This window comes from Pseudolabrys sp. (assembly GCF_050250095.1).
Lineage (GTDB): Bacteria > Pseudomonadota > Alphaproteobacteria > Rhizobiales > Xanthobacteraceae > Pseudolabrys.
This window is the reverse complement of the sequence record NZ_JBFWPH010000003.1, coordinates 55,154-167,818: the sequence shown is the minus strand read 5'-3', so window position 1 is coordinate 167,818 and position 112,665 is coordinate 55,154. Positions and strand designations below refer to the sequence as shown.

General features: G+C 63.7%; 106 protein-coding genes and 1 tRNA gene (2 of these 107 only partly in view). 52 read left to right on the top strand and 55 right to left on the bottom strand.

What is annotated here, in order from left to right; genetic code table 11:
- Together AB7F10_RS10250 and AB7F10_RS10245 are read left to right on the top strand one after the other, a co-directional pair.
- Window positions 1–380: the 3' portion of a hypothetical protein gene (locus tag AB7F10_RS10250; protein WP_428560414.1), read on the top strand. It extends 169 nt beyond the left edge of the window; the window shows 380 of its 549 coding nt (coding positions 170–549); the start codon falls outside the window, past its left edge; its stop codon occupies window positions 378–380.
- A 213-nt stretch (window positions 381–593) separates the two neighbouring features.
- Entirely contained in the window at window positions 594–1,949 is a 1,356-nt protein-coding gene (locus AB7F10_RS10245) for an NAD(P)H-dependent oxidoreductase (protein WP_428560412.1), read from the top strand.
- 68 nt (window positions 1,950–2,017) lie between these two features.
- On the opposite strand, the gene AB7F10_RS10240 is transcribed toward AB7F10_RS10245, so the two are convergent.
- The gene (locus AB7F10_RS10240; RefSeq protein WP_428560410.1) at window positions 2,018–2,308 is read right to left on the bottom strand and encodes a hypothetical protein; all 291 of its coding nucleotides are present in this window, start codon (window positions 2,306–2,308) and stop codon (window positions 2,018–2,020) included.
- Window positions 2,309–2,489: 181 nt separating this feature from the next.
- Window positions 2,490–2,696 (bottom strand): DUF6494 family protein, encoded by a 207-nt coding sequence (locus AB7F10_RS10235; RefSeq protein ID WP_428560408.1) that lies wholly within the window; start codon window positions 2,694–2,696, stop codon window positions 2,490–2,492.
- A 163-nt stretch (window positions 2,697–2,859) separates the two neighbouring features.
- Here AB7F10_RS10235 and AB7F10_RS10230 point away from each other — a divergent pair, with 163 nt between their 5' ends.
- From AB7F10_RS10230 to AB7F10_RS10205, 6 genes are all read left to right on the top strand, one after another.
- Window positions 2,860–4,038: a polysaccharide deacetylase family protein gene (locus tag AB7F10_RS10230; RefSeq protein ID WP_428560406.1), complete on the top strand. Its 1,179-nt coding sequence runs from the start codon at window positions 2,860–2,862 to the stop codon at window positions 4,036–4,038.
- Window positions 4,039–4,595: 557 nt separating this feature from the next.
- Complete coding sequence (locus tag AB7F10_RS10225; protein WP_428560404.1) at window positions 4,596–4,862, top strand: hypothetical protein; 267 nt, start codon at window positions 4,596–4,598, stop codon at window positions 4,860–4,862.
- A 654-nt stretch (window positions 4,863–5,516) separates the two neighbouring features.
- Window positions 5,517–5,696, top strand: coding sequence for a hypothetical protein (locus AB7F10_RS10220; RefSeq protein WP_428560401.1), 180 nt, complete (start codon window positions 5,517–5,519; stop codon window positions 5,694–5,696).
- Window positions 5,697–5,709: 13 nt separating this feature from the next.
- Window positions 5,710–6,027, top strand: coding sequence for a hypothetical protein (locus tag AB7F10_RS10215; protein ID WP_428560399.1), 318 nt, complete (start codon window positions 5,710–5,712; stop codon window positions 6,025–6,027).
- A 2-nt stretch (window positions 6,028–6,029) separates the two neighbouring features.
- On the top strand, window positions 6,030–6,527 hold the full coding sequence (locus tag AB7F10_RS10210; RefSeq protein WP_428560397.1) for a hypothetical protein: 498 nt from the start codon (window positions 6,030–6,032) through the stop codon (window positions 6,525–6,527).
- Between the two features lie 95 nt (window positions 6,528–6,622).
- Window positions 6,623–8,131, top strand: a complete 1,509-nt coding sequence (locus tag AB7F10_RS10205; protein ID WP_428560395.1) for a type IV secretory system conjugative DNA transfer family protein — start codon at window positions 6,623–6,625, stop codon at window positions 8,129–8,131.
- Here AB7F10_RS10205 and mobQ read toward each other — a convergent pair.
- From mobQ to AB7F10_RS10190, 3 genes are all read right to left on the bottom strand, one after another.
- Window positions 8,022–9,305: a MobQ family relaxase gene (gene mobQ / locus AB7F10_RS10200; RefSeq protein WP_428560392.1), complete on the bottom strand. Its 1,284-nt coding sequence runs from the start codon at window positions 9,303–9,305 to the stop codon at window positions 8,022–8,024. The genes AB7F10_RS10205 and mobQ overlap by 110 nt on opposite strands.
- Window positions 9,306–9,630: 325 nt before the next feature.
- The gene (locus AB7F10_RS10195; protein ID WP_428560390.1) at window positions 9,631–9,849 is read right to left on the bottom strand and encodes a hypothetical protein; all 219 of its coding nucleotides are present in this window, start codon (window positions 9,847–9,849) and stop codon (window positions 9,631–9,633) included.
- 203 nt (window positions 9,850–10,052) lie between these two features.
- A complete protein-coding gene (locus tag AB7F10_RS10190) occupies window positions 10,053–10,442 on the bottom strand; it encodes a hypothetical protein (RefSeq protein WP_428560388.1) in 390 nt (129 codons plus the stop codon).
- A gap of 85 nt (window positions 10,443–10,527) precedes the next feature.
- On the opposite strand from AB7F10_RS10190, the gene AB7F10_RS10185 reads away from it, so the two are divergent.
- From AB7F10_RS10185 to AB7F10_RS10175, 3 genes are read left to right on the top strand one after another with little or no spacing between them, the layout of a single operon-like run.
- Entirely contained in the window at window positions 10,528–12,096 is a 1,569-nt protein-coding gene (locus AB7F10_RS10185) for a recombinase family protein (protein ID WP_428560385.1), read from the top strand.
- Window positions 12,096–12,977 carry a plasmid partitioning protein RepB C-terminal domain-containing protein gene (locus tag AB7F10_RS10180; RefSeq protein ID WP_428560383.1) on the top strand — a complete coding sequence of 294 codons (882 nt, stop codon included), beginning with the start codon at window positions 12,096–12,098 and terminating at the stop codon, window positions 12,975–12,977. Before AB7F10_RS10185 ends, AB7F10_RS10180 begins: the two co-directional genes overlap by 1 nt.
- Window positions 12,958–13,884 (top strand): plasmid partitioning protein RepB C-terminal domain-containing protein, encoded by a 927-nt coding sequence (locus AB7F10_RS10175; RefSeq protein WP_428587156.1) that lies wholly within the window; start codon window positions 12,958–12,960, stop codon window positions 13,882–13,884. Before AB7F10_RS10180 ends, AB7F10_RS10175 begins: the two co-directional genes overlap by 20 nt.
- A gap of 597 nt (window positions 13,885–14,481) precedes the next feature.
- On the opposite strand, the gene AB7F10_RS10170 is transcribed toward AB7F10_RS10175, so the two are convergent.
- From AB7F10_RS10170 to AB7F10_RS10155, 4 genes are all read right to left on the bottom strand, one after another.
- Window positions 14,482–15,192 carry a DUF4019 domain-containing protein gene (locus AB7F10_RS10170; RefSeq protein WP_428560378.1) on the bottom strand — a complete coding sequence of 237 codons (711 nt, stop codon included), beginning with the start codon at window positions 15,190–15,192 and terminating at the stop codon, window positions 14,482–14,484.
- A 9-nt stretch (window positions 15,193–15,201) separates the two neighbouring features.
- A complete protein-coding gene (locus AB7F10_RS10165) occupies window positions 15,202–15,486 on the bottom strand; it encodes a hypothetical protein (protein WP_428560376.1) in 285 nt (94 codons plus the stop codon).
- Window positions 15,487–15,719: 233 nt separating this feature from the next.
- Window positions 15,720–17,936 carry a DUF2235 domain-containing protein gene (locus AB7F10_RS10160; protein ID WP_428560374.1) on the bottom strand — a complete coding sequence of 739 codons (2,217 nt, stop codon included), beginning with the start codon at window positions 17,934–17,936 and terminating at the stop codon, window positions 15,720–15,722.
- A 126-nt stretch (window positions 17,937–18,062) separates the two neighbouring features.
- Window positions 18,063–18,656: a recombinase family protein gene (locus AB7F10_RS10155; RefSeq protein WP_428560371.1), complete on the bottom strand. Its 594-nt coding sequence runs from the start codon at window positions 18,654–18,656 to the stop codon at window positions 18,063–18,065.
- Between the two features lie 49 nt (window positions 18,657–18,705).
- Here AB7F10_RS10155 and AB7F10_RS10150 point away from each other — a divergent pair, with 49 nt between their 5' ends.
- From AB7F10_RS10150 to AB7F10_RS10140, 3 genes are all read left to right on the top strand, one after another.
- Entirely contained in the window at window positions 18,706–20,433 is a 1,728-nt protein-coding gene (locus tag AB7F10_RS10150; RefSeq protein WP_428560369.1) for a hypothetical protein, read from the top strand.
- Window positions 20,434–20,437: 4 nt separating this feature from the next.
- On the top strand, window positions 20,438–20,638 hold the full coding sequence (locus tag AB7F10_RS10145) for a hypothetical protein (RefSeq protein WP_428560367.1): 201 nt from the start codon (window positions 20,438–20,440) through the stop codon (window positions 20,636–20,638).
- A gap of 944 nt (window positions 20,639–21,582) precedes the next feature.
- Entirely contained in the window at window positions 21,583–22,125 is a 543-nt protein-coding gene (locus AB7F10_RS10140; RefSeq protein ID WP_428560365.1) for a hypothetical protein, read from the top strand.
- A 59-nt stretch (window positions 22,126–22,184) separates the two neighbouring features.
- Here the strand turns inward: AB7F10_RS10140 and AB7F10_RS10135 are convergent, their stop codons facing one another.
- The 13 genes from AB7F10_RS10135 to AB7F10_RS10075 all read right to left on the bottom strand — a co-directional run bounded on the left by AB7F10_RS10135 (window position 22,185) and on the right by AB7F10_RS10075 (window position 34,384).
- Window positions 22,185–22,850, bottom strand: a complete 666-nt coding sequence (locus tag AB7F10_RS10135; protein WP_428560363.1) for a DNA methyltransferase — start codon at window positions 22,848–22,850, stop codon at window positions 22,185–22,187.
- Complete coding sequence (locus AB7F10_RS10130) at window positions 22,847–23,047, bottom strand: hypothetical protein (RefSeq protein WP_428560361.1); 201 nt, start codon at window positions 23,045–23,047, stop codon at window positions 22,847–22,849. Before AB7F10_RS10130 ends, AB7F10_RS10135 begins: the two co-directional genes overlap by 4 nt.
- Window positions 23,044–23,241 carry a hypothetical protein gene (locus tag AB7F10_RS10125; protein ID WP_428560359.1) on the bottom strand — a complete coding sequence of 66 codons (198 nt, stop codon included), beginning with the start codon at window positions 23,239–23,241 and terminating at the stop codon, window positions 23,044–23,046. Before AB7F10_RS10125 ends, AB7F10_RS10130 begins: the two co-directional genes overlap by 4 nt.
- A 537-nt stretch (window positions 23,242–23,778) precedes the next feature.
- Window positions 23,779–25,029 carry a hypothetical protein gene (locus tag AB7F10_RS10120; RefSeq protein WP_428560356.1) on the bottom strand — a complete coding sequence of 417 codons (1,251 nt, stop codon included), beginning with the start codon at window positions 25,027–25,029 and terminating at the stop codon, window positions 23,779–23,781.
- Window positions 25,030–25,037: 8 nt separating this feature from the next.
- The gene (locus AB7F10_RS10115) at window positions 25,038–26,174 is read right to left on the bottom strand and encodes a hypothetical protein (RefSeq protein ID WP_428560353.1); all 1,137 of its coding nucleotides are present in this window, start codon (window positions 26,172–26,174) and stop codon (window positions 25,038–25,040) included.
- Window positions 26,174–26,914 (bottom strand): hypothetical protein, encoded by a 741-nt coding sequence (locus AB7F10_RS10110; protein ID WP_428560350.1) that lies wholly within the window; start codon window positions 26,912–26,914, stop codon window positions 26,174–26,176. The genes AB7F10_RS10115 and AB7F10_RS10110 overlap by 1 nt, the downstream gene beginning before the upstream one ends.
- 64 nt (window positions 26,915–26,978) lie before the next feature.
- A complete protein-coding gene (locus AB7F10_RS10105; RefSeq protein ID WP_428560348.1) occupies window positions 26,979–28,439 on the bottom strand; it encodes a hypothetical protein in 1,461 nt (486 codons plus the stop codon).
- 18 nt (window positions 28,440–28,457) lie between these two features.
- On the bottom strand, window positions 28,458–29,177 hold the full coding sequence (locus AB7F10_RS10100; RefSeq protein WP_428560346.1) for a thermonuclease family protein: 720 nt from the start codon (window positions 29,175–29,177) through the stop codon (window positions 28,458–28,460).
- A 254-nt stretch (window positions 29,178–29,431) separates the two neighbouring features.
- A complete protein-coding gene (locus AB7F10_RS10095; RefSeq protein ID WP_428560344.1) occupies window positions 29,432–31,312 on the bottom strand; it encodes a hypothetical protein in 1,881 nt (626 codons plus the stop codon).
- Window positions 31,309–31,800, bottom strand: a complete 492-nt coding sequence (locus AB7F10_RS10090; protein WP_428560342.1) for an ABC-three component system middle component 2 — start codon at window positions 31,798–31,800, stop codon at window positions 31,309–31,311. Before AB7F10_RS10090 ends, AB7F10_RS10095 begins: the two co-directional genes overlap by 4 nt.
- Window positions 31,797–32,891 (bottom strand): ABC-three component system protein, encoded by a 1,095-nt coding sequence (locus tag AB7F10_RS10085; protein WP_428560340.1) that lies wholly within the window; start codon window positions 32,889–32,891, stop codon window positions 31,797–31,799. Before AB7F10_RS10085 ends, AB7F10_RS10090 begins: the two co-directional genes overlap by 4 nt.
- Window positions 32,892–32,996: 105 nt before the next feature.
- Window positions 32,997–33,082: transfer RNA gene (locus AB7F10_RS10080), tRNA-Leu, on the bottom strand.
- 63 nt (window positions 33,083–33,145) lie between these two features.
- On the bottom strand, window positions 33,146–34,384 hold the full coding sequence (locus AB7F10_RS10075; RefSeq protein WP_428560338.1) for a tyrosine-type recombinase/integrase: 1,239 nt from the start codon (window positions 34,382–34,384) through the stop codon (window positions 33,146–33,148).
- Between the two features lie 256 nt (window positions 34,385–34,640).
- Between AB7F10_RS10075 and AB7F10_RS10070 the strand changes: the two genes are divergently transcribed.
- Both AB7F10_RS10070 and AB7F10_RS10065 read left to right on the top strand, forming a co-directional pair.
- Window positions 34,641–35,183, top strand: coding sequence for a disulfide bond formation protein B (locus tag AB7F10_RS10070; protein WP_428560336.1), 543 nt, complete (start codon window positions 34,641–34,643; stop codon window positions 35,181–35,183).
- A 262-nt stretch (window positions 35,184–35,445) separates the two neighbouring features.
- Window positions 35,446–35,922 carry a peroxiredoxin family protein gene (locus AB7F10_RS10065; protein WP_428560333.1) on the top strand — a complete coding sequence of 159 codons (477 nt, stop codon included), beginning with the start codon at window positions 35,446–35,448 and terminating at the stop codon, window positions 35,920–35,922.
- Between the two features lie 78 nt (window positions 35,923–36,000).
- Here the strand turns inward: AB7F10_RS10065 and AB7F10_RS10060 are convergent, their stop codons facing one another.
- Complete coding sequence (locus AB7F10_RS10060) at window positions 36,001–36,561, bottom strand: HNH endonuclease (RefSeq protein WP_428560331.1); 561 nt, start codon at window positions 36,559–36,561, stop codon at window positions 36,001–36,003.
- A 209-nt stretch (window positions 36,562–36,770) separates the two neighbouring features.
- Here AB7F10_RS10060 and AB7F10_RS10055 point away from each other — a divergent pair, with 209 nt between their 5' ends.
- From AB7F10_RS10055 to AB7F10_RS10045, 3 genes are all read left to right on the top strand, one after another.
- Window positions 36,771–37,430 carry an RNA polymerase sigma factor gene (locus tag AB7F10_RS10055; protein ID WP_428560328.1) on the top strand — a complete coding sequence of 220 codons (660 nt, stop codon included), beginning with the start codon at window positions 36,771–36,773 and terminating at the stop codon, window positions 37,428–37,430.
- Between the two features lie 81 nt (window positions 37,431–37,511).
- Window positions 37,512–38,042, top strand: coding sequence for a DUF4142 domain-containing protein (locus AB7F10_RS10050; RefSeq protein WP_428560326.1), 531 nt, complete (start codon window positions 37,512–37,514; stop codon window positions 38,040–38,042).
- On the top strand, window positions 38,042–38,440 hold the full coding sequence (locus AB7F10_RS10045; protein ID WP_428560323.1) for a cupredoxin domain-containing protein: 399 nt from the start codon (window positions 38,042–38,044) through the stop codon (window positions 38,438–38,440). Before AB7F10_RS10050 ends, AB7F10_RS10045 begins: the two co-directional genes overlap by 1 nt.
- A gap of 3 nt (window positions 38,441–38,443) precedes the next feature.
- On the opposite strand, the gene AB7F10_RS10040 is transcribed toward AB7F10_RS10045, so the two are convergent.
- Both AB7F10_RS10040 and AB7F10_RS10035 read right to left on the bottom strand, forming a co-directional pair.
- Window positions 38,444–39,118, bottom strand: a complete 675-nt coding sequence (locus AB7F10_RS10040; RefSeq protein WP_428560320.1) for an alpha/beta hydrolase — start codon at window positions 39,116–39,118, stop codon at window positions 38,444–38,446.
- Complete coding sequence (locus AB7F10_RS10035) at window positions 39,108–39,878, bottom strand: DNA-3-methyladenine glycosylase family protein (protein ID WP_428560318.1); 771 nt, start codon at window positions 39,876–39,878, stop codon at window positions 39,108–39,110. Before AB7F10_RS10035 ends, AB7F10_RS10040 begins: the two co-directional genes overlap by 11 nt.
- A 207-nt stretch (window positions 39,879–40,085) precedes the next feature.
- Here AB7F10_RS10035 and gluQRS point away from each other — a divergent pair, with 207 nt between their 5' ends.
- Window positions 40,086–40,913: a tRNA glutamyl-Q(34) synthetase GluQRS gene (gluQRS, locus tag AB7F10_RS10030; RefSeq protein WP_428560316.1), complete on the top strand. Its 828-nt coding sequence runs from the start codon at window positions 40,086–40,088 to the stop codon at window positions 40,911–40,913.
- A 45-nt stretch (window positions 40,914–40,958) separates the two neighbouring features.
- A complete protein-coding gene (locus tag AB7F10_RS10025) occupies window positions 40,959–42,161 on the top strand; it encodes an ATP-binding protein (protein WP_428560314.1) in 1,203 nt (400 codons plus the stop codon).
- Window positions 42,162–42,164: 3 nt separating this feature from the next.
- Here AB7F10_RS10025 and AB7F10_RS10020 read toward each other — a convergent pair whose 3' ends face one another.
- The 3 genes from AB7F10_RS10020 to AB7F10_RS10010 form a co-directional block, all read right to left on the bottom strand.
- Window positions 42,165–42,473, bottom strand: coding sequence for a hypothetical protein (locus tag AB7F10_RS10020; protein ID WP_428560312.1), 309 nt, complete (start codon window positions 42,471–42,473; stop codon window positions 42,165–42,167).
- 77 nt (window positions 42,474–42,550) lie between these two features.
- Window positions 42,551–44,536 carry a protein meaA gene (locus tag AB7F10_RS10015; protein WP_428560310.1) on the bottom strand — a complete coding sequence of 662 codons (1,986 nt, stop codon included), beginning with the start codon at window positions 44,534–44,536 and terminating at the stop codon, window positions 42,551–42,553.
- A gap of 109 nt (window positions 44,537–44,645) precedes the next feature.
- On the bottom strand, window positions 44,646–44,897 hold the full coding sequence (locus AB7F10_RS10010; RefSeq protein WP_428560307.1) for a GlsB/YeaQ/YmgE family stress response membrane protein: 252 nt from the start codon (window positions 44,895–44,897) through the stop codon (window positions 44,646–44,648).
- 93 nt (window positions 44,898–44,990) lie between these two features.
- On the opposite strand from AB7F10_RS10010, the gene AB7F10_RS10005 reads away from it, so the two are divergent.
- A complete protein-coding gene (locus AB7F10_RS10005) occupies window positions 44,991–45,908 on the top strand; it encodes a ketopantoate reductase family protein (protein ID WP_428560305.1) in 918 nt (305 codons plus the stop codon).
- On the opposite strand, the gene AB7F10_RS10000 is transcribed toward AB7F10_RS10005, so the two are convergent.
- Together AB7F10_RS10000 and AB7F10_RS09995 are read right to left on the bottom strand one after the other, a co-directional pair.
- A complete protein-coding gene (locus AB7F10_RS10000; RefSeq protein WP_428560303.1) occupies window positions 45,880–47,052 on the bottom strand; it encodes a glycosyltransferase family 87 protein in 1,173 nt (390 codons plus the stop codon). The two genes, AB7F10_RS10005 and AB7F10_RS10000, sit on opposite strands and share 29 nt — an antisense overlap.
- Window positions 47,049–48,218: a glycosyltransferase family 87 protein gene (locus AB7F10_RS09995; protein WP_428560301.1), complete on the bottom strand. Its 1,170-nt coding sequence runs from the start codon at window positions 48,216–48,218 to the stop codon at window positions 47,049–47,051. The genes AB7F10_RS10000 and AB7F10_RS09995 overlap by 4 nt, the downstream gene beginning before the upstream one ends.
- Window positions 48,219–48,396: 178 nt before the next feature.
- Here AB7F10_RS09995 and ccrA point away from each other — a divergent pair, with 178 nt between their 5' ends.
- Window positions 48,397–49,674 carry a crotonyl-CoA carboxylase/reductase gene (gene ccrA / locus AB7F10_RS09990; protein WP_428560299.1) on the top strand — a complete coding sequence of 426 codons (1,278 nt, stop codon included), beginning with the start codon at window positions 48,397–48,399 and terminating at the stop codon, window positions 49,672–49,674.
- A 7-nt stretch (window positions 49,675–49,681) separates the two neighbouring features.
- Here ccrA and AB7F10_RS09985 read toward each other — a convergent pair whose 3' ends face one another.
- The 3 genes from AB7F10_RS09985 to AB7F10_RS09975 all read right to left on the bottom strand — a co-directional run bounded on the left by AB7F10_RS09985 (window position 49,682) and on the right by AB7F10_RS09975 (window position 53,862).
- Window positions 49,682–50,761, bottom strand: coding sequence for an acyltransferase family protein (locus AB7F10_RS09985; protein WP_428560297.1), 1,080 nt, complete (start codon window positions 50,759–50,761; stop codon window positions 49,682–49,684).
- Window positions 50,762–50,864: 103 nt separating this feature from the next.
- Window positions 50,865–51,746, bottom strand: coding sequence for a YihY/virulence factor BrkB family protein (locus AB7F10_RS09980; protein ID WP_428560295.1), 882 nt, complete (start codon window positions 51,744–51,746; stop codon window positions 50,865–50,867).
- Between the two features lie 106 nt (window positions 51,747–51,852).
- The gene (locus tag AB7F10_RS09975; protein ID WP_428560293.1) at window positions 51,853–53,862 is read right to left on the bottom strand and encodes a methyl-accepting chemotaxis protein; all 2,010 of its coding nucleotides are present in this window, start codon (window positions 53,860–53,862) and stop codon (window positions 51,853–51,855) included.
- A 224-nt stretch (window positions 53,863–54,086) separates the two neighbouring features.
- Between AB7F10_RS09975 and AB7F10_RS09970 the strand changes: the two genes are divergently transcribed.
- The 3 genes from AB7F10_RS09970 (at window position 54,087) to AB7F10_RS09960 (ending at window position 57,373) form a co-directional block, all read left to right on the top strand.
- The gene (locus AB7F10_RS09970; protein WP_428560291.1) at window positions 54,087–55,763 is read left to right on the top strand and encodes an acyl-CoA dehydrogenase family protein; all 1,677 of its coding nucleotides are present in this window, start codon (window positions 54,087–54,089) and stop codon (window positions 55,761–55,763) included.
- Window positions 55,764–55,958: 195 nt separating this feature from the next.
- Window positions 55,959–56,405 (top strand): host attachment protein, encoded by a 447-nt coding sequence (locus tag AB7F10_RS09965; RefSeq protein ID WP_428561546.1) that lies wholly within the window; start codon window positions 55,959–55,961, stop codon window positions 56,403–56,405.
- Between the two features lie 86 nt (window positions 56,406–56,491).
- A complete protein-coding gene (locus AB7F10_RS09960) occupies window positions 56,492–57,373 on the top strand; it encodes a transporter substrate-binding domain-containing protein (protein WP_428560289.1) in 882 nt (293 codons plus the stop codon).
- A 138-nt stretch (window positions 57,374–57,511) separates the two neighbouring features.
- On the opposite strand, the gene AB7F10_RS09955 is transcribed toward AB7F10_RS09960, so the two are convergent.
- The gene (locus tag AB7F10_RS09955; protein ID WP_428560287.1) at window positions 57,512–58,780 is read right to left on the bottom strand and encodes an NAD(P)/FAD-dependent oxidoreductase; all 1,269 of its coding nucleotides are present in this window, start codon (window positions 58,778–58,780) and stop codon (window positions 57,512–57,514) included.
- A gap of 276 nt (window positions 58,781–59,056) precedes the next feature.
- Complete coding sequence (locus AB7F10_RS09950; protein ID WP_428560285.1) at window positions 59,057–60,520, bottom strand: DUF4236 domain-containing protein; 1,464 nt, start codon at window positions 60,518–60,520, stop codon at window positions 59,057–59,059.
- Between the two features lie 717 nt (window positions 60,521–61,237).
- On the opposite strand from AB7F10_RS09950, the gene AB7F10_RS09945 reads away from it, so the two are divergent.
- Window positions 61,238–62,869 carry a lysine--tRNA ligase gene (locus AB7F10_RS09945; protein WP_428560283.1) on the top strand — a complete coding sequence of 544 codons (1,632 nt, stop codon included), beginning with the start codon at window positions 61,238–61,240 and terminating at the stop codon, window positions 62,867–62,869.
- Between the two features lie 22 nt (window positions 62,870–62,891).
- On the opposite strand, the gene AB7F10_RS09940 is transcribed toward AB7F10_RS09945, so the two are convergent.
- Window positions 62,892–63,521, bottom strand: a complete 630-nt coding sequence (locus AB7F10_RS09940; protein WP_428561544.1) for a S24 family peptidase — start codon at window positions 63,519–63,521, stop codon at window positions 62,892–62,894.
- Window positions 63,522–63,720: 199 nt separating this feature from the next.
- Between AB7F10_RS09940 and AB7F10_RS09935 the strand changes: the two genes are divergently transcribed.
- Window positions 63,721–64,818, top strand: coding sequence for a quinone-dependent dihydroorotate dehydrogenase (locus AB7F10_RS09935; RefSeq protein WP_428560280.1), 1,098 nt, complete (start codon window positions 63,721–63,723; stop codon window positions 64,816–64,818).
- A 161-nt stretch (window positions 64,819–64,979) separates the two neighbouring features.
- On the opposite strand, the gene AB7F10_RS09930 is transcribed toward AB7F10_RS09935, so the two are convergent.
- The 3 genes from AB7F10_RS09930 to AB7F10_RS09920 are packed head-to-tail and all read right to left on the bottom strand — an operon-like array spanning window position 64,980 to window position 67,985.
- The gene (locus AB7F10_RS09930; protein ID WP_428560278.1) at window positions 64,980–65,255 is read right to left on the bottom strand and encodes a DUF6460 domain-containing protein; all 276 of its coding nucleotides are present in this window, start codon (window positions 65,253–65,255) and stop codon (window positions 64,980–64,982) included.
- On the bottom strand, window positions 65,248–66,951 hold the full coding sequence (locus AB7F10_RS09925; RefSeq protein ID WP_428560275.1) for a cisplatin damage response ATP-dependent DNA ligase: 1,704 nt from the start codon (window positions 66,949–66,951) through the stop codon (window positions 65,248–65,250). Before AB7F10_RS09925 ends, AB7F10_RS09930 begins: the two co-directional genes overlap by 8 nt.
- Window positions 66,948–67,985, bottom strand: a complete 1,038-nt coding sequence (locus tag AB7F10_RS09920; RefSeq protein WP_428560273.1) for a ligase-associated DNA damage response exonuclease — start codon at window positions 67,983–67,985, stop codon at window positions 66,948–66,950. The genes AB7F10_RS09925 and AB7F10_RS09920 overlap by 4 nt, the downstream gene beginning before the upstream one ends.
- A gap of 53 nt (window positions 67,986–68,038) precedes the next feature.
- Here AB7F10_RS09920 and AB7F10_RS09915 point away from each other — a divergent pair, with 53 nt between their 5' ends.
- Window positions 68,039–68,956 carry a methyltransferase domain-containing protein gene (locus tag AB7F10_RS09915; protein ID WP_428560271.1) on the top strand — a complete coding sequence of 306 codons (918 nt, stop codon included), beginning with the start codon at window positions 68,039–68,041 and terminating at the stop codon, window positions 68,954–68,956.
- Here the strand turns inward: AB7F10_RS09915 and AB7F10_RS09910 are convergent.
- Complete coding sequence (locus AB7F10_RS09910; RefSeq protein WP_428560269.1) at window positions 68,953–70,050, bottom strand: quinone-dependent dihydroorotate dehydrogenase; 1,098 nt, start codon at window positions 70,048–70,050, stop codon at window positions 68,953–68,955. The two genes, AB7F10_RS09915 and AB7F10_RS09910, sit on opposite strands and share 4 nt — an antisense overlap.
- Window positions 70,051–70,092: 42 nt before the next feature.
- Between AB7F10_RS09910 and AB7F10_RS09905 the strand changes: the two genes are divergently transcribed.
- On the top strand, window positions 70,093–72,624 hold the full coding sequence (locus AB7F10_RS09905; protein WP_428560267.1) for a ligase-associated DNA damage response DEXH box helicase: 2,532 nt from the start codon (window positions 70,093–70,095) through the stop codon (window positions 72,622–72,624).
- Window positions 72,624–73,334 (top strand): ligase-associated DNA damage response endonuclease PdeM, encoded by a 711-nt coding sequence (gene pdeM, locus AB7F10_RS09900; protein WP_428560265.1) that lies wholly within the window; start codon window positions 72,624–72,626, stop codon window positions 73,332–73,334. Before AB7F10_RS09905 ends, pdeM begins: the two co-directional genes overlap by 1 nt.
- Window positions 73,335–73,346: 12 nt before the next feature.
- On the opposite strand, the gene AB7F10_RS09895 is transcribed toward pdeM, so the two are convergent.
- The 3 genes from AB7F10_RS09895 to AB7F10_RS09885 form a co-directional block, all read right to left on the bottom strand.
- The gene (locus tag AB7F10_RS09895) at window positions 73,347–74,138 is read right to left on the bottom strand and encodes a TIGR02186 family protein (protein ID WP_428560263.1); all 792 of its coding nucleotides are present in this window, start codon (window positions 74,136–74,138) and stop codon (window positions 73,347–73,349) included.
- Entirely contained in the window at window positions 74,135–75,061 is a 927-nt protein-coding gene (locus tag AB7F10_RS09890) for a sulfite exporter TauE/SafE family protein (RefSeq protein ID WP_428560261.1), read from the bottom strand. The genes AB7F10_RS09895 and AB7F10_RS09890 overlap by 4 nt, the downstream gene beginning before the upstream one ends.
- A 169-nt stretch (window positions 75,062–75,230) precedes the next feature.
- Window positions 75,231–78,452, bottom strand: coding sequence for a hypothetical protein (locus AB7F10_RS09885; protein ID WP_428560259.1), 3,222 nt, complete (start codon window positions 78,450–78,452; stop codon window positions 75,231–75,233).
- Between the two features lie 336 nt (window positions 78,453–78,788).
- Here AB7F10_RS09885 and AB7F10_RS09880 point away from each other — a divergent pair, with 336 nt between their 5' ends.
- A complete protein-coding gene (locus tag AB7F10_RS09880; RefSeq protein ID WP_428560256.1) occupies window positions 78,789–80,582 on the top strand; it encodes an acyl-CoA dehydrogenase C-terminal domain-containing protein in 1,794 nt (597 codons plus the stop codon).
- A gap of 76 nt (window positions 80,583–80,658) precedes the next feature.
- On the opposite strand, the gene AB7F10_RS09875 is transcribed toward AB7F10_RS09880, so the two are convergent.
- Window positions 80,659–81,027, bottom strand: a complete 369-nt coding sequence (locus AB7F10_RS09875) for a hypothetical protein (RefSeq protein WP_428560253.1) — start codon at window positions 81,025–81,027, stop codon at window positions 80,659–80,661.
- A 212-nt stretch (window positions 81,028–81,239) separates the two neighbouring features.
- Between AB7F10_RS09875 and AB7F10_RS09870 the strand changes: the two genes are divergently transcribed.
- On the top strand, window positions 81,240–82,463 hold the full coding sequence (locus tag AB7F10_RS09870; protein ID WP_428560251.1) for an FAD-dependent monooxygenase: 1,224 nt from the start codon (window positions 81,240–81,242) through the stop codon (window positions 82,461–82,463).
- A gap of 3 nt (window positions 82,464–82,466) precedes the next feature.
- On the opposite strand, the gene AB7F10_RS09865 is transcribed toward AB7F10_RS09870, so the two are convergent.
- Complete coding sequence (locus tag AB7F10_RS09865) at window positions 82,467–83,516, bottom strand: LLM class flavin-dependent oxidoreductase (protein WP_428560248.1); 1,050 nt, start codon at window positions 83,514–83,516, stop codon at window positions 82,467–82,469.
- A gap of 143 nt (window positions 83,517–83,659) precedes the next feature.
- Between AB7F10_RS09865 and AB7F10_RS09860 the strand changes: the two genes are divergently transcribed.
- From AB7F10_RS09860 to AB7F10_RS09845, 4 genes are all read left to right on the top strand, one after another.
- Entirely contained in the window at window positions 83,660–84,823 is a 1,164-nt protein-coding gene (locus AB7F10_RS09860) for an ABC transporter substrate-binding protein (RefSeq protein WP_428560246.1), read from the top strand.
- A gap of 161 nt (window positions 84,824–84,984) precedes the next feature.
- The gene (locus AB7F10_RS09855; protein WP_428560244.1) at window positions 84,985–86,109 is read left to right on the top strand and encodes an acyl-CoA dehydrogenase family protein; all 1,125 of its coding nucleotides are present in this window, start codon (window positions 84,985–84,987) and stop codon (window positions 86,107–86,109) included.
- A 133-nt stretch (window positions 86,110–86,242) separates the two neighbouring features.
- Complete coding sequence (locus AB7F10_RS09850) at window positions 86,243–87,451, top strand: acetyl-CoA C-acetyltransferase (RefSeq protein ID WP_428560242.1); 1,209 nt, start codon at window positions 86,243–86,245, stop codon at window positions 87,449–87,451.
- 38 nt (window positions 87,452–87,489) lie between these two features.
- Window positions 87,490–89,706: a 3-hydroxyacyl-CoA dehydrogenase NAD-binding domain-containing protein gene (locus AB7F10_RS09845; RefSeq protein ID WP_428560240.1), complete on the top strand. Its 2,217-nt coding sequence runs from the start codon at window positions 87,490–87,492 to the stop codon at window positions 89,704–89,706.
- Here the strand turns inward: AB7F10_RS09845 and AB7F10_RS09840 are convergent.
- The gene (locus tag AB7F10_RS09840; RefSeq protein WP_428560238.1) at window positions 89,703–90,848 is read right to left on the bottom strand and encodes an ATP-dependent DNA helicase; all 1,146 of its coding nucleotides are present in this window, start codon (window positions 90,846–90,848) and stop codon (window positions 89,703–89,705) included. The genes AB7F10_RS09845 and AB7F10_RS09840 overlap by 4 nt on opposite strands.
- 96 nt (window positions 90,849–90,944) lie before the next feature.
- Between AB7F10_RS09840 and AB7F10_RS09835 the strand changes: the two genes are divergently transcribed.
- The 5 genes from AB7F10_RS09835 (at window position 90,945) to ybaK (ending at window position 94,586) form a co-directional block, all read left to right on the top strand.
- Entirely contained in the window at window positions 90,945–91,280 is a 336-nt protein-coding gene (locus AB7F10_RS09835) for an ArsR/SmtB family transcription factor (RefSeq protein ID WP_428560236.1), read from the top strand.
- Complete coding sequence (locus AB7F10_RS09830) at window positions 91,277–91,804, top strand: arsenate reductase ArsC (RefSeq protein WP_428560234.1); 528 nt, start codon at window positions 91,277–91,279, stop codon at window positions 91,802–91,804. The genes AB7F10_RS09835 and AB7F10_RS09830 overlap by 4 nt, the downstream gene beginning before the upstream one ends.
- A 97-nt stretch (window positions 91,805–91,901) precedes the next feature.
- Window positions 91,902–92,573 (top strand): aquaporin, encoded by a 672-nt coding sequence (locus tag AB7F10_RS09825; RefSeq protein ID WP_428560232.1) that lies wholly within the window; start codon window positions 91,902–91,904, stop codon window positions 92,571–92,573.
- A 136-nt stretch (window positions 92,574–92,709) separates the two neighbouring features.
- Window positions 92,710–94,080, top strand: coding sequence for a glutamate--cysteine ligase (locus AB7F10_RS09820; protein WP_428560230.1), 1,371 nt, complete (start codon window positions 92,710–92,712; stop codon window positions 94,078–94,080).
- A gap of 35 nt (window positions 94,081–94,115) precedes the next feature.
- The gene (ybaK, locus tag AB7F10_RS09815) at window positions 94,116–94,586 is read left to right on the top strand and encodes a Cys-tRNA(Pro) deacylase (protein WP_428560227.1); all 471 of its coding nucleotides are present in this window, start codon (window positions 94,116–94,118) and stop codon (window positions 94,584–94,586) included.
- A 1-nt stretch (window position 94,587) separates the two neighbouring features.
- Here ybaK and AB7F10_RS09810 read toward each other — a convergent pair whose 3' ends face one another.
- On the bottom strand, window positions 94,588–95,466 hold the full coding sequence (locus tag AB7F10_RS09810) for a LysR substrate-binding domain-containing protein (protein WP_428560225.1): 879 nt from the start codon (window positions 95,464–95,466) through the stop codon (window positions 94,588–94,590).
- Window positions 95,467–95,693: 227 nt separating this feature from the next.
- On the opposite strand from AB7F10_RS09810, the gene AB7F10_RS09805 reads away from it, so the two are divergent.
- Window positions 95,694–96,071: a DUF1127 domain-containing protein gene (locus tag AB7F10_RS09805; protein ID WP_428560222.1), complete on the top strand. Its 378-nt coding sequence runs from the start codon at window positions 95,694–95,696 to the stop codon at window positions 96,069–96,071.
- 137 nt (window positions 96,072–96,208) lie between these two features.
- On the opposite strand, the gene AB7F10_RS09800 is transcribed toward AB7F10_RS09805, so the two are convergent.
- Window positions 96,209–97,876: a glycosyltransferase family 39 protein gene (locus tag AB7F10_RS09800; protein WP_428560220.1), complete on the bottom strand. Its 1,668-nt coding sequence runs from the start codon at window positions 97,874–97,876 to the stop codon at window positions 96,209–96,211.
- 211 nt (window positions 97,877–98,087) lie between these two features.
- Between AB7F10_RS09800 and AB7F10_RS09795 the strand changes: the two genes are divergently transcribed.
- On the top strand, window positions 98,088–98,630 hold the full coding sequence (locus tag AB7F10_RS09795) for a PAN domain-containing protein (RefSeq protein ID WP_428560218.1): 543 nt from the start codon (window positions 98,088–98,090) through the stop codon (window positions 98,628–98,630).
- Between the two features lie 181 nt (window positions 98,631–98,811).
- On the opposite strand, the gene tldD is transcribed toward AB7F10_RS09795, so the two are convergent.
- The 6 genes from tldD to AB7F10_RS09765 all read right to left on the bottom strand — a co-directional run bounded on the left by tldD (window position 98,812) and on the right by AB7F10_RS09765 (window position 104,881).
- Complete coding sequence (gene tldD / locus AB7F10_RS09790) at window positions 98,812–100,233, bottom strand: metalloprotease TldD (protein WP_428560216.1); 1,422 nt, start codon at window positions 100,231–100,233, stop codon at window positions 98,812–98,814.
- Between the two features lie 134 nt (window positions 100,234–100,367).
- A complete protein-coding gene (locus tag AB7F10_RS09785) occupies window positions 100,368–101,075 on the bottom strand; it encodes a fumarylacetoacetate hydrolase family protein (protein WP_428560214.1) in 708 nt (235 codons plus the stop codon).
- Window positions 101,072–101,494, bottom strand: a complete 423-nt coding sequence (locus AB7F10_RS09780) for a cupin domain-containing protein (RefSeq protein WP_428560212.1) — start codon at window positions 101,492–101,494, stop codon at window positions 101,072–101,074. The genes AB7F10_RS09785 and AB7F10_RS09780 overlap by 4 nt, the downstream gene beginning before the upstream one ends.
- 81 nt (window positions 101,495–101,575) lie before the next feature.
- A complete protein-coding gene (locus AB7F10_RS09775) occupies window positions 101,576–102,457 on the bottom strand; it encodes an NAD(P)-dependent oxidoreductase (protein ID WP_428560210.1) in 882 nt (293 codons plus the stop codon).
- Window positions 102,454–103,548 carry a LacI family DNA-binding transcriptional regulator gene (locus AB7F10_RS09770; RefSeq protein WP_428560208.1) on the bottom strand — a complete coding sequence of 365 codons (1,095 nt, stop codon included), beginning with the start codon at window positions 103,546–103,548 and terminating at the stop codon, window positions 102,454–102,456. The genes AB7F10_RS09775 and AB7F10_RS09770 overlap by 4 nt, the downstream gene beginning before the upstream one ends.
- Window positions 103,549–103,618: 70 nt before the next feature.
- A complete protein-coding gene (locus AB7F10_RS09765) occupies window positions 103,619–104,881 on the bottom strand; it encodes an amino acid ABC transporter substrate-binding protein (RefSeq protein WP_428560206.1) in 1,263 nt (420 codons plus the stop codon).
- A gap of 154 nt (window positions 104,882–105,035) precedes the next feature.
- Here AB7F10_RS09765 and AB7F10_RS09760 point away from each other — a divergent pair, with 154 nt between their 5' ends.
- Window positions 105,036–106,217: a uroporphyrinogen decarboxylase family protein gene (locus AB7F10_RS09760; protein WP_428560204.1), complete on the top strand. Its 1,182-nt coding sequence runs from the start codon at window positions 105,036–105,038 to the stop codon at window positions 106,215–106,217.
- Window positions 106,218–106,240: 23 nt separating this feature from the next.
- Here AB7F10_RS09760 and AB7F10_RS09755 read toward each other — a convergent pair whose 3' ends face one another.
- Complete coding sequence (locus AB7F10_RS09755; RefSeq protein WP_428560202.1) at window positions 106,241–106,783, bottom strand: invasion associated locus B family protein; 543 nt, start codon at window positions 106,781–106,783, stop codon at window positions 106,241–106,243.
- A 408-nt stretch (window positions 106,784–107,191) separates the two neighbouring features.
- On the opposite strand from AB7F10_RS09755, the gene coxB reads away from it, so the two are divergent.
- The 7 genes from coxB to AB7F10_RS09720 form a co-directional block, all read left to right on the top strand.
- A complete protein-coding gene (coxB, locus tag AB7F10_RS09750) occupies window positions 107,192–108,067 on the top strand; it encodes a cytochrome c oxidase subunit II (protein ID WP_428560200.1) in 876 nt (291 codons plus the stop codon).
- Between the two features lie 65 nt (window positions 108,068–108,132).
- Window positions 108,133–109,740, top strand: a complete 1,608-nt coding sequence (gene ctaD / locus AB7F10_RS09745; protein WP_428560197.1) for a cytochrome c oxidase subunit I — start codon at window positions 108,133–108,135, stop codon at window positions 109,738–109,740.
- A 21-nt stretch (window positions 109,741–109,761) separates the two neighbouring features.
- On the top strand, window positions 109,762–110,736 hold the full coding sequence (locus AB7F10_RS09740; protein ID WP_428560195.1) for a heme o synthase: 975 nt from the start codon (window positions 109,762–109,764) through the stop codon (window positions 110,734–110,736).
- Between the two features lie 15 nt (window positions 110,737–110,751).
- On the top strand, window positions 110,752–110,913 hold the full coding sequence (locus AB7F10_RS09735) for a CoxF protein (RefSeq protein WP_428560193.1): 162 nt from the start codon (window positions 110,752–110,754) through the stop codon (window positions 110,911–110,913).
- Entirely contained in the window at window positions 110,910–111,518 is a 609-nt protein-coding gene (locus AB7F10_RS09730; RefSeq protein ID WP_428560190.1) for a cytochrome c oxidase assembly protein, read from the top strand. The genes AB7F10_RS09735 and AB7F10_RS09730 overlap by 4 nt, the downstream gene beginning before the upstream one ends.
- A gap of 52 nt (window positions 111,519–111,570) precedes the next feature.
- The gene (locus AB7F10_RS09725; RefSeq protein WP_428560188.1) at window positions 111,571–112,425 is read left to right on the top strand and encodes a cytochrome c oxidase subunit 3; all 855 of its coding nucleotides are present in this window, start codon (window positions 111,571–111,573) and stop codon (window positions 112,423–112,425) included.
- Between the two features lie 89 nt (window positions 112,426–112,514).
- Window positions 112,515–112,665, top strand: partial view of a DUF983 domain-containing protein gene (locus tag AB7F10_RS09720; protein ID WP_428560186.1) — the beginning only. It continues 245 nt past the right edge of the window; only the first 151 of its 396 coding nucleotides appear in the window; its start codon is at window positions 112,515–112,517; its stop codon lies beyond the right edge, outside the window.

Here is a 112,665-nt window from a genome sequence, read left to right as displayed (position 1 = left end):
GCTGGTTCGACGAAGCATGGTCGTCGCTCGGATCGAATTTCAGCAGCGCGCGGTCGCGGGTCGACAATTTCGGCGACGAGGCCGGCGAGGCGGCGCGCGCGACCGCCAATGCGGCGAAGGACGCCGCTGGCGCCGTGGCGCGGCTGCCGACCGCGCGCGTGGTCAAGGGCCATCAGAACTGCGTCATCGCCGCCAACGGCGCGCCGGATTGTGGCGTCGCCGCCGCCGCGCTGTGCAAGGCCAAGGGCTTCAACGGCGGCAGGAGCGTCGACATCACCTCCGCGGAGGAATGTCCGGCCCCGGTGATGCTCGGCCGCCGCGAGGCCAAGCCCGGCGAATGCCGGACCGTGACCTTCGTCACCAGCGCGTTCTGCCAGTAGGCGAATTCATCTCGATTGAATCGCAACTCCTCATCTGTCATGCCCCGCGAAGGCGGGGCATCCAGTATACGACTGACATGCTGTGTTTACTGGATCGCCCGACGGAGCCTGTCATCGGGCCGCGCTTGCGCGGGCCCGTTGGCGGGCGATGACGGTCGAGCTTGCCGTTGCACCGCGTCCCGTGTTTGGGTTCCTGTGCACGGAGGAAGCGTCGTGAATCTCCATACCAAACTCCTTGAGCGCGAAGCCGCCGGCAAGCCGGTAACGGTGGCGCTGATCGGCGCCGGCAAGTTCGGCACCATGTTTCTGTCGCAGGCGCGGCTGACGCGCGGCATGCAGGTCGCTGGCGTCGCCGATCTCGATCCCGCCCGCGCGCGCAGCCAGTTGAAGGCAGCCGGCTGGCCGGACGCGAAATATGCCGCCCGCTCGCTCGACGATGCGCTGAAGTCCGGCGGCCTTCATGTGACGGACAATGCCCGTGCGCTGATCGATCATCCCGGCATCGACGTGGTGGTGGAGGCGACCGGCGTGCCGGGCGCCGGGATCGCGCATGCGCTCTCGGCGATCGCCAACGGCAAGCACATCGTCATGGTCAATGTCGAAGCCGATGTCGTCGCCGGCCCGCTGCTGGCGCGCAAGGCGAAAGCGGCCGGCGTCGTCTACAGCCTCGCCTGGGGCGACCAGCCCGCGCTCATTTGCGAGCATGTCGACTGGGCGCGCGCCGCCGGCTTCAAGGTGATCTGCGCCGGCAAGGGCACGCGCTACGAGCCGCATTACCACCGCTCGAACCCGGACAATGTCTGGGACATTCTCGACAAGTATCTGAAGATCGAGGACCGCAACTCGATCAATCCGAAGATGTTCAACTCGTTTGTCGACGGAACGAAATCCGGCATCGAGATGAGCGCGGTGTGCAACGCGACCGGCCTTGTGCCGCAGTCGGCGGGCCTGAGCTTTCCGCCGGCGACGCGGTTCGAACTCGCCGATATCTGCAAGCCGAAGAGCGACGGCGGCGTGCTGGAAAAGGCCGGCGTCACCGAGGTCACCTCATCGGTCTATCGCGACGGCCGCGACGTGCCGCATCATCTGGCGCTCGGCACTTATGTGGTGTTCGAGGGCGAGACCGATTACGCGCGGCGCTGCTTCAAGGAATACGCCATGCTGCCGGACCAGAGCGGCAAATACGCTGCGCTGTACCGGCCGATTCACATGATCGGGCTGGAACTCGGCATCTCGGTCGCCTCCGCCGCGCTGCGCGGCGAACCGACCGGCGCGCCGACCGGCTTCCGCTCCGATGTCGTCGCCACCGCGAAGCGCCCGCTGAAGTCCGGCGAGATGCTGGACGGCGAGGGCGGCTTCTGCGTCTGGGGCAAGCAGCAGCCCGCCGATGTCTCGCTCGCGCACGGCATGCTGCCGCTCGGCCTCGCGCACAACGTCAAGCTCAAGCGCGACATCGCCGAAGGCGAAACGATCGCCTGGGCCGACGTGGCCTTCGACGAAAACGATATCGCGGTGAAGGTGCGCCGTGAGATGGAGGCCGCCTTCGCGCGGCCGAACGAAACGGTCTGACGACACAGCCGCCGGATAAAAGAAAGGCGGCCTCGTGGGCCGCCTTCCGCATTTCAATGATGGCGATGTTAGCGCCAGCGCCAGCCGCAGCGGCGATGCGTGCGCCACACGAAGTAACCGGCCGGCGTCCGCACGCGAATGCGCTCGCGCCAGCAGTGGCGATAGCGGTGACGGTGGTGGCGATAGTGGCGGCGGTGATACCGGCGATGCCGGTAATACTGGGCCTCCTGCACCTGCGGCGTGCCGGCGAGCGGCGTGACGGCGAGCGAGGGATTGGCCATCCGGGCCTGTGCGCTGCCGGGCACGGCAAAAGCGATCAAAGCGAATGAAGCGGCCGCGGCAATCAATCGATATTTCATGGCGGTCTCCTTACGTTTCCTCAAAACCAATGGTTATTGGTAATCACGCAAGGTGCGTAAACTGTGTTGCCGCAACGGAAAGATGCCCGCGCTTGTGCGGTCGATTGACGCAATGCGCCGGCGAAATCCGGCGGCGGTCTGCCGGAAATGAATCCTTTTTGTGATCGGCGCGCGGGAGCGGCTATTCGAGCGCGATCTCTGCATCGGTCGTGTGCGTGAGCGCAATCTCGCCGATCGTCAGCACCATCCGCGCCTGCAGCGTCTCGTTGCCCTTGAGCCGGCCGTCGGCCACGGCCGCCGCGACCGCTTTCTCGATTTCCTGCTGCGAGGTGACGCCGACGGTGCGCAGGAACTTGCGCAGCGATGCGTTGAAGGCTTCGTCGTTCATGTCGATCTCCCGGCTGTTTGCCGGCGACTCTAGTCGGCGCGGGCCGTGCCGCAACCGCCGGCGGCGCGCAATCCATTGTGAATAACCGGCCCGCGGCGCTGGCCGCAGGGGCGTGAATCAGCCGGGATCGCCAAAGTTCCCTCACTGGCGACCGGCGGTTTTCATGAGATACAAGCGGCACACGGCCTTGCTGGCCGCACTGATCGGCGGCATGGCCGCGGCTCATGCGCATGCGGAGCCGGCGTCATGCCCCGGCAATCCGGACGCCATCGGCGTCAGCCGCATCATCTCGGTCGGCGCGGCCGACCATGCCCGGCTCGGCCTGATGCAATACCGCACCAGCCTTCCGCTCAACGACCGCGAGGTGGTGCTCACCTTCGACGACGGGCCGCTGCCGCCCTATACCGACCGCGTGCTGGCGATCCTCGCGCGGCATTGCGTGAAGGCGACGTTCTTCCTGGTCGGCCGCCATGCCGCCGCCAATCCGGCCGCCGCGCTGCGCGTCGCGGAGGCTGGCCACACCATCGGCAACCACAGCCAGAACCATTCGCTGCATTTCGCTAGTATGTCGGAAGCGCGGGCCGAGAAGGAGATCGAAGCCGGCAACCGCACGCTCGATGCGATCCTCGGCCATCATGTCGCGCCGTTCTTCCGCATTCCGGGTCTCGGCCGCACGCGCGCCGTCGAGCGTTACGCGGAGGCGAAGTCGCTCGTGGTCTGGAGCGCCGACGCGGTGGCCGACGACTGGACGAGAATCACCTCGCAGCAGGTGTTGTCGCGGGCGCTGTCGCGGCTCGAGGCGCGCGGCAAGGGCATTCTTCTCCTGCACGACATCCAGCCGCGCACGGTGCTGATGCTGCCGGCGCTGCTCGCGGAATTGAAGCGGCGTCACTTCCGCATCGTGCATGTGGTGCCGGAAGCTGTCGGCCCGGCCGCGCCGTCGCCGCTGCTGCTGGCCCGGCGCCATGCGCCGAAGCTCGGCTGGCCGCGTGTGGTCTCCGCCGCGCCGGTCTTTTCGATGAACCGCCTCACATTGCCGCCCGTGTCGCCGTTACCGCAGTTGGAACTTGCGGCCGCGGAGCCGGAATCGTTGCAGACACTCGCCCGCGCCACCGCCATCCGCGCGTTGCGGCTCGCCGGCGGTGCGCCGCCGGACACCGAAGCGTCCTTGATGTCGCCGTTGCGCGTCGCCGCGAACGGCGCGCCGCGCGTCACCGGCAGCGTTCCGATGCCGCCGGACAGGCATCGCGCGGCGGCCCACGCCGTGGCGGCTCGCTCGCACGGCAAGCCGGAGCAGACGGTCGCCACGGTCGCATTCTCGCGTCCGGATATGATGCCTTGACTCGCACCCAAATCCTCTGACCTCACCCTGAGGAGCCGTGCGCAGCACGGCGTCTCGAAGGGTGAGAGGCATAGGGCTGCGGCCCGTCCTTCGAGACGCGCCTGCGGCGCTCCTCAGGACGAGGCCGAAAGTGGATTGTGGTGGGAGTGCGGCTTGGCGCGTTTTATTGGTGCCCCTGGCCGGACTCGAACCAGCACGATGTTGCCATCACCTGATTTTGAGTCCCATGCACTCTGCCTCATCGTATTGATTTAGCTAGTTAAATTTTCTTGTTTTCTGTGTATGTGTAAGAACCTGTGTAAAAAATCGTCATTTTTCTAAGACTCGTCCGACATTTTAAGCCTCTGAACGAGCATTGCATCTGAAGTGCTTTCTTTGTGTTCAGGGATGTGATTTCGCAGTTCTATTCCCCTTGCAGTCGATTTAATGAACTTACGCGCTGCGCCACTAGCGACACTCCAAAGCGCTACCCGCCTGACTTCAGTTCGTGAGTGCTGCGTTTGCAGACGCGCGGTTTATAGTTGCACCTGGGATGGCATCGTTGCTGGGAGGATTTCATGGCCCCGTACGCCGATATTTCAATGCGCTTCAAGAATGGAAAGCTGGCCAAGACTGCAACTCCTGCCTGGTTCAAAAAATCCATTAGAGATGATGGCGATTGGCTGCAGATGTTACGCCAGGCTGGTGCTTCTGAAGTAGCTGACTTTGATGATGGTGCAGACTCGATTCACGTCTTGAGACGGGAGGGTGTCCCGAAGCAATTTGAAGTCGGGGCCTTTGAATTCAAAGGAGGTTTTCTCTCCCTTTCTTTTCTTAACTGCTGAAATTTGTTTGTCTGTCATGACGGGCTCCATGCTTGAAAATATCGCATGCGTCCCAGGCAAACTAGCCTTGGGACGCATGAAAATTATCGCGGTGGAAGATCGTGACGCATCGTCAAGAAGATCGTTCCGACGAATGGGATGCCATCTACACAAGTCAGAGTGAGTTCGAAAAGCTCGACGAAATCTCTGTCGGTGGCCTTTGCTAGGTCCATCATGGCATCGAACGCGTCTAAATTGGACCCAAAGACGTAAGGATGCGGCCTTCCGTTTTGTATTCGCCACACGCGAGTTGCGCGATGTGCGCGAAGCCAGAGAAAGCGGGCAAGCGGGTAGGCATGCCGTAGCTGCTTCTTGCTGACGACGCGCAATACGTTTTGCTGCCGGTGAGCCATTGAAGGCCTCCAGAAAAAGGGATTGAGGTGAGTGGAGGCTCTAGTATTGGACGAATAGGAATATTTTCAATAGGCGCTATGTAATTGAGCTTATTCGCGCGTACGCGTCGGTAGGGAAATGAGGGTTTGAGTACGCCGACGGAGTACCGGCTTCTGTTCAGTGGCGGCGGATGAGCCGTCGCAACACAGGAGCGTTCGATGGGCCTCTAACCAAAGCAAGGGGCCGAGTGCACCGGCTCCTCAGCCCATCGAGAGCAAGACAATGGATCACGAAACAGAAAAACCGGATGAGTCGAACGAGGCGAAGCCTTGCGAAGCGCGCTACTCGCAAAGCTGCACCTTGCTCGCAACGAAGTCGAAATCGCAAAACGAATCCGAAGACCCAGAGTGGTGCGGTTGGTGGAACGGCTATGGCGGCTGGTTTCCGCCGCAAGACTTCTAGTCGGGGGTGAGCCATGTCGGTCATCATAAAATTTACGCAGCCGTTTCGCGTGTCTCATATGGACCGAGACACATTAAGCCTCATCGGCGAGCTCTTTGAGGGACTGCAAGGCTTTTCGTTGCTCCACAGCTGGGAAGACGAAGACCTCAACAGGCATTTCCCTCTCAGTCCTTGGCTCGGTGACGATGACGCAGTGCTCGTTTTGGTCAAGGACGGCTGCACCGGCCAATTCCGCGAACTCCTTCTGATGAGCAGGGAGCACGCCTATGCGGCGGGCATGCCTCGTCCGAAGATTTTCCAAATCGCCATCAAATCGGAGAAAGGAGAGTGAGAATGTCTATCTTCAAATCCAAGCGCGAGCGGGCGCTCGCTGTGATCGCGGAGACCGGGGGTGCTCCGCCGGCGAGCCACGGCATCGATATCAATGGCGGTGGTCCGTTGGCCGCCGCCGTCGCACAGCAGGTGGCGTCGATGCCTGCCAATACGTCGTTCAAGATAAAGCACACGGTCTCGACGACCGGTCAGGAACTTGAGTTCAGCAGCAGCACATCGCCGCCGATGCTTCGGCCGATGAACACCGGTCCGACTTGGCAGGACTTCGAGACGTTACAGGACACTGTCGAGGCACTGACGCGCCGTGTCCAGCGCAGGGCTCAAGCGCACCGAACAAAGTTGGAGGCCGAACAAGACTATGTCGGCGTGCCGCAGGGGCCGATGCTGATTGATGGCAAGCCCGGCTGGGTCTTCAAGGATGCTTCCGGTCGCTATGTAGCTTACCGCATCACCGAGAGCGGACTTGAATACGCCTACGAGGTTAAGCGGAACGAGTGAAATTCGTCAGACAAAGCCCCGGGAAACTGGGGCTTTTTGCTGAGAAACGACGCAGCGCCGTTGACACTTATCCAGCGGAGACCGGAGCGTGAGAAGTGCTGTTTATTCGTATCCTCGTAGGCGTCGCCAAGCTGGCGGGGTGGCTGCTGCTCACCGTGGTTCGGCTCGCAAGGCCGTTGGTAACGGCTGGCGGTGCGCAGGCCAGCCACGGCAGCGCTCGTTGGGCATCTTGGATTTCGCTCGCCCTGTCAGGCGTGTGGGGCCGCAGGACGGGCATCGTCGTCGGCAAACTTCGGATCGGGTTCGTCCGGTATCGAGGCGATGGCGCGGTCCTGGCGTTCGGCTCGATGGGCTCCGGAAAGGGGACCGGCTGCGTGATCCCCGCACTCCTCGAGTATCCCGGTGCCGTCGTATGTACCGATCCAAAAGGTGAGAATCTTGCAGTTGCGGGACGCTGGCGCTCGACGCTTGGGCCGGTGTTTCGGCTTGATGCCATTCATCCAGGCATGTCCCACCGCCTCAACCCGCTCGACCTTATCCGCAAGGATACTCATCATGAGGCTGACGATGCGGCGATGGTGGCGGATTTGCTGGTCATCAGCGAAAGCCGCGAGGAGCATTGGGACAGCAGTGCTAAGCAACTCATTGCCGCCGTTATACGCCACGTCATTCATACAAAGCCGACGCCTCTGCAAACCCTTGCCCATGTGCGCGAGTTGATTGCCGCCGAGGCGGAAACGTTCGCCAGCTTCCTGCGTGAAATGGCGGAGAGTGCGACTTCATCGGTGGCTGAGGAAGGTCGTATCACGCTCGCGAGCCTCGAAGCCGAGGAAATGACTTCGGTCATCAAGAACGCGGCGAAGGCACTCGGCTTTTGGTCAAAAGATCGGATCGGCGGGATGCTGACTGCGACCTCGGACTTCAATCTGTTCGACATCCACCGCAGGCCGATATCAGTGTTCATCTGCGTGCCGGAAGATAAGATTCCGGTCTACCGGCCGTTTCTCCGGGTGATGATGGGCTGCGCGTTGGCCGCCGCTGTGCGCGGCAAGGAGTTTCCCGCGCCGGAGCATAAGCCGCTACTTTTGATCGACGAATGCCCGGCGCTCGGTTATCTGGAGCCCCTGATGTCCGGCCTCGGTTATCTGCGCGCTTATGCGCGGACATTGCTGGTATTTCAAGATCTCGGGCAGCTTAAGCGCATCTACGGCGAGCATGGCGCGCGTTCATTCATCGCCGCCAGCGGTTGTCAGGTGGCCTTCAGTGTGAACGACAACGACACCGCTCGCGAACTAGCAGAGAGCGTGGGCATGACAACGGTATTGTCGCGGTCCGAAAGCTCATCCCAGGGGGTCGATCCTATGCGCCACCATAGCCAAAGCGGCCGGTCCGAAACCGGCCGCTTTCTGTTGGATGCCAGCGAAATCCGACGACTTCCGCAAAGCCGTTGCCTCATCTTCATGAGCGGGCTTCTGCCGATACTGGCACGGAAGGTCAGGCATTATCGCGTTCGCGCGTGGCGCGGCCGGTGGGATGCCTGGCGCGATAGCGACCGCGCCGTGCCGACCGCCCCAGAAGTGACCGCCATGGGCGACGTTGATTGACGGCGGAGTGTCGGCGGGCGAGATGGTCTCGGATGCCGAGCAACTGGCGCAGGGTACGGTCGATTTCGTCGATGAGGTGGTCGAGCAGGGTCTTCCGCTTCTTGCGGCGCTTTTGCCAGCGGTCACCTTCGGTCATCGTGCGCCATACCGCTTCTTGATCGCGCCTCTTGCGCCACAGCCGCCTGCGCTTTGCGTCCTGCCGCTGCCGTTCGGCTTCGAGCATGGCTTGATATTCGTTCTGGGCGATCCAGTGCCGGGTTGCTTTGAACCTCGCTGAGCGGCGCTGCCAGCGTGTGATTTCGCGGGACAGGCGGTCGAAGTTCTGCCGGATGATTTCTTGGTTGCGCTGGTAGCGCGAGCCACGGTCGAATTTCGTGTAGTGGACGACACGGCGGCGGGCGTTTTCGTTCGGGCGGTGCCGACGGTAAGGGCCTCTGGGCTGGTCCCGGCTGACCAAAGATTTGTCACTGAGCGCTGCTTTGTGCGCCTTGGGACCAACGTGGATTTCCGGCTGGCGGCCGAGGGCGAAAGCCTGGGGGCGGTCGCCCCGCCGTTCGGCATCCTCGCGTTGTGCTTTCAGGGTGCGGTGATCGACCCGGCTCCGTACCCCCGCTCGCTCCAGGGCCTGGTTCTGGTGCTCGGCCCAAAGCCCACGCCACGCCAAAAGCAGTTCGTCGCTATTCCATTCTCGGGTTTTGACCCGCCGTAATCCGGTCGAGGTCGCTTGCCGTAAGGTCAGCATTACATGGGCGTGGAAATTTTCCGGATGGTCACCTTTTTCTGGGACAGGGTCGTGAAATGCGATGTCAGCGACCATGCCACGGCTCACGAAGGCTTCCTGGACGAAGTTTAAAAGCAGCTTACGGCGCTGGCCGGCATCAAGCTCATGAGGGAGGGCAATATTGATTTCGCGGGCGAGCTGCGCGTCCCGACGTGCTTCAATCTGTTCTGCGTAATTCCAGAGGCGGCTTCGGTCCTTTAACCAGGACGGTGCTCCCGTCGGCAGGAGAATCTCCCTATAGGCTACGCCGCGGCGGCGCGTGAAGTCGTAGACCTTGCCGCGCCCTTCGTCCCTTAGCCGTTCTCCGGCCCTGTATGCAGCCGCCTTGATGGCGCTGCGTCCCTGCGATCGGCGAATAACCTGCGCCGAAAAATGATACGAGGGCAAAGCCACTCCCCCCTGCGCCTACCCGCAGTTTATTCGGCGGGCACGGTAGCACCTATGTTGCGAATGCAATGTATAAGTGCGCTCTTGACCTTCAAGGCTTTGGCTTCGATTTCTTGCCAGTGGCCACACTCCTGCATCTTTGCCACGGGGGTGTTGCCGGAATTTGCGTAATGACAGACAAACGGGCTAGAGGACCGGCGGCCGGGCAGCTTGCGCGAAGGATCGTCACCGGAAGGCCGAGACGCCTCGCGGCTCGGGGCGAAGCCTAGAGCCTGGCCCGGCGAAGCCGGGCGCGCACAAAGCAAAGAGCCGGGTTCGCCCGGCTCTCCGCTTACTTTTTCTCTTTCGCTTTCGGCACCGCTGCTTTTTCCCTGGGCTTCGGCACCCTCAGTACGACACGCCCAGAAATCGGAATGGCCGAGAGCTGCAAGTTAAGCCCCTTGGCGTCCTCATGGGGCCACGCCGCGCCGATCTTGGTCCAGAACGCCTCCTTGCCGTCACCCTCAACCATGAACGCATCGTAAGCAGGTCGCGCCTTTTCTTCCGGCATTGCTATCTCCCTGGTTGGGACAGCCTGCGGAGCTAAAACGGAAGCCGCAGGAACTGTCCTGCGGACTGATGACCAAGCTTAGAAGAAAAGCGTCGGCGCGCTATCGCTAGGCGGTATTTGGATGGCCTGCCGGCGTACCCACGCCACACAAGGTTATACAAAGAAAATCGACTCACGCGCGGGCTCCAACTCTGCCGGACCCATCATTCCTTCTGGAGCCTATTCAATTCTTCGAGCGCTTCTTCAAGCCGCCGCCTGGTATCGATGATCTGCTTGGCATTCAGCAGCTCATCACGGCCCGCCAGCGTCAGACAGGCCTTCAGGATTTCATCCGAGTGACGCATAAGTTCAATAAGAAATACTCCCCGTGGAGCATTCTTTGCCAGAAACCAGTTTTTCACCGCCCGTTCATTCGCGCTCGTAAGCCTCACCACCACCTTTACTGACGAATGAGTGTTTTCGAATTCCCGCCTCAGCGCTTCGGACACAACTTTGGCGAACCCGTTGCTCCCGAGCGGTCCGGCGAGATTCGCTCCAGGAATATTGTTTCCTGATTCAGACTGAATCTTTCGGTCCTTCTTCGTCGGCGACATGGGGCTCCCCCATTGATTATCCTCGCGTCTGAGGAAGACGTAGCTGGCCTGTTGGACAGACCGCTTGGTAATCGGACTAAGTGCGATGCGACGTGGTAGGCGGTTGTCAGATCAGGAAAACGGCCTCAATGCTCCCCGAAGGGCTGCACAGTACGTGCGGATGTCCACAGAGCATCAGAAATATTCTACAGAAAATCAGATCGAAGCGATCAAAAAATATGCCGTAGAACGCGGCTTCGAGATTGTGCGCACCTATGCGGACGAAGGTAAGAGCGGGCTCCGCTTGGATGGTCGAGACGCGCTTAAGAAGCTTATTGCCGATGTGCAGGCGGGGATTGCGGACTTCGATACCATCCTTGTCTACGATGTAAGCCGGTGGGGCCGGTTCCAGGATGCCGACCAAAGCGCCTATTACGAATACCTCTGCAAGGCAGCTGGCATTACCGTCCAGTATTGCGCGGAACAATTTGAAAACGACGGCAGCCTGAGCGCGACCATCATCAAAAGCATGAAGCGTGCGATGGCTGGCGAATACAGCCGCGAACTATCGTCGAAGGTCTTTGCCGGACAATGCCGACTGATCTCGCTCGGGTTCCGCCAAGGAGGCGCGCCTGGATACGGTCTCCGCCGGCAACTCATCGATGAAAACCGCAATGCGAAGGCCGTGCTTGCCCGCGGCGAATACAAAAGCCTCCAGACCGATCGCGTCATTCTTATTCCCGGACCTCCCTATCAGGTGGAGACGGTTCGCAAGATGTACCGGCTTTTCGTTGTTCAAGGGAAAACGGAAAGTGAGATCGCTGCGCTTCTAAATGCGGACGGCGTTCAAAATGAAGCCGGCCAGCCCTGGAGCCGGGCAACGGTTCATCAGGTTCTGACCAACGAGAAGTACATCGGTAACAATGTCTACAACCGGATATCGTTCAAGCTTAAGCAGAAGCGAATTGTGAATCCCCCGGACAGATGGGTCCGCTCCGAGGGCGCATTCGAGCCAATAGTCGAAGCTGACTTCTTCTTCGCCGCACGTCGAATCGTCGAAGAGAGAAGCAAGCGGATGACCGATACAGAGATGCTCGATCAACTCTCGACGCTCTTGAGCAAGAAAGGCGCTCTCTCAGGCCTCATAATCGATGAGTTCGACGACATGCCGTCGAGCTCGACCTATCGATACAGGTTCGGCAGCCTGCTTCGAGCCTATCAGCTGGTCGGCTATGATCCGCGTCGCGACTATAGCTACGTAGAAATCAACCGCGCGCTACGCGACATGTTCCCGGAGATTGTCGCGGACACAATCTCAAACATCGAGAATGTTGGCGGTCATGTCCAAGCCGATGAAAATACAACTCTTCTCTCGATAAACGATGAGTTCAGCCTTTCGATTGTGGTGGTTCGCTGCCTTCGTTCCAAGGCAGGATTTTCGCGCTGGAAGATCCGACTCGATACCGGTTTGCGCCCCGATATCACGATTGCCGTCCGTATGGACGAAATGAACGAACGTATTTTGGATTATTACCTTCTGCCGCGCATTGACATATACGAAGAAAAACTTCGGCTAGCGCAGGACAACGGCATCCATCTCGATGCCTACCGGTTCGAAACGCTCGACCAGCTCTTCGAGCTTTGTACCCGTCAAACATTCCGGAGTGCCGCGTAATGGAAAAGACACCAGAAATCCGACTCATCCCCACAGGTGCCATAACAGTACTAAATCCTCGCGCCCGTAATAAGCGGGTTTTCAATGAGTTGGTGGGCAGCATCGCTCGACTTGGCCTCAAGAAGCCCATCACCGTGAGCCAGCGAAAGGAGAATGGAGGCTATGACCTCGTGTGCGGCCAGGGCCGCCTCGAAGCCTTCATCGCCTTGGGACAGACGGAAATTCCAGCCGTTGTACTGAATGTTTCCAAGGAAGATTGCTACGTGATGAGCCTCGTCGAAAATCTGGCTCGCCGGCAGCACGCGCCTCTAGAATTCATACGAGAGATCGGCGCACTTAAGGAGCGCGGCTATTCGTATTCTCAGATCGCATCAAAACTCGATTTCAGCACCGAATACATATACGCGATTTGCTACCTTCTTGATCACGGCGAAGATCGTCTATTGGATGCGGTGGAGCGAGCGATTATCCCGCACTCAATAGCGATGGAGATCGCCCGCGCGAAGGACGGCGATGTGCAGGCGGCGTTAGCGGATGCCTACGAGTCTGGCGTGATACCCGGAAATCAAGTGCTAGCTATACGCCGGATCATTGAACAGAGGAACATAGTTGGAAAAACGATTCATTCAATCAGTTCGCGCGCTCTAAGGTCTGGCAAGAAAGTCACCGCAGGCGCTCTCATCCGTTCATACCGGAAGGAGACGGAGCGCCAAAAGCTTATCGTCAAGAAGGCGGAAGTTGCCCAAGGCCGGTTGCTGTTCATAGTGAACGCCCTTCGGCGGCTTCTTGGCGATGAGAATTTTATCACGCTGCTTCGCGCCGAGTCGGTGCACACCTTGCCAAAACCCCTGGCAGAGCGCCTTGACCGAGCGAGCGCGTGATATGACCTCCTCAACTGTGAAAATAGCATTTGATCAACGCATCATTATGCTGGCGCTCGACGCTATCCTGCCTTTGAAGCAGGTGTCTCAGGCAATCAAGAAAGGCGTGAAATATCGTCGGATAGCAAAGTCGATAGCCGATATTGGCATCATCGAACCGCTTGTAGTCGCACCGCACCCAGAGGAACGAAATAAATACTTGTTGCTGGACGGTCATATGCGACGGGAAGCCCTTGTCGATCAAGGAGAACGGTCAGCTCGGTGTCTTGTTTCCCACGATGATGAAGCCTTCACCTTCAATAAGCGCGTCAATCGCCTTGCCACGGTCCAGGAGCATTTCATGATTGTTCGCGCCCTAGAGCGCGGGGTCTCGGAGGAAAAGCTAGCAAGCGCCCTGGACGTCAATCTCAAGGTCATCAAGCGCCGCAAAACGATGCTTGATGGAATTTGCTCTGAAGTGGTCGAGATGTTGAAGGATAAGTCGGTGAATCCGACTACGTTCGACGTCTTACGCAAGATGAAGCCGATGCGTCAGATCGAAACTGCGGAATTGATGGCTACCGTAGCGAATTTCAGCTCGAGTTACGCGAAAGCATTACTTGCGGCCACGCGCCAAACCGACCTCGTAAAACCGGACAAGCCAAAGCAAATTGGAGGAATGACACCTGAACAAATGGCTCGGATGGAACGCGAGATGGAAACGCTGCAGCGCGATTTCAAGGCTGTTGAATCGTCCTATGGGGACGACGTGCTCAACCTCGTGATTGCATCCGGATATCTTTCCAAGATTATCGGAAACCGTAGGATCGAGAAGTACCTCGGCCAGCATCACCCGGAAATACTTGAGGAGTTCAAATCCATCATTTCCGCTGCCTCTCTTGACCAGTCAACCCATACAACACACTAACGCGCTCGCAGGATTCCGCTGCAATCAGGGCCGCACAGAACCACCAACCGCCCTATAACCCGATCCTTGACCCTTGCGTGCCGGTCGCATGAGAATGCCGCCGTGGGGCGGCGGGATGCGGATATCTCCTCCAGTCATCGTTGGCGGACTAATACTTGCGCTGGTCGGCAGCTTCTTCAAGACGGAGAATCCTGCTCCACCGGCTGCGGCACCCTTGCGGCTCGTTGCTACTGTCGAGCCTGTGAGGGTGGCAAACGTACCGCTGCCGCCGCCGAGGCCTAACCTTCCTCCGGCTACCAAGACAAAGCCGAAGGCGGAGGTCCTTCTGACCGCCGCGGCGATTGCAGCGATCATCGTGCAGGCTAGCCGTAGTGCGTATTACGCGACAGGACGGCCTTGTGCTTGCCCTGACGATACAATGAGGAACGGGCGCCGTTGCGGTAGCCGAAGCGCGTATAGCCGACCAGGCGGAGCAGCGCCGCTGTGTTATCCGTCCGACATCACGCCGGAAATGATCTCTACATATCGCGCCCGCATCGGCAGCACAGCATCAGCCACACGATAGGCCGCCCGTAGGTCCGCCAGCGACACGCCGCCTTACTCGCAAGGAATGGTGGTTGGCGATATTGTATACGACCAAACATGCCAAGACAGATCCTGGCCGGCGCGAAGGATCACCTGCTCCGCACGGCAACCGCTTTGGAATTTTGAACGGAAACCGAGCTGCCGATATATTCCCAACGGATAACCCGGTGGGTTGGTGATCGTGTTTGTGGCAACGAGACTTCGCTCAGATGACGCCCCCATCGGTCCGCGATAATTCTGATAAAGCTTTTCAAATGTTGGCAGATCAGCGATTACGCGTTTCGCATCGGCGTCGAGTTCCGCGTGAGCTTCTTTCGGCTTGCCTTCATCGAGCCTGACAAGGAAGCTTAACGCCGGAGTCATGGCATCGCCCTTCGGCTCGATGAGCGTCGTGCCGTGCTGCACGAGCACCGGCTGGGATGCGTAAACGACTCCAAAGAACGCGGCTGCGCCGGTCGCCCGGATGAACCCTTTGTATTTAACTTCGATGAAACCAGGCAGCAGGGCACCGATGCCGGCAGCCGATAGCCCCAGACAGGTGATCCAGACCCTTACTTGGAATTCAGTTGGATTCGGAAAGTAAACCGAAAAAACCAGCATCACTCCAAGAAAGATAACCCCGAACACAAAGGCGAGCAGGATATTGATATCGAGATTGCCCGTTAGCGAGACGGGTTTAGCGGTTCGGTTCGTATTGTTGCGAGCCGGCGGCACCGTGCGCACTCCCGCATATCAGCTGTTGTAGCAGGCCCAGATATTCTGCAGTCGGACCGGCCCGGGCGCATGTGTCCAGTCGCCTGGATTCCACTGAAATATCTGAACCAGATACTGCATGTCTGACGGCGAGAACCAGCCTTGGGCTTTCCCGACCTTGGCCGCCCAGCAGTCGGCCGCGTTCTCGTTCATTCCGACCATGTGATGCCCGCATTCATGCGCGTAAAAGAACAACTGAACCTTCGGCGGCAGTGAACCAACGATCATGGGATCGAGGATGATTCTGGGGGGCAAGCCTCCCATGGCAGGTACCGCCCTTGCCGCGTCTCCAATGCCTGACTGCAGGATGGTCCAAACAGGGCCGCAAACGACCGGCATCCCCCCAATCGAGAAACTACCCGGCGGAAAACTCTGTTGCGCTTTGGCGGAGTACCCGCAAGGAAACAATGCGACTGCGAGAGCCGCTAAGAACCGACTTAACCGCGTCATGGACTTCCCCCATTGCCCAAGAATCACAGCAGCCGTTTGACGAACAGCTACCTACGCTGACGATCTCGTTGGAAAACCGTTACGTTCGCTGTGCCACCATTGTTGCGGTAAAAGGTCTTGTTGAAGAACGGCAGGACAGCGTCGTTCACATAAAGGAACAACTGCCCGGACCGACGCGGCACAATAGGCACTTCAAGGCGAGTAACCGCATCATGACCAGGATCAGGATCGAGGAAATATTCATCGGTTCCGGTTTCACCCACTCGCGCAATGATTCTGAACCAGCGGCGTAGCAAGACGCGGCGCAGCGGCGTAGCCAAAATCAGCGTGATGCGGCTGAAGACTGTCGGCAGATCGGAAATGGCGTAGCCACCAAGGTCAGTTGGATAGCTAGCGTCCGCCCATCCTTTTGGACTGTCGATCTGGATCACATATCGAATGCCGGCCTTCAACGGAAGGCCGGTAGCAAAGCACGGATCGCTCGCGTCAAATGAAATTACCTCTGACGGCCGATCTCGCGTTGGCGCCGCCTTTTCAGCCGTCGCTACACAGGTAAATCCGGCTGCATCCGAGAAATAAAAGACTGCATGGCTTATGGCTGCACCCACAACGTACAGCGTAAATATCGCGAACAGGACGGGAGCTATCCAATATTTCGTGTAGGAAATAACGGACCTATACGGCAATGACGTGCGGAAGCCCTGCACGGAATCAACTAGGCGCGCTTTGAGGGTGGATGGCGGCTGCTGCCCCCTCCATGCGCGGAGCATACGATCTGCGATTATTGTCGCTAGCCGCTGGCCAATCAGCAGGCAAGCAGCCAGCACGATGACGGAGATAAGGAAAACCTCCGGATTCGTGGCGAACGAATTCAGCCACCACGCGCCGACAAAATCAGGCAGGAACTCGCCGGCAACACGAACTGACTCCGAAACAAAGCGAAACCGGGTCGTATATTCGCCCGAAGGGTTTATCGGATGGAATAAGGGGAACAAGAAGAGGTGGATCGAAGCGGCGACGGTGAGAAAATAGAAAACACGCCGCCACCAAACCGCGTTCCAGGCTTGTTGTTGCAGCCTGTGCCGAAGCCCTTCATCAACCGGCATATCGCCTGCCGACCCTTGCGGCGCGATGGTCCCGTCGTCCTTGACGATCACGTATTTCCTGGGAAGACCGACCGGGGCATAGGCTGTTGCCTTGCTCTTCATGCGGGCGAACACACTCTCATGAACCTTGGGAAGGCCAACGGTTACGCCGTGCCATCGATCATCGCACAGGAGATCGACGTCGCGCGGGCCATAGCGGTAGTAACTCGCAAGCCCTGCGCGCGAATCGTAGAGCCTGCCGTCTTTATCGGCTGACGATTCCGTGACCAGCAGAGAGTCGGGCTGTTTCGGCGAAACCTTGAAGTGTAACCCCGCTTCTTCTGCGCGCTTCATAATCCAAAGAAGCGGCACGCCAGCCAGCGAGTCATCGGGATATCCGCCACCTACGTTTGCGTGGACACCAGCAAACCACACTTGGTTGATGCGCCCTTCAGGAGCGCCCGCTTCATCCCACAGCACGGGCTGGAAGGTGGTGCGCTGATCATCGAGTGATAGCGCATGGTAGGCGCGCTCGACCTTTGACCACAGCACACGGTTCGGAAGCTCCAATGGCCATAAGAACCGATCAATGCCGATTGTCCATTCATCGACCGGCAGTCCATAAGCTGCGACCGTGTCCCAAAGGCCGAGGAAGTGAATCCTCTCGACCTGGATGTTGTTTTTGGAACTGTACTGGCCCCTGCCAAGAAGATGGGTTTTCAAGAAGACCCACGCATCGCGAACAGGACGAAAGAGCGCTCCGAGACTTCTGCGGTATCGACCGCGACGGAATGCGCGATAGGCGGCAATTGCCTTTCCCTCGAGATCATCTTCGGTCGAGTAAGGAACAATTCCCTGGTTCGCGACCAGTCCGATCAGGACGCGTATCGTGAACGCGCCGCGGCTAAAGCCAAAGGCGTAAATCTGGCAGTCCGGCTCGTAGTTCCGGCAAAGAAATTTGTAGAGGTGGATGACGTTGCGCTTCAGGCCCCAGCCGAACGCGCCACCGAGGATTGCCAGCGGTTTGAAGGAAGAGGTGCCAACTCCGTCGTCGTAGCAAGCAACCTGCTCTGACGAGGTAAGGTCAATTGACTGAAAAATGCGCCATACGTTCGTCCGCCAAATGCTGGACGCCGCATTCCCAGTCCCATCGGACAGCAGCACTATCCGCTTGGACATCCCCAGTCTCCCCCGTACCTATAGTTGCACCGAGGGATAACTCGCGCAAGTTGCCGAGCACTCGCCAAAGAGCGAGGCCGGGGGCGCTACAAAAGTTCTCTATGATAGATAAAGAATTGTAATTCCTTATCCGCCTTTTGTTCCGGGCAATCTGTCTGGACCGGCCCTTCGCCTGATCCTGCCAATCGTAAAGCGGCTAACCGCAAATTCCTGTGCCAAGTCCTCATCACGGCATCCGAGGCTGGCCCGTGCCAAGACTTTCTCGCGCAATGAGTGATCCAACTTCGGCGGACGACCGAACCGCACCCCCTGCGCCCTCGCGCGTTCACGCCCGGCAGCGGTGCGGCGGATGATGTCTTCCCGCGTCTTGCGCGCGATATAGCCCACCAAGGCCGCAAGCACTTCGCCAAGTTCGTGCGTGGTGTCTGCCCAAGGTTCGGCTAGTGACCTGTAGCTTGCGCCGCGCGACGTGATCTCCTGCAGGACGCTCAGCATCTTGAACGGTCCTCCGCGCGTCAGCCGGTCAAGCGCAGAGACGATTACGACATCACCATCTCGGAGGGCTCGTAGAAGTCGGGTAAGCTCCGTGCGTTGATCCTTCGTACCGCTTTCCTTTTCGCGGAAGATCTTCGTGCAGCCGGCCGTACGAAGCTGTGCGATCTGGATATCCAGATCCTGCCCGCAGGTGCTGACGCGCGCATAGCCGTAAACCAGACTCATCTGCCCCTCGCCGGGTGACGTGCAAATGTCCTGACTTTTGCAAGTCCGGTTGCAGAGGAAAGCCAGCGCAATCGGCGAGACTCGAAATGCGAGTCGTTTCCGCGAGTTAGGCGAAGATCGCAATTCATTTCTATTTGTGGCTTGCGCGTTCATTCTGCGCTTATCGCCCCAATGCGTAAATCAGGATTTTCGCTACCGTTTGATCTCGTCGCTGCCGTTTCGTGCAGCCTTTTCAGCAAGTGATGCGATGGCACGGTCCTCTTTTTCCTTGGCTGGTCGGGCGGCCAGTTCGTTGGCAGCAGCGGCATATATAGCTGGCCTGACCATCTCTACCTCCGTCTTTGCGCAGGCTCCGCTTTCGCAGCGCGAGCGGACCTTCCTAACCTACGTCTTCGAGGGGAACGAAGCGAAAGCGGTCGAATATGCGCAGGTCGCCGGCATCAATCCGAATTCGATTGCGGGCCTGCCGCTGTCGGTCTGGTACTACCGCCAGGGTAAGGACCGCTTCGGCCGCGATGTTCACCGTGAGCTGGGCGTGCAGCGCATCGTGTTCGAGCGTTTCCGACAAAACCCGAATCCACCGAACATCGGTGACAACACGCAGATCGACAATTTCTGCAGCTACGCTCCGATCACCACGAGCTCGCACCTGCGCAATCCGACCGAGACTGCGAATCTCCTGGCCAGGCAGCAAGAAGCCCAGCGGCCGCACGTGCGGGCGATGGCGGCGGGCCTGGAATCCCTGTTGCGCTACGGGCTGCGCGATCGCAGGCAGCTGACGGAACTCTTCGCCGGCTGCATGTTCAAGAGCGCCGTTCCGGTCACGGCCGAATTCTACGATCAGGTGCCAGCCAAAGCGGTTCGCGCGGGAGCTGACATTAACGTGGAAAACCAGGGCGGTGAGCGGGCGGTTGCCAACGCGGTATTTTTCCTGAGGGCCGACCTGCTTGAACATCTCATTCGTGACGGTGCGCAGGTCAAATACATGCGCAAGCGTCACGGGCTGGACAGGGAGGGAACCAAAGCAGCCTGCCAGCCGCGGGCTGACCAGTCGATTTACTGGGAGGTGTTCAAGCGCGTCCGCACCGACAAGCAGCCTGAGGTGCTGAAAGTCGTCCGCGTGCTGGCGGCTCACGGGCTTTCACCGCTCACCAAATACGGCTGGCCCGGAACGGCGGCCAACGGCCAGCCGGGTTGCATGTACAAGTCGTTTTACGACGCGATCATCGACACCGGTAACCTGGATTATGCCCGTGCGGTAAAGGCGGCTGCCGAAGGTGCCGGCTCAGCTCAATCGACGCCTGCGGCGAGGCACGCGGCCGTTGCTCCCGCTCCTCCGGCGCATGTTGCACCGGCTCCGCCCTCGCAGATCGGAATGTGGAAGATCGCGGCTGCCGGCGACGGCCGGCCGCTGGCCTCTGTTGCCGGTGAACCGATGCCGGGCGGTATCCGCGAGATACGCATCGAGTGCCGGCCTGGCGGCCGACTTGAATACGTCCCGGTTTCGACCGGCGGCGAGCCGGTCCGCGCGCTGTGGTTCGTTGGGACTGACGACCGCGAATTCGCCGTGCCGCTTTCCAACGGCCATGTCGCCGGCAGCAATGCGGCGGCGCTCTCACGTGAACTGCTTGCCCTTGAAAAGCTGATGCTGGGCAAGGGCTCTCGCCAGTGGTCGGCGGCGTTCATCCTCAACGATGAGAACCACGACCGCTCCGAAATCAACTTCACTGGGTTCTCGAAAATGCGGGCGCACATGCTCGCCAGTTGCAGGAACTAGTCACATGCGCTTTCTCACGATGGGGTTTCACGTCGTCATGGTGCTGCTGGTCATCGCCACCTTCATGGGCGCGTTTTCGCCCGCGCCGACCGGCAACTTCGCCCACGACAATGGCAGCTACATAATGCCGCTCGTCGGCGTGGTCGTGGTGTGGGTCGTCGGCTCGATCATCCTGCGGATGATTCGTAAGGTCGCAAAATATTAGAGACGCCCGCGTTTCCCCCTTGGCGCTTCCGGTTTGCGTCGAGGGAGCGTGCATAGAACGTGAGGATTCTGGGTTGACTCGCCAGCGCCCGGGCGGCAGTCTTTCGCCGCCTTTCCGTGTCAACTCGGAATCGCTGTTGTCCGGATGGGGCTCCGGAAACCCAGCGAATTGCGGATGACCACGAATATGCAGGTCCACGGTGCGGTGCGACACCCTCCGGCGGTTAGGGTTTTGTTTTCCCTGCTGAAAACAGCCTGCCGGACCCTGCTTGGAAATTTAACATGTTCATGGTATGTTCTACTAAGACGAGTTCGGGGCGTTACCGCCCCGAAGCCGCACCTTTCTTTTAGCATCTATAGGTCGCCCTTAGCCGTCCTTCCGCTGAAGGTGAAGAGTAGCCAGGACCAGGACTACACCATAGGTGAGATCCATAAGACCCGCTGCCCCGCCGACCCAATGGCCGATGAATTCGGCCCAGGCTCGACTGGTATCCAGGGTCGCCGCAACAAGTGTCGCCCAAAAGAGCAACTGGTGATAGGCGTCGCGCGGATACATGAAATCGGCTCCTTAAATTTGCAGTCCCTTTCGTTCGTCGAAGAATCGGTGAGGGCTGCAGTTAAAGCGAGCTGGTGTGTGGGAGGCCCGTTATCGCATCGCGATAGCGGGCCTTTCCTATTCGGCTGTCGTGCTACATGATCCCTCCATCCCCTCATCACAGACAAAAAAAGCCACGGGCTGACGCACGCGGCTTTCAACGTCCGAGATGTGAGCTTCCGCTTGGCCAGTATCGTTCCACAAGGCGAAGTGCCTCGCTTCTGGCTGCCCCGAGTCCGCTCTGAGCAGCGGTGGAACCTGTCGGCGGACCGACTTTTATAATCCATCATTGTTCAGCCCCCACAGCAAGGGTTGGGGGTGCTTTCACACTGCGGTGAGAATTTTACACCATGGCTAAATCGATAAAAAAACAGCGCCAAAGAATCTTACGAGAATTCAAGGAAATAAAGAGCAAGGAACGAAGAAATCCGCAGACCATACGGAGGCTTATCTACGACATTCTCAAACAGTATTTTGACGGAAATCTCCACGTCGCTGCCACTCGCTTAAACAAGAATCGAGTCGCGCACAAAGGCCGCAACTATAAAACTCAAATTTCCCAAGAAGGGCTGTATTCAGTTAGCCGCGACCGCCAATGGATAAAATACCTTCTACTCGAGGCGCTTGCTATCGAATTGAAAGTCCCGGTTAGCGTGTTGTTGTTTTATACGCGACTTCGTTCTGAACAAGAGGAGCGCGATAACGGCACGCGAGCGCGGGCGATGATTAAAGGATTTTCTGCCGTAGTGTCTGACGCGAAAAGAAAAATGGAGTCGAGCCATCGCTTTGACTTCAACGATTTGCGCGAATGGCTCAACCTTTATGAATATCCCGAAACTCTAGAAGCTCCAGAAGGTGAATTGTTAAGATTGGCCCGTGATCGTAGCCTGTAGAATTAACAATAGCCATTGCTGGTTAGCGCTTGTCGAGCGTGTGAAAATGAAACAGCATTTCATCCAAGCTCGTCTGGTCCACTAATCGCCAGGCGCATAAGTGTCTTTTGATAGGACTCGCGAGACAATTCAAAGCCAAAATAAGCTCGCCCAAGCACCCTTGCTGCTACCAACGTCGACCCACTCCCGCAGAACGGATCAAACACCACTCCGCCCTCCGGGCAGAATGCCTGGATGAAGGGCTTGAGCATCTCGGCGGATTTCTGGGTCGGGTGCAGCTTGTTGCCGGTGTAGATCCAGTCGGCGACGTCGCCCGGCGGATTGTCGGGCAGGCGCACAGCGCCCTTGGCCAGCAGGTATGCCTGCTCATGCTGGTAGCGCAGGTAGCGGACGGACGAGGCGTATCGCTTGCGGAAGACCACGTGCCCGACAATCCTGAACCCGGCCTCGCGCCAGGCTTCGATGAAGCGATCGGCGGCGCTCCAGCCGTAGAAGCTCATGCAGAAGGTGCCAGGTTTCAGCACGCGGTACATTTCCGCGAAGGCCGGCTTGAGCCAGGCATCGTTGTCGTCGTTGACGACGGTGCGGCCGTGCCGGTCGCGGTAGCGGACCAGGTACGGCGGATCGGTCAGCACGAAGTCGACCGACGCCGGCGCCATGCGGCGCATGACCTCGACGCAGCCGCCGTGGATGACGACGTTGCGCGGACGCCAGGTGGGGCTCATCGCGCCACCTCCGGCACCAGCAGCCTGGCTTCCCAGCGGACATCGCTGTCGATGCAGGTGAACTCATCGCGGCCGTTGAAGGCATAGATGAAGTGCGCCTTGTTGATGGCATCCCGCTCGCTGGAGGCTTCGACCACGACCTGGAACAGGCCGTAGTCGAACGCGCTCACCAGGTAGCGGCTCGGGGCGGCGCTCATCGCGCCGCCTCCTGCTTCACGACGCGGAGCACCAGGCGTCCGGTCACCGGCAAGGCGGTCAGCATGACGTTGAACCCTTCGCCGTCCTGGTGCGCCCAGGCGCTGCCGACCTTGGTCCAGTAGGCGGAGTCGCCCTCGCCTTCGACCACGAACACGGAGTGGCTCGGGCGGTTGTTGGTGTGTTTCGGTTTCATGAGATTTCTCCCGTTGGTTTTCCGGCACGCCCCATGCGGCCGGTCGGGAGTTCAAAAGGCCCGGCAGGAACGAGCGGGCGTGCCAAGCCGAGGGGAATCGCCCGCCTGCACGAAGCAAGGCGAGGAAGGTGGGGATACGGCTTGCGGGAACGCGCTGCGGGCCTAACTCACCGACCAGAAAGGCCGCATGGGTAACGTGCGCCGGACCACGGGAGCCTGATGAAACCGCACCGCAACCGCTTACGAGCGGTTTCGGGAGTCAGGATGAGGTGACCCCCGCGCATGGACAAGAAAGCCGTCCTGGCGCTCTGATAGGCGGTCAGGTCAACGGAGTTGCTGATGGGTTGGCGAGGCCAGGACAATCGAGAGAAGGATTGGGAAGCGGAACTGCGGAAATTGCCGGTCAGCGAACGCTTTGCCTGGCGATGGATTGCGTGGGTAGTGATTGCATTATTGCTCTTGGCGATAGTTTGTAAGATGCATCACCCGTAAGCGGCTCCCGCTGTTGGCCACCGGTAAGCGCGATGTGTGAGCTGGTCAGCGCACAGGCTGTATGAAAATAGACGGTGGGAATAATTGTATAGGGCTGCTCCCGGAGGGCGGTGCCCATGATGATGACGCGGGTCTCGCAGGTGGCATTGGCGTTGTATTTGGAGGAGATGTCACCGCAGCAGCAGGCGCTGTCGTTTTCGGAATTATTGTTTGCGCTTGTCGCTGTTCAATTACGCGCGGACTTGTTTTGCGCAAACGTATTTCAATCCGCCTGCGTTCGCGCACATCGCCCGGATTTCCGCCTAGGGCCAGCGTCTCGTCGGTATTGATAAGCTGGCCGCCCGAAAGCGGAAGTATTTTGTAGCTGCCGAGTTCTTTGCTTTGGCGAAGTATTCCAACAACGGACACGGCCCGCGCGAGACCAAGACCCGCATTGTCGGACGGCCTAACGGCCGTAATATTGATGCTGTTATTGAGAGCAGGGACAAGATCGCTATCGAGGTTTGATTGTCGATTGCCAACTGGTTGCTCGTCGGTGTGGCCGACGACCTCGATTACATCGACATCGTACTCTTTCATGAGCCGGGCAATATGTGCGGCAGTCGACTGGGGTCCGTCCACCAATTGCTGCCTGAACGCAGCGTCGACCTCGGCGCTCCCGCTCTTGAAGAATCGCCCGTTTGCGTCATTCAGCGCAATAATCGGCGGCCATTTATGGCCCTCTGACGCGACCTTCTGCGGTGGAGCCCTTTCGAGCAATCCCTTTGCGATCAATTGGGTGACTCTTTCAGGCGTGGCAGTGCCAGCCGGCATTATCACCTTATCGACGCTAGCCGTGATGAGAGCATCTCGTTCAATTTTCTTTAGATCGAGCCCTTTTTCTTTGAGCGCCTTGATATCGCCCATGCGTTCCCGAAGGTCACCGCTTGTCAGGCCGTTTTGCCGCGCGGCTGCTATGATCGAGCTGCCTTCAACCAACTCGCGCCAGTAGTCCTCAATCTTCCCCTGATTGCTCGCAAGTGGCTGGCGCTCAAGTAGTTGTTTGAGTTGCGGGTTGTTTTTAAAGGAATCGACGAAGTCTCGATTGACGATCGCAGCTTCCTTCTCCTGCCGCAGATCGGCCTCGGCCTTGAGGCGTTTGTCGTGCTCGACCTTTAAAAACGCCGCAAGCGCGATCAAAAGGCAAAAGACGAGAAGGATCATTACCTCGGCCATGGTTAGCCCGAGCACGAGCCCTTGCCGGTATGAGGCGGACTGCCTTGAAATATGACCTTCCGTCACGCCAGGCGCGCTCATGGAACAACCTATCGTTTGTCGGAAAAGTCCGAGGGGTTGTCGGAACGTGCGCTAGGCCCGGAAAACGTCCTTGTGAAGAAGCCCCGGAAAGGCGCGGAGGAAGGCGGTGCGGCCGGGATGGATTCCGGCTCCGGTGCTGGCGCGACCACGGGGGTAAACGTGGGCATAGGTCGTGAAGCTTCCGCGCGGGCTTGGTTCAGGAGGTCTGATGCTGCGCCGGTCAGTTTCTGTGTTTCCTTCACGTTGTCCGCAATGGTCTGCGCGTGTGCCTCTGCGCTCTTTGTGAAGTTGTTCACGGCCCGAGACAGTCCCTGAATTGCAGGATTGAGCTTGATTTCGATTACCTGCTCCGGCGTTTGCATTGCTTTGAGTTTGGTAACGACAGCATCAAGCGCCTGAACGGTTGCATTCGAGCTGTCGGCGATAAGGCGCGACTGGTCGGCTAGCCGTGAAGAGATGTCGTTCAGTGTCTTGGTGATCCGAGTGCTCAAGCCGTCGATGGTATCGCCGGATTTTCTGGACGCTTGTTCAAGCGGCTCGCTGGAATTCTCGACGAAATCCTTCAGCTGGCCGGTAAAGCTCGTCCTGGCTTCCCCGAGGATCGATTTCATCTCTTCGAGAGAGTCGGTAATCGATTGCTGAGTTGCTCTGCGGAAATATGCGAATTCAAGGACTGTGCTTTCCAATTCTCGCTTTACTTTGCGCGAAGCCTCCGCAAGCTCAAGACGGGCGAAATGTTCAACTTCGACAGGGTCGCGTCGCATCTGATTGAAGAAAATGCGGAGAGCGATGCCGGCGATTGTCGAGGCGATGGCAATGCCGAAATTCTGGACAATCTGTTCAGCCGATCCAAGCGAAGAGTATTGGTAGAGCGATACGCCAAGACTCGTCAGCGTAAATAGAAAGCCCATGTAGTAAAGGTTGTCGCCGGATTGGTCGTCGCGGAGACGGAATAGCCGGGCAAAGCCGAGGAGTGCGGCATAGGCGATCATAATCGCGACCGGCGTCAACGTTACATAGAGCGCTGGAATGTCGTGAAGCTTTGAGAATATGATGTATCCGCACCCAGCGAGAACGATTGTGAAGAAAACAGCGCCGCTTATGAGTCCAGGCGCCACCGATCGCGGATTTGCGATTTCCGACATCAATTTACTCCTTGCAGGCGGTGGGCGCTGAACTTCGATCCGCCGTTGTCATGCATCCATTGCTGCCAGAATTGCATATGCGCCTTCAGATACGGCTCCGTCATGAATACGCGTTGGATGTATTCAATCTTGAGCTGCGCACCGTGAAGATCGGTGCGGTATTTCAAATAAGCGGGCGAGCGTCGGAAGCGCTCATAAGAAAGGTCACCTCCGCGAGGGTACTGGTTATAGTCGCGGGTATACTCGACCATATCGGAGATGACGGTCAGGGCTTTGTCGGCTTTTTGGGCCGTAGCGCTAGAGAACTCGCCAACTGCGATATCCTGCAACGCTGCCATAATGGGTGAACTCTGCGCTTTTGCTGAACCAAGGCTATTCTCTATCCCGGCTCGGGCGGGCTTCCGGAAGTTCTCGATCCAGCGCTGCCGGGCGGCGCGTGGATTTGAATCCCACTCACTGAGGCCCGATCCGTCGCCGGGGTTGCATTTCGCGAAAAGCGAGCGACTACGCATGCTCGCGATATCGAGAACCCGAATATCGAGTTTGTAGTAAGCGGGGAGCGAAATGATGAGGTCGTCTAGGATCTGGAATGCCTGGCGTTTAGCAACATCCGGCAGATCATCTGTAGCATCTACAAGCACGACACTGATGCCGTCCGGGCCTTGGATAGGGCAGAGCGTATCTTTATTGAGTACGCGCGCGCGTGGAGCGTAGTAGTAAAAAGCGGCAAGAGCGGCCATCGCGAATGCCGCGAATAAAATGAGCGCTATGCCGCCGATAGCGGCTCCCGCACCGTGCCTGCCTCTACTTCTGCGGCGGGGCATTGTCTGCCTCTGGGATCAGCTGGTCGATTTCGCGGTAGGACGCGACTGCCCGGTCAAATTCTTCGTGGATAGCAGTGATCTGAGCTTCGAGAATTTGTTGAGAGTCTTTGATTGACTGGCGCAGTTGCTCCCTCGCGGTGCCTTCCTCCGTATCTCCCCCATAAGCAATTCGCTGCATTTCATAGCCCTTTGCAAAGTAGGGGGGTGCAGCGGTTTTGCGAGCTTTCTGATTAGCTTCCCGGTAAACAGCGAGCAGCGTCCTGCCGGCGCGTTCGATATGATTTTGATGTTCTGCAAACCTGGATGCCAGCCGACCCCGTGCTTGCAGAATTGAGTCAAATTCGCTGCGCCTCACGGAAAGATCGCGCGCCGCACCGTTCATAGCTTCTTTCGCCGTATCCCTGATTTCCCGTAGCTGATCGATAAGCTCGGCTTTCCGGTCGGTATAGTGTTGGCCTGCTCCGAGCCAGCGCTTCTCCATGGAAGCGTAACCGGGATAGGGGTCGGTAAAGAGAACTCCGTCCGCCATGGCGACGAGCGAGAAGATGAAGCCTATGCCGAAAAAGACAAAGGAATTCACGTCGTTCAACATATAGGGCGTGTGCAGCAGCCGCTGCAAAACCTCCTGCCCAACATCGCCTGACAACGTCGGGGGAATTTCGCGGAGATGCGCGAGCGTAAGATTAAGCCCGACCGCGAAAACCAGATAAAAAACGAGTCCGAGGAGCCCCAAGAGCTTTAAAAATATGCTGCGTCGATTCAGTAATCGAATCGGCACCAGCCCTAAAAGAAAGCTGGCAAGAATATTCAGCGCTGCAAAGCTCACCGCTTGGACTGCGCCGCCGAGGATGCCTTGCTCGCTCGATTTTGCAAGAAACCCGCCATTGACTACGACCTCGATCACGAACATGACCGCAAGCAGGCCGACTTTGAAGATAGTCCCACCCGTAGTGGAGACGCGTGCCGTGCGGGTAAGCTTGTGCAGCTCTTTAAAATGGTTCCGCTCTCGCTCCGTATCCGCCACGCGTCTGCGTAAGGCGTAAAGTTCGTCGCGCCCGAGGCCGGCTTCCGCCTTGAAGTCGCCTACAGCCTCAGGTGCGGCCTGGCGAATGATAGCGAAGCGCTCCTCGAAATGAAGTGCGGATATCCTGTCCTCATAAGTGTGAAGATGATCTAGGAATAGGTGGTGCGCATCCTGCTTATGATTCTCGATGCGCTCAATGACCCGATGCTCGATGTCGTCGAGATTGTGTGCATCGGTTGCGGGGCGCTCAGATGCGCCTCGCTCTGCACCAAGCTCCGCAAGGCGCATATCTGACGAAACAGTTTCCGGGTCGATCTCAAGAAAGATATCCGTATTCGGCCGGTAGTCGTGACGCGGCTCGTTGACCAGCTTGAGAAGCCGGGCGATCCCGGATCGTTGTAGATTTGTGGGGGGCATGAACGGAAAGCGTTCCTTTTATAGCTTTGACTTTCGGCAACCCGCAGCTTCGGCTTCAGCGGCACTGCAAAACCAGCGCCTTGTCGCTACAGGCTCCATCTTGAGCTTGTCGTAAAACCGTCCGCCGGGGACGTGATAAATACACTCTCTGCGTTTGATATTAGCTTTGATTACGCATGCAGAGTTGGGCGGGGCGCTGGCAACGGTTGACGAGAGCAGTTGTCGCTGCGCATCGCGCGGGACCTTGTACGCGCCCAGGACGATTGTGTGAGTGTTTCGGTGCCGCCAATCCCAGGGAGCGATGAAGGCTCCGGCCCAAAGCCCGACTTTGCGCTCACGTGCCTGATCTTCATCAGCGATAAAGCTCTGTGAGTATCGCCTGAAGGCAAGCGCCCATCCGCTGCGGACAAGCCAGCGGGAGATGCTCTCGTTTCCGAGAAAGCAGTCGCCGAGCCGCCGCCCGTACATATCCGCATCTGCGAGCTTGCAGGTCAATCGGGCACTGCCGAACCGCTCCTGCAACTGTTGTTTGGCCTGAAGGCCGCAATTGCTGTTCTGCCCTTTATCGTCGAGGCAGATTTGATCCGTCTCGGGAGCATCGATCCCGCTCAGCCGGATTTTGACAGAGGCTACATATAAAGTATCGCCATCAACGACTGTCGGAATGCCGAATATCTCCTCGGCTGCGGCGGGTGCGGCCGACAGCGCAATAAGGAGGACTGCGTACGCGAGGCGCATGGAACGGCAAGCCCGCGGAAGCGGGCGCTTTACGCGCCGCGCTGATGGTTAATGATCCCTCAATTATCTCGCGAGGAACTAGAAGGTACAATCAAAAATGCACGGCCCCTGTACGTGTTGGTTAACGGGCGGCGTGGTTCGAGAAGAACAGCGTCTTATCTGGTTTTGCGGGTGGGTTGGCCCTTGGTTTTCCCATCCGCGCCACTCGTAAGCAGCTGGGTTGGTGGCGCGAGAACGAGAAGCCCCAGCGGCTACTATACGAGCGGTGGGGCGGAAGGTGCCTCAGCCAAAGGCTCGAAAAATCCGAATCGGCCGATGGTGCGATTGCCGGTGAATCGGTTCGTTTGCGGCAACGCCGCGACAGCGGGCGTGGGGTCGACGTTCTCAACGATGATAACCTGCCGCTCTGAACCCAATCGCATCAGGTAGGCGTAGAATTGGTCTTTAAGATCGGTGCCGCTGAGGTCGTCTTCCGCGTTGTCGGGCGCTCGATAGGCGAGCAAGGGCGAATCTAGCACCACAAAGCCCGGATGCGGGGTGTCCTGCGTCTTGCAGTATTGCAGTAAGCCGATTGAAAACGCGGCGTGCGTGATTGCACGAAGTCCTTTGCCGCGTGCGGTCCTTAATTTGCCGCCGATGACCAAGTCGCGCTTTTTCAAGTCAAAGCTGACGCGCTCCGCTCCTGGGAAATGCCAAGCAGTAAGGATTTCTTGCACCGTCTGCGCAAACTTATCGGCGCTTGATGTGGGAAGGTCAGCGGCGACGGAATCGGAAGGTGCGGGGCCATCCGTTTTGTCCAGTTCTTCTCGGCGCTTCTGCAAATCCTCTAAGCCTCTCAAGATTGCGATGGCCTCGCGCACGTCGCCACGTTTCTGTGCCACCTCTGCATATGATGCCCGCATGCGCGTCAAAGCAGGCGAAATATGGCCCGCCAAACTTTGTACCACCTCGGAAAGCTGAGCTTGCGCACGCGGGATGCTTCGATCCAGCGCCGAGGCCTCCTTGTTTAGGGAACGCACGGTGTCGGTTAGCTCAGCCTGCAGCGATGCAATTTTTCCAATTTCCGTTCGCGCAGCGGCGATGACACCATCAACGTTCCCAGCGCATTCGGGGTTTTCATTTTGGTGCTGCGGATCAGCGCCGCAGAGGGGGCAAAGTGCTTTGCCTAGCGTTCCAAACATGGTGCCAGCTTCCTCAATGCCCTTAAGGCGCTGGGTATCTGACTTGTAATGTTGTTCGAGAAGCGAAAACCGCTCCAGCAAACCTGCGATCTCTTCGCGTCTATCCTCAGCACTTTCGATACGCTGTCGAAGCTCCCGTCTGCGACCGGAGAGAGACTTATACTCCTCTTCACTTTTGTTGAGCTGAACACCTTGCTCTTCTAGCGTGGTTTCAAGGCGCTGGAGCTGGTCGTCGAGTTCACGAGGGTGGTTGGCGACCTCTTTGAGACGCTCCTTATAGTCGGCTATCACCTTGTCGAGGATTTCCGCCTGGGCTTCTTTAGTCTGGTCCTCTGGCGTTGGTTGACGGGCGACGAGAGACGAATCGTCGACGCCGGTAAGCATCAGCTTGAAGGTCGCGAAGTTTGGCGTGTCAGCCGTGGGATTTCCGTCAGCGAGAGGCGACCGCTGCTCTGTGATTTCGGTTTCAGTAACGATGAGTAGTCTCGCAAGATTTCGGAAGCTTAAGCTAAGCGTGTCATCTAACTTGTTCTTTCGCACCCGCTTTCCTGACAATCCGCAGTATTGCAACAAGAAAGCCGAGAGATTCTCGCTTGATCTATCGCTGTGCTGCTCGGCCAATTCGTGAAGCGGCTCTAGCTCGACGGGGATGTCGTGATGTAACCCGCCATATAATCTAAAACGACCACCGTCGGCACTTCGGCGCAGTGTGAATGTGTCGTCACCGCATTGAATTCCGAGGAGGACAACGTCGTAGCCAATTCGCTCTGGTATGTCCCGCAACGGACCCTTACCGCCGAGCATGAAATCAATCGCTTCAACAATGAATGATTTTCCCGTATCGGAAGCGCCGTAAACGACATTCAAACCAGCACCAAAATCAATGCGTGCGGGCTTACGAGTTGGGCCGAGGAACGTAAGATGTCTGATGACGATGCTCGGGAAAGAACTCATTGCTCTGACCCCAAGCTTTTCTCGATACTTTGAAATTCTTCGACCCAGTGGTCAAAGAACTGTCTCATTAAACCACGGAATGCGTGTTCAGTGAGATTCCCAAGGCGATGCACAAGCCATTCAGCGCGTTCGCGCAGCGCGACAAGATACTCCGCCTCCAATCCATCAAGAAACGGTGCTGCATTCTCTCCGGCGCCGTACATGATGCCGTCATTATCGGTTTTCCTAGTAACCAGATCTCGGGTCATCATGAGCAGTAGCGCTTGTTCTACAAGCTTGCGCCGCACTAGCAGCGCGGCTGATTGCAACGGGGTTGGTGGATGAAGGCTGGCTGGCCCGCCGATGTCGCCAGTGTGAACGAGCAGGTAATCCATCGCGACCAACCGCTGGAGATCAAAAGAACGCGGGTAAGCAGCGGCCAATATCGCCACAGCTCGGACGCCCGCCTCAAGCGGGCCGTTAAATGTCGCTGGACGACTGTCGGTCACTTTTTGTCTGTCCAGTCTAGCCGGTCGTCATTTGCAAGTTGATGGCATATGCCATCGCGGTCTTGCGGCTTCGCTCTCGTGATGAGGGCGTTCTCAGTTATCTCCAGCTCTCGGGCCGCTTTCGTCACCGCGATGACGCGTTGATAGCCGTCGTCGTGGTCTGCGGCATGGACGTCAGAAACGCCCGCGTGGATGTCATCTTGCAAAGACTCAAAGGTGCCAGGCGGAACCGTGTCACGCGCAAACACGCGCAATGACTCTGCGTGATAAAATGCGATTCGTTGACGACCAAAGTGGTCCTTTAATTTCGGCCATTTTGTGAGGTCTTTGATGCGGCTGACGAGTTCCTTGGCGTGTTGCGTGTAGGCGGTGAAAAGCTTCGTCACATAAACGGTTTCAGCGACCGCGATCTTGCTCGGCGGTGTTTTGGCCCTCGGTCGTGCTGGCAATCCGCCTCCGAAACGTGCGGCGTAGTAGGGGGTATTCTTGAAGTCCTCTACAAGTTGGAGAGCGGTTTTCTCGCCAAAAATTGAAAAGTCTTGGGCTTCGACGAACGCCAAGAACTTTCCTTCCAACAATATCTCTTGTTTGTCCGTGATGCCGGAGCGGCAGACTTTGTCCCAGTCGGCAATAAGTTTTTTCTTTAGCTCCGGCGGATTAGTGACAAGCTTTTTGAGCGTGATGCCTAATCCTTGCGGCGCGACAAATGTGTAACGTCGCGGCACGGCGAAGTTGCCATTAAACGCGTACCAAAGCATTTTTCCGATTTCGACGAGCCCTTCCGCTGGTCGAAGGGCGTGGCCGTAACGCTTGCACTGAAAATTGTCCCAAACGCCCGCCAACCCCGTCTTGTCGGCGAAGCCCGCGACATCGACACCCATGTCGCCCGCACCATCAAATCGGCTTACGTGCTTGTACTGTTTACGAAGCCGCGCATGCACCCATTCATGTACGCACTCGGTCCAGTCATCAGGCGAGTAAACGAGGATGCGCTGTTGAGGAGGGATTTGCGGACCGACGAGCGCTTGGTCCGCGCTCAATGTGCCTGTCGGAGTCGGCTTCGCAATCTCGTCTAGCTTTGGCGCAGTCATCCAGGGGCCCGGCAAACCTTTCTCGTATCTAAAATACACGTAAAAATTGCGCTCGTCACGCGAGCGTCTGGGCCTGGCTATCTTCTCAGCAGAGCTTCAAGGAAATGGTGCCGGTGGAGGGAGTCGAACCCACATGCCCTTTCGGGCGATCGATTTTGAGTCGATTGCGTCTGCCATTCCGCCACACCGGCGCAGGGGCTTCTATAAGGCAATTGTGCTGGCTCGCCAACAGATTGCGGCGAAAAAGGCTGTGGCTATGCAGCCCGCCCGCGCCGCCGACGCGGCAGTGGCGCACGGTTGCTGCCTGGCTTAAGGGATGCCGCTGTTTTGCGCAGCGGCCTTCGGCGGCGCGGCTTCCGCACGTTGATGGCGGACGCATCGAGCGTGGTCTTGATGTGCGCTGCGTAGAATTTCTCGATCATCTCGATACTGGTGCGGCAGTTCTTAGCGACCTGATAGATGTCCGCGCCCTCCATCAGGCGCATGCAAATGTAGGTGTGCCGAAGGCTATAAGCCGTTCGCCGGTTTCCATCGCGGTCAAACTTGAGTTCCAATTCATCGAGGATGGTATTGAGCAGATGCCGTCCACAGAATTTGGCCGGGAACAGGCGGCTGGTTTCACTCACGCCATTGCGCGCCTTCAACCGCTTAAAAGGCCTCACGGCGCCAGGCAGGCTTTTGCACCAACCCACGCCGCGCTTGCCGCGTACTTCAATTTCAAGAATGGTTTCGTCGGTATCTGCATCCCTGACGATTGACACGTCCCGAAACTCTAACCGGGCGGCCTCGTCAGGCCTCAAGCCGGTATTCGCCATGAACAAGACGTAGTCGTGCAACTGCTCGCACGCCCAACGATGGCGATTGTTGAGAGGCCTTTGCGCCCTTCGGCGGGTGGCCTCAACTAATGCATTGTATTCGTCCGGCGAGAACCAAGCGCGATGGACGACCTTACCGGAGCTTTTGTACGGGGTGGATAGGTCCGGCATGAAAGGAAGCCAGCCGTTGCGGTTGGCGGTCTTGAGGACTTGCCTAAGGCAAACGATTTCCTGGTGGAGGGTGCTGCGAGCCGGGGGGCGTTTGTTTCGCGAAGTATCCTGCGCTCGCTTGGCGCGATACTCGACAACGAGGCCCGGCGTGATTTCGGTGAGAACCTTGTCGCCAAAGAACGGCAAGAGGTGCACTCGGAGCCGGTCCTTGTGTCCCTGCACATAGCGCGGATTACGTTGGCCGCTTGTGATGGCCTCGAATTCCAACTCGAAACGGCTGGCGGCTTCACGGAAAGTTTTGCCAACTTTCAGCTGCCCCGCGCGGTGCTTGCCACGAAGGCCCAGGTACCAGTCCTCAGCGAAATCCTTCGCATGTTCGAAGCTGTCAGTCTTGGTCGAGACGCGCCAGTTGCGGCCGTTCAGGTACGTCGAGCACTGCCAGTGCCGGCTGTTTTCACGCTTGTAGACGTGCAATCGCCCGTCAAAAAATTCGTGGTGCGCGGCCATGCTCGCGTGCTTTCAATCTCAAAATTTGTCCTGTTTGTGTAAGAGCTGTGTAAGCCCTCACAAAATGAATCTTGAGTCTTAAGTTGTTGATGGTCAATCAAAAAATCAATACGCGCGCACTCAGTAAAATCATTTTGAGTCAGGCGCGTCTACCAATTCCGCCACAGGGGCTTAATCTCGCGCGGATCATAGTGAGGCGCGGCGCGGGGTCAATCTCCGCTGTGCGTTCCTGGCGGGGCGGAGCGGAAAGGACGACATGCGGGCACAACTGGCGGCAATCCAGCGGGCGGACGCGAGTGCCGTGGCCACCCTGATCGCGGTGGTCGGCGCGCTCGGCATCGTCGGCTTCCTGTTCTTCCAGTATGTGGTCGGCCTTGCCCCGTGCCCGCTCTGCCTCGAGCAGCGCTACGCCTTCTATTTCGCGGTGCCGCTGGCGGTGCTGCTGTGGCTTGGCGCCGAGCACGGCGCCTCGCACAAGGTCATCGCCGCGGGCTTCGCGGCGATCGCGATCGCCATGCTGTGGAACACCGGGCTTGCGATCTACCACTCCGGCATCGAGTGGAAGTTCTGGGCGGGCCCCGGCGAATGCACCGGCACGCTCGGCGAGATCGGCGGCCGCGGCGGCCTGATGAACCAGTTGCAGAGCGTCAGCGTCGTGCGCTGCGACGAGGCGGCGTGGCGTTTCCTTGGCCTGTCGCTCGCCGGCTGGAATGTGCCGCTGTCGCTCGGCCTCGCGCTTGTCGCGCTGTGGGGCCTGCGCGGCGTGTTGTTGCGCCGGCGCGCGTCCGCCGCGGCGTGATCCGCCAGCGCGTCCGAAAACAACAAGATCTGGAAAAGACTACGACCACGAAGGGGAAGGCGCGGTTACATCCGCCGTCGCCTGACCTATCGTGGCCGCTCGGCTGCGGAGCTGTTCACTCAACGCCGCCGTTGATACGTAATATGGGCATGGATTGTGACGCCTTCAAGACGCTCAGGTTAACGGAAGGTTAAGTGGCCATCCGCCGAAAAACAGGCGTTTTGCGTCTGGTTCGTTCGGCGGAGGGCAGAGTGGAGGGCAAATGAGCGCGGAGTCGATGCCGGCGCCGGAGATCGCCGTCAGCAAGTGGTTCAATACCGATGCGCCGTTGACGCTCGCGGGTCTCCGCGGGCGTCCGGTGCTGATCCATGCGTTCCAGATGCTGTGCCCCGGCTGCGTCGCGCATGGCACGCCGCAGGCGGAGAAAGCGCATCGCTTGTTCGAAAAAACCGACCTGCAGGTGATTGGTCTCCACACCGTGTTCGAGCATCACGCGGCGATGACGCCGGTGGCGCTCGAAGCCTTCATTCACGAGTACCGGCTGACGATGCCGATCGGCGTCGATGACGCCGGGCAGGAAGGTCCGATTCCGGTGACGATGGCGAGGTTTGCGATGCGCGGCACGCCGACCTCGATCCTGATCGGACGCGACGGCAACGTTCTGCACCACGGGTTCGGTCAGGAAGAAGACATGGCGCTCGGCGCGCGCATCATGCAGGCTTTGATCGCCGCGCCATAAAGCGTTTTCAAGCGAAGTGGGCACCGGTTCGCGTTAAGAAACCGCGACAAACAAAAATCGGCCGTCGACCGCCGGCGCTCAAGGCTCCAGCTCGGTGTCCCAGTAGAGATAGTCGAGCCAGCTTTCGTGCAGGTAGTTCGGCGGGAACAGCCGGCCGTTGCGGTGCAGGTGATGCACGCTCGGCTGGAACGGCTGCTGCGAGGGCCACATCTTCGCCTCGTCGGGCGTCATGTTGGCCTTGCGCAGATTGCACGGCGAGCAGGCGGTGATGACGTTATGCCAGGTCGTCAGCCCGCCGCGCGAGCGCGGCACGATGTGATCGAAGGTCAGATCGTCGCGGTCGCCGCAATACTGGCAGGAGAAGCGGTCGCGCAGGAACACGTTGAACCGCGTGAAGGCGGGATGCGTCGAGGGCTTCACGAAGGTCTTGAGCGACACCACGCTCGGCAGCTTCATTTCGAAGCTGGGCGAATGCACCGCGTGGTCGTAATTGGCGACGATGTTGACGCGCTCGAGGAACACCGCCTTGATCGTGTCCTGCCAGGACCAGAGCGACAGCGGATAATAGCTCAACGGTCGAAAGTCTGCGTTGAGCACCAGCGCCGGAAAACCGCTCGGCGACACTCGGGTGGTCGACACGTGGACGTTCAAGCGAGGCTCACCTCGATGATTCGCCGCCGCGTGGCGGCATGCCATAATCTATAGATTGACGTGACAGCCTTGTGAAGCGGCCGCGGAAATCGCCCCCATCCAACCGCATGACGGGGCGGACAAGGGTGGGGCGGCCGGGAACCTTTGCCGGGAATTCGCATCTAAATCCCGTAAATTGGCGTCACCGGAGGCCCGTTATGGCGGTTGCTGCATCCCTGCATGAAGAGGCGGACCTGGTCGCCGCCGCCATCCGGCGCGACAAGGCGGCGATCCGCACCATTGTCCGCGGCCACAACCAGCGCCTGTTCCGCGTCGCCCGGAGCATCCTGAAGGATGACTGGGAGGCCGAGGAGGCCGTGCAGGAGGCCTATATCCGCGCTTTCGCGCACCTCGCCGAATTCGAGGGCCGCTCGAGTCTTGGCACCTGGCTCACCCGCATCGTCATCAACGAGGCGCTGGCGCGGCTGCGCCGTCGCAAGCCGGCCGAAAGTCTCGACGCGATGAGGCCGCCGGGCGCCGATGTGGTGCCGCTGATGTCCTCGCAACCCGACCCGGAGCGTGTCATGGCGCAACGCGAAATCCACGCCTTGCTCGAGAAGGCGATCGACGAGCTGCCGCATGACTTCCGCATCGTTCTCGTGGCGCGGGTGATCGAGGAGATGAGCATCGAGGAGACGGCGGAACTGTTCGGGCTGCGGCCGGAGACGGTGAAGACGCGGCTGCACCGCGCCCGCGCGTTGCTGCGCAAGGATCTCGAAACGCAGTTCGGTCCGGTGCTCACCGGCACTTATCCATTCGCCGGCCGCCGCTGCGAGATGATGGCTGATCGCGTCATCGCAAGGCTCAATATTCCCTGAACTGCTACGGGAACCTTTCGCGCGTATCCGCATCCAATGCTGTGAAGGCCGCAACACACGCGGCCGCAGTGGAGGATGACGATGACACGCTTGAAGACGACGATTGCCTTGGTTGCCGCGGCGATGCTGGCCGGCGCGGGTGCTGCCAACGCGCAGGCTGCCAAGATCAACGACGCGCAGATCGCGCATATCGCCTACACCGCCGGCGTGATCGACGTCGAAGCCGGTCAGCTCGCCCTGAAAAAATCGAAGACCAAGGCGGTGCGCGACTTCGCCGAGAACATGGTGCGCGACCATAAGGCGGTGAACGACAAGGCCTTGGCGCTGGTCAAGAAGCTCAAGGTCACGCCGCAGGACAACGACACCAGCAAGGCGCTGGCGAAGCAGGCGGCGGCGAAGAAAGCCGAGCTGTCGAAGCTGTCCGGCGCGGCCTTTGACAAGGCCTATGCCGCCAACGAGGTCGCCTTCCACAAGACCGTCAACGGCGCGCTGGAAAAGACGCTGATCCCGTCGGCGCAGAATGCGGAACTCAAGAGCCTGCTCGAGACGGGCCTCAAGATCTTCCAGGGTCACGAGCAGCACGCCGAGCACGTCGCGGCGTCGTTGAAGTAATGAAGCGTTTTCGAGCGAAGTGGGCACCGGTTCGCGTGAAGAAAACGCGGCAAAATAAAAACCGAGAGTCCGGCTTTGATTTTATCAAAGCCGGAAAAGCCCTTGCTCTTGCCGCGCTGTGCCTTGCTTTCGCGGGCACGGCGCGGGCCGAGACGATCACGGTGACGATCGGCAAGGCGACCTTCGGGCCGGCAGCGGTGTCCGCCCATGTCGGCGACGTCATTGTCTGGGACAACAAGGATATCGTCGCGCACACCGCGACCGCGCGCGACAAGGCGTGGGACGTGATGATCCCGGCGGGCAAGACGGCTCGCATCGCGATGAAGAAGGCCGGCACTATCGAATACTATTGCCGCTTCCATCCCAACATGGTCGGCAAGCTCACCGTCGTGCCGTAAAAGTCAGGCGGCGCGGTGGAATGCCTTGCGCAGAAACTCGCCGCCGTGCCGCAACCCTTCCTGATCGATGCCGTGGCCGACGCCGGGGGAGATGTGCCACTGCACCGGAATATCCATCGCCGCGAGGCTTTGCGAGGCATGCAGCAGCGCCTGCACGGGGATGAGCTCGTCCTGGTCGCCGTGGACGAGCAGCACCGGCGGCTTCGCCACGATCTGCGCCATGAAGTCGTCCGGCTCGATGCCCTCCGGCACCACCAGCATGCCGGAATAGCCGACGATCGCCGCCGGCGCGCTCGCGCGGCGCAGGCCGGCATGCAGCGACATCATCGTGCCCTGGCTGAAGCCGACCAGCGCCAGCGCCGACGGCGGCAGCTTGTGACGAGACAGTTCGGCGTCGAGAAAGGCGTTGAGCGCGGGCGCGGCCTCGTTCACGCCGGTCCAGCGTTCGTTGGGATCGCGAAAGGTCAGCGGAAACCATTCGCGGCCCATCGGCGACTGGCCGCAGGGGCGCGGCGCATGCGGCGACACGAAGGCCGCATCCGGCAGCCAGTCCTGCCACGCCCGGCCGATGTCGATCAGGTCGTTGCCGTCCGCGCCGTAGCCGTGCAGGAACACGACGAGCTGTTTGGCGGTGCCGGACTTCGGCGCGAGGCGCGGTCCGTCGAGTTCAGCGGCCATTGCGTTTTGCTTTCTGTCTGGATTTTGTCGTTCTGGATTTTACCGCCGTGCGTTTCGGCGCCGCGCGTTTTGCCGGTTTGCGTTTGACTTTTTTCTTGGCGGCGGCGCTCGCCGCCGCTTCCGGTGCGCCGTCGCGGCGCTTCACGACATGATAATAAGCCCACAAGAGATGCGCCATCGCGCCGCGCCACGGCCGCCACGGCTCGGCGAGCTTGATGAACTGTTTGACGTTGGGCCGCTTGCGCAAGTTGAAGGCGATGCGCGCGGCCTCCTGCAGCGCGAGGTCGCCGGCCGGCCAGGCGTCGGAGTGGCCCAGACAAAACAGCAGATAGATGTCGGCGGTCCACGGGCCGACGCCGTGCAGCGCGACCAGCTTTTCGTGCGCCAGGTCCGCGTCCATCGCGCCGACGGCGTCGAGGTCGATCTGGCCTTCGGACAGCGCCTTGCCGATCGCCTTGATCGATTTGATCTTCGGCGCGGACAGACCGAGGCGTTTCAGCTTGTCGCTGCGGGCGGTACGCACCGCGTCATGGTGGAACGGATCGAACGCCGCAAACAGCCGGTTGCGGATCGCCGCCGCGCTCGCGGTCGAGAGCTGCTGGCCGCAGACGATCGAGCAAAGCCCCGCGAAGCCGCCCTCGCGCCGCCGCAGGCTGAAAGTGCCGGCCACCTGCCGCACGGCCGTCAGCCGCGGGTCGGTCTCCGCCAGCCGGTCCAGCGCGGCCATCATGTCGGCGTCGGTGTGCAGGAAGTGAGTCATGGTGGGTTTTCGTGCCTCGTCACCATATTCTGCCGTCATCGTCCGCGAAAGCGGACGATCCAGTAAACGCGAGTGCTTGTGATAAATCGCCGTCCTGGCGTTTACTGGATGCCCCATCGCAAGTCGGGTGTACCCGACTTGCGCATCTTAAAGGCAGACATCGGGTAAACCCGATGTCTGCTTGCGGACGATGACCGCCGAGGATGCATGTCGCCACCCGTTTTCCGTTTCGCGCCGAGCCCGAACGGCTACCTGCATCTCGGCCACGCGCTGTCGGCGCTGCTCAACGCCGAACAGGCCGCGAGGGCCGGCGGCCGGCTGCTGCTACGCATCGAGGACATCGACGCCGTCCGTTGCAAGCCGGACTACGAGCAGGCGATTTATGAGGACCTCGCGTGGCTGGGCATCGCCTGGGAGCGGCCGGTGCGGCGGCAGTCCGAGCATCTCGACGACTACCGCGCCGCGCTCGGCCGGCTGGCGGATCAGGGGCTCGTCTATCCGAGCTTCGAAAGCCGCGCCGAGATCGCCGCGCAGGCGGCCGGCCGCGACCCCGACGGCGCGCCGCTCTATGCCGGCGCGGCGAAATCGCTGCCCGAGGCCGAGCGCGAGCGGCGCATCGCGGCGGGCGAGCCTTACGCGCTGCGGCTCGACATGGCGGCGGCGCTGGCGCGGACAGGTCCGCTGACATGGAATGAGGACGGCGGGACGATCGCCGCCAACCCCGCCGCGTGGGGGGATGTGGTACTCGCCCGCAAGGACGTGGCCACCAGCTATCATCTCTCGGTCGTCGCCGACGACGCATTGCAGGGCATCACCCATGTGGTGCGCGGGCGCGATCTCTATGAATCGACCGCGGTGCACCGGCTGCTGCAGGCGCTGCTCGGCCTGCCGGCGCCGGTCTACCGCCATCACCGTCTGCTGCTCGACGCCGACGGCCGCAAGCTGTCGAAATCGACGCAGGCCACCGGCTTGCGCGAATTGCGGGCCGGCGGCCGGACGCCCGCCGACATCCGGGCGCTGATCGGCCTCGATTGACGCGCGCCGCCGTGGCAGGGTGCGGCGGGAAGCGGGGCGAACGGCATGGCGAAGAAGAAAGTTCGCGCAACGAAGCGCGCACGGAAGAAGAGGACTGCGGCGCGCAAACCGGCGCGCAAGCCGGTGCGTGAAGCGGCCAAGCCCGGCGCAGTCAAGCCCGGCGCGGTCGAAGCCTCGCTCGCCGGCGTCGCGCATGACATCCGCACGCCATTGACCGGCATCCTGGCGCTCTCCGAACTGCTCGCCTCGTCCGATCTCGGCGAACGCGAGCGGCAATGGGCCAATGCGATCAAGAGCGGCGCCGAGCATGTGTCGGCGCTGACCACGCTGATCGTCGACGCGGCGAAGGCGGAGGCCACCGGCCTGACGCTGCGCCGCGAGCCGTTCGCGCCGCGCCGTCTCGCCGAAGCGGTCGGCCGCGCGCTTGGCGCCCGTGCCGAGGCGCGCGGCCTGAAAACCGATATCGCGATTGCGCGCGACCTGCCGCCGCTGGTGGTGGGTGACGAGCTGCGCCTGCGCGCGGCGCTGGAAAATCTCGCCGACAACGCGGTGAAGTTCACCGAGCGCGGCGGCGTCGCGCTCGCGGTCAACGCGGAGGCCGCGCCGCGCGGCCGCGTGCGGCTGTCCTTCGCGCTGTCGGACAGCGGCATCGGCCTGTCGAAGCAGGACATGGCGCGGCTGTTCAAGCCGTTCGCGCAGGCGAGCGAGGATGTCGCGCGGCGCTATGGCGGCGCCGGCCTCGGCCTTGTCTTCGTGCGCCGCATCGCGCGCGCGATGGGCGGCGATCTCCGCGTTGCGAGCGCGCCGGGCCGCGGCTCGACCTTCACCTTCACCGCGCTGGCCGAGCCGTTCGCCGCGCGGCCTGCCGCCGAGACGCCGGCGCCGCGCAGCCTGAAAGTGCTGTGCGCGGAGGACAATCCTTACGGCCGCGTGGTGATGAACACGATCCTGACCGAACTCGGCCACCGCACCGATTTCGTCGAGTCGGGCGAGGCGGCGGTGCGCGCCGTCGCTAACGGCAACTATGATGCGGTGCTGATGGACGTGACGCTGCCGATCCTCGACGGGCTGGCCGCCACGCGGAAGATTCGCGAGTTGCCCGGCGCGGCGGGGCGCGTGGCGGTGATCGGCATTTCGGGAAAGAGCGAGGCGAGCGACGAAACCGCCGCCCGCGCCGCCGGCATGTCCGGCTATCTCGTCAAGCCGGTCAGCCCGACGCGGCTCAGCGAGGCGCTGAAGGGTCTCTAGGCGTCAGTTCAGCGAATACATCAGGTGGCCCGTCCACCAGCTTGCTTCGCTGGTCATGCGGATCGCGAACAGGCCGAGGCCGGCGATGACCGCGGCCCAGAACAGCGCCGGCGGTCCCTTCGCGCGCAGCAGGATGACCGCGAGCAGGGCGCCGGCGTCGGTCGCCATGTCGAAAATGAGGCCGGCGCGGCCGGGATATTCGTGGGCCGGCAGGAACAGCCGCCAGCCGAGCAGCAGGACCAGGTAGGCGCACAGCAGCTTGAAGAAGAAGGCGCTGTTGTATTTATCCGCCGGCGCCGGCTGGTCGGTCATGGTCGTCCCCACATTGCGCGAAGCGCGCGGGCCAAGCTTATGGCCAACGCCATGTCATTGCCAATGGAGCCGTGAAATTAGGTGTTGGTCGCGCCGTTCGCCCGTTCGACGATACGCACCACGTCGGACATGATGCGGTTCAGCTCGAAGTCCTTCGGCGTATAGACCGCCGCGACGCCGGCGGCGGCAAGCGCCTGCGCGTCCTCCGGCGGGATGATGCCGCCGACCACCACGGGAATATCGGTCAGCCCGGCGTTGCGCAGCCGCGCCACCACGTCCTTCACCAGCGGCAGATGCGAGCCGGAGAGGATCGAGAGGCCGACCGCGTGGGCTTTTTCCTTCTGCGCGGCGTCGACGATCTCCTCAGGCGTCAGGCGAATGCCTTCGTAGACCACCTGCATGCCTGAGTCGCGTGCGCGCACCGCGATCTGCTCGGCGCCGTTGGAATGGCCGTCGAGGCCGGGCTTTCCGACCAGGAACGTCAGCCGGCGGCCGAGCTTGCGCGAGACGCGGTCGACTTCGCCGCGAATGTCGTCGAGGCCCTCCACGTCGTTGCGCATGGCGCGGCCGATGCCGGTCGGCGCGCGGTATTCGCCGAACGCTTCGCGTAGCGTCCAGCCCCATTCGCCGGTGGTGACGCCGGCCTTCGCGCAGTCGATCGAGGCCGGCATGATGTTGCGGCCTTCGGCCGCCGCACGCCGTAGCTCCTTCAGCGCGGCGGCGACGCCCGCATTGTCGCGCGACGCCTTCCACGCCTTGAGCCGCGCCAGCTGATCGCGCTCGGCGTCCTCGGAGACAGTCATGATCGCCTCGACACCGCCGGTTAGCGGCGATGGCTCGCTCTCGATGAATTTGTTGACGCCGACGACGACATGATCGCCGCGCTCGATGGCTTCGAGCCGCGCGGTGTTCGACTCGACGAGCTGCTGCTTCATGTAGCCGGAATCGACTGCGGCGACCGCGCCGCCCATCTCCTCGATGCGCTTCAGCTCTTCATTCGCCTCGCGCTTGAGCTCCGCGACCTTCTCGGCAATCGCGGTCGAGCCTGAGAAGATGTCGCCGTATTCCAGGAGGTCCGTCTCATAGGCGAGGATCTGCTGCATGCGCAGCGACCATTGCTGGTCCCACGGCCGCGGCAGGCCGAGCGCCTCGTTCCATGCCGGCAGCTGCACGGCGCGGGCGCGCGCGTCCTTCGACAGCGTCACCGCCAGCATCTCGAGCAGAATGCGGGTGACGTTGTTTTCCGGCTGCGGCTCGGTGAGGCCAAGCGAGTTCACCTGCACGCCGTAGCGGAACAGCCTCTGCTTCGGGTCGGTGACGCCGTAGCGGTCGCGGGTGATCTCGTCCCACAATTCGACGAAGGCGCGCATCTTGCAGATCTCGGTGACGAAGCGCAGCCCCGCATTGACGAAGAACGAAATGCGGCCGACCACCTCGCAGAATTTCGCGTGATCGACCTCGCCGGACGCTTTCACCGTGTCGAGCACGGCGATGGCGGTCGCGAGCGCGAAGGCGAGTTCCTGCACCGGCGTCGCGCCGGCTTCCTGCAGGTGATACGAGCAGATGTTCATCGGATTCCATTTCGGAAGCTCCGATGTCGTGAAGATCGCGACGTCCTTGATCAGCCGCAGCGACGGCTGCGGCGGAAACACGTAAGTGCCGCGCGACAGATATTCCTTGATGATGTCGTTCTGGATCGTGCCGGTCAGCGCGTCGCGGGCCACGCCTTGCTCATCGGCCACCGCGATATAGAGCGCCATCAGCCACGCCGCGGTGGCGTTGATGGTCATCGAGGTGTTCATGGTGCCGAGCGGGATGCCATCGAACAGCGCCCGCATGTCGCCGAGATGGCAGATCGGCACGCCGACCTTGCCGACCTCGCCGCGCGCGAGAACGTGGTCCGAGTCGTAGCCGGTCTGGGTCGGCAGATCGAAGGCGACCGAAAGGCCGGTCTGCCCCTTGGCGAGGTTCTTGCGGTACAGCGCGTTGGAATCCGCCGCGGTCGAATGACCGGCGTAGGTCCGGAAAATCCAGGGTTTGCCGCGCTTGGTCGTCTCAGCCATCAGCCGTTGCCGCCTTCGCGGCAACTCTGGCCCAACTCATTTTGCAATGCAATATTTCGCCGGGCGGAAAACCCCGCCCGGCGGCAGACTTTAGGAGGAGGATCGGCGGTTAGCGCCGGATCAGGCCGAGGATCACCAGCAGGATCACCGCGCCGATGGTGGCGTTGATGATCGCGGCGATGATGCCGCCGCCGATGACGATGCCGAGCCGCGGCAGCAGGAAGCTGGCGATCAGGGCGCCGACGATGCCGACGACGATGTTGCCGATCAGGCCGAAACCGTAACCCTTGACGATCAGGCCCGCGAGCCAGCCGGCGAGCGCGCCGACAATCAGCAGGATAATCAGGGCTTCAACGGTCATGACATCCCCCCTTGTGCGAAACCGCGCAATTGCGGCACCACTCAGTGCAGCAAAATTCCGGGACGGTGTCGATGCACTGTGCAGAGCAGCAACATGAAAAACGGTGAATGGCCGGCATTCGCCGTGATGGGGGCTGGCGCTGTCGGCGGCTTCTTTGGCGCGAAGCTTGCTATGGCAGGTGCGCCGGTGACCTTGATCGGCCGTCCGGCCTTTGCCGAGGCGATCGCCCGCAACGGGCTGTTGTTCGAGCACGGTGGCCGCATCGAAACGATTGCCGTCACGGCGACGACGAAGCCGGCCGGCGTCGCCGGCGCGCGCTATGTTCTGTTCTGCGTCAAGAGCGGCGACACCGACACGGCGGCGAAAGCGATGGCGCCGCATCTTGCCGGGGACGCCGTGGTGCTCAGCCTGCAGAACGGTGTCGGCAATGCGGAGCGCATCCGCGCGCATGTCTCGTGTCCGGTGGTCCCGGCGCTCGTTTATGCCGCGTCGCAGATGCCGAAGCCCGGTCATGTGCGGCACACCGGCGGCGGCCGTCTCGTGATCGGCGGCGCGGATCGCGCGCTGCTCGACGAGGTCGTCGCACTGTTCGCCCGTGCCGACGTGCCGGTGACGATCTCGCCCGACATCGACGCGGAACTGTGGACCAAGCTCTTGACCAACTGCGCCTACAACGCGGTGTCGGCGCTGACCATGATGCCTTACGCCAAAATGCTGGCAATGCCGGAGGTGAAGGACGTCATGCGCACGGCGGCGGAGGAAGTTTTCGCCGTCGCCCGCGCCAGGGGCATCAAGATCGACCCCGGTATCTTCGACCGGCTGTTCGATTTCGCGCAGTCGATGCCGACGCAGATTTCATCGACCGCGCAGGACATCGCGCGCGGCCGGCCTACCGAGATCGACTATCTCAACGGCGCCGTAGTGCGCGAGGGCGAAGTGCTCGGCGTCGCGACGCCGGTCAACCGAACGCTGCATGCGCTGGTCAGGCTGCTCGAAACGAAAAATCCTTGACGCGCAGCACGATCAGCGCCGCAACAATCACGGTCGCGGCCAACCCCACCTGCGTTTTGACGTAAGGATAGATCAGCAGCAGCGCCGCGCCAGCGGGCAGCATCATCGCCTCCGCGCGCGCGAAGCCGCGCGCCAGTCCGATGCGGACGAGGAACGCCACCGGCACCGCCAGCGCCACGAGGTCGTACATATAAAGATAAGGCGTCGCGAGCAGCGCGCCGCACGACAGCGCCGCCGCCTTCAACGCGGAGGGCGCGCGGCTGCGCCACAGCGCGCAGACGCCGCCGAGCGCCGCCAGTGCGACGGCGCCCTGCGCTGTCCATGCGAGCGTCATGCCACCACCGAGCGCGCGCACCAGGCCGAACAGGCTTTGCAGCCGGTCGAAGTCGGCGCCGCCTTCGCCGAGCACGACATGGCTCGTCACCGGCATCCAGCGCGCGAAGGCGATCCACGTCTCGCCGCCGAAGACGGCGACCGACGCGGCGATCATGCAAAACGCGGTGAGGGAAGCGGCACTCAACACGCGCCAGTAACCGCCGGCGATCAGCGCGAACGGAAACAGCAGCCCGAAATGCGGCTTGTAGGTCAGCAGGCCGAGCAGCACGCCGGCCAGCACCGGACGGCGCTCGATGAACAGTAATGTGCCGCCGATCAGCGCGGCGGTCAGGAAGCCGTTCTGTCCGGCGGTCACGTTCCACAGCGCGGCGGGAAAGCCGAGCGCGAGAAACCAGCCGGCGCGGTCGCCGGCGATGCCGCGGATCGTCATCGCGTAGAGCGGCAGCGTGACGGCGAGGGCGGCGAGAGCTGCCGCCGTGTAAGGCAGCAATGCGAGGGTTGCAGCCGCAATTAAGAATGTCGGCGGGTAATGCCAGCCGTAATAGCTGCCGAAGTCGTAGCCAACCGCCTGAACTTCCGTGGCCTTGTGAACGGTCCAGTCATAGGCCGCAGCGGCGTGGCCTTCGAGGGCGAGCTTTCCCGCCGCGAACACATTGACGAAGTCGTTGGCGATCGGCCGGCCGGCCTCGTCGAACAGCCAGTTGCCGTTGAGATAGGCGCCGGCCAGCACAACCAAGAAGGCGAGCGCGAGCGTCAACCCGGCGAGCGTGACGATGCGCGCGGCAGGCGTCGTTGCGGGTTCACTCACGCCGGCGTCCGCAGCGCGCGCCGCGCGGTCAGCGCGGCGGCGACCAGCACGGCGGCGAAGCCGACCGGCGCGGTGACGAAGGGGAACACCAGCACCAGCAGGCAGGCGAGCGCGATGCCGTGCGGCTCGTAAGACAGGAAGCCGTCGCGGCGGCCGAGCCGGATCAGGAAGGCGAGCGGGATCGCCAGCACCACGAGGTCGTAGGTGTAGAGATAAGGCGTCGCCAGCATCGCGCCGGTCCCGAGTGCGGCGGCCTTGATGTCGAATGCCGCGCGGCTGCGCCAGATCGTGCAGACGGCGATGGCGGTCACGGCGGCAAGCAGTCCCTGCGCCGTCCAGGCCAGCGCCTCGCTGCCGCCGAGCGTGCGGGTGACGCCGAACGCGGTCTGCAGCTTGCCCCAGTTCGCCCAGCCGTCGGACAGGAACGCCTGCGAGGTGTGCGAGATTGAGTTGAAGAACGCGATCCACGTCACCGTGCCGAAGGCGAGCCACGACAGCGCCGCCATGATCGCGCCGACCGCGCTCGCGACAAAGAACACGCGCCAGTGTCCCGACGCCGCCAGCACCAGCGGAAACAGCAGGCCGAGATGCGGCTTGTAGGTGAGAGCCCCGAGGAAAATTCCGGCGAGCACCGGCCGCCGTTCGATGAACAGCAACGTGCCGCCGATCAGCCCGGCGGTGAGAAAGCCGTTCTGCCCGACGATGAAGTTCGACAGCACGGCGGGAAACGCCGCCGCGAGCCAATAGCCGGAACGGTCGCCGACGATGCCGCGCATTGCCGCGACATAGGCCGGGAAGGTGACGAAGGCCCACAGCGCATACGCGGCGGCATACGGCATCAGCGCGAGCGTTGCCGCCGCGAACAGGAACATCGGCGGGTAGTGCCAGCCGAAATAGCCGTCGAAGTCGTGGCCGACCGCGAGCACCTCGGCCGCCTTGTGCGCCGGCCAGTCGTAGGCCACGGCGGGCAGGCCATCGAGCGCGAGCTTGCCCGCCGCCCAGACATTGACGAAGTCGGAGGCGATGCCCTTGCCGTCCGGCCCGACGATCCAGCTGCCCTGCCAGAACGACGCCGCGAGGTAGACCGCGTGCGCGACGATCAGCGCGAAACACGCCAGTTCGACCGGACGTGCGAGGGGCGCGCCGCCGCTGCGGAGAGACCTCATGTCGGTGGCGGCCAAATCGGCGTTCCCTGAAAGGCACTTGCGGGGCCAAATTGGCCGCCCGCGCTTGAGAAAGCCTTAAAAACCGGGCTTCGCGGAACCTTTCACCCGATCAAAGGTTTTATTGCACTGCAATATTCGATGAGGCAGACTTGTTCCCGCGTCAGGGGAGGATGCAATCATGTCGGCAGCGGCCAAGCTCAAGAGCGTTGAAGGACCGAAGGACCTCTACGGCATCGGCGAAATTCCGCCGCTCGGTCATGTGCCCGAGAAGATGCACGCCTGGGCGATCCGCAAGGAGCGCCACGGTCCGCCGGAGGAATCCTTCAAGCTCGAAGTGGTGCCGACCTGGCCGATCGGCGAAGAAGACGTGCTCGTCCTCGTGATGGCGGCGGGCGTCAATTACAACGGCATCTGGGCCGGCCTCGGCCAGCCGATCTCGCCGCTCGACGGCCACAAGCATCCGTTTCACATCGCGGGCTCCGACGCCTCCGGCGTCGTCTGGGCGGTCGGCTCGAAGGTAAAGCGTTGGAAGGTTGGCGACGAAGTCATTGTCCATTGCAATCAGGACGACGGCGACGACGAGGACTGCAACGGCGGCGATCCGCTGCTGTCTCCCTCGCAGCGCATCTGGGGCTACGAGACGCCGGACGGTTCGTTCGCGCAGTTCTGCCGCGTGCAGTCGCGCCAGCTCATGGAAAAGCCGAAGCATCTGACCTGGGAAGAGTCGGCCTGCTACACGCTGACGCTCGCCACCGCCTATCGCATGCTGTTCGGCCATTCGCCGCACACGCTCAAGCCCGGCGACAACGTGCTGGTGTGGGGCGCCTCCGGCGGTCTCGGCGTGTTCGGCGTGCAGCTGGTCGCGGCGTCCGGCGCCAATGCGATCGGCATCGTCTCCGACGACACCAAGGCGCAATACGTGCTCGACCTCGGCGCCAAGGGCGTCATCAACCGCAACGACTTCAAGTGCTGGGGCGCGATGCCGAAGGTCGGCACGCCCGAATACGATGTGTGGGTGAAGGAAGCCCGCAAGTTCGGCAAGGCGATCTGGGACATCACCGGCAAGCGCGACGTCGACATCGTGTTCGAGCATCCGGGCGAGGCGACGTTTCCGGTGTCGTGCCTCGTCGTCAAGCGCGGCGGCATGGTGGTGTTCTGCGCCGGCACCACCGGCTACAACATCACCTTCGATGCGCGCTACGTCTGGATGCGGCAGAAGCGCATTCAGGGTTCGCACTTCGCGCATCTGAAACAGGCGAGCGCGGCCAACCGCTTCGTGCTGGAACAGCGCATCGACCCGTGCATGAGCGAGGTGTTCGCCTGGGACAAGATCCCCGACGCGCACACCAAGATGTGGAAGAACAAGCATCTGCCCGGCAACATGGCGGTGATGGTCAACGCGCCGTCGACCGGCCTGCGCAGTTACGAGGACGTGCTGGAAGCAGCGGGTTCCTGACCGCCAGTCAGCACGGCTTGACGGTAACGCAGGCGACCGGCGGCGGTTCGGCCGCCGGCTGCGTCGCGCCGAGCGAGCGGCGATAGCGCCGCAGCGGCTTCTCGATCAGCAGCCAGCTTGCCGTCGCGCCGGCGAAAGCGACGGCGAGGACGATCGGGAAGGTCTGCTGCCACGGCAACAGGTCGCGGAAATACGCCGCCACCGAATAGTGCCAGAGATAAAGCCCGTAGGAGATCGTGCCGACGGCGACCAGCGGCCGCGCCGATAACACTGTGCTGACCCATGAATCCGGCACCGTGCTTGCGATCATCAACACGACGGCCGCGATTTTGACGAACGCTGTCATCCAGATCAGTCCGCCGTCGATGTGCCAGTAAGCCTGGCCGATGCAGACGAACAGGGCGAGGCCGGCCAGCAGTCCGGTGATATTCGCGCTCTGCCGCGAGATCGGGCCGATCCGTTTGAAGCAGGTGGCGAAGATGGCGCCCATGATGAGGCCGCTCATGCGGGTGTCGAGGCGATAGTAGATGTCGTTCCACTCGACGCGGCCGTGTTCGGCGATGCGCCAGGTCGTGGCCAGCGCATAGAGGCCGACGAGGATCGCGACGCGCCACCGCCACCGGATTCGCATCAGCAGCAAAATCGCCAGCGGCCAGATCAGGTAGAACTGCTCTTCCACCGCAAGCGACCAGGTGTGCAGCAGGTAGCGCGGCTGGTGGAGGAAGACGAGCGTGTAGTCGGACAGATAGAACGCCGCGAAGGCGGCGTCGCGCAGATGTTCCCATATGCTGAGTTGAGGCCAGGCCGAGGGCGCGAAGGCGAGATAGAACGCGAGCATCAGCAGCAGCGGCGGAGTGAGCCGCAGCAAACGGCGCAGGTAGAACACGCCGAGATCGATGCGTCCCTTGGCCTCGAACTCGTCGACCAGCAGGCGGGTGATCAGAAAGCCGCTCAGCACGAAAAACAGGTCGACGCCGAAATAGCCGCCGGCAAAGCCCGGCACGCGGCTGTGGTCGGCGATGACCAGAAGGGCCGCGATCGCCCGCAGGCCATCCCAGGCCGGGTTGTAGCGAAGCGAGGAATTCAACGGACGCCCACCGAAAAATAAACCGGCCGGCTGTCGTGCCGGCTCGCTGAAACCGGCTGCCTTGATAAAGGCTAAAGTCCAAAAATGATTGAGAGGAATAGTTTCAATTTGAGGCAGTCGGGCCGTCGGGCGGCGCTGCGGCGTTGCGTTTTTTGACAAGGCCGCAGATCACCGAATTCAGCTCGCCGCCATAGATGAAGATCGAGGCGCAGATATAAAGAAACACCAGCGCCACCATCGCCGAGGCAAGCCCCGCATACATCGAGACGTAGCCGCTGGAGAACTGCGCGAGATAGCGGCCGAACACTTCGCCGCCGATCAGCCACATCGCCAGCGTCGCCCCGATGCCGGGCAGGATCTCGAGGAACCCGCGGCGGCCGGCCGGCAGCCACAGATGCAGGATCAGCAGCGCGATCACCAGGATGAAGGCGGCGACGGCGTAGCGGGCGAAGTCGACGAGGCCGCTGAACGGCGCCAGCGCCGGAACGTGCCGCACCAGCTGCGTCCAGATCACGGGCGCGAGGACGACGAGAAAGGCGAAGGCGAGCAGCGCCACCGCGCCGACCAGCACATAGGCGACCGACTCGATGCGCAGCAGCCACCACGGACGCGGCTCCGTGAGGTCGTAGGCGCGGTTCAGTCCGATCCGCAGGCTCTCGATGCCGCTGGAGGCGAAGTACAGCGCGAACAGCGAACCGAAGGTCAGCACGTTGCTCCGGTTGCCGATCAGCACGCCGGCGATGTCGGTAGCGATCGGCCCGGCGACCGCCTGCGGCCAGGCTTCGAGCAGGATGCGGGCCGCCTCGTCGGCGAGTTCCTGCGAGCCGAAGAAGAAACCCGCGAGCGCGGTGACGACGATCAGGAACGGGAACAGCGCCATCAGCAGCGACAGCGCGATGTGGCTCGCGATGGCCCAGCCGTCGTCGCGGGCGAACTGGTTGAAGGCCTCGTACGGGACGGCGAGAATTTTATGGACGGACGGCAATAGCAAGCCCTTGTGAACGCCTGTCGCCTACAGATTGGATGAGACGAGGCCGTTGGCAAGGGCAAACAAAGGCGAACGCGTGCGAAAGCGGCACGCGGCGACCGGTTTATGCCGCCTTGACGTCGTTGAGGAACTGCCGGACCTCGGCTTCGAGATGTTCCGCCTCGACCGCGAGACGATCCGCCATGTCCTTGACGCCGCCGGCGGTCGCGCGGGCGCTGCCGCTCAGTCCCGCCACCCGGCTCATCGCCTGCGCGCCGGTGTGGGCGTCGCCCGACGCGCGCGTCACGCCGTTCGAGATCGTGCTGATCGCCGCGCTCTGTTGCGTGACGGTGGCGGCGACGGCCGCCGCGATGCCCGCCATGTCGGCAATGATCGTGTTGACCTGCTCGATCGCCTGCACCGCGCCGGTGGTCGCCGACTGGATGGCGCCGACCTGCGAGGCGATATCGTCGGTCGCCTTCGCGGTCTGCCCGGCGAGCGACTTCACCTCCGCCGCGACCACGGCGAAACCCTTGCCGGTTTCGCCGGCGCGCGCCGCCTCGATGGTGGCGTTGAGCGCGAGCAGGTTGGTTTGCGCGGCGATAGCCTGAATGAGGCCGACCACCTCGCCGATGCGCGTCGCGGCCTGACCGAGATTCGACATGGTTGCGACCGCGCGCTGGCCCTGCGTCACCGCGCGCTGGGCCACGTCGGTCGAGGAGCTTGCCTGCGCCGCGATTTCTCCGGCGGACGCCGCCAGTTCCTCCACCGAGCCCGCCGCGGTTGCGACGTTCTCGGATGCGGCGGCCGCGCGCCGCTCGGCCTCGCCGGCCTCGGCGGACACCGTGTCCGCCGTCGCGTTAAGTTCGGTCGAATTCGCTTCGAGCTGCTGCGAGGCCTCGCGCAGCCGCGCCAGTGCGGCCTCGATCGATGTCTTGAACCGGTCGATCTTGGCGGCGATCTGTGCGGCGCGCAGGTCCTGCGCGCTCGAAGCTTCCGCCTGGACGGCGGCCAGCCGTTCGCGCTCGGACATGGCGTCGCGGAAGACGATGACGGCGCGCGCCATTTCACCGACCTCGTCGCGCAGCTGGGTGGCGGGGATTTTCGTCTCCGCCTCGTGCGAGGCGAGACGCTTCATCGCATCGGCCAGGCCGGTGAGCGGCCGCGTGATGCTGCGGCCGATGATCCAGCTCAGCAGCAGACCGAACAACACCATGCCGATGCTGACCGTGCTGACGATCCACCGGGTCCAGGACTGCGAGCCGGTCAGCGCATCGTCGGCGACCGCGCCGGCCTGTTTGGCGGATTTGATGATGCCCTCCGCGAGCGGCATCATGTTGCTGCTGTCGATGTCGATCAGCGATCGCAACGGCGCCGCGCGGTCGGTCGCGGCAACCCAGTTCGAGAACGCGTCCACATAGGCCGTCACCTTCGCGCGCATCGACTCCCTGATGATCGGTGGCACGAACATCTCGCCGAACGCGGTGTCGAATTCCTGCTTGGCGTGGAAGAACAGCACCTTGGTCAGTTCGCGCGGCTGCTGGCGGTATTCGACCTCGCGGTTGCGCATCGTCATCAGCGACGCCTTGAGGATGTAGGCGTTGCCCTCGGTCGTCCACTGGCGCATTTCGTTGATGATGAGCTCGATGGCGTTGCTGGCGTAATGCAGAGCCCCGCGGATGCCGGCATTCTCGCTGTAGCCGAGCGCTTCCTGCTCATCGACCAGATTCTCGAACATCACTTCGATGTTCTCCAGCGTGTCGCGGATCTGGGTCACGGTCTTGGTCTGCTTGTCGCCGCTCGCGCTCGCAATATCAGCGAGGTTCTGAAAGGCGCGGCTGTACGCGATGTGGAAGCGGTCGATTTTCTCCTGATCTGGGTCGGCGGAGTAGTCCCTGACCGCAAGGCGGATGCTCATCACCGCGTCGTTGAAGCCGCGGCTCGCCTCCACGATGTCGGTCGAATGTTTGAAGTGGCCGAACGCGGCGCTGACATTGTTCTCGCCGTTGCGGAACGTCACGGCGTTGGCGACGAAGCCGATGACCGGAATCAGCGCGAGGATAATGACGCGGTTGCGGACCGACAGCGCATTGACGAGCCGGCGGATCGGGGCGGACCAGGAGCGGGAGCGCATCACAGGTGCGATCTCTCGAAGGACGGGGAGGCACGGGCCAATGACGCGGCGGCTGCCAGAAAAGATCAAAATGGTTAATAAACCAGTTATAGGTGAGGCGAGCCGGTGGCCGCGGGGGCGGGCAGACCGCTGGATTCCTTCGCCTTTCCGCCAACTTTTCTTTTGTGCATCGCAAAAGTAAGGTGGCCGCATCGTCTGTCCGATCGCCCCCCGTGAGGTTTCCCATGCCAGCGAATGCGGCCCAGCGCCCGGCCGGTCCACGCTTCGAAGACACCGCCCGCGACGCGCTGGCGGGTCTCGAGGCGCTGCTCGCCGACGCCACTGCCAAGGTCCGCGGCCGCGTCGTCGTCGAAGGCCACGCGGTCAGCCGGCTGGTCGACCGCGAGCAGCGCGCCGCGCACGGCCTCGCCTGGCTCGCCACCTATGTCGAGGCGCTGCGCCAGCTTGTTGCCTATGCCGGGCGCATGGCGGGCGGCGACGCGCCGAACGAGCTTGAGGATCATCTGATCCGCATCGCCTTCGGCGAATTCGCCGCCCAGATCGTCGGCGGCATCCCGATCAGCCAGGGCGAGATCGTGCGCCCGGCCGACATGGGGCTTACCGCCGCCGAGGTCGCCGCGCGCATCAACCCGGCCTGCGAGGCGCTGATGGCGGACGGCAACACTGCCGCGCGCCGCGCCCGCGCCGCCGAGCTGATCCGCGCCGCGCACAGCGTCACCTTCGGCATCGCCAGTCTCGACGACACGCTCGAATCGATTCGCGACGAGATGCGCAAGTTCGCCGACAGCGAAGTGGTCGAGCACGCGCAGAGCTGGCACCGCACCAACAGCTACATCCCGCTCGACGTGATCCGGCAGATGTCGGAGCTTGGCGTATTCGGCCTGACCATCCCCGAAGAATTCGGCGGCATGGGGCTTGGCAAGGAGTCGATGTGCGTCGTCTCCGAGGAGCTGTCGCGCGGCTATATCGGCGTCGGCTCGCTCGGCACGCGCTCGGAGATCGCGGCCGAACTCATTCTCGGCAGCGGCACCGCCGACCAGAAAGGCAAATGGCTGCCGAAGATCGCGACCGGCACCGTGCTGCCGACGGCGGTGTTCACCGAGCCGAACACCGGCTCCGACCTCGCTTCGATCAGAACCCGCGCGGTGCGCGAGGGCAATGTCTACAAGGTCTACGGCAACAAGACCTGGATCACCCATCCGGTGCGCGCCGACCTGATGACGCTGCTGGTGCGCACCAATCCGAAGGAAGCCGGCCACCGCGGCCTGTCGATGCTGCTCGCGGAAAAGCCGCGCGGCGACGACCGCAACCCGTTCCCGGTGAAGGGCATGACCGGCACCGAAATCGAGGTGCTCGGCTATCGCGGCATGAAGGAATACGAGATCGCCTTCGACGGTTTCGAGGTGAAGGCGGAAAACCTGCTCGGCGGCGTCGAGGGCCTCGGCTTCAAGCAGCTGATGCAGACCTTCGAGTCCGCGCGCATCCAGACCGCGGCGCGCGCTATCGGCGTCGCGCAGGCGGCGATGGAACAGGCGCTCGACTATGCGCAGAACCGCGTGCAGTTCGCGCAGGCGATCGCGGCCTTTCCGCGCGTCGCCGACAAGATCGTGATGATGGCGGCGGAAATCCTGGTCGCCCGTCAGGTCACGTATTATGCCGCGCGCGAGAAGGACTCCGGCCGCCGCTGCGATCTCGAGGCCGGCATGGCGAAGTTGCTCGCCGCCCGCGTCGCCTGGGCCGCCGCCGACAACGCCGTGCAGATCCACGGCGGCAACGGCTTCGCGCTGGAGTTTCCGGCGAGCCGCATCCTGTGCGACGCCCGCATCCTCAACATCTTCGAGGGCGCGGCGGAGATCCAGGCGCAGGTGATCGCCCGCCGCCTGCTCGACGGCAGCAACTGATTTTTTGACCGTCATGCCCGGCCCTGTGCCGGGCATCCACGTCTTGAAACGAGGTAAGTCGTGGATGGCCGGGACAAGCCCGGCCATGACGAGCGAGTTCCTGCCTTCAAGCAGCTTGATTTGGGACAAACTCCGGCCCGCAAGCCGCGCCTATCCTTGGCTGCGAGAGGCAAGGAGTGCGACATGACCAGGGACGTGGAAAAACTCGCGATCAAGCCGGGCGAATGGATCGTCGTCTGCGACGGCGGCAAGGCGCTGGTGCTGGAAAACGCCGGCGACGAGAAATTCCCCAATTTGAAGACGCGCGACACTTTTCAGCACGACAACCCGAAGACCCATGAGCAGGGTGCCGACAAGCCCGGCCGCGCGCAGGACAGCATGAGCCCGAGCCGCAGTTCCGTCGGGCAGACCGACTGGCACGATCAGGCCGAGCAGGCCTTCCTCAACGATCTCGCCGCCCATCTGGCCCGCGCGGTCGAGGCGCATCAGGCGCCGTCGATCGTGATGGTCGCCTCGCCGCGCGCGCTCGGCATGATCCGCCCGGCCTATACGCACGGGCTGAAGGCGGCCGTCCGCGCCGAGATTCCCAAGGATCTGGTGAAACTGCCCGTTTACGAGATCGAGAAGCATCTCGCCGGCTGATTGTTACAGCGCCGGTGAGGGGTGATATGGTCGCGCCGATTCAGTCAGGCGCCTCCATGTCTCCGGTCCGGCACTTTCAGCGTGCGATGCTCGTTCTCGCGGTCGCTGCCGCGTTTTTCGCGGCGGGGAATCGCGCGCACGCGCAGGCGCATCTGCAGGAGCGGCCGCCGACCGGCACGCCCGCGGTCGCGCCCGGCGCCGACCCGATGGCGGTGCCCGGTTTCTGGGATCCGCGGCGGCGGCCGGAGCGGCCGGACCTGACCCGCATCAATGGCATCCGCTTTCTCACCGAGATCGACTATCCGCCGTTCAACTATGCCGGCGCCGACGGCCAGCCCGCCGGCTTCAATGTCGATCTCGCGCGGCTGATCTGCGAGGAAATCAAGGTTCCCTGCACGATCCAGTTCCGCCGCTTCGACACGCTGATCGAGGGCCTCTCGACCAATGGCGGCGACGCCATCATCGCCTCGATGGCGGCGACGCCGGAGATGCGCCGCCGCGTCGACTTCAGCGATCCCTATTACCGGCCGCCGGCGCGCTTCGTGTCGCGCAAGGACGTCGAGTTCGATGACGTGCGGCCGGGCGATCTCGAGGCGCGCAAAGTCGGCGTGGTCGCCGGCACCGCGCACGAAGCGTATCTGCGCGCGCTGTTCACCGAGGCCGAAGTGGTGACCTATCCGACCGCCGACGACGTGCGCGCGGCGCTGAAGCGCGGCGAGATCGACCTGATCTTCGGCGACGGCATCGCGCTGTCGTTCTGGCTGAACGGCACCGACAGCGCGGGCTGCTGCGTGTTTCGCGGCGGCCCGTTCATCGAGAGCCGCTTCTTCGGCGAGGGCGTCGGCGTCGCGGTGCGCCGCGGCAACGACGTGCTGCGCCAGGCGATCAATTGGGCGCTGTTCCGCATCTGGGAAAAGGGCAAGTTCACCGACCTGTGGCTGCGCTATTTCCCGATCAGTCCTTTTTGAATTTGCGCTCTGCGAGGCGTCTCGCTCAACCGGTCATCCCCGCGAAAGCGGGGATCCATAGCCACAGCTTTTCGGTGAACTTCCGCGGTATGGGTCCCCGCCTGCGCGGGGACGACAACTGAAATGTGATGCTTCACCTCATGGCCGGGTGCCGCTCTGCTGAAGCCAGTCGGTCGCTCCCTGGCCCGCCGCCGCGCCGGTCGCGAAACACGCCTGCAGCAGATAGCCGCCGGTCGGCGCTTCCCAGTCGAGCATTTCGCCGGCGGCGAACACGCCGGGCAATTCCTTCAGCATGAAAGCGTCGTCGAGCGCATCGAAGCGCACGCCGCCGGCCGACGAGATCGCGGTGGCGATGGGCTTTGGTGCGGTGAGCCGCACCGGCACGGACTTGATGAGCGCGGCAAGCGCGGCTGCATCGTAAGCCGACAATGCTTTGCCCGCCGACGCGGCGGCCTCATGCAGCAAGCCGGCGGCAGCGGGCGAAAGTTTCAGCGCCTTGCGCAAGACGTTCGACAGCGATTGCTTGTCGCGCGGCGCCGACAGTTTTTCGGCAATGGCATCGCTGCTCATGTCGGGCCGCAGGTCGATGATGAGCGTCGCGTCGCCTTGCGCCGCGATGGCCTCGCGCAGCAGCGGCGACAGCGCGTAGACCGCGCCGCCTTCAAGCCCGTCGCGGGTGACGACGGCCTCGCCGCGCGCGGTGACGCTGCCGAACGTCAGCGCGATGCGCTTGAGCGGTTCGCCCGCGAAGCGGCGGAACGGCTCCGACCACGGCACGGCGAAGCCGCAGTTCGACGCTGCGAGCGGCGCAATGCCGACACCGCACTCGCTTAAGATATCGGCCCAGCCGCCATCGGAGCCGAGTCGCGGCCAGCTCGCGCCGCCGAGCGCCAGCACGGTCGCGTCCGCCGCGACGGTCACATCGTCATCGCCATCGTTATTTGGATTTTGCGTGAAGCGCAGACGTCCGGCGTCGTCGAAGCCGCGCCAGTGATGACGAAATTCAAAGCGCACGCCGAGGTCGTTCAGCCGCCGCAGCCAGGCGCGCAGCAAGGGCGAGGCTTTCATCGCCTTCGGGAACACGCGGCCGCTGGAGCCGGTGAAGGTCTCTTGTCCCAGTTCATCGGCCCATGCGCGCAGCGCCGAAGGCGGAAACGCTTCGACAGCACGGCGCAGCCTGTCGCCGCCGCCGCGATAGCGCGCGAGAAAGGCGGTCAGGTCTTCGCTGTGGGTGAGGTTCAGCCCGCCGCGCCCGGCCATCAGCAGCTTGCGCCCCGCCGACGGCATCCGGTCATAAACGGTGACGGCGACACCGCCGCGCGCCAGCACCTCGGCGGCCATCAGCCCGGCAGGACCGGCGCCGATCACGGCGGTGGTTTTTGATGGCGGTGTAGCAGCAGGGGGCACGGGGTGCGCTCGCGTTGTTCAGCGCAGCATGTAGCGGTCTTCCGTGGATCACGAAAGAGCGCGATGATTCAGGAGCCGTCGCGCCAACCTCAACCGGTCATCCCCGCGTAGGCGGGGATCCACAATCACTGACTTTGTTGTTGATCTCTGGATTCCCGATTTCGCGGGAATGAGTGAAGTACCTTCTGTCGTTGCCGAGCGTGACCCGGCAATCAACGAAGCGCAGCTGTGCGTGATGAACTAAGAAATTCCGTTGTAGGAATAAAAGATAAGGCGTCATTGTCTGGGGAAATTAGCATGGACTTCCTCAAAGCAATCCGTTCTGGCGTCAAGGTCGCTGATTGTAAGGCACTCGGCCAAGGTCTTTTTTCTCACCTCTGGTGGCTCAGTGGTGAGTTTTGGTGTTGCCTGCGATCGAGTGGGGGGACTGATTGTGCTGCGGCCCTGATTTTCGCCGGGTATCCCCATTTTTGACGTGTGGTTGGTGCGCGATGGCGAGGAGGAAGGCGTGATTCTCCGTGCGCTTTCATCTTCGATATTTAATGAGCTTTCCTGCATGAGTAGAACAAACAGAAACAAACTGACAATTGAAAAGCATATCAAAAATAGATTCCCCGGCCATGCTTTGGGAGTTTTCGCGGATGTAATTGACTTTGCTTCAATGCGCGAACTAGGACGCTGAAGAATATTGATCGCCTTTGCAAAGCGCTCCGCCGCCGCGTGGCGTGAATATTGAACGATGCAATTTAGTCCGTTGGCGGAGCGAAAGGACATCTGGCCGTATTGGCAAATTGGAATTTGCCTATTCCCATTGAATCTTCGGTCGGGGCTTCCATCTTTGTTGATGAATCTCCAAGTGTTTCCGAGAATCACCGCATCAGGCGGTGTTGTTTTCTCTTCGATGAAGTTCACTCGCGCATTCTCAAAGCTTAACTCTTGATACGTCAGGGCGGCCACGGAGCCTTGCGTGCGCAATAACAGCGCATCCGGCAGGAAGTAAATCTCTTGCTTGGCGGTCTTAATGGTTGGAAGAGAAATGTCGCCTCGAAGGCAGGTTGGCTTCCCAAATTGAAGATAAATGGCCTCTCGTTCGTTTAACTTTGATGCGCCCGCATTTCGTTTCCAGTCGGAAGTAGAGGCGATCGTGGCGATGGCCCAAGTAGCTTTGCACGATCTGATGTCTAGAAATGTCTCGGCTAACGTTTTTGATATTATTTGTGCTGTGCCTTCTACGGTGTACTCAACCTTGATAGAGCGGCGATATCGATCAAGGAGCGCTGATATGAATATAGAAATAATAGCAAACAGGAGCGATATGGATGGCAGCGTTGAGGTGTTTAATGCCAGTGCAACAAGTAAAATTAAGGAACAGATCGCGACGACTGCAGGAGTAAATCTAGGCCGCTTTTGGATCGCAGCAAGGATTGGGGCAAGTTCGCTAATTGACAGAGCATTGATTGTTTCTGCGGAGGCGCTTTCAATTTTTTGCTCAGTCGTAACGCGGTGTGGGATTGGTTGGCTAGCCGTTGGCTTATGTAATATGTGTTTGCTTGCCTTGTACGGTCGATGCTCTGTCCAGGATATTCCCGTTCCCGGCAATCCAACTGTCGTTCGAGTTCCTTTCGTTCCAACTGTATAGCGTAAGCCACGAGTCCCTATTGAGACGGACGTTCCGCTTTTACTGAAGTTCAAGCGGACGCCCGGCAGAATCCTTACTGACTTGCGAAATCGAAAGCCCATTTCAGTCCCCGAAAATTATTATGCGGCACGATGTGCGCTAACGGCAATCCGACTCGCCTGTTGACTCCATCTAGGATTTAAGTATATATTCCTATCACCCTTTCTACGAGGGGCGTTCTCGCGAGACGTCCTGAGAATGGGGAAGGGTGCGGCGCCTGCGTGCAAGCCTCGTAAGCTTGCCCTCGGGCGATGCGGGGCTCCGCCCTCCGGGCACTACGGCCCGGACGCAAGGAGCTTGCAGGTACGGCCCGGCAACCGCCGCTTTAATCGGCGGCGCAGCTCCGGTGTCCCGATCGCGCGGCCCGCATCGAAAAATGCCGCGATGGAGCGCCGGAAGGCGAGCGCGCTTCGCAAGCGTGCGCCGCCTTCGCAAAGGCGGACAATACGGTTTGCGCCTTCCGGCGCTCCGTCCCCCTCACTCTTTAAGAGGGGCGTATGAACCCCAAAAAACTCGGACGTTGATTGCGCCGCGAGAAGGAGAAGGCGTGGCTGAAAATAACGCCGTCATTCCGGGGCGCGAGCCAAGCGCGGTAACGCGCGAAGGCAAGCGAACCCGGAATCCAGATGAGGGTTCCGCATTTGCCGCTGGATTCCGGGTCCGCGCCGATTGGCGCGGACCCGGAATGACGATGAGGATGGCCGGACCGCCCCCCATTTGACATCCCCCCACAGATTCCTACTGTCCGCGCCTGAAACCGACCAAACACCGAAGACATAATGTCCGTGACCGACACCGCCGCATCGCTTCGTGAAACCGCCGAGAAGTCGAACGCCTGGCCGTTCGAGGAGGCGCGCAAGATCGTCGCGCGGCTGAAGAAGAAGCCCAAGGACGAAGTGATCTTCGAGACCGGCTATGGCCCCTCGGGCCTGCCGCACATCGGCACCTTCGGCGAGGTCGCGCGCACCACGATGGTGCGCCATGCCTTCCGCGTCTTGACCGACGACAAGGTGAAGACGCGGCTGATCGCCTTCTCGGACGACATGGACGGCCTGCGCAAGGTGCCGGACAACGTGCCGAACAAGGACATGCTGGCGCAGGATCTCGGCAAGCCGCTGACGAAAGTGCGCGATCCGTTCGGCACCCATCCGAGCTTCGGCGAGCACAACAATGCGCGACTGCGCGCCTTCCTCGATCACTTCGGCTTCGAGTACGAGTTCCTCTCCTCGACGGAGTGCTACACTTCGGGCCGGTTCGACGAGGCGCTGCTGACGCTGCTCGCGCGCTTCGACAAGGTGATGGCGATCATGCTGCCGTCGCTGCGCGAGGAGCGCGCCTCGACCTATTCGCCGTTCCTGCCGATCGATCCGAAGACGGGCATCGTGCTGCAGGTGCCGGTCACCGCGCATGACGCCAAGGCCGGCACGATCACCTACGAAGACCCGGAGACGAAAGAGAGCGTGACCACGCCGGTCACCGGCGGCAGGTGCAAATTGCAATGGAAGCCGGACTGGGCGATGCGCTGGTGCGCGCTCGGCGTCGATTACGAAATGGCCGGCAAGGATTTGATCGATTCGGTGAAGCTGTCCGGCGAGATCTGCAAGGCGCTCGGCGGCACGCCGCCGGAGGGCTTCAACTACGAACTGTTCCTCGACGAGAACGGCCAGAAGATTTCGAAGTCGAAGGGCAACGGCCTCACCATCGAGGAGTGGCTGAAATACGCCTCGCCGGAGAGTCTCTCTCTCTTTATGTACCGCGAGCCGAAGGCGGCGAAGCGGCTGTACTTCGACGTCATCCCGCGCAATGTCGATGAGTACCAGCAGTTCATCGACGGCTACGCGAAGCAGGACACCAAGCAGCGGCTCTCCAATCCGGTGTGGCACGTCCACTCCGGCAATCCGCCGCAGATCGACATGCCGATCTCGTTCGCGATGCTGCTGACGCTGGTGTCGTCGTCCAATGCCGAGAACGCCGGGACGCTGTGGGGCTTCATCGGCCGCTACCGGCCGGGCGTCACGCCGCAGACCCATCCGAAGCTCGACGCGATGGTCGGCTACGCCATTCAGTATTTCCGCGACTTCGTGCTGCCGGCCAAGAACTTCCGCGAGCCGTCGGACGTCGAGCGCAAGGCGCTGCAGGATCTGCGCGACGCGCTGTCGAACCTCAAGGCAGACGCGACCGCTGAAGACATCCAGAATGTCGTCTACGAGATCGGCCGCCGCGAGCCGTTCCTCGATCACGCCAAGAAGGCGAAGGACGGCCGCCCCGGCGTCTCGCTCGACTGGTTCAACATGCTCTATCAGGTGCTGCTCGGCCAGGAGAAGGGGCCGCGCTTCGGCTCCTTCGTCGCGGTCTACGGCGTCGACAACACCGTGAGCATGATCGACGGCGCGCTGGCGCGCTCGGCGTGACCACGAAGGCGTGTGCGTCGCGCTACTGGCTCGCCCACATGATGCGCGCGACCCACAGCACGTCGGACATCTGCAGCGTGCGGTCCTGATGCTCGGCGTTCAGCGATTTCAGCTCGATGCTCTTGGTCGTCTTGCGGCGCAGTTCCTTCACCATCACCTCGCCGCGCTTGGTCTTGACCACGACGCGGTCGCCGCGCCGCGTCGGCGCGGCCGGCGAGACGATGATGACGTCGCCGTCGCGATAGGCCGGCTTCATCGAGTCGCCGGAGATTTCCAGCGCATAGGCGTGCTCGTCGTTGACGGCGGGGAAGGCGATCTCCTCCCAGCCCTTGCCGACCGGAAAGCCGCCGTCGTCGAAATAGCCGCCGGCGCCGGCTTCCGCGAAGCCGATCAGCGGCACCGCCTGCACGGCGGCGCGGCCGGTGTCGGTGATCAGGCTGACGAATTCGTTGACCGTGGTGCTGGTCGCGGCGAGCGACTTCGCAACGGACTCGGTCGAGGGCCAGCGCGCGCGGCCGTCCGGCGTCACGCGCTTCGACTTGTTGAAGGTGGTCGGGTCGAGCCCGGCTTTCTTGGCGAGGCCCGACGGCGACAGGCCCGCGCGCGCGGCCAGCCGGTCGATCGCCGCCCAGATCTGGGCATGGGTCAGCATGGAAGGAGTGCGAACGGCCACGGCGCTGGTGTCTTGTCTGTGCCTTGAGATTATTGTCCGAGTGCTAGGAATTATAACCTTGAATCGGGCGGCCAAGGCAAGAGGCAATCCCGGGTAAAACGCATGGGCAGCTTTGGACAGCGCAGCCGCGCCCCGTTATAGGGACCGCGGGACCTGAAGGCCCGTCCCGGAGGCTGCCGTGATCGGTTTTTTCGACCGCCTGTCGCGCCCCCTGTTGCGGGCGCTCGATCCCGAGGATGCCCACACGCTGGCGTTGAAGGCGTTGCGTTATGTGCCGCAGCGCCCGCCTGCGAGCGATTCGCCGCTGCTTGCGGTCCGCGCCTTCGGGCTCGACTTCCCCAATCCGATCGGCATCGCGGCCGGCTTCGACAAGAACGCGACGGTGGTCGATCCGCTGCTGCGCTCCGGCTTCGGCTTCGTCGAGGTCGGTTCGGTGACGCCGCGGCCGCAGGGCGGCAATCCGCGGCCGCGCCTGTTCCGGCTCGCCGCGGACCAGGGCGCCATCAACCGGCTCGGCTTCAACAATGAGGGCGAGGCGGCGGTGCAGGCGCGGCTCGCGGCGCGCGGCAAGGACGGCAGCAAGGCGAGCGGCATCGTCGGCGTCAATATCGGCGCCAACCGTGATTCCTCAGACCGCATTGCCGACTATGTGCGGCTCGTCGGCGCCTTCGCGCCTTATGCGAGCTACTTCACCGTCAACATTTCCTCGCCCAACACGCCGGGCCTGCGCGATCTGCAGCAGGCGAAGGTGCTCGACGAATTGCTGTCGCGCGTGCTCGAGGCGCGCGAGCGTGCCACGCGCAAGGTGCCGGTGCTCCTGAAGATCGCGCCGGACCTGACGCTCGGCGATCTCGACGACGTGGTTGGCGTGGCGCGCCGCCAGCGCATCGACGGCATGATCGTCTGCAACACCACGGTCACCCGGCCGCAGATTTTGCGCGAGCACGAGGCCGCGCGCGAGGCCGGCGGACTGTCCGGCCGCCCGCTGTTCAAGCTGGCGACGGGGATGCTGGCGGAAACCTATGTGCGCGCGGAAAACGTCTTCCCGCTGATCGGCGTTGGCGGCGTCGATTCCGGCGCGACCGCGATCGCCAAGATCAAGGCCGGCGCCACGCTGGTGCAGATGTATACCGGGCTCGTCTATCGCGGCATCGGACTCGTCGGCGAGATCAAGCATGACCTCGAGGCCGCCATCCGCCGCGGCCATCGCACCTCGCTCGCCTCGATGATCGGCAGCGACGCGGCGACGATCACTGCCGAAAGCTGGCCGAGCTAGAGGGTACCCGTTCAGTCGAACCAAACTCCGCTCATTCCCGCGAAAGCGGGAATCTAGGATCGCACCGAAACGCGAATTATTTTGTTTCTGGACCCCCGCTTTCGCGGGGGTGAGCGGCCTGTTGCCGACCCGGCATGTACAAATGAGTCGGCTTCACGCCATCACCGCCCGCGCGGCGCGTTGATGAGGCGGATGATCAACCAGATCGGGATCACGATCACCGCGCCGAGCAGGAAATAGCGCCACAGCCAGTAGACCGCGTCGAAGCCCATGTCCCACAGGTGCTCGAACAGCCGGCGGACGCTGTCGAGGATGTTCCAGGGGTCGAGCCCGAGCACGCTGAGGACGACGCCGACCAGGATCGACACCAGGATCAGCCGGCCGAGCACCGCCAGCGGCGAACCGCCGATCACCCGCGTCACTGCATTGTTAGCCATTGTCCTGTCCTTCCGCGCGCGCCGCTGTCTTGTCCCGCCGTCCGGTGCTTCGCCGGTTGCCGTTATCTGCCAGCATTTTCTCGAGCGTTTCAAGCCGGTCGGCCTCGCGCGGCGGCTTGTCCCAGCGCAGCCGGCTGATGCGCGGGAAACGCATCGCGAGGCCGGATTTGTGCCGCGTCGATGTCTGCAGGCCCTCGAACGCGACTTCCAGCACAAGTCCCTTGTCGGCCTCGGCCGTCACCTGCCGCACCGGCCCGAACCGGTCGACCGTGTTGCGGCGGATGAAGCGGTCGATCTCCTTCAACTCGTCGTCGGTGAAGCCGAAATAGGCCTTGCCGACCGGCACCAGCGCGGGGCCGTTCTCGCCCTCGGTCCAGACGCCGAAGGTGTAGTCGGAATAGAACGACGAGCGCTTGCCGTGCCCGCGTTGCGCATACATCAGCACGGCGTCGACCGTCATCGGATCGCGTTTCCATTTCCACCACGGGCCTTTCGGCCGGCCGGCGACATAGACGGAATCGCGGCGCTTCAGCATGACGCCCTCGATCGCCTCGGCGTCCGCGCCGCCGCCGTGGTGCGCGGGATCGGCGCGCGCCGCAATCAGCGCATCCCATGTCCTGAACGGCACGACCGGCGACAGATCGACCTTCGGCGATTTCAACTTGCGGATTATGCCTTCGAGCCGCTTGCGCCGCTCGGAAAACGGCATCGCGCGCAGGTCGTCGTCGCCTTCCGCCAGCAGGTCGTAGGCGCGAAGATGCGCCGGAAACTCGGCCAGCAGCTTGGCGCTGGCGGTCTTGCGGTTCAGCCGTTGCTGCAACACGTTGAACGATTGTACGCGGCCCTCGCGCACCACCAGCAGTTCGCCGTCGATGGCGGCTTCCGCCGTCAGCGCCTCCGCGAGATCGGGAAAGCTGCCGGTGATCTCGTCGCCGGTCCGCGAGAACAGCCTTGTTCGCAAGGCGCCGTCCTCGCCGCGCGCCGCGATCGCCTGCACGCGGATGCCGTCCCATTTCCACTCCGCGATGAAGTCCTTGGGGTCGAGCGCGGCGAGTTCGCCTTCCTCGATGGCGTGCGCCAGCATCGGGGAACTGAATGTGGTCGAGGGCCGCACGTCCGGCTTGTCGGCGCGGCCTTCGAGCCAGTCGAAGATTTCGGTGTAGGGCGGCGCGCTGGCCGGCCAGATCGCCTCGATGTCATTGGTCTCCTTGCCGCCGAGCGTGGCGAGCGCCGTCTTGGCGAGCCGCGCCGATACACCGACGCGCAGTCCGCCGGTGACCAGCTTCAACAGCGCCCAGCGTCCGGTTTCGTCGAGTGCATCGAGCCAGTGCGCCAGCCGCGCCGGCAGTTCGGACTTGCCGAGCGAGGACAGCGTGTCGACGATCTCGGACAATGGCGGCGTGCGGTTCGGCCGCTTGCCGGGCGCGGCCGGCCACATCAGCGCGACGGTTTCGGAGAGGTCGCCGACATAGTCATAGGAGAGGGCGAACAGCACCGAGTCGGCGCGTTCGGCGATCAGGCTGCGGATCAGCGCGGGCTTGGCGTGTTTGAACGACAGCGCGCCGGTCAGCGCGGCGAGTGCGAAGCCGCGGTCGGGGTCTCCCGTCTCCCGCAAATAGTCGACGATCAGCCGCAGCTTGCCGTTGCGCGCCGGCTCGTAGGACAGGCGGTCGAGCAGTTGCGCGAAGCGTTTCATGCCGGCGCGTCCTTGCCGCCGTCGACCGCTTCCTCTTCCTCGTCGCCATAGCCGACGATGTCGAGCGGCCGTGCTTTCAGCCCGCGGGTGCCGCACCAGTGCACCAGCGCGTCCTCCTGGCCGTGCGTCACCCAGACTTCGCCGGCGCCGGTCGCCGCGATGGTCGCGGTCAGGCCGTCCCAGTCGGCATGGTCGGAGATGACGAGCGGCAGCTCGACGCCGCCCTGCCGCGCGCGGGCGCGCACCCGCATCCAGCCGGAGGCGAAGCAGGCCAGCGGCTCTGGGAAGCGCCGCGCCCATAACTCGCGCGTCGCTGAGGGAGGACAGAGCGTGACGGTGCCGGCGAGCGTGTTCTTGGCCGCGCCGCGCACCAGCTCGATCGCGCCGAGATCGATGCCGCGCTCCCGATAATAGGTGGTGATCTTCTCCATCGCACCGTGGAGATAGATCGTGCGGTCGTAGCCGGCCTTGCGCAGCAGCGCGATGACGCGCTGCGCCTTGCCGAGCGAATAGGCGCCGATCAGATGCGCGCGGTCGGGAAACAGGCCGACGGAGTCGATCAGCTTCCTGATTTCGGCGTCGGGATCGCCGTGCCGAAACACCGGCAGGCCGAAGGTCGCTTCGGTGATGAAGACGTCGCAGGGCGTCAGTTCGAACGGCGCGCAGGTCGGGTCGGGCACGTCCTTGTAGTCGCCGGAGGCGACGATCCGCAGCCCGCCGCGCTCGACCGCGATCTGCGCCGACCCCAGCACATGGCCGGCCGGGTGAAACGACACCCGGGTTTTCCCGAGCTTGATCGTCTCGCCATAGGCGACCGCCTGTGTCGTGCCGGCGAAGCGCTCGCCGTAACGCAGCCGCATGATGTCGAGGGTTTCCTGCGTCGCCAGCACGGCGCCGTGGCCGGCGCGGGCGTGGTCGGAATGGGCATGCGTAATGAGGGCCTTGGCGACCGGCCGCACCGGATCGATATGAAAACCGGCCTCCTTGCAGCACAGGCCGCGGGGCGTGGGAACCAGGATGTCTTCAGGCCGCATTGCCGGTAAATAGGCACGGCTTTCCTGCTTTGCGAGACGTCCGGCATCCCACCATGCGTCCGGTTCCGTTCCATTCCTCGTCCGGCGACCTGATCGCCGACCGCCGTTTCGAATGGGCGCGCGATCATGCCGATCGCGGCGACCTCGCGGCGGCAGCCGACCTGCTGATACAGGCGCTGGAGATCGCGCCGGACTATATCTCGGCGTGGTTCATGCTCGGCGAGGTCCGTGCCGGACTCGGCGACAAGGCCGGCGCAATCGAGGCATTCCGCAAGACGCTTGCGCTCGATCCGGCGGACCGGCGCGGCGCGCATCTGCAACTGATGCGGCTCGGTGCGGAGACCGCCGACGAAATGCCGCCGGCCTATGTGCGCGCGCTGTTCGACGGCTACGCGCCGGTGTTCGACAGGACGCTGGTGGATCGTCTCGACTATTGCGGGCCGGGCCTGCTGTTCCATGCGGTGATGGCGAGCGGGCGGTCTTTGCGTTTCAGGACCGTGCTCGATCTCGGCTGCGGCACGGGGCTCGCGGCCGGCGCGTTCCGCGCGCATTGCACGCATCTCGTTGGCGTCGACCTGTCGCCCGGCATGATCGCGCAGGCGCGCGTCAAGGGCTTCTACGACCGGCTGGAGGTGGGCGACGTCGCGGAGTTTCTGCGCGGCGAAGCCGCGGCGGCCTGCGATCTGGTCATCGCGGCCGACGTGTTCGTTTACATGAAGGAGCTGGGTCCGGTACTCGCCGCCGCCGCGCGCGTGATGACCGACGATGCGCTGATCGCCTTCAGCGTCGAAACGCACGACGGCGACGGCGTGATGCTGCGCGACACGCTGCGATACGCGCATGGCCGCGAGCATGTGCTCGATGCGCTTGGCGGCGCCGGGCTTGCGCTCGTCAGCCTCGAAGCGGCGTCGATGCGCACCGAGAAGGGCGTCCCGGTTCCCGGTCTTATTTGCGTGGCGGGCCGCGCCTAACGGTTGTCGATTCCCACAGCGTCAGCCACCGAATTGAAACCGTCGCGCGCCAACAGCGCGGCGAGTTCCCGTGTCATGCGGCGCACCACCAGCGGCCCGTCATAGATCAGCGCGGTATAGAGCGCGACCAGCGATGCGCCCATGCGGATTTTGGCGTAAGCGTCCGCGCCCGACGAAACGCCGCCCGAAGCGAACAGCACGTAGCGCTTGCGATCCATGCGGCGGTAGCATTCGCGCAAACACTCGTCGAGCAGCGGTGCGGCCGGCGGGCCGGACACCGCGCCCGGCATCGCCTGCCAAACGCAGCGCGGCGTGCGCATCGCGCCTTCGGGCTTGGCGCTCGGCAGATTGAACATGAAGCCGCGAATGCACGCATGCGGCGCGGCGGCTTCCAGCAGTTGCTCGATCGCGGCAATGCCGCCGAGCGGCGAGACTTTCAGGAACACCGGGCAGGGCAGCGGCGTGGCCGACAGCGCGGCAAGCCAGGCATCGAGCCGCCCGCGATCCGCGAAGAAATCGCGGCCGTCCACGGTGTTCGGGCAGCTCAGGTTGAACATCAGGTAGTCCGCGCGCGGCGCCAGCGCCCGCGCGGCCTGCATATACTCGGCGACGATGGCGTCGTCCGTCTCCGGCGGCGCGCCGGCGCCGAAATTGGTCTTCACGATGTTGATGCCGAGCGGCACCGGCAGCCGGACGCGCGCGAGCCGCGCCGCCACAATTTCTGCGCCATCGTTCGGCACGCCATAGGCGACCGCGATGGCGCGGTCGTCCGGCAGCCGGAACAGCCGCGGCCGCGGATTGCCCGCCGAAGCAAATGCCGACACCGAGCCGATCTCGATGAAGCCGAAGCCGAGACCGGCAAGCGCGTCGACCGCCTCGCCGTTCTTGTCGAAACCGGCGGCGAGCCCGACCGGCGACGGAAACGCAAGACCCGCGACGGTGGTGGCGAGCCGCGCGTCGTCCACCACGGTCAGGCTTCGCAGCGCGCCGCCGGCGAAGCCCGCCGCCGCGCCGAACGACATCGCCGCGCGATGGACCGTTTCGGCATCGGGCCGGAACAGCAGCGGCCGCAACAGGGTTGAATAGAGGGTCATGGGAGCCGGACTCGTATCACGCCATGATAGTCTAGCGCCCATATGACGCCATCGGAACGCCAGCCGCCATTGCCGGAGATCTTCGCGCGCTGGTTCGCCAGGCGCGGCTGGCAGCCGCGCGCGCATCAGCTCGAACTGCTGGCGCATGCGCGTGCCGGCCGCTCGACGCTGCTGATCGCGCCGACCGGCGCCGGCAAGACGCTGGCCGGTTTCCTGCCGTCGCTGGTGGAACTGACCGAGCGCGCCGCGCCGGCCGGAAAGCTGCGCTCGTCGGGCCGCGCGGTCGCCCGCGCGCAGGGCCTGCACACGCTTTACATCTCGCCGCTCAAGGCGCTGGCGGTCGACATCGCCCGCAACCTCGAAGCGCCCGTCGCCGAGATGGGTCTGCCGGTGCGGCTCGAGACACGCACCGGCGACACGCCGGCCTCGCGCCGCCAGCGCCAGCGCCGCGATCCGCCGGACATTCTGCTGACCACGCCGGAGCAATTGGCGCTCTTGCTCGCCAGCGCCGACGCGCCGTTCCTGTTCGGCACGCTGCGCCGGGTCATCCTCGACGAATTGCATTCGCTGGTGCTGTCGAAGCGCGGCGATCTCCTCTCGCTCGATCTCGCGCGGCTGTTTGCGCTCGCGCCGCAGATCGCGACGGTCGGCCTGTCCGCGACGGTCGCCGCGCCCGACGACCTGCGGCGCTATCTGGTGCCGCAGCCGCCGGGACGCACGGCGATGGCCGATCTGGTCATCGCGGAGGGCGGCGCCAAACCCGACGTCAACATGCTCGACAGCCTCGCGCACATTCCCTGGGCCGGTCATTCGGCGCGCCACGCGCTGGCTGAGATCTACCAGCTCATCAAGGATCACAAGACGACGCTGGTTTTCGTCAACACCCGCAGTCAGGCCGAGTTTCTGTTCCAGGAACTCTGGACGGTGAACGACGACAATCTCGCCATCGCGCTGCATCACGGCTCGCTCGATGTCGCGCAGCGCCGCAAGGTCGAAGCGGCGATGACGGCGGGCCGGCTGCGCGCGGTGGTCTGCACCTCGTCGCTCGATCTCGGCATCGATTGGGGCGATGTCGATCTGGTCGTCAATGTCGGCGCGCCGAAAGGCTCGTCACGGCTGATGCAGCGCATCGGCCGCGCCAATCACCGGCTCGACGAGCCGTCGCGCGCGGTGCTGGTGCCGGCGAACCGCTTCGAGGTGCTGGAGTGCACGGTGGCGATCGACGCGGTGAAGGAGAATGCTCAGGACACGCCGCCGTTGCGGACCGGTGCGCTCGACGTGCTGGCGCAGCACATTCTCGGCCGCGCCTGCGGCGAGCCGTTCCTTGCCGACGAGCTTTACGACGAGGTGCGCGCCGCCGCGCCCTATGCGGACCTCGCGCGCGCCGACTTCGATGCCGCGGTCGATTTCGTCGCCACCGGCGGCTATGCGCTGAAAGCCTATGAACGCTTCGCGAAAATCCGTCAGGGCAAGGACGGCCGCTGGCGCATCGCGCATCCGCGCGTCGCGCAGCGCTATCGCATGAACATCGGCACCATCGTCGAGGCCGACATGCTGAAGGTGCGGTTGATGCGCTCCCGGCGTTCGGGCGCGCAGATCCCGCGCGGCGGGCGCCTGCTCGGCCAGGTCGAGGAATATTTCATCGAGATGCTGGCGCCGGGCGACACCTTCGTGTTCGCCGGCGAAATCCTGAAATACGAGGCGATCGTCGAGGACGAGGTTTATGTCTCGCGCTCCAGCGCCACCGATCCGAAAGTGCCGTCCTACGAGGGCGGCAAATTTCCGCTTTCGACCTATCTCGCCGCCCGTGTGCGCGCGCTGCTGGCGGACAGCGCGGCGCGGCGCGCGCTGCCGGAGCAGGTGCGCGAATGGCTCGACATCCAGCAATGGCGCTCGATGCTGCCGCCGCCGGGCGATCTGCTGGTCGAAACCTTTCCGCGCGCGGAGAAGCATTATCTCGTCTGCTATCCGTTCGAGGGCCGGCTCGCGCACCAGACGCTCGGCATGCTGCTGACGCGGCGGCTCGAACGCGCGGGGCTGAAACCCTTCGGCTTCGTCGCCAACGAATATGCGCTGGCGGTGTGGGGCGCGGGCGACGTCGCGCTGCGCATCGCGCGCGGCGGCCTGTCGCTCGCCGCGCTGTTCGACAAGGACATGCTGGGCGACGACCTCGAGGCGTGGCTCGCCGAATCCGCGTTGATGAAGCGCACCTTCCGCAGTTGCGCGATCATCGCCGGGCTGATCGAGCGGCGCTTCCCCGGCGAGGAGAAGACCCGCCGCCAGCTCACCATCTCGACCGATCTCGTCTACGACGTGCTGCGCAAGCACCAGCCGGATCATCTGCTGCTGCGGGCGGCGCGGGCGGACGCCGCGACCGGCCTGCTCGACATCCGGCGGCTTGGCGACATGCTCTCGCGCATCGAGGGCCGAATCGTCCATAAGGCGCTGGACCATGTTTCGCCGCTGGCGGTTCCGGCGCTGCTGGAGATCGGCCGCGAGATGGTCTATGGCGAGGCGGCGGACTCGCTCCTGGCCGAAGCCGCCGACGAGTTGATCAAGGAAGCGATGCACTGATGCAGCCGGCCGTGACCGCGCGACCGCTCGCCTGGCCGAACCCGATCGAGGTTGCGGGCGCGATGCTGGCCGGCGATCCGGATGGCGTCGTCTATTGGCCGGACGAGAATGTTCTCGTCGTTGCCGACCTGCATCTCGAAAAAGGCTCGAGCTTCGCCGAGCGCGGCATCATGCTGCCGCCCTATGATACCGCCTCGACGCTGGCGCGGCTGTCGCGTTGCGTCTCGCATTATGCACCGCGCATGGTGATCGCGCTGGGCGACAGTTTCCATGACCGTCGCGGTCCGGCGCGGCTGGTCGATACCGACCGCGCCGCCCTGCGCGCCATGCAGCGCGGCCGCGACTGGATCTGGATCACCGGCAATCACGATCCCGATCCGGCCGAGAATATCGGCGGCAGTTTCGTCGCCGAAACCAAGATCGGCGCGCTGACCTTCCGGCATATTCCCTCGGGCGACGCCGGCGAAATCGCGGGACACCTGCATCCGGTCGCGCGGGTGCGCCAGCGCGGCCGTGTCGTCAGCCGCCGTTGCTTTGCGGCGGACGACGCGCGGCTGGTGATGCCGGCCTTCGGTGCTTACGCCGGCGGACTGAATATCCGCGACGCCGCCTTCGCCGACTTGTTCGGCACGCTCGCCTTCACCGCGCATATGATGGGCGACCGCAGGCTTTACCCGATCGCCGCGCGGCGCTGCCTCGGCGACAGGTGAGATCGGCGGCCGCTAGTCCCGCCGGAACACCACGCTCGCGAACCAGCCGGTCAGCAGCGCCAGAAACGCGGTCGCAAGCCCGTAGAAGAAGCCGTAGTCGCGCGCCGCGTCGGCCACGAACTGCTCGATGCCGACCTTGGTGATCTCCAGCGCGGTGGTGGTGCGGGTCAGCAATTCGCCGCCGCCGAGCAGCTTGACGTCGACATTGTATGTTCCGATCGGCGCGTTGGACGGCAACGGGATCGTCGCGCGGAACACCGTCGGCGTGAGATAGGTCACCGACGTCGGCTTCTCGTAATACATGCCGTGCTCTTGCTCGAGCTTGATGAAGGCGGTGCGGAACGGATCGTCGCGCACCGTGTCGGCGAAGTCCGGGCCGATCCGCTGCGTGAGGATGTAATTGTCGAGGCCGAGTTGCAGCCGCCGTGCGACGTCGGGGCCGGCGATTTCCTTCGCCGGCCGGTTCGACAGCACCGCAAGATAGGACGGCACGCGCACGAACTCGCGCGCATCGACGTTGACCCAGATGCCGAGCACCCGTTCCTTGCGCCGCGTGCGGAAGTCCTTCTTCGGCCCGGCGACGGTGACGACGAGATCGTAGATCGAGCGCAGCTGCTGGCCCGCCGGGTCCGGCTCGATGGTGCCGAACAGCACGAGATCCTCGCCCACGAAGTTGGCCGCGATGGTGACGCGATGGGTGGACAGCGACACCACCAGCCGTTCGGCGAAAGCGGGCGCGACCATAAAGCCCGCGACGGCGAGCGCGGTCAGCCATGCCGCTGCGCGTTTTGCCCCGCGTGTCATGGCCCACCCGATACAAGGCGGATGGAATAGAGCGCGTCCGGCTGCACGACCAGCTCATAGGCGAACCGCAGCCCGACCGCGAAGACCAGCGCGCCGAGCATCAGCCGCAGCCGCTCGCCGCTCATTTTCTGCCCGGTGCGCGCGCCGAACTGCGCGCCGACCACGCCGCCGACCATCAGGATGAGCGCGAGCACCGCATCGACCAGATGATTGGTGGCGGCATGCAGCACGGTCGCCGAGGCCATCGTGACGAGGGTGAGCACCATCGAGGTGCCGATCACGGTCGAGGTCGGCACCCGCAGCAGGTAGATCAGCATCGGCACCAGCAGGAAGCCGCCGCCGATGCCCATGATCGCGCCGATGAAGCCGATGATGAAGCCGATCACCAGCACCGGAATGACGGAGACGTAGATCTTGGAGCGCTTGAAGCGCATCTTGTAGGGCAGGCCGTGAAACCAGGCGTGGCTGCCCGGGCGGCGCGGCACGGCAGGCTGGCCTTTGCGCGCGCGCAGGATCGCCCGCACGCTTTCGTGGATCATCAGCCCGCCGACCACCGACAGCAGCGTGACGTAGGACAGGCCGATGACGAGATCGAGCTGGTCGAGGGCGCGCAGCTTCGAGAACAGCCACACGCCGCCCGCGGTGCCGGTGAAGCCGCCGATCAGCAGCATCAGTGCGAGCGATATGTCGATGGTACGCCGCCGCCAGTAATTGATCGCGCCGGAGCACGACGATGCCGCGATGTGGCTCGCGACGCTTGCCACCGCGACCGCGGGGCTGATGCCGACGAAAATCAGCAGCGGCGTCATCAGGAAGCCGCCGCCGATGCCGAACATTCCGGAAATGAAGCCGACCGCGAGCCCCATTCCGAGAATGAGGAACATGTTCACCGGCAGGTCGGCTATCGGCAGGTAGATCTGCAAGCGGCGCGATCCGGATTTCGGCGCGATGGTTCCGCGCCGGAAATGTCAGGCCGCCCGCCCGGTCGGGCTGCGACATTGTGGACCGGCATCGGAGGCGCATCGCCAGATCGGCTCACAATAGCCGCATCGACGCCGAATGCGATGACAAATCAGCGATTGGGTGAAACGTTCACCGTTTTCCGACCTGGAAGCTGCCGGCGGTCTTCGCCGCCGACTTGACCGGCGCGCTGTGGGGTGTCGCTTCGTCCCAGCCTTCGGCCGGGGCCGGCACGTTGATGGCGGCGTCGGGCTGGCGCTGCGGGGTCCAGGCCTTCACCGCCTTCTGCAGGCGGGCGAGCGTGCGGGCGTCGATCTGGCCGGCGACGTCGTCGCGCTTGTGGGCGGCTTCCTTGTCGCCCTGCGCCGCCGCCAGCGCGAACCACTTGTAGGATTCGTTGAAGTTCTTTTCGACGCCGAGGCCCCGCGCGTAGAGAACCGCGAGATTGTACTGGCTGTCGGACACGCCGCGCTCGGCGGCCTTCTTGAACCAGTCGCTGGCGGCCGTGTAGTCGGGGCGGCCGTTGACGCCTTCGGCGTAGAGCACGGCGAGATTGTGCATCGCCTTGCCGTTGCCCTGATCGGCGGCTGCGGCGTAGAGCTTGCGGGCGCGCGCGACGTCCTTTTTCACGCCGCGTCCCTTTTCCAGCATGCTGGCGAGGCGGAACTGGGCGGGAGCGAGGTTCTTGGCGGCCGCGCGTTCCATCCAGCGCACGCCTTCCTCGTTGTTGGCCGGAACGCCGCGGCCTTCGAGATAGCGCACGCCGACTTCGTAGGCCGCCGCCGGATTTCCGGCGAGCGCGGCCTCGCGCAGCTTGGTGCCGCCGATCGCGGCGGGCAGGCGCTCGGCATTGCTGGAATGGCTGGACGCGGCGGCGTCCGGCTTCCTGATCGAGCCCGTCACGTCGGGCGCGGTCGGCGACAGCAGCTGGCCGTTCAGTTCCGGCGCCGACGACAGCGCCGCCGTCGGCACGCCGGGAACCGCGGGGGTCGCTGCCGGGTTGCGCACGACGCCGTATTTGTTCATCGCCGGCAGCGAGCCGGGCAAGGAACCGGATATGGAACCGGGGGCACCTGCCGGCGCTGCCGCGAATTTCCGCGCGGCTTCGGTTTGCGACAGCGGACGGACGGTGTTGGCCGCCGGCTCCTTCGTCTCAACGCCGGGGCGGCCGAGGTTGTAGTAGTTCGCCGCGATCTGAACGAGGCCGATGACGATGGCGATCACGCTCGCCGCCACCAGCAGTTTCTTCATGCGATGGAACAGGCTCGGCCGCAGCGAGGGCATATCCTCGCTGGCGAAGTCAGCCGGCTCGCGGGTCTTGATGGCGCGCGGCGCCTTGGGGGCTTTCGCGGTGCGCGGGCTCTTGTCGCGCAAGGCAGCCTTGGCGGCGCGCCGCGCGGCGGCGAGGAAGAACGACTTGCCGCCTTTGGGTTTCTCGTCCTCGGGCTTCGCCTCGCCGAGATCGGCCTCGGAGGCGGCGATACGTTCGGCCGGGCTTGCCGGCATGCGGGTGCCGGGTTCGAGCGGCTCGTCGGGCGGCAGGTCGGGATTGATCGGCTTGCGTTTGCCCTGCATCGGCGGGCGCGGCTTCGGCGCGGCCGGGGCTTGCGCCTGCGGAGCCGGCACCTGCGCGGGAAGCTGCGCCGCCGCAGCCTTCGGCGCCGCCGGCGCCACCGGCGCATCGGCCGGCACGGCGCGCACCGCGATCTTGCTCACCGGCAGTTCGAGCGGCTCGTCGTCGTCGAAACGGATCTGGTTCAGCGGCACCTGCGGCTGCTGCTGCGCCTGCTGCGGCTGCGCCTGCTGCGCAGGCGCCGCGCGCCGGAAATTCATCTCGATCGCCGCCAGCCTGTCGACCACATGACCGAGCGTGCCATGCACCGCGTCGAGCGAGACCTTGGTGCGCGCCATGTCGTCCTTGAGCGCGTGCACTTCGGGCATGGCGCCGGGCGCAGCGCCGGTCTTCTGCTGGCGCAGATCCTCGATATAGACGAGCAGGTCGGCGAGGCCGCGCTCGACCGCCTCGAGATGACTGAGGCGCGAGTCGGAAACGTCGAGCCGCTCGACCAGCTTGACGATGCGGTCCTCGAGATGGCTGACGAAGACGCCGTCGCTGCTTGAGTGCTGGATCCGCTCGATCTTGTCGGACAGCGATTCCACCAGCGCTTCGAGCCGGGGCGGAACGTGGTCGCCGTTCTGGCTGCGGGCGGCCAGCGCGTCGGACAGCGCGGCGATGCGGTGCTCAAGATTGGCCAGCGCGTCGCCGGCCCCGGCGGCATTGGCGATGCGCTCGATCTTCTCGGACAGCGCCTCGACATCGCCGGCGAGACGGCCGACCATTTCGTTGGACGCGATGTGGTCGGAGATGCCGCGCAGCGTGACGATGGCGCCTTCAAGCTGCTGCAGCATCGCCGGGTCTTTTTGCGCGACGATGTAATCGATCTTGTGTGCGAGGTTATGGATCGCCTCGTTGAAGCCGACGAGGCTTTCCGCCGGCGTCAGCGTGTGCAGCGCCTCGCGGACTTCCATCAGGCCGTGCTCGAGGCCGGCCAGGGCTTCGTGATTGCCGCCGTTCTGACGGCCTTCGGCGATGCGGTCGCCGAGTTCGTGAACCTGCGCCTCGATTGCCTGGATCGCCTGCCGCGGCATCGCCTCGGTCATGGCGCGGCCGATCTCGGACAGCTCGCCGCGCAGCGCGTTGATCGCTTCCTCGACCCCCGGTTTGCGCAGCGTCTCGATCTGCGCGGTGATGTGCTTGAGGTGCTCCTCGAGGCCGGACAGGTCTTGCGCGGGCACCGTCTGGCGCATGGCGGTCTGCGGCGCCGCGGCAGCGGGCGGGGGTGCAAAGCCGTGCGGCGCGCGGCGCGGCGCCGGCGCATGTTGCGGCGCTTGCCGGGCCGCGGCCGGATGTCCCGGCGCGCCGAGCGCGTGCTGGCGCGCGGAAATCTCGGCGACGGCGTGATCGATGTCCTGCGACCAGCGCACCGGCGGGCGCTGCGGCTGCATCGCAGGCTGAAGCGCAGGCGCCTTCGGCAGATGCGGCAGAGCCGCCATCGCCATCCGCTGCGCAGCGCGCAGATGCGGCGGCGCGTAAGCTTCGGGACCGCGCGGCGGCTGGCCGGGGCGCTGGCCCGGTGGCAGCGGCGCATGCGGGTCGTAACGGCCGCCGGCGACGGCGGGATAATGTGCGAGCTGCTGGCCGTGCTGCTGCACGCCCATCTGGGCGGCGGAATGAGCGATCGCGGAATTCAGCCACTCGTCGAGCGACATGCCGGCGCGCCGCGCGGCTTCCTTGGCCGCATCGCGAGCCTCCGGCTTAATTCCCTTCAGACCCCACGGGACGCCTAGTTTCATGCTCGCCTACATTCCGGAAGAGGCGCCTGGTTCGCTCGGCCGACGCGAAAAAGACGCGCGCCGAACAAGGCTCCGCTGCGCGCCGGTCCGCAGTCCGGTGTCTGACTCTTTAACGTTTACGGTAAACAGCCGGTTAATGATTGCCGGAAGTGCCCGGAAAATCGATAAAAACTGCCAATTATCGGTTCGTTCGCCTTAACCGCAGTCACATCCTCTCCTTAAGCGGGCGCTAGAAGCGCCCTGCGACAATCACCCGTAAAAGCGGCGATTCGCCGTGCAAGGCCGTCCTCCACGGACGATCGGGGGATCGTTCGGACGGCCGCTGGGGAGCTGACGATGCCGATCTATAGGGCGCCGGTGGACGACACCTTGTTCCTGTTGAACGACGTCTTCCACATGGAGCGGTACAGCAATCTGCCGGGCTTCGCCGACGCGTCGCCCGACGTGGTCGAGGCGGTCCTGGGCGAGGCCGCCAAATTCTGCGAGGAGGTGCTGGCGCCGCTCAACCGCGTCGGCGACCGCGAGGGCTGCGAGCGCCACGACGACGGCCGGGTGACGACGCCCGCCGGTTTCAAGGAGGCCTTCGGCCAGCTTCGCGACGGTGGCTGGGTCGGCATCTCGATCCCGGACGAGTTCGGCGGGCAGGGCCTGCCGAGCGTGCTCACTCAGATCGTCAACGAGTATATGTGCTCGGCCAACATGGCCTTCGCCATGTATCCCGGCCTGACGCAGGGCGCGATCGCCGCGCTGCTGGTTCACGCCGCGCCCGAGCTGAAGACGAAATATCTGCCGAAGATGGTCGCCGGCGAATGGACCGGCACCATGAACCTGACCGAGCCGCATTGCGGCACCGATCTCGGCCTGCTCCGCACCAAGGCGGTGAAGCAGGCGGACGGCAGCTATCGCATCACCGGCACCAAGATCTTCATCTCCGCCGGCGAGCACGACATGGCGGGCAACATCATTCACCTCGTGCTGGCGCGCATCGAAGGCGCGCCTGCCGGCACCAAGGGCATTTCGCTGTTCGTGGTGCCGAAAATGCTGGTGAAGGATGACGGCTCGCTCGGCGCGCATAACGGCGTCAGCTGCGGTTCGATCGAAGAGAAGATGGGCATCCACGGCAACGCCACCTGCGTGATGAATTACGACGGCGCGCAGGGCTGGCTGATCGGCGAGGAAAACCGCGGCCTCAATGCGATGTTCGTGATGATGAACGAGGCGCGGCTCGGCGTCGGCGTGCAGGGCCTCGCGCAGTCGGAGGTCGCCTATCAGAACGCCGCGCTTTACGCGAAGGAGCGGTTGCAGGGCCGTTCGCTGACCGGCGTGAAGGCGCCGGACAAGCCGGCCGATCCGATCATCGTCCATCCGGACGTGCGGCGCACGCTGATGACGATCCGTGCCTTCAACGAGGCGGCGCGCGCCCTCGTGTTGTGGACCGCGCTGCGCGGCGACGTCGCGCATCGCTCGGAAGATGAAAAGGAGCGCCAGAGCGCCGACGATCACATGGGCCTGCTGACGCCGGTGATCAAAGGCGTGCTGACCGACACCGGCTTCGCCAACACCGTGATGGCGCAGCAGCTCTACGGCGGCCACGGCTACATCGCCGAGCACGGCGTCGAGCAGTTCGTGCGCGACGCGCGCATCGCGCAGATCTACGAAGGCGCCAACGGCATCCAGGCGCTCGATCTCGTCGGCCGCAAGCTCGGCCGCGATGGCGGCCGCGCCGTGATGACCTTCTTCAACGAGGTCGGCGCTTATCTGAAGGACAAGAGCGGCGACGACAAGATGAAGCCCTATGTCGGGCCGATGAACGCCGCGCTCGGCCATCTGCAGCAGGGTACCATGTGGTTCATGCAGAACGCGATGGCGAAGCCCGACAATGCCGGCGCGGGCGCGACAGACTACATGCACCTGTTCGGCCTCGTCGCGCTCGGCTTCATGTGGTGCAAAATCGCGGAGGCCGCGCTCGACAAGCTGCCGTCGGCCAACGGCTCTGCGCCGCGTTACAACGCCAAGCTCGTCACCGCGCGTTTCTTCATGGAGCGGATGCTGCCGGAAACCGCGACGCGGCTTGCGCGCATCCAGGTCGGGGCCGATTCGACGATGGAGCTTCCGGCCGACGCGTTCTAGTGCAGGTCACGGGAACAAAAAATGCCGGACGGGCTCGCGCCTGTCCGGCATCTTTCATTGACGCCGATTGCCGGCGTTAGCGGTAATATCGGCGCGGGCCGGGGCGTTCGCCCACATACTGGCCGTTGACGCAGGCATCCCTGTTGGCGCCGAACACCGCGTGGAAGCCGCGGCACGGCTGAATGACCGAGTCGATCAGCGCGACGGTTCCGACGCCGGCCACGCCACCGGTCGCCACTGCGCCGGCCGCGGTCGTGGGCAGCAGAACGCCGCCGGCGGTCGCGCCCCACCAGCCGTTATAGAGGCCGACGCCCGCCACGGTGCCGACCACCGCGCCGGTGCCGACTTCGGCCGCGGCGGTGGTGCGGTTCATTTCCGCGAAAGCCGGAGTCGACAAAGCCGCAACGGTTGCGGCGGCTGCAATCGCCAATGCTGTCTTGCGCATGGAACTCTCCTTTTCAGTCTGCACACTGCGGTTGAAAACACATGGTGGGAGCATGCGTTCCGCTCAACGCGGAAAACCTCATATGTGCAGCGAATGTGCAGGCAATTCGGCGGCGATGTGGTGATGTTCGGAAAACTGCGGCGCTGCGATGTTTCAAAATTGGCCCGTCCGTGGCATGACAAGCCCAGGAGCCTCGCGGGACGCTGCGCACGATGAATCAACAGAATCTTCCCATCGCCGTTGTCGGCGGCGGTATTGGCGGACTCTCCGCGGCGCTGTCGCTGCTGCGCGCGGGATTCGACGTGCATGTCTACGAACAGGCCCGCGAGCTGCGCGAAGTCGGCGCCGGGCTCGTCATCGGTCCCAATGCCAGCCTGTTGCTCTACGGTCTCGGCCTGAAAGACGCGATGGAGGCAGCCGGTGTTGCGCCGCTCGCGTGGCGGCAGCGCCGCTGGCAGGACGGCCAGACGCTGCTGCTCAGCGAGCTCGCATCGCGCACGCCGCCGGAATTCGGCGCGCCGCTCTACACCACGCATCGCGCCGATATTCTCGGCATGCTGGCGGCGGCGATCCCCGCCGGGCGTTTGCATCTCGGCCACAAGCTGGCGACGCTCACCGACGACGGTCGCAAGGTCACGCTGTCGTTCGAAAACGGCGCAACGGCGACGGCCTCCGCCGCGGTCGGCGCCGACGGCATCCATTCGGCGGTGCGGCGAGTGCTCTACGGCGAGGAGCATCCGCGCTTCACCGGCTGTGTCGCCTGGCGCGGCATGGTGCCGGCGGACAAGGTCGCGCATCTCGATCTGCCGAAGGAGTCGCAGCTCTGGATGGGGCCGGGCAAGCACTTCGTGCACTATCCGGTCAGCGGCGAGCGGCTGATCAATTTCGTTTGCCTCGTCGACCGCGACGGCTGGACCAAGGAATCCTGGACCGAGCGCGGCGATATCAAGGACGTGCTCGCCGCCTATGACGGCTGGCACCCACAAGTCACGAGCCTGATCGGCGCGGTGAACGAGATTTTCGTATGGGGCCTGTTCGACCGCGAGCCGCTGCCGCGCTGGTCGACCGGCCGCGTGACGCTGCTCGGCGATGCCTGCCATCCGATGCTGCCGTTTCTCGCGCAGGGCGCGGCGCAGGCCATCGAAGACGGCTGCGTGCTCGCGGCCTGCCTGAAACGCGGCGGCGACATGGCGGCGGCGCTCGCGCGTTACGAAAGCCTGCGGCGGCCACGCACCTCGAAGATTCAATTGATCGCGCGCGGCAACAAGACCCGCAATCATCTCCCCGACGGACCGGAGCAGCGTGCGCGCGACGTCCGCATGCTGGCGGGCGACGCCGAATGGTCGATCGGCGCGACGGACTGGATCTATGACTACGATGCGGCGAAGGCGAGCGAGGATTATCTCGGTCTGCCGCCCGAGACGCTGGTGGCTTGACGATTACCGCTTGAAGCGCGGCGCGATCTCGCGGCCGAACAGATCGAGGGCGGCCGAGGCTTCGGCAAAGCTCATGTCGCCGAAGGTGGTCTGGCACAGGACGTAGTTGATGCCGGTCTGCCGCTCCAGATCGTCGAGATAGGCGGCGACGGTGTCCGGCGATCCCGCGACGCCGTGGCCGATCGTTTCCAGCGCATCCCAGTCCTGCGGATAGATATCGGCCAGCGGAAACGCGATACCGCCGCGCCGCCAGATATAGGTCATCGCGTCGATCCAGCGCGCATAGGCGCGGCGCGCGATTTGCCTCGCGGCGTCGTCGGTCGCAGCGATCACAACGTGCCGGGTAATGCCGATGCGCGGCAGATCGGCTTCCGCGCGGCCGAGCGCAGCCCATTCCTTTCTGTAGCGTGCGGCGATTTCGGCGGCGCGCGCGGCAGGCCCGAGCGAGACGACGTTCATCGCCTTTGGCACCGCCCAGACAATGGCCTCCGCGCTCGGCGCGCCGTACCACAGCGGCGGATGCGGACGCTGCGCGGGCTTCAGCGTCACGACGTAATCCTTGAAGGCGAAATGCCTGCCCTCGAAGTTCACGACGTCGCTGTCGAAGGCCTGCATCAGCACCGCGAAGGCTTCGTGATTGAGCGGGGAGGCATCCTCCGGCGCGACGCCGAACCGGCGGTGCTCCTCGAGCGCGCCGCCGCGGCCGACCCCGAGCATGATGCGGCCACCGCTCAGGTGGTCGAGCATGCAGATTTCCTCGTAGAGCCGCAGCGGGTGATAGAGCGGCATGACATGGACCAGCGCGCCGAGCCGGATGGTCGACGTCCGCTGGATCGCGGCGGCGAGGAACACGGCGGGGCTGCCGGCGGTGCCGAGCGGCGTCGAGTGGTGCTCGGCGAGGTGATAGCCGGTGAATCCGGCGCGCTCGGCCAGCGCGATCAGCCGCAGCCGGTCCTCGAAGAACGGAGCCAGTGGCGCGCCGCTGGCGTCGAGATGATCGAAGATGCCGAAGTCGAGCACGCGAAAACCCTGGATGACTGTCGCGTTGTGCATCGCCGGCGGCGGCCTTGTCCAGCGTTGGGCAGGCGTGGGCAATTTACCTGAAGTTTCATTGACCCTCGCGAATCCGATCAGTTACCGTCCCGGCGAGGCCGCATCAGGCGGTCGCAATTGCCAAGACCTCTCGGGAGGAACCAATGCGTAAAATGACTGCACTCTTGTGCGGCGCCGCCGCCTTGCTGGTCGGCGCCAGCGCAGCGCAGGCGGCTGACACCATCAAGATCGGCCTCATCATGGCCTATTCCGGCCAGTTCGCCGACACCGCCGCGCAGATGGACAATGGCGTCAAGCTGTTCCTGAAAAAATACGGCGACACCGTCGCCGGCAAGAAGATCGAGATCATCCGCAAGGACACCGGCGGTCCGAAGCCCGACGTCGCCAAGCGTCTCGCGCAGGAACTCGTGGTGCGCGACAAGGTCGACATCATCGCCGGCTTCACGCTGACGCCGGAAGCGCTCGGCGCCGCCGACATCTCGGCCGAAGCCAAGAAGTTCATGGTCGTGATGAACGCCGCGACCTCGGTCATCACCGAGAAGTCGCCCTACATCGCGCGCACCTCGCTCACCATTCCGCAGCTCGAATACGCTTTCGGAAAATGGGCGCAGAAGAACGGCGTGAAGAAGGTCTACACGATGGTGGCGGACTACGGCCCCGGCATCGACGCCGAGACCTGGTTCACCAAGGGCTTCAAGGAAGCCGGCGGCGACATCGTCGGCAATGTGCGCATGGCCGTCGCCAATCCTGACTTCTCGGCCTATGTGCAGAAGGCCAAGGACGTCAATCCCGACGCCGTCTTCATCTTCATCCCGGGCGGCGCGCAGCCGCCGGCGATGGCGAAGGCGATGCAGGAGCGCGGCTTCCCGGCCACCAAGGTGCTCGGCCAGGGCGAGATCACCATGGACGACAACGCGCTCAAGTCCATGGGCGACGCCGCGCTCGGCATCCGCACGGTGTTTCACTATTCCTGGGAGCACAAGTCCAAGGCGAACGAGGATTTCGTCAAGGCCTACAACGCCGAGTTCAAGCGTAACCCGGACGTGTTCTCGATCGGCGCCTGGGACGGCATGCACCTGATCTACGAGGCTTTGAAGAAGACCGGCGGCAAGACCGACGGCGACTCGCTGATCGCGGCGGCCAAGGGCATGAAGTGGGAGAGCCCGCGCGGCCCGATGTCGATCGACCCGCAGACCCGCGACGTCGTGCAGAACGTCTACATCCGCAAGGTGGAGAAGGTCGGCGGCGCCGTCCGGAATGTCGAGATCGACACCATCAAGGACGTCAAGGACCCGGCTCACAAGTAACCGGCAGTAAAATTCGGCAGACCGCCGAAGCACTTCTCAGGCTCAGGGCGCGCGCGGGTTTCCCCCTCGCGCGCCCTTTTGACAAGGCCTATGGTTGGCCACATTGAGTCGCCACGATCAGCCGGTCCATGGAAGCCCTCAATCTCCCCCGTCCCCGCTGGATGACCGAAGACCTCGTTCTGCTCGAGGAGCAGGCGCGGCGCTTTATCGATGCCGAATACGTGCCGCATCTCGAGCGCTGGCACGACAAGGGCATGTATGAGCGCGAGGTCTGGACCAAGGCGGGCGAGGCCGGGCTGCTGTGCGCCACGATGCCGGAGGAGTATGGCGGCGCCGGCGGCCATTTCGGCCATGAGGCAGTCATCAACCGCGAGCTGAGCCTCGCCGGCTTCGACAGTTTCGGCGCGCCGCTGCATTCCGGCATCGTCGCGCCCTACATTCTTCATTACGGCACGGAAGATCAGAAGAAGCGCTGGCTGCCGAAGCTCGCGACCGGCGAGCTGGTCGGCGCCATCGCGATGACGGAGCCCGGCACCGGCTCCGATCTGCAGGGCGTGCGCACCAGCGCCAGGAAGTCCGGCAACGGTTATCTGCTCAACGGCTCCAAGACCTTCATCACCAACGGCCAGCACGCCAATCTCATCATCGTCGTCGCCAAGACCGACGCCGCGGCCGGCGCCAAGGGCGTCTCGCTGATGGTGGTCGAGACCGACAAGGCACAGGGCTTCCGCCGCGGCCGCAAGCTGAAGAAGCTCGGGCAGGACGCCGCCGACACCTCCGAACTGTTCTTCGAGGACGTGCAGTTGCCGGCCGACAGCCTGCTCGGCACCGAGGAAGGGCAGGGCTTCTATCAGCTGATGAAGGAACTGCCGCAGGAGCGGCTGATCGTCGCGCTGCACGCCGTCGCGATGATGGAGCGCGCCGTCGCGCTCGCCGTCGACTACGTCAAGCAGCGCAAGGCGTTCGGCAAGACGATCCTCGAGTTCCAGAACACCCAGTTCGTGCTGGCCGAGTGCAAGACCGAGGCGACCATCGCCAAGGTGTTCCTCGATTATTGCATCGAGCAGCATATCGCCGGTCAACTCGACACCGTGACCGCCTCGATGGCGAAATACCGCCTGTCGGATACCTGCGGAGAAGTGATCGACCGCTGCCTGCAACTGTTCGGCGGCTATGGTTATATGGACGAATATCCGATCTCGCGGCTCTATCGCGATGCGCGTGTGCTGCGTATCTATGCGGGAACCAATGAGATCATGAAATTGTTGATCGCGCGGAGTTTGTGAGCGTGCGGACAGATCACACAATTCAGCGTCATGGCCGGGCTTGTCCCGGCCATCCACGTCTTTATCTCTATCAGTAAGATGTGGATGCCCGGCATAAAGCCGGGCATGACGACAGCGAGCTTGGAGATAGACCATGCCGGACGCTTTTATCTTCGACCATGTTCGCTCGCCGCGCGGCCGCGGCAAGGCGGATGGGGCGCTGCATGAGGTCACGGCGCTGGAGCTTGCCAGCCAGACGCTCGCCGCCATCAAAGAGCGCAACGGACTCGCCGACGACATCGTCGACGACGTGGTGCTCGGCTGCGTCGACCCGGTCGGCGAGGCCGGCGGCGACATCGCCCGCGTCGCCGCGCTGAAGGCGGGTTTTCATCAGAAGGTGCCCGGCGTGCAGATCAACCGGTTCTGCGCCTCCGGCCTCGACGCGGTGAACTTCGCTGCCGCGCAGGTGATGTCCGGCCAGCACGACATGACGATCGGCGGCGGCATCGAATCGATGAGCCGGGTCGGCATCGGCGCGTCTGGCGGCGCGTGGCCGGTCGATCCTTCGATCGCGGTGCCGAGCTATTTCATGCCGCAGGGTATTTCGGCCGATCTGATCGCGACGAAATACGGCTTCTCGCGCGACGATGTCGACGCCTATGCGGTCGAAAGCCAGAAACGGACCGCGCAGGCCTGGAACGAGGGCCGCTTCGACAAGTCCGTCATCACGATCAAGGATCCGAACGGCCTGACGATTCTCGCCAAAGATGAGCACATGCGGCCTGACACCACGATGCAATCGCTAGCGCAGCTCAACCCGTCCTTCGTGCAGATGGGTGAACTCGGCGGCTTCGACGCCGTCGCCATTCAGGCGCATCCCGAAATCGAGGCGATCAATCACGTCCATCACGCCGGCAATTCGTCCGGTATCGTCGATGGCGCAGCGGCGGTGCTGATCGCCACGAAAGAGGCGGGCGCCGCCGCCGGCCTCAAAGCCCGCGCGCGCATCAAGGCCTTCGTCAATATCGGCTCCGAGCCGGCGATCATGCTGACCGGCCCGGTCGACGTCACCAACAAGCTTCTGAAACGCACCGGCATGACGCTCGACGACATCGACTTGATCGAGGTCAACGAGGCTTTCGCCGCGGTGGTGCTGCGTTATCTGCAGGCGTTCGATCTCGATCCCGCCAAGGTCAACGTCAACGGCGGCGCGATCGCGATGGGTCATCCGCTCGGCGCGACCGGCGCGATGATTCTCGGCACCGCGATCGACGAGATGGAGCGGCGCGACGTCAACACCGCGCTCATTACGCTCTGCATCGGTGCCGGTATGGGCACCGCGACCATTATCGAGCGCGTCTAACCTTTCTTTCGGCGAATCCCATTTTCAGCGAGGCAGCCATGACCAGCTTCACTGTCGAAACCGACGCCGACGGCATCGCGCTCGTCACCTGGGACGCGCCCGGCAAGACGATGAACGTCATCGACATGGCGACCATCGAGGAACTGTCCGGCATCGTCGAGAAACTCGCGGCGGACGCGGGCGTCAAGGGCGCTGTCATCACCTCGGGCAAGGAGACGTTCTGTGCCGGCGCGGATCTGACCATGCTGGAAAGGCTGGTCGGAGTGTTCGCGCATATGCAGAAGCAGCAGGGCGCGGAAGCCGCGGCCGAGACGCTGTTCACCGAAAGCCGCAAGCTGTCGCAGCTCTATCGCCGCATCGAGACCTGCGGCAAGCCGTGGGTCGCCGCGATCAACGGCACCGCGCTCGGCGGCGGCTTCGAACTGACGCTGGCCTGCCATCACCGCGTCGCGTCGCAGAACCCGAAGACGCGCCTCGGCCTGCCGGAAATCAAGGTCGGGCTGTTTCCCGGCGCCGGCGGCACCCAGCGCGTCGCGCGCATGATCCCGCCCGCCGATGCCATGCAGATGCTCCTGAAGGGCGACCAGCTGAAACTCGATCGCGCCAAGGCGATGAAGCTGATCGACAACGTCGTTGCGCCGGACGATCTCATCAAGACGGCGAAGGACTGGATCAAGGCCGGCGGCAAAGCCAAGGCGCCGTGGGACGTCGACGGCTTCAAGCTGCCCGGCGGCCCGGTCTATTCCAAGGCCGGCATGATGGTGTTCCCGCCGGCCAATGCGATCTACCGCCGCGAAACTTACGACAACTATCCCGCTGCGCGCGCGTTGCTGCAGGTGATCTACGAGGGCCTGCAACTGCCGATGGATCAGGCGTTGCGCGTCGAGTCGCGCTGGTTCGCGAAAATCCTGCGCTCGCCGGAAGCGGCGGCGATGATCCGCACACTGTTCGTCTCGATACAGGAGCTGAACAAGGGCGCGCGCCGTCCGGCCGCGGTGCCGCCGACGAAACTGAAGAAGATCGGCGTGCTCGGCGCCGGCTTCATGGGCATGGGCATTTCGCATGTCAGCGCGATGGCCGGTCTCGAGGTCGTCGTCATCGACCGCGATCAGGAGAGCGCCGACAAGGGCAAGGCGGCGCTGCACAAGCAGATCAGCGACCGCGTCGCCAAGGGGCGCGTCAAGGCCGAAGAGCGCGACGCCATTCTCGCGCGCATCACGCCGACGGCGGATTATGCCGCGCTGAAGGATTGCGACCTGATCGTCGAGGCGGTGTTCGAGGACCGCAAGGTGAAGGCCGAAGCCTTCGCCAAGGCCAAGGCCGCCATGGGCAAGGATATCGTCTTTGCGTCGAACACTTCGACACTGCCGATCACGTCGCTGGCCGAAAGCTTCGGCGAGCCCGAACGATTCATCGGCATCCACTTCTTTTCGCCGGTCGACCGCATGATGCTGGTCGAGATCATCCTCGGAAAGAACACCGGCGACAAGGCGCTGGCCGCGGCGCTCGATTTCGTCCGCGTCATCCGCAAGACCCCCATTGTGGTGAACGACTCGCGCGGCTTCTACGCCAACCGCTGCGTGCTCAATTACATCCAGGAAGGCCACCTGATGCTGCTGGAAGGCATCCCGGCGGCGATGATCGAGAACACCGCGCGGATGGCCGGCATGCCGGTCGGCCCGCTGTCGCTCAACGACGAGACGGGGCTCGATCTCGGCCTGCGCATCCTGCGCGCCACCGAAGCCGACCTCGGCAAGGGCGTCGTGCCGCCGGCGCAGATGAAGCTTGCCGAGGATCTGGTCGAGAAAAACGGCCGCATGGGCCGCAAGAACGGCAAGGGCTTCTACGACTATCCGCAGAACGCCCCGAAGCGGCTGTGGCCGGGGCTCGCCGAGCTTCAGCCGAAACACCTGTCGCGCGAGGAGATCGATGCGCTCGATGTCGAGGAATTGAAGCAGCGGTTCCTCGTCACGCAGGCGCTCGAGGCGGCGCGCACGGTGGAGGACGGCGTCATCACCGATGTGCGCGAGGCCGATGTCGGTTCGATCCTCGGTTTCGGTTTCGCGCCGTTCTCGGGCGGCACGCTGTCCTATATCGACATGATGGGCACGCGGAAATTCGTCGCGCTGTGCGAGCGGCTCGCGGCCAAGCACGGTCCGCGTTTCAAGCCGAACAAGCTGCTCATCGACATGGCGGCGACCGACGAGCGCTTCTACCAGCGGTTCCCGCCGGCGCGCTCGAAGGAAGCGGCTTAAACAACCACGGTCAGCCGCTTCGCTGCGCGGGTAATACCGGTATAGAGCCAGCGTTCGCGGCTGTCCTTGAACGCATAGGACTCGTCGAACAGCACGACATCGTCCCACTGCGACCCCTGCGCCTTGTGCACGGTCAGCACATAGCCGTAGTCGAATTCGTCGTAGGGGCGGCGCCTGTCCCATTCGACCTGCTCGATGCCGCCGGTGAAGCATTCCCGCCGCACCGAAACTTTGACGCCGCGCAGCCCACTCTCGTCGTCCGGCAGCAGACGCATCCCCAGAATGCCGGACTTCGGCGCGGTCTTGCTGGCGCGCTTGGCGCCGGTGCGTTCCTTCACCGTCCAAAGGCCGCCGTTGAACAGGCCTTTCTTGCGGTTGTTACGCAGGCACACCAGCTTGTCGCCGGCGGCCGGCAGTTCGCCCTCGAAGCCGCGATGCTCGCGCATGCGCAGGTTGTAGTTGCGCCGCGTCACGTTGCGGCCGACCAGCACCTGATCGGCATTGATGACGCGCTGTGGATCGAGCGCGTTGCGCCGGACCACCTGCGTCTCGCCATAGTCGCCCGGTTCGATGCGCTCGCCTTCGCGCACCTGCATCGACAGCCGCACGATCGGATCGTCCTGCGCCTGGCGGTGAACTTCGGTCAGCATCGCGTCGGGCTCGGCTTCGGTGAAGAAGCCGCCGGCATTGGCGCCGGTCTGGACCGGCGGCAGCTGCGCCGGATCGCCGAGCACCAGCACCGGCACGCCGAAGGAGAGCAGGTCGCGGCCCAGCTCGGCATCGACCATCGAACATTCGTCGATGATGATGAGGGAGGCCTTGGAAGCCGGCGCTTCGTCCCACAGATCGAAGCTCGGAATTTCCTCGCCGCTCTCGCGGGTACGATAGATCAGGCTGTGAATCGTGGAGGCGCCGCGGCATCCCTTGGCGCGCATCACCGACGCGGCCTTGCCGGTGAAGGCCGCGAACTTCACATCGCCGTCGACGCCTTCGGCAATGGTTTGCGCCAGTGTCGTCTTGCCGGTTCCGGCATAGCCGAACAGGCGGAACACCTGCGGGCTGTCGTTCTCGCCCGGCGCGTCCTCGAGCCAGGCGGACACGGCCTTCAGGGCGGCGTCCTGATGCGGGGTGAACTGAGTCATCGCCGGCATGCTTAGATGAATGTCTGCAATCCTCAAAGAAATTAAGACGTTGGCGGGCGGCTTGACTTTTCGTGTTATTTCAATATTCGTTGAATTATGGAAACGTCGGACGCCGTCGCCGCGCTGGCCGCGCTCGCCCAGGACAATCGCCTCGATGTGTACCGGCTGCTGGTGCAGGCCGGCCCCGACGGCATGCCCGCCGGCGCCGTCGCGGCGTCGCTCGGTCTCGCGCCCAATACGTTGACCTTCCATTTCGACCGGCTGCGCGAGGCCGGCCTTGTCACCGTGCGCCGCGACGGCCGCTCGATGATTTATTCCGCGCGGCTCGACGCGATGAACGACCTTGTCGGCTATCTGACCGATCAATGCTGCGGCGGACGTCCCGATCTCTGCAAGCCGGCGCGAAGCCGGCGGAAGGCGGCTGTGACATGAGCGATCGCATCTACAACGTGCTGTTTCTTTGCACCGGCAATTCGGCGCGCTCGGTCATCGCCGAGGCGATCATGAACCGCGAGGGCGGCGGACATTTCCGCGCCTTCAGCGCCGGCAGCCAGCCCAAGGGTCAGGTCAACCCGCATACGATCGCGTTGCTGCGCGGGTTGAATTACGACACCTCGCAGTTCCGTTCGAAGGCGTGGACCGAGTTCGCGCAGCCCGGCGCGCCGCAACTCGATTTCGTGTTTACCGTCTGCGACAACGCCGCCGGTGAAGCCTGTCCGGTCTGGCCGGGCCAGCCGATGACGGCGCATTGGGGCGTGCCCGATCCCGCCGAAGCTACGGGCACCGACGCCGAAATCGCCGCCGCCTTCATGGACGCCTATCGCATGCTGGCGCGGCGCATCGAGCTGTTTCTTGCGCTGCCGATGCAGAAGCTCGATCGCATGACGCTGCAGGCGAGACTCAAGGCGATCGGCAAGGAGCAGGGCGCGACCGCGCTTGCGAAGGCAGAGCATTGAGTTCAACTCCGCTCACCCCCGCGAAAGCGGGGGTCCAGGTTTATTGTCAAGAATGGCTGGATTCCCGCTTTCGCGGGAATGAGCGGGAGATGGGAACTTGCCAGTGAACGAACCCTTGCCGCGCCGTCTGCTTGCCGAAGCGCTCGGCACTGGCGTGCTGCTCGCAACCGTGGTCGGCTCCGGCATCATGGCGGAGCGGCTTGCCGGCGGAAACGCCGCGATCGCGCTGCTCGGCAACACCATCCCGACCAGCGCGATTCTGGTTGTACTGATCCTGATCTTTGGCCCGGTGTCCGGCGCGCATTTCAATCCCGCCGTCACGGCCGCTTTTGCGGTCCGGCGGGAAATGTCCGGCGGCGATACCATGCTGTACGTCTTGGCGCAGATCGCCGGCGGATTGGCCGGTGTCTGGATTGCCCACGCGATGTTCGAGATGCCGCTCTGGCAGGTGTCGCAGCATGTCCGCAGCGGACACGCGCAATGGCTCTCGGAAGCCGTCGCGACCTTCGGGCTGCTGCTGACGATTTTCGGCTGCGTCGCGCGCCGGCCCGCGGCGGTCGCCTATGCGGTGGGGCTCTATATCACCGCGGCCTACTGGTTCACGGCGTCGACCTCGTTTGCCAATCCCGCCGTGACGATCGGACGAGCCCTGACCGACACGTTCTCCGGCATCGCGCCGGCGGGCGTTCCGGGCTTTGTCGCCGCGCAGCTGGCGGGGATGGCGCTGGCGAGCGCCGCGGCGCGTGTCCTTTGGCCGGCGTCCTCTTGAAACCGCCGACAGCTGCCGCCATCTGAAATCGCCTCCCGCCGCTTGGCATAGCAGCCCCGCCGAGCGATCAGTCCCAATTGCCCCTTCGGGCGGCCTGCGTATAAGGTCGCCGACCTTTGCAACGGCCGGACCCTTCATGGCTCGCGACCAGATCGACATGACGCCCATCGAGACGCGCGACGAACTCGTCGCCTGGCTCGAGGCCGGCAACAAGCCGAAGGCGCAGTTCCGCGCCGGCACCGAACACGAGAAGTTCGCCTTCAGCCAGAAGGACCGCCGTCCGGTGCCTTACGAGGGCGCGCGCGGCATCCGCAAGCTGCTCGAAGGCATGCAGCACCTGCTCGGCTGGGAGCCGATCATGGAAGGCGAGAACATCATCGGGATGTTCGACGTCACCGGCGGCGGCGCCATTTCGCTGGAGCCCGGCGGGCAGTTCGAACTGTCCGGCGCGCCGGTCGAGACGGTGCACCAGACCTGCTCGGAGCTGATGGCGCATCTCGCGCAGCTGCGCGAGGTGGCGCGGCCGCTCGACATCCGCTTCCTCGGCATCGGCATGACGCCGGACTGGACGCGCGCCGACATGCCGAAGATGCCGAAGGGCCGCTACAAGATCATGACCAACTACATGCCGAAGGTCGGCAGTCTCGGCCTCGACATGATGTACCGGACCTGCACGGTGCAGACCAATCTCGACTTCTCCTCGGAAGCCGACATGGTGCGCAAGCTGCGCGTCTCGCTCGCGCTGCAACCGGTCGCGACCGCGCTGTTCGCCAATTCGCCGTTTACCGAAGGCAAGCCGAACGGCATGCTGTCGTTCCGCTCCCATATCTGGACCGACACCGACGCCGACCGGTCTGGCATGCTGCCGTTCGCCTTCGAGGACGGCATGGGCTTCGAGCGCTACGTCGATTACGCGCTCGACGTGCCGATGTATTTCCTCAAGCGCGGGGACCGCTACATCGACGTCGCCGGCCAGTCGTTCCGCGATCTGCTCGCCGGCAAGCTGCCCGGCGCGCCGGGCGAGCGCGCCAGCATCTCCGACTGGGCCAATCATCTGAGCACGATTTTCCCGGAGGTGCGCCTCAAGCGCTATCTCGAGATGCGCGGCTCGGATTCCGGCCCGTGGCGCCGGCTGCCGTCGCTGACCGCCTACTGGATCGGGCTCCTGTACGATGACGACGCGCTCGGCGCGGCGTGGGACATGGTCAAGGACTGGAGCGCGGCGGAACGGCAGAAGCTGCGCGACGACGTGCCGAAGCTCGGTTTCAAGGCGGCGATCCGCGACACCAATCTGCTCGAACTGGCCCGCGAAACCCTGACGCTGTCCGACGCCGGACTGCGGCGGCGCAACAAGCGCGACGCCAAGGGACAGGATGAGTCGGGTTTCCTGCGTCCGCTGCAGGAATTCGTCGAACGCGGCATCACGCCCGCCGAAGAACTGCTGGATAAGTACAACACCGTCTGGAATCGCTCGGTCGACCCGATCTATAACGAATACGCATACTGAATTCGTTCGGCTTTTGGGTTGGGCTGACATTCGCGATGGCCAGAGCGACACCGGCAACGCAGGTTCTGGAGAGATCCAGCGTTCCGTTCACCCTCCATGAGTATCAATACGACCCGTCGGCCGAGAATATCGGCCTCCAGGCCGCGCGTGCGCTCGGCATCCTGCCGATCCGCCTGCTGAAGACGCTGATGACGAAGGTGGACGACAATGTCGTCTGCGTGCTGATGCCGTCGAACCGCGACGTCAATTTCAAGAAGCTCGCCGCCGCCGCGAATGCCAAGAGCGCGGCCATGCTGCCGCCGGCCGATGCCGAGCGCCTGACCGGCTACCACATCGGCGGCATTTCTCCGTTTGGCCAGAAACGGCCGACGCCGGTCTTTCTCGAAAAAACCGTGCTCGCCTTTCCGTCGGTGTTCGTGAATGGCGGCCAGCGCGGGCTTCAGATCGAGCTGGCCACCAAGGATCTGGCGCGCGTGCTCAAGGCCGTTGCGGCCGAGATGAGCTAATTTACTCCGCTGCCTGCTGCTCCGACAGGTTGTCGAGCGAGGACACGACGTGTTCGGCCAGTGCATCGGCCAGCGCCGAGCTTTCATGCGCGTTGCGCACGAGGCCGATCCGGCAGGACGACAGTTCCGGGAAGCCGTCGGCGGCGGCGAGCACCCGCATGCCGGGGCGCAAGCCGGATTCCGGCAGGATCGACACCGCGAGGCCGGCCAACACCGCCGCGGCGACCGCGCCGGCGTTCGAGCTTGAATAGAGGATGCGATAGGGGCGGCCGATCGAGTCGAGCTTCTCGATCGCCGCGCGCCGCCAGCTGCAGGTCGGGCGGCCGAGCGCGAGCGGCACCGGCTCTTCCATGTGGGTCGGGTGGCGGTTCGACGCCACCCAGAGCAGCCGCTCGCGGCGGAAGGTTTCCGAGGCGCGTTTGCTTTCGCAGTCGGTGACGATCGCGAGATCGAGATCGTTGGCGTCGATGCGGTCGAGCAGGTCGACCGAAGGCTCGCAGATCACCGTGAGTTCGACGCCGGGATAGGCGCGCGAGAACCGCGCCATGATCTCGGGCAGATAGCGGTCGGCGTAGTCGTCCGGCACGCCGAGCCGGACCCGGCCGGAAAGCTCGGCGTCGGAGAACGCGGCGATGGTCTCCATGTTCAGCTTGACGATGCGGCGCGCGTAATCGAGCAGCCGCTCGCCGTCTTCGGTCAGCTTCGAGGCCCGGCCGTCGCGCGCGAAGATGGCGCGGTCGAGCCGCTCCTCCAGACGCTTCATCTGCATCGACACCGCCGACTGCGTCTTGTTCACCACCTCGGCGGCGCGGGTGAAACTGCCGGTCTCGGCGATGGCGATGAAAGTCCGAAGCTGGTCGACGTCGATCAGGGCGGTCATAGGCCAAATCCTTTGGGACCCGAGTCTTGTGGGGCCGATGCTTCAGAGGCGTCCGGCCCTTATATCATCGAATTTCATCGGTCGGATAAAAAACATTCGTTTCACTAATCAATGGGACGGGAGCATGGTGCAAATCACTTCCTGATTTCGGGTGGGGATTTCGGGTGGTTCGGCTCCGCCGGCGGGCCAATGCTGGTCGGCAAGTCTGCAACTTATAGGAGCATCCCATGCGCAGCTATCCTGTCCTTCCAATCGCCCTCGGCGCCCTGAGCCGGGTCGTTTCGGCCGTGGCCGTGACCGCGGCGTCGGGACTGAAAATGCTTGCCCGCGCATGGCAGAACCGCCGTGAGGCGCACGCTCTGGCCGGGCTCGAACCGCGCATGCTCGCCGACATGGGCATCAATCAGGCCGACCTGCGCGACGCCTTTTCGAGTCCGATCTGGGAAGACCCCACGCAATTGCTGCAGGAGCGGGCGGCCGAACGCCGCTGCAATCGCAGCGCCGGAGTGACCTCGCTCGTGCCCTCGGTCCCGGATGGCGCGCCGCCGGTCGAGAATGGCTTCCGCCGTCCGTCGCTCACTCGCCCGGCGCGGGCGATGATCTGACGCGCGGTTCATGAGACAGCGGCCGAGCCCTCTCAATCGGTCGTTCGATCCGGAGTGTCGCAACGATCCCCTCTTGCGTCCGGATCTTGCGCCCGCTGGCCCCACCGGCGGGCGCAAAGTTTTTCAGGCGAAGCTTTTCAGGGATGTCGCGCGACGTCGTTGCGCAGGACGCTGCGCCGGTCCTTCACCACGCCGATCCGCGCACCGAGCCGGTCGATGCCGGAGATGATGCGGCCCGTCAGCGCGCGGTCGCAGTTCATGTGGGTCGGCGCGATGAAGAACTCGGCGCGATCCCAGTCGTCGGTCCATTGCAGGCGGCTGTTGGCCTCGACCTCGAACGGCACGCGCTCGCCGCACACCGCGACGAGATAGCGCTGCGGGTGGCCGCCCGCGCGATCGAGCTGCGCGACGTAATCCTCAAGCCGCTCGACCGCTTCCGGCATGATGTTGACCCAGTAGTCGGTGGCGTAGCGTCCGCTCGCGCCCTGTAGCCCGCCGACCAGCGGGTTGAAGTACAGGTATTCGTAAGGGTGCAACTGCACGAGCTTTGCCGTGGTCCACACCGTCACGGCGGCGAGCGCAGCGAGGCCGGCCGCGGCGGCTTTCGGCCACCAGTTCCGCAGCCGTGACAACAGGGCGTCGAAGCCGATCCCGGCCAGCGCCGCCAGCATCGGCACGACGAACAGGAAGTGCCGCAGGCCGGTGAAAGCCGGGCCTTTCTCGATCACCTCGCACAGCACCGGAAACAACGCCGCGAATGCAAGCAGCGCCGTTTCGAAGGCGCGGTTGCCATGCGCGATGTCGCGCCATCGCGCGGCCAGCATGACGATTGCGACGCTCGCGCCCGCAAGCAGCACGAGCGGGAGCTTGATGAGGAGATAAGCGGGCACGTACCAGCGCGGCACCGCGTCCATCACGTAGACCCGGCCGTCGAGGATGGTGCGGATATCGTAGTGGAAATTGCCGAAGTCGACGAGGCCGCGAATGGGATTGAGCGGCGCAAGCCCGGCCCAGGGCCAGGCGACAATCATGATCGCATAGCCGATGACAAAGACCGGGATCAGCGCCAGCGCCGAACGGGCGAAAAAATCGAGCCGGTCGCGCCATGAGCTGGATCGCTTCTGCAGCGTGCGCGCCGCCACCGCGAGGCCGGCATAGCCGACGAGCAGCAGCGCCAGTACGCGGATGCCGAGCGCTGCGCCGAGCAGCAATCCGAACGGCACGATGTGGCCGGCTTGCGGCCGCGGAAACTGCCGTGTCGCGCGCAGCAGAAAGAAGAAGCCACCGGCCATCGCCGCGGCGAAGGGGATATCCTTGGTGTGGTTGAACATCGCGCCGTACCACGGCCCGCAAACCGCGAGCGCGACGGCCGCGATGAAACCGGCGCGGGGGCCGGCAATCAGCCGCGCAATCGCTGCGGTCGCCGCTATTCCGGCGATGCCGGTCAGCGCGCAGAGCACGTGGCGGATGGCATAGGGCTCGACGCCGGGCAGCAAGCGCTCGACGAGGCCGCTCACGATGTCGAACAGCCCGCCATAGAGATAGAGGTTCTTGTAGTGGAACAGCGCCTGATCGTGCAGGCCGCTGTAATAGAATTGCAGGATCAGTTCGCCGTAATGGCGCTGCACCTCTTCGTCATTGGAGACCGCGTAGTCGCCGAAGGTGGCGAGGACGAGGATGCCCAGCGCGGCGAGCAGCGCGACGATGGCGATGTCCCAAAGGTCGTAGTCCCGCAGATGCCTGCCCGACGGATCGCGCCACGACAGCCGGCCTCTGGCCACGACAAAGCGGCTGCCGGTGCTCATCGCGGCAACCGGCGTTGGACGCGCGGCCGCCGCCGCACGAAATGTTGATGGCAAAGACCCGGCAAAGTCAGCCCTATCCCCGGTTGGATTTTGACCCGCGTTCCCGCTGTTGTCATGCTGCACCTGCAAACGGGCGCGGGGACGCAAAAGGCGCCCGGATGCAATTGCGCGGCGGACCGGCTAGGGTCCGGCCATTGAGGGAGTTCTCGGCTTGGCGGCGATCATCCGGGCAGCTTTGGTTGCGCTGGCCGCGCTCGTTTTCGCGGGCGGCGCGGCGTTTGCGCAAAGCGGCTTCGACCGGCCGGGCGGCGACTACATGAGTTTCCAGCTTCGCAACGGCGACCCGGCCGCCTGCGCGACGCGCTGCGAGCGCGACAACAAGTGCCGCGCCTGGTCGTTTTCCTACCCGCGGACCGACCGCCAGCCGGCGACCTGCTGGCTCAAGAATTCCGTGCCGCCGCGGGTTGAGCGCGACTGCTGCATTTCAGGCGTGCGCGGCGCGGGCGTGATCGAGCGGCGCAGCGGCCCGATCGAATATTCGACCGACCGGCTCGGCGGCGACTATCGCTATTTCGATTTGCCCAACGATGCCAACGACGTCGCGTGCAAGGCGGCGTGCGAAGGCGACAAGAAATGCCGGGCCTGGACCTTCGTGCGCAAGGGTTACATCAGCGTCGCGCCGCGCTGCTACCTGAAGGACAAGATCAAGCGGCCGCGGCGCAAGCCGTGCTGCATTTCAGGCGTGGTGCGGTAGGGCGAACTCCGCTCATTCCCCGTTTATCTCCGATGTCATGCCCCGCGAATGCGGGGCATCCAGTAAACTAAGGCTTCGACGGTGTGTACTGGATCGCCCGCCGGAGCTTGTCATCGGGCGCGCTTGCGCGGCCCAGTGGCGGGCGATGACAATCCAAAATAATGTGGGGCGAACGACGAACTCAGCCCGTCCCGCCCACCGTGATGCGGTCCATCCGCAATGACGGCTGGCCGACGCCGACCGGCACGCCCTGGCCGTTCTTGCCGCAGGTGCCGATGCCGGGATCGAGCGCGAAGTCGTTGCCGATCATCGAGATGCGATGCAGGTCGGTCGGCCCGTTGCCGATCAGCATGGCGCCTTTCACCGGCGCGGTGACCTTGCCGTTTTCGATTCTATAGGCCTCGGTGCACTGGAACACGTATTTGCCCGACGTGATGTCGACCTGGCCGCCGCCGAAATTGACGGCATAGAGGCCATTCTTCACCGAGGCGATGATCTCCTCGGGCGCGTGCCGGCCGGCGAGCATATAGGTGTTGGTCATGCGCGGCATCGGCACATGCGCGTGGCTCTCGCGCCGGCCGTTGCCGGTCGGTTTCATGTTCATCAGCCGCGCGTTCTGCCGGTCCTGCATGTAGCCGACGAGGATGCCGTCCTCGATCAGAACGGTGCGGCCGGTCGGCGTGCCTTCGTCGTCGATCGACAGCGAGCCGCGGCGTGACGCGATGGTGCCGTCGTCGACCACGGTGACGCCCTTGGCCGCGACCTGCTGGCCCATCAGCCCGGCGAAGGCGGAGGTCTTCTTGCGGTTGAAATCGCCTTCGAGGCCGTGGCCGACCGCCTCGTGCAGCATCACGCCCGGCCAGCCGGACCCGAGTACGACGTCCATTTCGCCGGCCGGCGCCGCGACCGCCGAGAGATTGACGAGACCCTGCCGGATCGCTTCGTCGACCGCGCCGCGCCAGGACTCTTCCGTAACGAACCGCTCGAAGCCTTCGCGGCCGCCGCAGCCGTAACTTCCGGTCTCCTGCCGGTCGCCATCGCCGACCACGACCGACACGCTCATGCGCACCAGCGGCCGCACGTCGCGATAGGTCTCGCCATCGGCGCGCAAAATCTCGACCACCTGCCAGGTCGCGGCGACGCTCGCCGATACCTGCCGCACGCGCGGGTCTTTCGCGCGCGCATAAGCGTCGATCTGCTCGAGCAGCTTCACCTTGGCGTCGAACGCCGGTGTCGCGAGCGGATTGTCGTCGCCATAGAGCTTGCGGTTGGTGCGGGCCGGGGCGTCGGCGTAAGTGCCGCTGTAGCCGCCCTTGACCGCGCGCACCGCTTCCGCCGCGCGGGCGATGGCCGCTTCCGACATGTCGGAGGCGTGGGCGTAGCCGACCGCTTCGTCCTTCACCGCGCGCAGGCCGAAACCCTGCGCGGTGTCATAGGTCGCCTGCTTCAGCCGGCCGTTGTCGAATACGAGGCCTTCCGACTGGCGATATTCGAGGAACAGTTCGCCGTCGTCGGCGCCTTCGAGGCCGCGCGAGACGATCTTGCCGACCTGCCCGCGGTCGAGGCCGGCGCAGTCGATGAGGGAGGCGGTGGCTTTATCCATATGAGGCTCCGTTCCCGACACAGATAAGCCCTCGCGGCCGATTCCGCGAGAGCGCCCTAGAGCGTTTTCGAGCGAAGTGGAAACCGGTTCGCGTGAAGAAAACGCGATAAAATAAAAAGCTCTACTGGCCGGATTTACCGGGTGAAGCGGACCGAAATATCGCCGATCGGCGCCAGCGAGTAGGCGAACTCGGTTTCGTCCGTCTCGATCATCGGCGGCGGGAAGACCGAACCGCAGATGACGAGGTCGCCGGCCGAGAGCTTTTCGCCGAACGCCGCAAGCGTGTCGGCAAGATGCACCAGCAGTTCCGGGATCTTGCCGGTCAGCGCCTCGATGTCCGCCGTGCGGCCGGCCTCCGCGCCGCGGCGCACGATGCTGGCGGTCAGGCCGTCGATGCTGCCGCCGGCGCGCGCGGCTTCGCCGAGCACGACATGGCGCTGGAAAATGTCGCCGGCGAGGATCGCCTCGACTGCGTCGGGGGCGGGCGGGATGTTGAGGTCCGCGATCTCGATGGCCGGCTTCACGGCGTTGACGCAGGCCTTCGCCCGCGCCGGCGTGAAGCCGGGCAGGACAGCGCCGCCGAGCCGCACCGCGACCTCTGGCTCCGCCACCGGCTTGGTGTAGTCCTTCACATTGACGGTCGCGCCCGACGGGAGTTGCGCACCGGCCATCAGATAGCCGATCAGCGGCATCGGGATTTTCATCAGCGTCAGCGCGGCGGGAGCGCCGAATCCCATCTTCCAGCCGAGTGGCTTCTCGCCGGCCGCGATGCGTCGGCGCCGCTCCGCGAGTTGCGTCTCAAGTCCCTTGCGGACGCGCGGATCGTCGGTGAAGGCCGTCACTTGTGATGCTCCGGATGGACCTGATAGCCGGAGTCGTCGATCGAGCCGGCGCCCATCCAGCCCCACACCAGCACGACGTCTTCGTTCGAGGTGTTGTTGAAGCCGTGCCAGCAGTCGCGCGGCGAATAGACCACGTCGCCTTCGCCGGACGGCTCGAGGCCGTTCTCGGTGATGATGTGGCCCTTGCCTTTCAGCACGATGAAGAACTCGTCGCAGTTGTGATGGCGATGGCTGTCATGGCTCGCGCCGGGCTTCAGCACGGTCCAGCCGATCACGTTGTCGACGCCGGCCGATTTCTTGTCGATCAGGAACTGCACCTGCATATCGATCCAGCCGTCCTCGCGCTTGAGGCCTTCGACCTTCGGCACGTTCTTGATGTTGGTGCGGTACATCCTGGTCGCCGGAGCGTCGTCTTTCATTTTCGTCGTAGTCCCTTTGATGGCCTTGGCCAGTGCCGATCCGATTTTCTCGCCCTGTGACATGGTCGTTCTCTCCGAGCTTTAATCCTGTCCGCCGAGCTTGCGGTAGACGCGGTGCGCCACCACGAAGTCGTTGGCGTCGATGCCGAGGCCGCGGCAGGCGTTCATGATTTCATTGGCGGCGGCGGCGAGCGGCACCGGACTGCCGAGCGTGCGGCCGAGCGTCAACGCCAGCGTCATGTCCTTCTGCTGCAGCGTCACGTCGGCGAGCGGTTTCGCCGGCATCTTGCCGTCGATCACGAACGGCCCGCGATAGCCGAGCACTGGCGAGGCCGCGACGCTTTTCAGGATCGCGTCCACCGCGATCTCGCGGCCGACGCCGCCTTTCTCCGCCAGCGCCACCGCCTCACCGAAGCAGATCACCTCGACCATCAGCAGCAGGTTGATGGCGATCTTCATCTGGCAGGCCATGCCGCTCTCGCCGATATGCGTGACCTTGGGGCCGATCGCGAGCAGCACCGGCGTCACCTTGTCGAACGCCGCCTTGTCGCCGCCGATCATGATCGAGGCCTGTCCGGCCTTCACGGTGACGGGGCTGCCGGAGATCGGGCCGTCGAGCATCGTCAGTCCGGCCTTGGCGAAGGCCGCGGACACCTCGCGGCTGTCGCTCGGCAGGATCGTGCTCATGTCGATATAGACGCCGTCTTTTTTCAGTCCGGACACGATGCCGTCCGGCCCGAGCGCGACGGCCTTCACGGCGGCGCCGTCGGTGACGATCGAGAACACGATCTCGGATTGCGCGGCGACTTCGCGCGGCGTGCCGCCCCAGCGCATGCCTTGCGCGATCAGCGGTTCGGCCTTGCCGCGCGAGCGGTTCCAGCCGGTAACGGTGTGTCCGGCCTCGATCAGCCGCGGCACGATCAACTGGCCCATGTCGCCGAGGCCGATAAATCCGATGTTCATTTCCGGGAAGCCCTGTTTCCGTGAGTCTGCAAACGCCGCTCGACGCGCACGGCGGCGGGCGGCTGCGTCGATTCCCGCGCGACCAGCGCGACCGGCAGCACGATATGCCGAGGCGTGGTGACGCTCTTCGTAATGATGCCGACCATGGCCTCGGCGGCCTCGAGGCCGGCGCGGTGATGTTGCACGCGCACCGTGGTGAGCGGCGGATAAAGCCGGTCGCAGAGCGGCATGTCGTTGAAGCCGGTCACCGAGATGTCGCGCGGGCAATCGATGCCGTGGCGGCGCAGCGTCGTGACGACGCCGACCGCGAGCCGGTCGTTGGCGCAGACGATGGCCGTGAACTTGCGGCCCGTGGCGAGCAGTTCCTCGGCGCAGCGCTCGCCTTCGGTCTCGTTGAAGGCGCGCGCGAACGAGGCGAGCGGCTGCGCCGCGCCAAGCTTCAGCCTCTCGCAATGATGGACGTAGCTCGAATAGCGGTTGTAACCGGTCGAGATCGTCTGCGGGCCGGCGATGGTGACGATGTTGCGATGGCCGAGCGAGGCGAGATGGGTCAGCACCTGCCGGACGCCGTCGTCCTCGTCATGCACGACGGAGGAATAATCGGTGTCGTCGGTGCGGCGGCTGACGGTGACGACCGGCAATCCCTCGGCCGCGGTCACGGCGTCGCGATCGTGGCGCAATACGCTGGCGAGGATCAGCCCGTCGACGCCGCGGCCGCGCATCGAGTCGATCACCTGCGCTTCCTTCTGCGCGTTGCCGTCGGTGTTGGCGATCACCGCGACATAGCCGTGCCGCGCGAGCCCGTCCTCGATGCCGCGAATGATCGGCGGAAACACCGGGTCGGTGATGTCGGGGATGACGACGCCGACGATGCGCGAGCGGTTGGTCTTCAGGTTGTAGGCGGCGGCGTTCGGGCGATAGCCGCGCCGTGCGCTGGCGCGGCGGATCTTGTCGGCCAGGCCCGGCGAAACGCCGTGCCTGGTCTCGGGGTTGAGCGCGCGCGAGATCGTCGAGACATGCAGCCCGAGGTCGCGCGCGATGTCCTTGAGCGTCGGGCGCTTGTGGGCGGACGATTTCGGGTTCTTCTTCAACGCGACATCCCGTCTCTGTCGATCCGGGCCGGATGGCCCGGATCGCATTCCGATCGCTGCGTCACATGACCTATTGCAGCGGGTACTTCAAGTTCCCGGCCTTGTACTTCGGCGGATAGACGACGACCTGACGCGACCAGTCGGTGAACTGCGCCATGTCGTTGCCGGTGACGCCCTGGAACTGGATGCAGATGATGCGGGCCTCGGTCCATTCACCGTCCGGCCCGAACGCGATCGGGCCGATGATGGTGTCGAATGTCGTCTTGCGGATGTAGTCGGCAAGCTTCGCATCGTCGGTCGATTTCGTCGCGGTGACCGCCTGCGCGAGAATCTGCCCCGCCGCGTAGGCGTAGGGCGGATAGGTGTAGCCGAGCGGGTCGGTGCCGATGTCCTTGGCACGCTTCTGGTACTCGTCCATGAAGGCCTTGGTGCCGGTGAACTGCAGGCTCGGCGCCGGGATGTAGAACTCGTTGCTGATGTAGCCGTTCACCAGCGGGCCAAGCTGCTGCTTGATGCCGGTGACGAGCAGGCCGAGCATCGCGCCGCCGATCATCTTCGGCTTGAAGTCGACTTCCTGCGAGGCGCGAATGATGCCGACGGTGTCGATCGGCAGCGTCGCCGCATAGACGAAGTCGGGATTGGCGGCCTTCATTGCCCGCACGATCGACGTGAAGTCGCTGGTGTTGAGCGGGTAGGCGCGGTCGAACACGACCTCGAAGCCCATCTTCTTGGCGTTTTCGCGCGCGCCGTCGAGCGCGTTGCGGGAATATTCGACGTCGGCGCCGACCAGCGCGACGCGCTTCGGCTTCGGGTTTTGCTCGGCGGCGAGATCGAACACGCATTTCGAATAGTTCGCCGGCGAGGGGCCTTGCGAGTTCATCGAGAAGTATTGCGGGTACTTGAAACTCTTGTTGGCGCCGAGGCCGAAGATGCCGAGCGTCATGCGCTTCTTCTGGATGATGCCGGGCAGCGCGGCGGCGATCACGTTGGTGCTGTAGGGGCCGATGATGAGGTCGACATTGTCGACGCCGATCAGCTTGGCGTAGATGCCGGGCGCGTTGGCCGGCTTACCCTGGTCGTCGTAGTAGACAAGCTCGACCTGGCGGCCGAGCAGGCCGCCCTTTTTATTGATGTCGTCGCGCCAGATTTCGAGTCCCGCCAGCACCTGCTTGCCGGCCGGCGAGGTCGGGCCGGTGAGGCTGAGGCTCAGGCCGATGCGGAGCGGATCGGCCGCCGCCGCTGGCGCGGCGGACAACGACAATGCGGCGATGACGGCGAATGCGGCCGCCGCGCAGGCGCGCGCGGCGCGCAGCATCGGTGCGCGAATGGTCATGATGAACTCCCTCCCCATGCTTGGCTTGTCCGGCGTTCCGGATCGCCCGCGAGCCTAGCAGCTTTGCAAAAGATGGCAAACGATTGCCATCGCCGCGCGGGGGTGGAATAGTGCGGGCAACGAGTTCAAGAAAACGGAATTGGGGAGGCTGCCAATGATCAAGGGTTCCGCGGGCGTCTTGATGCCGACGTCGATCATCGGGTCGCTGCCGCGGCCCAGCTGGTACAACGCCACGCTCGGCTCGCACAGCTTTCTCGAGGCGATGGTCAATTCGCGCTACCGCGAGCAGTACGAGGACGCGGTGTCGTCGTTCCTGCGCGCGCAGGAGATCGCGGGCCTCGACATCTGCACCGACGGCGACGCTCACTATGACGAGGAAGTGGGCGGCATGAGCTGGCAGAGCTACGCGCCGCGCCATATGGACGGCTTCAGCAAGGAGCCGCAGGCCTCCATATACAATGTCGGCGCGGTCGCCTATCCGCGCGGCCACATCCTGCACGACTTCCTCGAGGCGCGCGTGTTCCCGAAAGTCACCGGGCCGATCGGGCGGGGCAACCTGCAATACGCCGCGATGTGGAAGGTGGCGCAGCGCATGACGAAACGCCCGGTCAAGTTCGGCACCATCCTGCCCGAACTGCTCGCGGCGTCCGTTGCCGACGAGCACTACAAGGACCCGGTCGAGCGCACCATGGCCTTCAGCGAGGCGCTCAACGCGGAGCTGAACGAACTCGCCGACGCCGGCTGTCCGGTCGTCCAGATGGAAGAGCCGCAAATCCATATGGTGCCGGTGCGCGGCAAGGCGTTCGGCAAGCTCGATGTGAAAGAGCTGATCGGCATCTTCAACAACACGGTGAAGGGCCTGGCCAGGAAAACCGAGGTGTGGTGCCACACCTGTTGGGGCAACCCGTCGCAGCAGCGCATTTTCAAGGAAACGCAGAGCTATCAGCCCACGCTGGAGGCGTTGAACGAACTCGACGCCGACGTCATCACCTTCGAGACCTGCTCGTCGGGGCCGGGCGACCTGAAAGCGATCGGCGAGCGCATCAAGGACAAGAAAGTCGTCATCGGCGTCATCGACCACCACACGCTGCAGGTCGAGCGTCCGGAAGACATCGCCGCGCTGATCCGCGAAGCGCTGAAATACATTCCGCCGGAGCGGCTCATCATTTCGTCGGACTGCGGCATGGGCCGCGAGGGCATGGGCCGCCGCCATGCCTCCTACAAGATGGTTTCGATGGTGCTCGGCACGAATATCGTGAAGCGGGAACTCGGCCTGCCGCCGGCGGAGTGTCTCGCGGCCGATCCGCGCTATTCGCTGACCATTACCAAAAGCTGACGAAGCAGGGCAGGTGGCGCGGGTTATGGCAGCTTGTCGTAGCCTTCGCTGAAGCCCTTGAGGCTCATCGGGAAGCCGACACCTTCTTCCGGCGTCTGGAAGATGATGAAGGTCGCGGTCTTGCCGCTGCGCAGCTTTTTCAGCAGTTCGTCGTCCATTACCACTTCGGCGATGCAGCCGTTCGGCAGGCAGCGCACGAAGCCGGCGCGGCCGATGTCGGTCTGGTCGATCTTGAGGCCGAGGCCCGACGGCAGCAGCACGCCGAGCGGCGCCACCACCCGCATCAGCTTGCTCTTCTGGTCGGCGGTCTTGAGGACGATGACGGTGAGGCCGACATTGGCGCGATCTTCGGCTGTGACGCTCTGCATCAGGGCGCACTGTTCGCCGGACGCTCCGGGCGGGGTATCGCAGCGGATCTGCCAGTCCTGATGAACCGAGCGGACCGCGCCCTGCGCGAAGCCTTCCGTCGCGCAACCGGCCGTGACCGCCGCCGCCAGCAGGGCGGCCTGCGCGATCGACTTGAACCATGCCGGAATGGCTGCCGCCACGCCCGATTTCCGTGTCATTCCGACCCTCTGCGCCGGCCGTGAAAAGGGACCGGCCCGTCCGAATCGCCCGCCGGTTCGCATCATAGTGCGTGGACCGGTTGGGTCACGCCCCGCCGGCGATGTCAAGCAAGAGCGGCTTGCGGAAGGCCGCCGCCGCGCGCCGCGGAGGCCCGAATTATTCTGCATTTCAGACATCTGGGGGTAAGCCCGTCCGCCGTTTTTCCTCGTTCCAAGGTGCATTGCGGCTGCCGCCGAATTGTGGTTTGAGAGGCCGGGATTTCCCCCCGTCCCGCCGCGCGACAACGCAAGGTGCCACGCCCGTGGCAGGCAGCCGCGCGTTGCGGGACCGAGCCGGATATCAAGCCTGCGATGCGCGGCAGTTGGGACCCATCGCGGCTGATTTTCGTCGAAGGAGCGCGGACGAAGATGCGGGAATTCAATCGGTTGATCGCCACTCTGGTCGCATGCGTCACCATTTTGGCCGGAAGCGGGATGGCGTGGGCAGGGCTCGGGCAACCGTCGCCGTGGCAGCTCGGGCCGCAGCAGGCGGCCTCGCCGGTGATGGAAGACATCGTCTGGTTCCACCACTATCTGCTGTGGCTGATCGTCCTCATCTCGGTGTTCGTGCTGGCGCTGCTCCTCTACGTGATGGTGCGCTTCAACGCGCGCCGCAATCCGACGCCGTCGCGCACCACGCACAACACGCTGATCGAGGTGCTCTGGACCGTGGTGCCCGTGGTGATCCTCGTCACCATCGCGGTTCCCTCGTTCCGCCTCCTGTTTCTTCAGCTCGAGGTGCCGAAAGCCGACGTCACCGTGAAGGCGACCGGCAAGCAGTGGTTCTGGACCTACAGCTATCCCGACGCGAAGATCGAATTCGACTCGCTGATGGTGCAGACGAAGGATCTGAAGGCCGACCAGCCGCGCCTCCTGTCGGTCGATAACGAGCTCGTCGTGCCGGTCAACAAGGTGGTGCGCGTTCTGACCACCGGCGCCGACGTCATCCACGCCTTCGCGGTGCCGTCGTTCGGCATCAAGATCGACGCGATCCCCGGCCGCATCAACGAGACCTGGTTCAAGGCGACCAAGGAAGGCATGTATTACGGCCAGTGCTCCGAGCTGTGCGGCAAGGATCACGCCTTCATGCCGATCGCCGTCCGCGTGGTCAGCGACAGCGCCTACACGGCGTGGCTCGATCAGGCGAAGAAGAAGTTTGCCACCGACGACAGCGCCCCCGCGCCGAAGGTCGCGGAGGGCGACGCCGCCAAGCCGCAGCTCGCGGCGGCGGAAGCCGTTCGGTGACGCGGGCGAAAGAAGCGGAACGTAATTAGGCGGCGACATCACTCCGGTCTGTAAGGACGAGAACAATGGCTACCCACGCAGCAGCTCACGGCGCTCACGACGACCACGGCCATCCGACCGGCTGGCGGCGGTTCGTCTATTCGACGAACCACAAGGACATCGGCACCATGTATCTGGTGTTCGCGCTGATGGCCGGTGTGATCGGCGGCGCGCTGTCGATCGGCATGCGCCTCGAGCTGCAGGAACCGGGCATGCAGATCTTCGCCGATCCGCACACCTTCAACGTGTTCACCACCGCGCACGGCCTGATCATGATCTTCTTCATGGTGATGCCGGCGATGATCGGCGGCTTCGGCAACTGGTTCGTGCCGCTGATGATCGGCGCGCCGGACATGGCGTTCCCGCGGATGAACAACATCTCGTTCTGGCTGTTGCCGGCTTCGTTCTCGCTGCTCATCATCTCGCTGTTCGTCGAGGGCGAGCCGGGCGCCAACGGCGTCGGCGGCGGCTGGACCCTCTACGCGCCGCTGTCGACCTCGGGCCATCCGGGACCGGCCGTCGACTTCGCGATCCTGTCGCTGCATCTGGCCGGCGCGTCGTCGATCCTCGGCGCCATCAACTTCATCACCACCATCTTCAACATGCGCGCGCCGGGCATGACCCTGCACAAGATGCCGCTGTTCGTGTGGTCGATCCTGGTGACGGTGTTCCTGCTGCTGCTGTCGCTGCCGGTTCTCGCCGGCGCGATCACCATGCTGCTCACCGACCGTAACTTCGGCACCACCTTCTTCACGGCCGAAAACGGCGGCGACCCGATCCTCTACCAGCACCTGTTCTGGTTCTTCGGTCACCCCGAGGTCTACATTCTCATCCTGCCGGGCTTCGGCATGATCTCGCAGATCGTGTCGACCTTCTCGCGCAAGCCGGTGTTCGGCTATCTCGGCATGGCCTACGCCATGGTCGCGATCGGCGGCATCGGCTTCGTGGTGTGGGCGCATCACATGTACACGGTCGGCATGTCGACCGGCGCGCAGGCCTACTTCGTCGCCGCCACGATGGTGATCGCGGTGCCGACCGGCGTGAAGATCTTCTCGTGGATCGCCACCATGTGGGGCGGTTCCATCGAGTTCAAGACGCCGATGCTGTGGGCGTTCGGCTTCATCTTCCTGTTCACGGTCGGCGGCGTCACCGGCGTCGTGCTCGCCAATGCGGGCGTCGACCGCATCCTGCAGGACACCTATTACGTCGTCGCGCACTTCCACTATGTGCTGTCGCTCGGCGCGGTGTTCGCGATCTTCGCCGGCTGGTACTACTGGTTCCCGAAGATCTCCGGCTACATGTACAACGACACCATCGGCAAGCTGCACTTCTGGGTCACCTTCATCGGCGTGAACCTGGTGTTCTTCCCGCAGCACTTCCTCGGCCTCGCCGGCATGCCGCGCCGCTACGCGGATTATCCGGATGCGTTCGCCGGCTGGAATCTGGTGTCGTCGATCGGCTCCTACATTTCCGGCTTCGCCGTGCTGATCTTCTTCTTCGGCATGATCGAGGCTTTCGTGAAGAAGCGGGTCGCCGGCAACAACCCGTGGGGTCCCGGCGCGACCACGCTCGAGTGGACGCTGACCTCGCCGCCGCCGTTCCATCAGTTCGAAACGCTGCCGCGGATCAAGTAAAGCTCGGACAGGGTACGGATCATGTCGCTCGTCAGCGAAGGCGCCGATTTCCGCGGACCGCTCGGTTCCGCGGCGGCGCTGTCGCATGGCGGTCCGGCCGAGCCGAGCCTTGCGAGCGCGGGCGACTACTTCCGGCTCCTGAAGCCGCGGGTGATGTCGCTCGTGGTGTTCACCGCCTTCACCGGCCTCGCCATCGCGCCGGGCGCGATCCATCCGGTGATGGCGTTCACGGCGCTGTTGTGCATCGCCGTCGGCGCCGGCGCGGCCGGCGCGCTGAACATGTGGTACGACGCCGACATCGACGCGCAGATGACGCGGACGCGCACCCGGCCGATTCCCGCCGGTCGCGTGCAGCCGGGTGAGGCGCTCGCCTTCGGTCTGGTCCTGTCGGGCTTCGCGGTGGTGACGCTCGGCCTGATGGTAAACCTGCTGGCCGCGGGTCTGCTCGCCTTCACGATCTTCTTCTATGCCGTCATCTACACCGCGTGGCTCAAGCGCGGCACGCCGCAGAACATCGTGATCGGCGGCGCCGCCGGCGCCTTTCCGCCGATGATCGGCTGGGCGGCCGTGACCGGATCGCTCGCGATCGAGCCGCTGGTCCTGTTCCTCATCATCTTCTTCTGGACGCCGCCGCACTTCTGGGCGCTGGCGATCTACAAGAAGGACGATTACGCGCGCGCCGGGGTGCCGATGCTGCCGGTGGTCGCCGGCGATGCGACGACGCGGCTGCAAATTTTGATCTATACGCTGGTTCTCGTGCCGCTTGGCGTCGCGCCCTGGATGCTCGGCTTCGCCGGCGTCATCTACGGCGTGACGGCGGTGGTCACCGGCGCGGCGATGCTCGCGCTCGCCGTCCAGGTCTACCGGGAGCGGGCGCCGCAGGAGCGCGCGTGCCGGAACCTGTTCGCCTTTTCGATCCTGTACCTGTTCCTGCTGTTCGCCGTTCTGCTGGCGGAGCAGGGCTGGGGCGGCGCGCTTCTCCGGTTCGCCGCGTAACCCATGGACGCTGTGATGAATCAGCGCGATGACGAGGGCATCGTTCTTACCGAGGCGCAAAAGAAGGCGCGCCGCAGCCGCTCCATTGCGCTCGCGCTGGTGCTCGCCGCGCTGGTCGTGCTGTTCTACGTCATCACGCTGGTGAAGGGGCCAGGCGTTCTGGTGCGCCCGCTATGACCAACAAGCCTTCGGCCCACAAGCGTTCCACCACCCGCCGCGATCTCATCGTTGCCGGCGGCTTCGGCTTCGTCGCCGCCGCGATGGTCGGCGCGGCCTATGCCGCGGTGCCGCTCTATAACTGGTTCTGCCGTACCACCGGCTTCGGCGGCACCACACAGGTCGCGCATGCCGCGCCCGGCAAGGTGCTCGACCGCACGATCGCAGTGCGGTTCGACGGCAACGTCGCGGCCGGGCTGCCGTGGAAGTTCGTGCCGGAAAAGAACGAAATCACCGTCAAGATCGGTGAGGTGGCGACCGCTTACTACAAGGTGATCAACGAGTCCGCCCGCCAGACCCTGGCGCAGGCGTCCTACAACGTCTCGCCGCCGACGGTCGGCATCTATTTCCAGAAGATCAACTGCTTCTGTTTCACCGAGCAGCAGATGGCGCCGGGCGAAACGCGCGAGATGGCGGTGGTGTTCTACGTCGATCCCAAGCTCGCCGAGGATCGCGACCAGGACACGCTGAACACGATCACGCTGTCTTACACGTTTTTTCCTCTGCAGCAGCCGGCGCGGCCGCTCGCGGAGGTCAAGACTGGCAAGCCTTCGGGCAAGCTTTAGGAATGAGGCCGGCGTGACCCACGCCGCATGAGGAATCGGAACGGAGACGACGATGGCTGAGGCTCATACCAAGCACCACGATTACCACCTGGTCGACCCCAGCCCGTGGCCGGCGGTCGGCTCGGTTTCGGCTTTCGTGATGGCGGTCGGCGCGATCACCTGGATGCACCACTCCTTCGCCGCCGCGCCGCTGGTGTTCGGCGTCGGCGTCATCGGCGTGCTCTATACCTTCATCGCCTGGTGGCGCGACGTGATCCGCGAGGCGGAGCATGGCGGCTATCACACCCGCGTGGTGCAGATCTCGCACCGCTACGGCATGATCCTGTTCATCGCCTCCGAGGTGATGTTCTTCGTCGCCTGGTTCTGGGCCTACTTCAACACCGCGCTGTTTCCCGGCGAGGCTCACGAGGTCGGCCGGCTTGCCTTCACCGGCGGCGTGTGGCCGCCGAAGGGCATCGAGACCTTCGATCCCTGGCACCTGCCGCTGCTGAACACGCTGATCCTGCTCACCTCGGGCACCACGGTGACCTGGGCGCATCACGCGCTGCTGGAGGACGATCGCGAAGGCCTCAAGTGGGGCCTGATCCTCACCATCGCGCTCGGCCTGACCTTCACCTGCGTGCAGGCGTTCGAATACATGCATGCGGCCTTCGCCTTCAAAGGCAACATCTACGGTGCCACTTTCTTCATGGCGACCGGCTTCCACGGCGCGCATGTCATCATCGGCTCGCTGTTCCTGATCGTGTGCCTGTTCCGGGCACTCGCCGGGCATTTCAATTCCAAGCAGCATCTCGGCTTCGAGTTCGCCGCGTGGTACTGGCACTTCGTCGACGTGGTGTGGCTGTTCCTGTTCGTCTGCATCTATGTCTGGGGCGCCGGCGCTCACGCCGGGGCCGGCGGACACTGACGCGGCCGCCGTCGCATTTGAGGATTGCAGGGGGCGGCTCCCACGGGCCGCCCTTTTGCTTTGAAGAAGGTCCGCGTGAGGTCGATCCGATGAACGAATTTCAGAAATTTGCGCCGGGCCGCCTGCCGATCGTCCGCGGTCTGCTCGGCCGCTGTCCGCGTTGCGGGCAAGGCTCGATGTTCCGCGGCTTCCTCAATCTGCGGGAGCGCTGCGAATCCTGTGCTCTCGATTTCGGCTTCG

Bases quoted from the DNA above. Each gene is read 5' to 3' on its own strand.
- AB7F10_RS10240 (WP_428560410.1), bottom strand. From the start codon at position 2,308: ATGAAATATCGATTGATTGCCGCGGCCGCTTCATTCGCTTTGATCGCT.
- AB7F10_RS10235 (WP_428560408.1), bottom strand. From the start codon at position 2,696: ATGAACGACGAAGCCTTCAACGCATCGCTGCGCAAGTTCCTGCGCACC.
- AB7F10_RS10230 (WP_428560406.1), top strand. From the start codon at position 2,860: ATGAGATACAAGCGGCACACGGCCTTGCTGGCCGCACTGATCGGCGGC.
- AB7F10_RS10225 (WP_428560404.1), top strand. From the start codon at position 4,596: ATGGCCCCGTACGCCGATATTTCAATGCGCTTCAAGAATGGAAAGCTG.
- AB7F10_RS10220 (WP_428560401.1), top strand. From the start codon at position 5,517: ATGGATCACGAAACAGAAAAACCGGATGAGTCGAACGAGGCGAAGCCT.
- AB7F10_RS10215 (WP_428560399.1), top strand. From the start codon at position 5,710: ATGTCGGTCATCATAAAATTTACGCAGCCGTTTCGCGTGTCTCATATG.
- AB7F10_RS10210 (WP_428560397.1), top strand. From the start codon at position 6,030: ATGTCTATCTTCAAATCCAAGCGCGAGCGGGCGCTCGCTGTGATCGCG.
- AB7F10_RS10195 (WP_428560390.1), bottom strand. From the start codon at position 9,849: ATGCCGGAAGAAAAGGCGCGACCTGCTTACGATGCGTTCATGGTTGAG.
- AB7F10_RS10190 (WP_428560388.1), bottom strand. From the start codon at position 10,442: ATGTCGCCGACGAAGAAGGACCGAAAGATTCAGTCTGAATCAGGAAAC.
- AB7F10_RS10185 (WP_428560385.1), top strand. From the start codon at position 10,528: ATGCGACGTGGTAGGCGGTTGTCAGATCAGGAAAACGGCCTCAATGCT.
- AB7F10_RS10180 (WP_428560383.1), top strand. From the start codon at position 12,096: ATGGAAAAGACACCAGAAATCCGACTCATCCCCACAGGTGCCATAACA.
- AB7F10_RS10165 (WP_428560376.1), bottom strand. From the start codon at position 15,486: ATGGGAGGCTTGCCCCCCAGAATCATCCTCGATCCCATGATCGTTGGT.
- AB7F10_RS10160 (WP_428560374.1), bottom strand. From the start codon at position 17,936: ATGTCCAAGCGGATAGTGCTGCTGTCCGATGGGACTGGGAATGCGGCG.
- AB7F10_RS10155 (WP_428560371.1), bottom strand. From the start codon at position 18,656: ATGAGTCTGGTTTACGGCTATGCGCGCGTCAGCACCTGCGGGCAGGAT.
- AB7F10_RS10145 (WP_428560367.1), top strand. From the start codon at position 20,438: ATGCGCTTTCTCACGATGGGGTTTCACGTCGTCATGGTGCTGCTGGTC.
- AB7F10_RS10140 (WP_428560365.1), top strand. From the start codon at position 21,583: ATGGCTAAATCGATAAAAAAACAGCGCCAAAGAATCTTACGAGAATTC.
- AB7F10_RS10135 (WP_428560363.1), bottom strand. From the start codon at position 22,850: ATGAGCCCCACCTGGCGTCCGCGCAACGTCGTCATCCACGGCGGCTGC.
- AB7F10_RS10130 (WP_428560361.1), bottom strand. From the start codon at position 23,047: ATGAGCGCCGCCCCGAGCCGCTACCTGGTGAGCGCGTTCGACTACGGC.
- AB7F10_RS10125 (WP_428560359.1), bottom strand. From the start codon at position 23,241: ATGAAACCGAAACACACCAACAACCGCCCGAGCCACTCCGTGTTCGTG.
- AB7F10_RS10120 (WP_428560356.1), bottom strand. From the start codon at position 25,029: ATGAGCGCGCCTGGCGTGACGGAAGGTCATATTTCAAGGCAGTCCGCC.
- AB7F10_RS10115 (WP_428560353.1), bottom strand. From the start codon at position 26,174: ATGTCGGAAATCGCAAATCCGCGATCGGTGGCGCCTGGACTCATAAGC.
- AB7F10_RS10110 (WP_428560350.1), bottom strand. From the start codon at position 26,914: ATGGCCGCTCTTGCCGCTTTTTACTACTACGCTCCACGCGCGCGCGTA.
- AB7F10_RS10105 (WP_428560348.1), bottom strand. From the start codon at position 28,439: ATGCCCCCCACAAATCTACAACGATCCGGGATCGCCCGGCTTCTCAAG.
- AB7F10_RS10100 (WP_428560346.1), bottom strand. From the start codon at position 29,177: ATGCGCCTCGCGTACGCAGTCCTCCTTATTGCGCTGTCGGCCGCACCC.
- AB7F10_RS10095 (WP_428560344.1), bottom strand. From the start codon at position 31,312: ATGAGTTCTTTCCCGAGCATCGTCATCAGACATCTTACGTTCCTCGGC.
- AB7F10_RS10085 (WP_428560340.1), bottom strand. From the start codon at position 32,891: ATGACTGCGCCAAAGCTAGACGAGATTGCGAAGCCGACTCCGACAGGC.
- AB7F10_RS10075 (WP_428560338.1), bottom strand. From the start codon at position 34,384: ATGGCCGCGCACCACGAATTTTTTGACGGGCGATTGCACGTCTACAAG.
- AB7F10_RS10070 (WP_428560336.1), top strand. From the start codon at position 34,641: ATGCGGGCACAACTGGCGGCAATCCAGCGGGCGGACGCGAGTGCCGTG.
- AB7F10_RS10065 (WP_428560333.1), top strand. From the start codon at position 35,446: ATGAGCGCGGAGTCGATGCCGGCGCCGGAGATCGCCGTCAGCAAGTGG.
- AB7F10_RS10055 (WP_428560328.1), top strand. From the start codon at position 36,771: ATGGCGGTTGCTGCATCCCTGCATGAAGAGGCGGACCTGGTCGCCGCC.
- AB7F10_RS10050 (WP_428560326.1), top strand. From the start codon at position 37,512: ATGACACGCTTGAAGACGACGATTGCCTTGGTTGCCGCGGCGATGCTG.
- AB7F10_RS10045 (WP_428560323.1), top strand. From the start codon at position 38,042: ATGAAGCGTTTTCGAGCGAAGTGGGCACCGGTTCGCGTGAAGAAAACG.
- AB7F10_RS10040 (WP_428560320.1), bottom strand. From the start codon at position 39,118: ATGGCCGCTGAACTCGACGGACCGCGCCTCGCGCCGAAGTCCGGCACC.
- AB7F10_RS10035 (WP_428560318.1), bottom strand. From the start codon at position 39,878: ATGACTCACTTCCTGCACACCGACGCCGACATGATGGCCGCGCTGGAC.
- gluQRS (WP_428560316.1), top strand. From the start codon at position 40,086: ATGTCGCCACCCGTTTTCCGTTTCGCGCCGAGCCCGAACGGCTACCTG.
- AB7F10_RS10025 (WP_428560314.1), top strand. From the start codon at position 40,959: ATGGCGAAGAAGAAAGTTCGCGCAACGAAGCGCGCACGGAAGAAGAGG.
- AB7F10_RS10020 (WP_428560312.1), bottom strand. From the start codon at position 42,473: ATGACCGACCAGCCGGCGCCGGCGGATAAATACAACAGCGCCTTCTTC.
- AB7F10_RS10015 (WP_428560310.1), bottom strand. From the start codon at position 44,536: ATGGCTGAGACGACCAAGCGCGGCAAACCCTGGATTTTCCGGACCTAC.
- AB7F10_RS10010 (WP_428560307.1), bottom strand. From the start codon at position 44,897: ATGACCGTTGAAGCCCTGATTATCCTGCTGATTGTCGGCGCGCTCGCC.
- AB7F10_RS10005 (WP_428560305.1), top strand. From the start codon at position 44,991: ATGAAAAACGGTGAATGGCCGGCATTCGCCGTGATGGGGGCTGGCGCT.
- AB7F10_RS09995 (WP_428560301.1), bottom strand. From the start codon at position 48,218: ATGAGGTCTCTCCGCAGCGGCGGCGCGCCCCTCGCACGTCCGGTCGAA.
- ccrA (WP_428560299.1), top strand. From the start codon at position 48,397: ATGTCGGCAGCGGCCAAGCTCAAGAGCGTTGAAGGACCGAAGGACCTC.
- AB7F10_RS09975 (WP_428560293.1), bottom strand. From the start codon at position 53,862: ATGCGCTCCCGCTCCTGGTCCGCCCCGATCCGCCGGCTCGTCAATGCG.
- AB7F10_RS09970 (WP_428560291.1), top strand. From the start codon at position 54,087: ATGCCAGCGAATGCGGCCCAGCGCCCGGCCGGTCCACGCTTCGAAGAC.
- AB7F10_RS09960 (WP_428560289.1), top strand. From the start codon at position 56,492: ATGCTCGTTCTCGCGGTCGCTGCCGCGTTTTTCGCGGCGGGGAATCGC.
- AB7F10_RS09950 (WP_428560285.1), bottom strand. From the start codon at position 60,520: ATGGGCTTTCGATTTCGCAAGTCAGTAAGGATTCTGCCGGGCGTCCGC.
- AB7F10_RS09945 (WP_428560283.1), top strand. From the start codon at position 61,238: ATGTCCGTGACCGACACCGCCGCATCGCTTCGTGAAACCGCCGAGAAG.
- AB7F10_RS09940 (WP_428561544.1), bottom strand. From the start codon at position 63,521: ATGCTGACCCATGCCCAGATCTGGGCGGCGATCGACCGGCTGGCCGCG.
- AB7F10_RS09930 (WP_428560278.1), bottom strand. From the start codon at position 65,255: ATGGCTAACAATGCAGTGACGCGGGTGATCGGCGGTTCGCCGCTGGCG.
- AB7F10_RS09925 (WP_428560275.1), bottom strand. From the start codon at position 66,951: ATGAAACGCTTCGCGCAACTGCTCGACCGCCTGTCCTACGAGCCGGCG.
- AB7F10_RS09920 (WP_428560273.1), bottom strand. From the start codon at position 67,985: ATGCGGCCTGAAGACATCCTGGTTCCCACGCCCCGCGGCCTGTGCTGC.
- AB7F10_RS09915 (WP_428560271.1), top strand. From the start codon at position 68,039: ATGCGTCCGGTTCCGTTCCATTCCTCGTCCGGCGACCTGATCGCCGAC.
- AB7F10_RS09910 (WP_428560269.1), bottom strand. From the start codon at position 70,050: ATGACCCTCTATTCAACCCTGTTGCGGCCGCTGCTGTTCCGGCCCGAT.
- AB7F10_RS09905 (WP_428560267.1), top strand. From the start codon at position 70,093: ATGACGCCATCGGAACGCCAGCCGCCATTGCCGGAGATCTTCGCGCGC.
- pdeM (WP_428560265.1), top strand. From the start codon at position 72,624: ATGCAGCCGGCCGTGACCGCGCGACCGCTCGCCTGGCCGAACCCGATC.
- AB7F10_RS09895 (WP_428560263.1), bottom strand. From the start codon at position 74,138: ATGACACGCGGGGCAAAACGCGCAGCGGCATGGCTGACCGCGCTCGCC.
- AB7F10_RS09885 (WP_428560259.1), bottom strand. From the start codon at position 78,452: ATGAAACTAGGCGTCCCGTGGGGTCTGAAGGGAATTAAGCCGGAGGCT.
- AB7F10_RS09880 (WP_428560256.1), top strand. From the start codon at position 78,789: ATGCCGATCTATAGGGCGCCGGTGGACGACACCTTGTTCCTGTTGAAC.
- AB7F10_RS09875 (WP_428560253.1), bottom strand. From the start codon at position 81,027: ATGCGCAAGACAGCATTGGCGATTGCAGCCGCCGCAACCGTTGCGGCT.
- AB7F10_RS09870 (WP_428560251.1), top strand. From the start codon at position 81,240: ATGAATCAACAGAATCTTCCCATCGCCGTTGTCGGCGGCGGTATTGGC.
- AB7F10_RS09865 (WP_428560248.1), bottom strand. From the start codon at position 83,516: ATGCACAACGCGACAGTCATCCAGGGTTTTCGCGTGCTCGACTTCGGC.
- AB7F10_RS09860 (WP_428560246.1), top strand. From the start codon at position 83,660: ATGCGTAAAATGACTGCACTCTTGTGCGGCGCCGCCGCCTTGCTGGTC.
- AB7F10_RS09855 (WP_428560244.1), top strand. From the start codon at position 84,985: ATGACCGAAGACCTCGTTCTGCTCGAGGAGCAGGCGCGGCGCTTTATC.
- AB7F10_RS09850 (WP_428560242.1), top strand. From the start codon at position 86,243: ATGCCGGACGCTTTTATCTTCGACCATGTTCGCTCGCCGCGCGGCCGC.
- AB7F10_RS09845 (WP_428560240.1), top strand. From the start codon at position 87,490: ATGACCAGCTTCACTGTCGAAACCGACGCCGACGGCATCGCGCTCGTC.
- AB7F10_RS09840 (WP_428560238.1), bottom strand. From the start codon at position 90,848: ATGACTCAGTTCACCCCGCATCAGGACGCCGCCCTGAAGGCCGTGTCC.
- AB7F10_RS09835 (WP_428560236.1), top strand. From the start codon at position 90,945: ATGGAAACGTCGGACGCCGTCGCCGCGCTGGCCGCGCTCGCCCAGGAC.
- AB7F10_RS09830 (WP_428560234.1), top strand. From the start codon at position 91,277: ATGAGCGATCGCATCTACAACGTGCTGTTTCTTTGCACCGGCAATTCG.
- AB7F10_RS09820 (WP_428560230.1), top strand. From the start codon at position 92,710: ATGGCTCGCGACCAGATCGACATGACGCCCATCGAGACGCGCGACGAA.
- ybaK (WP_428560227.1), top strand. From the start codon at position 94,116: ATGGCCAGAGCGACACCGGCAACGCAGGTTCTGGAGAGATCCAGCGTT.
- AB7F10_RS09810 (WP_428560225.1), bottom strand. From the start codon at position 95,466: ATGACCGCCCTGATCGACGTCGACCAGCTTCGGACTTTCATCGCCATC.
- AB7F10_RS09805 (WP_428560222.1), top strand. From the start codon at position 95,694: ATGCGCAGCTATCCTGTCCTTCCAATCGCCCTCGGCGCCCTGAGCCGG.
- AB7F10_RS09800 (WP_428560220.1), bottom strand. From the start codon at position 97,876: ATGAGCACCGGCAGCCGCTTTGTCGTGGCCAGAGGCCGGCTGTCGTGG.
- tldD (WP_428560216.1), bottom strand. From the start codon at position 100,233: ATGGATAAAGCCACCGCCTCCCTCATCGACTGCGCCGGCCTCGACCGC.
- AB7F10_RS09780 (WP_428560212.1), bottom strand. From the start codon at position 101,494: ATGAAAGACGACGCTCCGGCGACCAGGATGTACCGCACCAACATCAAG.
- AB7F10_RS09775 (WP_428560210.1), bottom strand. From the start codon at position 102,457: ATGAACATCGGATTTATCGGCCTCGGCGACATGGGCCAGTTGATCGTG.
- AB7F10_RS09765 (WP_428560206.1), bottom strand. From the start codon at position 104,881: ATGACCATTCGCGCACCGATGCTGCGCGCCGCGCGCGCCTGCGCGGCG.
- AB7F10_RS09760 (WP_428560204.1), top strand. From the start codon at position 105,036: ATGATCAAGGGTTCCGCGGGCGTCTTGATGCCGACGTCGATCATCGGG.
- AB7F10_RS09755 (WP_428560202.1), bottom strand. From the start codon at position 106,783: ATGACACGGAAATCGGGCGTGGCGGCAGCCATTCCGGCATGGTTCAAG.
- coxB (WP_428560200.1), top strand. From the start codon at position 107,192: ATGCGGGAATTCAATCGGTTGATCGCCACTCTGGTCGCATGCGTCACC.
- ctaD (WP_428560197.1), top strand. From the start codon at position 108,133: ATGGCTACCCACGCAGCAGCTCACGGCGCTCACGACGACCACGGCCAT.
- AB7F10_RS09740 (WP_428560195.1), top strand. From the start codon at position 109,762: ATGTCGCTCGTCAGCGAAGGCGCCGATTTCCGCGGACCGCTCGGTTCC.
- AB7F10_RS09735 (WP_428560193.1), top strand. From the start codon at position 110,752: ATGAATCAGCGCGATGACGAGGGCATCGTTCTTACCGAGGCGCAAAAG.
- AB7F10_RS09730 (WP_428560190.1), top strand. From the start codon at position 110,910: ATGACCAACAAGCCTTCGGCCCACAAGCGTTCCACCACCCGCCGCGAT.
- AB7F10_RS09725 (WP_428560188.1), top strand. From the start codon at position 111,571: ATGGCTGAGGCTCATACCAAGCACCACGATTACCACCTGGTCGACCCC.